This window comes from Nannocystis pusilla, from assembly GCF_020073745.1.
Lineage (GTDB): Bacteria > Myxococcota_A > Polyangia > Nannocystales > Nannocystaceae > Nannocystis > Nannocystis radixulma.
This window is the reverse complement of the sequence record NZ_JAIRAU010000012.1, coordinates 1-89,302: the sequence shown is the minus strand read 5'-3', so window position 1 is coordinate 89,302 and position 89,302 is coordinate 1. Positions and strand designations below refer to the sequence as shown.

Genomic DNA, 89,302 nt, shown 5'->3' with positions numbered 1-89,302 from the left:
CGGGGGTCGGCAAGTCGCGCCTGCGCCACGAGTTCGTGCGCCGCGTCGAGCAGCGCGGTGAGCCCGTCACGCTGCTGTTCGGGCGCGGCGATCCGATGCGTACGGGTGCGCCTCACGGGCTGCTGGTCGACGCGCTCCGCCGGCTCTGCGACCTCGACGGCAACGGGCCGCTCGCGGAGCAGCAGCAGCGGCTGCGCGCCCGGATCGGCGCGCACGTCGGCGCGGCCGAGCGAGAGCGCGTCGTGCTGTTCCTCGGCGAGATGTGCGGCATGCCCTTCGCGGACGACGGCGCGCCGATGCTGCGGGCGGCCCGGCAAGAGCCGAAGCTCATGCGCGGTTGTTTGAGCCGGGCCTTCCTCGACTGGCTCGCCGCCGAGTGCGAAAGAGCCCCGGTCGTCCTCGTGCTCGACGACCTGCAGTGGAGCGACGGCGCGACGGTCGCGGCGATCGACGAGGCGCTGCGCGAATTGCAAGAGGTGCCGCTGCTCGTCCTCGCGTTCGCCCGACCCGAGGTCGACGACGTGTTCCCGCGGCTGTGGCAAGCGCGGGCGTTGCAGCGGGTCCCGCTCAAGGGGCTGAGCAAGCGAGCGTGCGAGCGGCTGATCCAGCACGCGCTCGGCCCGGGCGTCGCGGCCGAGGCGGTCGCCCGCGCGGTCGAGCGGTCGGCCGGCAACGCGCTGTACCTCGAGGAGTTGATCCGCTCGATCGCCGCCGGCAAGTCCGACGAGCAGCCGCAGACGGTGTTGGCGATGCTGCAGGCCCGGATCGGGCGCCTCGCGCCCGGGGCCCGGCGAGCGGTGCGGGCGGCCGCGGTGTTCGGCGAGCAATTTTGGCGAGGAGGCGTCGGCGCGGTCCTGGGGCTGCCCGGCGGGTCCGACGAGGTCGCGGACTGGCTGTCCGCGCTGGTGGACGCCGAGCTGATCCAGCCGGCGACGAGCCGCCGCCGCGCGGACGAGCCGGAGTTCTCGTTCCGCCACGCCCTCGTGCGCGACGCCGCCTACGGGCTGCTGACGGAGGAGGACCGGACGACCGGACATCGGCTCGCGGCGGAGTTCCTCGAGGCCGCCGGCGAGCACGACGCCGCCGTCGTCGCCGAGCACTGGGAGCGCGGCGGCGACAGGGAGCGCGCGGCCGCCTCCTACGTGCGCGCCGCCGAGAGCTGCATCGATCGCGGCGACCACGTCGGCGCGCTGCGCCACGTCGAGCGCGGCCTCGCCTGCAGCCCCGAGGGCGAGCTGCGCGGGCAGCTGTGCAGCGTCAGCAGCTACGCCGCCTTCTGGCTCGACCGCCACGAGCGCCTGGCCGAGACCGCGGAGGTGGCGATGGCGCTGCTCCGACCCGGCAGCCGCGGCTACTGTCGCGCGATCCTCCCGGCGATCCTCGCGGCCATGGGCCGCGCCGACGAGGCCCACGTCGGCGAGCTCGTGGCCCGGTTGCTGGCGACCGAGCCGGACGAGAACGCCCGCGCGGCTCACGTCGAGGCCGTCGCCACGGTCACGTCGTCGCTGCTCGGCGCGGCCGCGCCCGCGTCGCTGCTCGCGGACCTGCTGCACCGGCTCGAGGCGAGCGTCCGCCTGGCCGAGCTCGCGCACCCGGCCAGCCGCCGCTACCTGCAGGACGTCCGCGGCGGCATGGCCTACTTCCGCCAGCCCCGCCCGTGGACCACGATCGCGGCCTGGGGAGCCGGCGCCGACCTGTGCCGCGAGGCGGGCGACAGCAGGCTGGAGCTCAGCCTGCTCGGCTCGCGCGAATGGGGCTGGCTGGAGCTCGGCGACGCCGAGGGGGCCCGCGACCGCCTGCGAGCGCTCGCGCCGGCGATGACCGCGAGCCAGGACGTCGTGACGACGGCGCTGTGGCGCAACCGGCTGGCGCGCGTCCTCTGCGAGTTCCCGACCGCGAGCGCCTGGGACGAGGCCGAGGAGCTGGTCGCGCCGATGCTCGCGTACACCGGCGGCATCATGCACCTCCGGATCCTCGCCCAGGGGATCATGGCCCGCGTCTCGCTCCTGCGCGGGCAGCCGGACGACGCCGAGGCCCACGCGCGCGCGGCCATGGCTGTCTTTTCGGACATGCCGTTGTGGTTGCTGCACACCGCGTCCGTCCACGTCCGCGCCCTGCTGACCCTCGGCCGGGCCGCCGAGGCCGTCGCGGTCGCCGAGCGGGTCCTCGGCGTGATCCCCGGCCTCGGCGGAGCCGGCCACGCCGAGGTCGAGTTCCGCCTCGCCGCCAGCGAGGCCTTCCGCGCCGCCGGGCACCTCGAGCGCGCCCGCTCCGAACTCCGCGAGACGCAGCGCCAGATCGATCTGCGCGCCGGCGACATCCCCGACACCTTCTGGCGGCACAGCTACCTGTCCCGCAATCCCCACTGCGTCCGCGCCCGCGCGCTCGCCGGCGCGTGGGAGACGTCCGAGCACGGCGGCCGCGACGAGGAATCATAGCAGTGGCCACACCGATGAATGGCGTGCACCGGCGGCTCGACGCGGGCGAAGGTTTGCTTCACGATCGCCGCATGCGAGTCGCCGTGATCGGGCACGTCGAGTGGATCGAGTTCGTGCGAGTCGCCCGCGTGCCGGCGCCCGGCGACATCGTCCATGCCCAGGATTGGTGGGAAGGCCCCGGAGGCGGCGGCGCCGTGGCGGCGGTGCAGCTCGCCCGACTCGCCGGCGAGTGCACGTTCTTCACCGCGCTGGGCGACGACCTCCTGGGGACCCGGGCTCGCGCGGAGCTGGCGGCGATGGGGCTGCGGGTCGAGACGGCCATCCGCCCGCTCCGCCAGCGCCGCGGGTTCACGTACGTCGACGACGCGGGCGAGCGCACGATCACGGTCATCGGCGAGCGACTGGCGCCGCGCGCCGCAGACCCGCTGGCGTGGGACCTGCTGGCCGAGGCCGACGCGGTGTACGTGACCGCCGGTGACGTCGAGGCGCTGCGACTGGCCCGGCGCGCGCGCAAGGTCGTGGCGACGGCGCGGATCTTGCCGACGTTGCAGGCCGCCGGGATCGCCCTGGACGCGATCGTCGGCAGCTCGCGCGATCCGGCCGAGCGCTACGCCGCGGGCGACCTCGAGCCGCCGCCGCGGCTGGTCGTGCGCACGGCGGGCGGCGCCGGCGGCAGCTACGAATTGCCGGGGGGCGAATGTCGCGTGTATCCGGCCGCGCAGCTCCCGGGGCCGGTGGTCGACGCCTACGGCTGCGGCGACTCGTTCGCGGCCGGGCTGACCTACGCTCTCGGCGCGGGCCTGGGCGCGGACGAGGCCGTGCAGCTCGCAGCCCGCTGCGGGGCCGCCGCGCTGACGGGCCGAGGCCCCTGCGGCGGCCAGATGGGGCGCGCGGCGCCGTAGCAGCAGTCGGTCGTCGCCGCGGCTCGCCCCGAGGACGGCCTGCTCGAGCTCGCTGGCGGCGGAGCGGCGCTCTGCAATTCACGGCGAGATTTGGCACCCTGACCTCCGCGAGGAGCACCCCGATGAAGCGCCACTTCTCCATGATCCGCGAGTTTCACCTGGCCGACTGGTTCACCCTGGCGAACGCCTTCTGCGGCACGGGTGCGATCTTCGCCGCGATGCGCTTCCTGCAGGGCGGGCACCCGAGCGACCTGCTGCGCGGCATGGCCCTGATCCCGCTGGCGTTCCTGTTCGACGCGCTCGACGGCCGGATCGCCCGCTGGCGCCACAAATCGTCGATCCTGGGCCGCGAGCTCGACTCCCTCGCCGACGTGATCTCCTTCGGCGTGGCGCCGGCCGCGTTGGCATACGCCTGCGGCATGCAAGGCGGCTGGGACTGGGTCGTCCTGTCGTACTTCGTCTGCTGCGGCGTCAGCCGCCTGGCCCGCTACAACGTCACCGCCGCGTCGCTCTCCGGCGACGACGGCAAGGTCCGCTACTTCGAGGGCACGCCCATTCCGACGAGCCTCGTGCTGGTCGTCGTGCTGGCGTTCGCCATCTGGCACGAGCGCATCGGCGACTCGCTGTGGTTCGGCGTGCTCGACCTCGGCTGGCAACTCCACCCCCTGGTCCTGATGTTCGCGCTGTCAGGCTCGCTGATGATCAGCAAGACGCTGCATATCCCCAAGCCCTGACGACGACGACGGCGCGCCGCCGCGAGCGGAGACGAGGACGACGAGGCCGCCGGCGGTGACGTCGGCGACACCGCCCGTCATCGCCCGGTGCCAGGAGTCGAACGCGACGTCGCGGCGATGGCGGTCAGTGCTTGCGGTTCCGGAGCGAACCGCAGCCTCCCGCACAGGTGCCCGGACAGCGGCGAGGACAGCGCCACGGCGCGAGCGGCGGCGGGTGTTGGTGATGCCCGGCATACCTGATTACTGTGCTTCCCGCGGCTCGCTTGTCCTCGCATTCTGGAACCCAAAGTATGATTACCGTGCTCCGCCACATTCTCGCTCCCATCCTCACCCTGTCTCTCCCCGACATCGCTGCGGCGGCACCCACGCCGAACGATGTCCCCGAAGCCGAGGACATGCTGAATAGCCTCCAGCAGCCGATCGATCTTCGCGATGTCGACGCCTTCATCCAGACCGCGAACGGGCTCGACATGCGGGTGGACTATCACATCGCGCACGGCCATGTGATCATCGCCGTGCGCCTGGATGAGGACGGTACCGGCGTGACGCGCCTGACGCTCAACCAGCGCGTGCTCGTCGCGCAGGAACTCGTGGGCGGCGAAGTCATCGCGGAGGGCACCGCGTTCGGCGCTCTCACCGAGCAGGAAGCGCATCTCCTGGCCGCAAGCGTGTATCAAGTCTGGGACCATGACCTCGCTTTCAAGGTGCCGGTGGATACGGAAGGGCTTCTTTGCAGCGTTGCCGCCGGGCTCAGTACCCTGACCATCGCGGCTGGCGTGTTCTCCGGCTGTGAGCTGGCAACGGCGACGACCGGCACCGCCGCCTGTATCGGCCTCGGCGTCCAAATTGGGGCAGCGACCGGGGCCATCGTGCATGACAAATGCACGGGCGCGCAAAACTAGCCTCCGTCACGAGAGCGATCGCCATGTCTGCGCTCAGGATCTACAGGCCGCTCCCTCCCCAGCCCTGGGGCTGGCTGCCGACTGACCAATTCTGGGCGCGGGCGCTATGGACACCGATCGCGCTCATCTACTGGCTTGCATATGTCCTCTATTTTTCATTCGCCATGGCCTGGGGCCTGCCGTGGTGGCAGACGGCGCTGGCCGTTGGCCTCATCCATCAAATCTGGGGGGGCCTCGTGGAGCGGCTCACCCGTCAATGGCTCGCGCGGCGACGCCGGAGGATGCTATCGGCAGAGATGAGCATGGCGTCATCGATGACGGAGGGAGTACCGACACCGACTCCTGGGCGCGTCCCTATTGACGCGATGAGCGCGGCGTCTTCGGAGGCAGTACCGACATCGACCCGGGGGCTTGACGACTACGAGGCTCTGGGTGCTCGCCTGTTTGGAAGACACAAACTTCTCGTACACACTATTCTCAACTTTGCATTCCTCTTTCTCATCTTCTACCCGAGATGGTGGACGACGCTTCTGGGCGTCCTGTCGATCATCGGCCTTACCAGGCTCGTCCGCGCATCCGCTCGACGGCGACGACTGATCTCGCCTGTCCATGACCCGGCCTTGCCTGCGGCGCCTGCGAACGCCCTCGCTCATGAGCGAGAGGCATGTTCAAAGTACATCCCACAATAGCTCGCTATGGATGAAGACGAACCCCAGGCGCTCGCCTGCGGCTCGCAACCTGCTCCGATGACGGGGTCTTAGCGATGTTCCAGCAAGTGCCACTCCTATCGGGACCGGTCCGAACGAGCCATCGCAGTGCCCGACAGGCCGCCCGGGTTGTCCGCATCAGCAGACCCACGCGCTTCCCCTTGCCGGATGGTGACCGCGTGGTGGCCGAAAATCGGACCCTCCGGTATCCGCGGTACGGGACCCGATCCCTCGTATGAGCCCTCTGTTCGGAGCTCCGCCGCGTCTCGCGTGCCGGGGCTTTTTCCGAGGGATCGCGTCCCGATTTTCTGTCGCGAGGTCGACGGTTCATCGCGGATGGCCGTGTTAGGTTCGGTGCTCGCCCCCCCGCTCCACCGACTGGTCCCCCCCATGGAAGCCGTAGCGCACAAGTACTATGTCCCTGCTCTCGACGCCCTGCCCGGGCCGCAGCGGCCGCTTTTTCAGAAGCGGCTGCTTGCGCTCACGGCCCGCGCCAACGCGATCGAGAGCGGCGAGGACGAGCCGATGGATCGGGAGGCGCTCGCCGACCTGGCGTACGATCTCGGCGACTCGATGGGCATCTCCTCCGACGAGCTGCAGGTCCTGCTGGAAGACGTGTTCGACGAATCCATCGATCCGCTGAGCGAGATGCTCGACGCGGTTCGTGCCGACGCGTGGCCCCTCAAGGCCCAGGAGGCGCTCTACGCGTGCCCCTACTGGGCCACGCTACGGATCGTCGACAGCGACCTCTGGGATGAGGAGGGGGCGGAGGCGATGCGCCGGCAAACGAAGCGCTTCCTCGACGCGCTGGCCAGGGCTCTCGCGCTCGACGCGACGGTGCGCAAGCGCATCGAGCACGACACCCGTGCGCTCTGGGACGACGACGACGAAAACGACGACTGAACATCCACCGGCGACGGCTCGCCTCCGGCCGTGATGATACGAGACGCGGCGCCGACCCGAACCCGGACAGCGGCGCCCCTCAGAAGGACAGCGACAGGCCCGCGACGGCTCCTCCGCGCACGGGAGCGGCCACCGGCGCGAGCCTGAGTCGACCGTACCGCCCGCGCTCCTCCATCATGCGCAGGTCGTACTGTTTGCGTGCTCGCTTCCCGGAGACGAGCAGCGGGATCCCGACCGCCAGGTGGACGGCGCCCCACATCATCAACGACGCCGTGACCGGCACCAGATCGGCCGTCTGCGCGCCCAGGATCGCGATCCCCGTGACGAGGCCCAATCCCATGAGCACGCCGCCGACGCTGGTGATCACCTTGCCGCTGATGATCCGGCCGGTACCGCGGTGTTCGCCGTTGGTGTGGTCCGGGGGTCGGAGCGAGCGATTCGCAGCAGCGACGGTCCGGGCGTCCTCGACCCGCACGTCGCGGATGTCCTCGCGGGCGAGCGTCTTGAGCACGCCGCCTTGCAGGAGCAGGGTCACCGTGGTGTCGTCGAAGCCGACGAGCGTACCGCGGGCGACGCCCTGGCTGGTATAGAGCGCGACGTCGGCGCCCTTGACGGCATTCCAGGTCGAATCGGTGATGGCGGCCGGCGCCGGCTCCCCGGCCTGCGGGGGCGCGGGCGTCGTCACCGGCGGCTCCGCGAATTGCTGGGACGGCTGGGCCTGGGATGGCGTCGACCACGTCAGCGACGAGACGATCACCGCGACCGCGCTTGAACGACCTGCGAAACGCATGTGAGTACCTCGAGAGATTCGCCGAGAGCGAGACGGTCGCTCCCTGCAATCGCCAGCGAGTGGTTAGCGCCGCCCTCGATCCTGTCAAGCAGCCGGGCGATGGCCATTCGGACAGCAGCGCCGAGCGAGGCGAGGCGGCCGTGGACCACTCGCTCGCGGCCAGGCTGTCGGCCGCCCCGCGGGCGGATCGGCGCCGGTCGCGGCTCCGCGCTGTACAGCCGGGCGCTCCGTCCGATATACGGGCAGAGAGATGTCGAGGCTCTCGCTCTTCGCGTTCGTGCTCACCTGCGCGGCAGCATGCCGTCCGTCACCGCAGCCTGCGTCGCCGGCCGCAGCTGCGACCGAGAGCGCCACGAGCGACGCGGCGGCGGGCGGCCGCACGCCCGCGGCGGGCGGCCGCGTTGCGCAGCGCGAGTCGGTCGAGACCACCGTCTTTCATCTTCACAAGTTCCTGCAGCGGATCGGCGTCGAGCGCGACACGTACACGCGCGACGGCGCGGGCGACCTCGAGGCCAAGGCGTCGTTCGGCTTTCAGGACCGCGGCAGCCAGGTCACGCTCGCGGCCTCGTTCCGCCTCGGGCCCGACGGCCTGCCGCGCGACTACCAGGCCTGGGGGCGGACCTCGCGGCTCTCGACGCTCGACGAGCGTGTCACCCGCGAGGCCGACGACTCGTTCACGCACAGCCGCGTCGGCGAGGCGCCCGTGCACGTCACGCCGCCTGCCTCGTACGTCATCGCCTCGGGCTACGCGCCGATCCTCGCCCAGGATCTGATGCTCCGCGCATGGATCGCGCGCGGTCGGCCGGCGACGATGACGCTGTTGCCCGCGGCGACGGTGACGATCGAGGCGCGCGGCGAGCAGGAGTACGAGGTCGACGGCAAGCGTGTGACGCTCGAGCACGTCAGCGTGCGCGGGCTGGTGTGGGGCCGCGAGGACGCGTGGCTCGACGAGGCCGGCAGGCTCGTCGCGGTGGTCACCCGCGACGCCGAGTTCGATCACTTCGAGGCCGCGCGCGAGGGGTTCGTCGCGCTCCTGCCGGAGCTCGTGTCGCGGGCGGGCGCCGACGGCGTCGCGTGGCTGTCGGAGGTCGGGAAGTCCGCGTTGCGAGGGCCGGCCGGGGTCGTCGCGCTCGTCGGCGCGGACCTGGTCGATGGGACAGGTCGAGCCCCGGTGCGCGACGCGGTCGTCGTCTACGACGGCGACAAGATCGTCGCCGCGGGGCCGCGGGCGTCGACGCCGATCCCGCCCGGAGCGGCCACGATCGAGGTCGCGGGCAGCACGATCCTCCCCGGCTTGTGGGACATGCACGCGCACGTCCAGCAGGTCGAGCAAGGGGCCGCGTATCTGGCGGCCGGCGTGACCACGGTCCGCGATCTCGGCAACATCCTCGAATTCGTGACCGGCATCCGCGACACCATCGACGCCGGTCAGGGGCTGGGGCCGCGGATCCTGGTGAGCGGCATCGTCGACGGCGACGGCCCGCGCGCCCTCGGGACGGTGCGGATCAAGACCCGCGAGGACATCGCGCCCGTGCTCGATCGCCTCAAGCGCGCCGGGTCCCTCGAGGTCAAGCTCTACTCGAGCATCGCCCCCTCGCTGGTGCGGGCGATCGCCGAGGGCGCGCACCGACGCGGCATGCGAGTGGTCGGGCACGTGCCGGAGGGGATGAACGTCCTCGAGGCGATCGCGGCCGGCTACGACGGCGTGAGCCACGTGCCGTTCCTGTTCGATCCGCTGTTCGCGCCGGGCGAGGTTGCGAAGCTGTCGCGCGAGGCCAGGGGGCGCCGGATCGCCGACGCCGATCTCAAGACGGCTCCGCTCGCGCAGGTGATCCGCGCCTTCGCCAGCAAGAAGGTGATGCTCGACGACACCCTCGCGCTGTTCGAATTGATGAGCCACACCGCCGAGGAGAGCGCCCGCCGCGAGCCCGGCCTGGCCAGGCTGCCGCGCGAGCTCCGGGGCCTGTTCGACGGAACTTCCCCCGCGCAGGCGGCCCTCGACGGGGCGATCTTCGCGCGGTACCTGGCGATGGTGGGCGAGCTGCACCGCGCCGGCGTGCCGATCGTCGCGGGGACGGACATCTCGGTGCCGGGTCATTCCTTGCACCGCGAGCTCGAGCTCTACGTGCAAGCCGGGCTGTCGCCGATGGCGGCGATTCAGGCCGCCACGAGCGTGCCTGCGCGGCAGATGGGGCTCCAGGCGCAGGTCGGCACCATCGAGCCGGGCAAGCGCGCCGATCTGGTGATCGTGGCGGGCGATCCGATCGCCGATATCCGCGACGTCCGGAAGGTGACGAGGGTGGTCGCGCGCGGCCGGATGTACGACCCGGCCGAACTGTGGCGAATCGCTGAATTCACGCCGTGAGCGCCGAGGATGCCCACGCGCTCGTGTTCGTCAGCCGGCGCCCCCTTCGACGATCGGTTGCCAGAAGTAACAGTTCGCGGGTATCGCCTCACCCTTGAGCGCCCTGGCGAGCTTGCACTCGCGCCCGGCGAGCGCGTCCATCGTGTGAATGAGGGCCTGCATCGGGACGTTGGCCTCCGCGGAGATGGTCACGGTGGTCTCGTTCGGGAACAGATCCTTGTAGCTCTTCGCCCGCTGCTCGAGCGCGGCATAGTCGTAGCGGGCGTAGTCGTCGAGCGGCGTTCCGGGCCGGGCCAGCGGGATCGTCGGCGCTCCGGAGTCGCTCGCCTTGCCGGCCTCGGCGCCGTCCTGCTGGCCGTCGGCCGAGAGCCGGAAGCCATCCTCGAGGACGATCACCTTGAAGTTGAGCGGCTTGTCTTTGGGCGAATCGTCCTGCTTCTCCTCGGCCCTGGCGGCCGAGAAGCGCGGCGGCGAGACGTTGATCGAGGACATGGAGGCGTACTCCATCGCCGCGAGGAGGAGCGGGATCATCAGGAACATGACGTTCATGACGGGGAGAAGGTCGGCCGCGATCTCCTGCTCCTGGAATTTTGAACGCTTGCGCATCGCGTCATCCTCTCTCGCGCCGGGTATGGGGCCCGCGCGGACTCGTATTGTTGATTGTCGATTCGGCGGTCGGACTCGCGTCGAATGTCGCCCTGGCGCACGAGCCCGGGCGTCAGCCTCCGCTCGAAGCATGCGCGTACCTCGTCAACGCCTCGAAATATGGCGAGGAGCTCGCCGCAAATCGTTGTCCTCGCGGAGCATGGACCGTGCCGGGTCGGCCACGGCGGCGAGGAGCGCGAGGCGAGCCGTGAGCGTGAGGGTACCGGATGGGCTGCATGCTCCGGTGACTACAGTGCGGCCGCCGCGAAGGACCCTACATGCTGGCGACAGCAAATTTCGAAGGGCCCGCCCTGCCCTTGGTCGCGGCCGACCTGCGCGCCGACGAACCTCGAGGCGACCCGCGGCCCCCCGATCGGCGCGGGCTCCTCGGCGCCGCGAATTCGGCGCGTCGCTGGCGGCGCTGCGACGCGCCGAGGTCGCACGCGCGAGGCGGTCGCGGTCGCGCTAGACTGGAGCCGGAGGTGCGCGATGGAGACGCGAGTCGACGAGGTGGCCGATGGGATCTACCGGCTGAACACGAAGGTGCCCGGGTTCAACTTCAATCAGTACCTCGTCGTCGACGAGGAGCCGCTGCTGTTCCACACCGGACCGCGCGGGCTGTTCGAGAGCGTGCGCGCGGCCATCGCCCGGGTGATCCCGCTCGAGCGGCTGCGCTGGCTCGGCTTCTCGCACGTCGAGGCCGACGAGTGCGGGGCGCTCAACCGTTTCCTGGCGGTGGCGCCCCAGGCCTCGCCGCTGTGCAGCAAGGTCGCGGCGATGGTGTCGATCACCGACCTGGCCGATCGCCCGCCGCGCGGGCTGGCCGACGGCGAACAGGTGTCGCTCGGCCGGCGCAACGTGACCTGGCTCGACGCGCCGCACGTGCCGCACGGCTGGGAGTGCGGCTACCTGTTCGAGCGCGAGACCCGGACCCTGCTGTGCGGCGACCTGTTCACGCAGGCCGACGGCTGCGAGGTCCCCGTCACCGAGGGCGACATCCTCGGGCCGAGCGAGGCGTTTCGCCTGCAGATGGACTACTTCGCCCATGCCCGCCAGCAGGGCGCGATCCTCGAGCGGCTGGCGGGCACGCAGCCGACCACCCTCGCCTGCATGCACGGCAGCGCGTGGCGTGGCGACGGCGGGGCGCTCATCCGTGCGCTCGCGGCCTCGCTCGAGCGCCAGGCGCAGTGAGCCCGCGAGGGGCTCGGGACGTGTCATGATGCGGCCCATGCAGAAGTTGCCCGCCGCCGCGCTGTTGATCGCGACACTGACGAGCGGCTGCGGCGGCGGAGCACCGGCTCCGGCCGTGGCGAGCGCAACCCCGGCGCCGGCCCCCTCGCCGGCACCCACCCCCGCGCCTCCGCCCGTGGGGCACGACTTCGTGGCGATGAAGCTCGGCGACTGGCCGGTCGAGCTGCGCCTGCCGCCGGGATCCACCATCGAGCCCGACCCGGACGAATCGGTGAGGCTGAACATCACCACCCCCGCCACGTGCGGCGAGAACATCAGGGTCGATCGCTTGCGCCCCGGCGAGATGGAGGGGGCGTATCGCGGCGCGAAGCGAGACCCGGGCGAGCTGACCAAAAATTACGTGCTGCAGCTCGATCGCAGGACCGACGACGGGTTCGAGGTCAAGGTCTCCTACGACAAGCCCAACGGCGAGACGCTGGGGGTCGTCGAGCTCGCGCGCAAGATCGGCGACTACGAGTATTTCTGCGGCGGCACCACCACGTACGGCGATTCGTTCATGGGCATGCCCGCGCGCGCCGTCGATTGTGTGTACGCCGCCTGCGCCAGCCTGCGCGGGCTCTGATCAGGGCGAGGCGGTCTTGCTCGGCGCCGGGGCCGGCGGGGCGCTCGGGGGCGGGCTGGACGGCGGGGGCGTCGGCTTCTCGATCGTCATCGACGAGCGGGCGCCGCCGGGGAGGTCGCGGGTGACGGTGCCGCTGGGGGTGATCGTCGTGCGGCTGCCGTCCTCGGCGACGACGATCATCGACCCGTCGGCGGCGAACTCGGTGCGCTCGACCGACAGCGTCGAGCGCGAGCCGTCGGGGAACACCCGGACCTGCTTGCCGTCCGGCATGATGATCGTGCCGTCCTTCTTGATCTGGACCTTGCTGCCGTCAGGCTTGGTGACCGTGCCGTCGCGCTGGATGGTCACCGTCGAGCCGTCCGAGGCGGTGAGGATCTTGGTGCCGCGGCCGCCGGGCTCCATCTTGTAGGCGCCGGACTTCTCGCTCGACACCTCGATCTCGTCGACGTCGCAGGCGGCGCCGGCGAGGGTCAGCGCCAGCACCCCGGTCAGGTGCGAGAGACGCAGGGGCCCAAAAGGTGAAGTGCGCAGGGTGGCCAGGATCATCGCTCGGTGAGCCTAACACGATCGGCGCACCCGGAGATCGCGCGCGGGGCGGCCGAGGACAGGGCGCAACCTGTCCGCTTGAGCAGGCGCCCGTTCGCGCGGGCCGCGCTCGGATCCGCTGCCTGCCTCGGGCAGCCCGCGACGGAAGTCCCGGCGGCCGGCGTCACCGGGTACGATGCCGGCGTGTACGAGCCCGAGGATACGGTCGTCGTCCGCTCGGCGACGACCTACCTGACGATCGAGGCGGCGGGCCGCAAGCTTCAGGACGTGCGCCTCGGCATGGGTCCACTGCGGATCGGGCGCAAGCAGGACAACGATGTGGTGATCCAGTCGGCCTGCGTCGCGCTCCATCACGCGCGGGTCGAGGCGGATCTGCAGGGCCACCGGATCGTCGACCTCGGCGGCGGAAACGGGCTGCTCTTCCGCGGGCGCCGCGTCCGCTCACACGTGTTCAACGACGGCGACGTGATCCGCATCGCCGACCCGGTGACCGGCAACTTCGTCAGCCTGACCTATCAGGACATCGGCAAGCGGGCGCAGGCCCAGCCCGCGGCGCCGGTGCAGCGCTGCGCGCTCGAGCGGCCGGCGGTGACGATCGGCCGCGAGAGCTGCGACCTGGTGCTCCCGAGCCTCCAGGTGTCGCGCCGGCACGCGACCATCCGCGCGTTCGACAAGGGGCACGAGCTCACCGATCACGGCAGCGCCAACGGGACCTTCGTCAACGGCGTCCGCGTCCACGTCCACGATCTCAAGCAGGGCGATGTCCTGCAGATCGGCCCCTTCAAGCTGGTCTACACCGGCAAGTCGCTCGACCAGTTCGAGCACAAGGGGGCGCTGCGGATCGACGCCCGCGAGCTCGTGCGCCGGACGCCGAAGGGCAAGGCGATCCTCGACCGCGTGTCGCTCGTGATCGAGCCGCGGGAGTTCGTCGCGCTGGTCGGTGCCTCGGGCGCCGGCAAGAGCTCGCTGATGGCGGCGCTCGCGGGCGTGCGCCGGCCCGACGCCGGGCAGGTGCGGGTCGGCAGCGACGACCTCTACGACAAGTACAACCTCTACCGCGACGGGATCGGCTACGTGCCGCAGGACGACATCCTGCACCGCAACCTGACCGTCGAGGACGCGCTCCGCTACACCGCGCGGCTGCGCCTGCCGACCGACACGTCCGCGGCCGAGCTCGAGGCGCGGATCGTCCGCGTGCTCGAGGAGGTCGAGATGGTCGAGGCGCGCAAGCAGAGGATCTGCGAGCTGTCCGGCGGGCAGCGCAAGCGGATCTCGATCGCCTCGGAGCTGCTCGCCGACCCGACGCTGTTCTTCCTCGACGAGCCGACCAGCGGGCTCGACCCGGGGCTCGAGAAGAAGATGATGTACACGCTGCGGTACATCGCCGACTCGGGCCGCACCGTGGTGCTGGTGACCCACGCGACCGCCAACATCACCCAGTGCGACCTGGTCGCGTTCATGGCCGGCGGGCGGCTGGTCTACTACGGGCCGCCCGCAGAGGCGCTGGCGATGTTCGGCGTCACCACCGGCGACTTCGCCGACATCTACACCAAGCTCGGCGGACAGGTCGGGCCGCCCGAGGTGATGCGGCAGGGCGAGCTGGCCAGCGAGTACCACTTCTGGCACGAACACAACCCGCAGGCGAAGCGCGGGCCGACGATGGCCGAGCTGTGGGAGATCCGGTTCCGCCGCTCCGACGAGTACCGGGTCTACGTGTACGAGCGGCAGGCGGACAGCGGAGAGTCGGGGGTCCGCCTGCACGCGATCGCGCCGGGTCACTTTCGCATCGCCGCCGACGAATCGCTGGTCTCCACCAGCGCGCCGGTCCGCCCGCCGCCGGCCGACGACGAGTCGTGGCTGTTCCAGACGCGCGTGCTGGCGAGCCGCTACGTGAAGCTGATCACGGCCGACCGCAAGAACCTGCTGATCTTGCTGCTGCAAGCGCCGGTGATCGGGGCGGTGCTGCTGCTGGCCGCGCGGCCGAACGCGCTGCAATCGTCGACCTCGACCAATGGGCGGCTCCTGCTGTTCTTGCTCAGCGTGGTCGCGGTGTGGTTCGGCGTGATCAACTCGGTCCGCGAGATCACGAAGGAGTCGGAGATCTACCGCCGCGAGCGCCTGGCGAGCCTGCGGATCCCCGCGTACCTGCTGTCGAAGGTCGGCGTGCTCGCCGGGCTGTGCGCGGTGCAGAGCCTGGTGCTGATGGTGCTGTTGCTGCTGCGCGTCGACTTCTCCGCCGACTACGTGGCGCTGACCGAGTACGGGCTCGTCGACATGACGCGCCAGCCGCCGCTCGGGCTGTGGGGCGCGCTGCTGCTGTCGGTGTTCCTCACGTCGCTGTCGGGGGTCGGGCTCGGGCTCCTGATCTCGACGTGGGTCTCGAGCTCCGACAAGGCGATGAGCACGGTGCCGCTGGCGCTGATCCCCCAGCTGGTGTTCGCCCTGGCCCTGATGCCGCTGCCGGCGCTCCTGGCCCCGGTGTCGTACCTGACCGGCGCGCGCTGGGGCATGGAGGCGATGGGGTCGATCACGGCGCTGCTCGAGCCGCGCGACATGACCCTCTGCGAGTTCCCCGGCGACCCGCGGACCTGCCAGGTCTACGCGTCCGTCGACTACAGCCCCTCGCCCGAGCACATCGCGCTGGTATGGGGGGTCCTCGCCGCGTACACGCTGGCGTGCCTGCTGCTGACCGCGTGGGTGCTGCGCCGCCGCGACGCCGCCGAGAAGTAGTCCGCCCGGCGCGACGGGGCGCGCCGAGCATGCGGGCGCCGTCCCTGCCCCGTCGCACACGTGACGGCGGCGCTACTCCTCGCCGATCTCGATGTTGTACTTCACCGTCATCGGCGGGCCGTTGTAGCTCGGGAACTGGTGGTCGGCCACGGCCTTGCGGACGCACGGGACGATGCCGAAGACCTGCAGGTCGCGCGAGGCGGTCACGGTCACGGCGTCGACGCGACCTGTCTTTCCGACCAGGCCGATGATCATGTCGAGGCGCCCGCCCCTGAGGCTGCCGCCGTTGTAGCAGGCGGCGATCGCCAGACACTCGTTGATCCCGTACTCGACCTCCCGCATGTGAGCGCTGAGCACCTGCTCGTTGAGCTGGTCCTCGCCCTCGCTCCAGTCGAGCACGCGCGGCCGTTCGATGTCGTACTGCGGGATGGCCGTGTCGTCGACGGGGACGTGCTTCTTCGGCAGCTCGTCGCGCTCGTGGGTGCATTCACCCCACGACGTGATCTGCGGCCGCATCGGGATCTCGTTGGTCTCGACCTCCTGCGTGACGGGGATGTCCTGCGAGCCGTCGACCACGCACGCCCCGCGGTCGCAGCGAGTGCCCTTGCCACACAAACCGCCGCATTCATCCGGGCCGCGAGAATCACTGTTCCGCTTGCAAGCCACCGGCAGGCTGAACGCCACGAGACCGGCGAAGATCAAGTTGGTGCGCATCGCCAGGCAGGGTAACACCGTCCCGGCTGCAGGAGATGGCTGCTCGCCGGACGCTCCGCGCCGGCGGACGTTCCACCCGCCGAGACAGGGCCGCACCCGCGCGGATGCCCTCCTTTCAGGGCTCGCGAGGGCCGCCTCGGGCCGCGGGCGAAGGCTGTCCCACACTGGCGCACCGGTGGGGCCGCGCCGCGACGGGCGAAACGGCTGCGCGGTCGCGCCGGCGAGCGGCGATCGCCCGCGCCGGTCCGCGCAGCTTCGGTCGCCCCGGGGGAGCGAGAATCGAGGCGGAGCCGGCGGATCGATTCGAGGGCCGCTCACCGGTAATCGCGATCGGCGAGCACCCGGCGCTCGCCGCCCCGACACGCACGATCGCGGTGAACTTCGCCGACCGATTCGAGCGCGCTCTGCGTGATCGTACGCCGCGACTCCGCGTGTCCCGCGTGCTCGTGTGAGCCGCACCGGGGCCCTCGGAGGCCCGTCGGCGAATCGCCGAGCACTCGCCCCTATCGGCGTCGTAAGCCCGATCGCCGGGCCTCCTGCGGGAGCCGGGTCGTGCTGCGACTCACGGCCCGAATCGGGTACAGTCCCCGCCGCACATGGGCGCGGAGGACAGGTCGAACGAAGAGCTCGTGCGCGAGGTGGAGGCGCTTCGCCGCCAGGTCGAGGAGCTCGAGGTCGCGGCCCGCAGGTACCGAGCGATGGTCGACAACGCCGCGTTGAGCGTGCAGGTCTGCGACGCGAAGGGACGCGTCGTCGAAGTCAACAAGGGCTTCGAGAAGCTGTGGAAGTTGCCCCTCGCGGCCGTGCACAACCACGTCATCCTCGAAGACAAACAGCTCGAGCCGTCCGGGAGCCTGCAAGGGGTCCGCCACGCCTATGCCACGGGCGAGGCGACCAGGCTCCCGGTGATCCGCTACGACCCCAGGCGAACCGAAGGGGTGTCCGGGGGGGCGCCCGGCTGGGTGGCATCCTCGATCTATCCCGTGCGCGACGCGGCGGGCGAGATCCTCGAAGCCGTGGTCGTTCACTACGAGATCGGCGAGATCAAACGCAGCGAGGAGGAGCTCCGCCTGCAGAACGAGGCGCTCGAGGAGGCCGTCGCAGCGCGCACGGCCGAGCTCTCCGAGCACATCCGCCTGCTCCACGAACAACAGCGTTCGATCCGCGAGCTCTCGACGCCCGTCATCCGCCTGTGGGACGGGATCCTGGCGCTGCCGCTGATCGGGACGATCGACCCGGCTCGCGCCGCGCAGATCATGGAGAACCTGCTCACGGCAATCGTGCACCACCGCGCCTCGCAGGTGATCCTGGACGTGACGGGCGTGCCCGTCATCGATACGGACGCAGCCTCGAGCCTGTTCGAGACGGTGGGCGCGGCGGGCCTCCTCGGCGTGCACTGCATCCTGGTGGGGATCTCGCCGACGATGGCGAAGACGCTGGTGGATCTGAATGTCGACCTGGCCCGCATGACCACGGCGGCGAGCCTGGAGGACGGCCTTCGCCGGGCGCTCACGCGGCGCATTGGCTCGCCGCGCCGCGACGACTGACTTCACGGGCGCTGCACACGGGCGCTGCGCACGGGGCGGGGCCTCGTGGATCGTCGAGGGGCGGACGAGGGGCGCCGCAGCGGGTCCCGTCGCGACGCCGGACCTGCCATCCCACGTGCTCGCCGCCGATGTTTGGTCAGGGCGTGTCCGTCGATCGGCCCGGCGTCTGCGCGCGAGGCATGGGGCCCCCGGCTGCGTCCCACTGCGCCGCCCCTCGTCCGCCCGCGAAGAGCGTCGCCGGCCCCGCTTGTCGCCGCCGCATGGATCGACCGCGACCCAGACGACACCCGACCGATTCGACGCGGCGCTCTTAACCGCCCTGCCCCGCGATCAATCCCGCGTCCAGCTCGGCGGCACGCGCGAAGGCCGGATGCGCGCCGACGCGTTCGATGTAGGCGCGGATCGCCGGCAGCTCGGGCACGATGCCAAAACTCGTGGTCCAGCGCAGCGCGCTGCCCCACAGCACGTCGGCGGCGCTGAAACGTTCGCCGAGCAGGTAGTCGCCGCGTCCGAGCTGTTCGACCAGCGTCTGCAGGATCGCGTCGTAGCTGCCGTAGGCAGAGGTCGCGGCATCGATGTCCGGGCGTTTCATCGCGCGGTCGACCACCGCGGGTTCGAAGCTCGCGCCGTACAGGGCGATCCAGCGCAGATAGGAGCCGCGACGGGGATCGTCGAAGGCCGGCGCCAGTCCGGCCGCCGGGAACAGGTCGGCCAGGTAGATGTAGATCGCGACCTGCTCGGTCACCACCGTACCGCGATACCGGATGGTCGGCAGCTTGCCCAGCGGATTGAGCGCGAGGAATTCCGGCGTGCGGTTCGCACCGGCCTTGAAGTCGATGAACCGCACCTCGTACGGCGCTCCGAGCGCTTCGAGCAGCACACGCACACCGGCTGAACGCGAATGAGGATGGTGGAAAAGGGTGATGATCGACTCGGTCATGGTGGGCCTTCCAGGTGGGTGAGGATTGAAGAGAGACTAACGCCCATTGCGGACAGCTTCTGTCCTCGATAGCCCTCGGCATGCTTTACGAGCGCGGCCGCCGGGCCCTCGCCGCCGGCCTCGCGCGCAAGTGAACCCCGGGATCCTCACAGAGGCTCCGCACTCGCGCCGCGTCGACGTCGCGCGAAGCTGAGAAAGACCCGGCCTGACGGTGACGGTTCGCCCGCTCACGCGGCTGCATGCAGCGACGCGAACAGCCGCCCCGGCAATAATTGCGGCTCCCGGGCGTCGGTGGGTCCCACGATGACGAAACGGTACCCGGCGCATTTGTGGATCTTCCCCCTTGCACTGACCTTCGCGGGCTGCTCCGAGCCGGAGCCCGGAGACAGCACCGGCGCGAGCGCAGGAACGAATTCGTCGAGCACGACGACGGACGCGAACGCGACGACCGGCGGCACCGGCGAACCGGACCCGACGACGACCGGCGGCGAGGGGTCGACGGGTCCGGGGACCACCGAGAGCCCGACCTCGACCGACGCGACCTCGACCACCACCACCGACGCGACGACGACCACCGACGCGACCACCACCGGAGTCAGCAGCGGACCCGGGCGCCACTGCGCGACGCCGGCCGTCCCGGTGCCGGCCGCGATGAGCCCGGCCGGTCCGAAGGTGGTCGAGACGATCACGCTCGCGGGCGCGGAGGCGGTCGGCGACGTCGACCTGTTCATCAACCTGTCGAACGCGCTGCGCTCGTCGAACTTCGAGATCCGCCTGTCACACGGCGGCACGACCGTCCTCGTGCACGACAACGAGTGCGAGGAGAACAAGGACGTCTCGGTCGAATTCGACGACGAGGGCGACGCCCTCGCCTGCTGCAGCGGCATCTTCTGCTTCGGCGACCCGCTGGTCGGGACGTTCGTCCCCGGCGAGGCGCTCTCGGCCTTCGACGGGATGGGCCTCGCCGGCGAGTGGACCCTCGAGGTGCTGGTGAACATCACGACCGATCCGTTCGCCGAGAACCAGGGGATCCTCGACGAATGGTGCATCGAGATCGAGGCGCCCTGACGGGGCGCGCGCCATGGACTCCGCGTCGCTCAGGGGCCTTCCACTCCCCCCGCTGTGCACGCGGCCTGCGCCCTGGAGTGGATGTCGCAATCGTGTGCGGCGTTCGTGTCGAATCAGACCCACCGCTCACCGCGCCGCCAGCTCCACGTCGCGGATCGCCCGCAGGCGCCGCAGGAGCGCCGCGATCTGGCCCGACGCGACGGCCGCGGCGAATTGGCCGTGGATGAAGCGGTCGCTGCGGAGGTGCAGGGTCAAGAGCCTGCACACGTCGGCCAGCGAGGCGCCGGCGAGCGCCGCGGGGTCGCGCTGGTAGTGCTCGGCCTCGGCGTGCCACGATTGCCAGTCGAACGCGACGACGAAGCCGTGCCGCGCGAGCGCCTGCTGGAGCTGTCGCACCTCGGGGGCGTCGACGAGGCGCGGGAGCCACGAGCCCTGACGCGTCCACCGGGTGGCCTCGAAATCCGGGCGCTCGAGCAGCGGGAGGAACGCCAGGACGGCGTCGATGTCGGCCCGGGAGGGCAGCGTCGGGCCGTCGGCGTCGACCATGACGGCGATGGGACCACGAGCTCGCGGCGCCCGCAACCGCCGGATCGCGGCGGCCTCCCGATCGAGCGCGATCACGGCCGCACGGCCGCCGTCCGGCGCCGTGCCGCACGAGTCCGCCCGGATGGCGATGCGCGGCCTGGCGCGACGGAGCGGCCCGCGAGGCCGAGCCGCGACAGAAATAATATGCCTATTCGGACAGCGTGGTCGACGAGACTCTCGGGCGCGGCGCTCGGCTCGACCTCGCCGCCGTCGCGCCCGGCTCGCGCGAGCCCGAAGTCGGCGACGCGGACCCGTCCGTCGCTGCCGACCAGCACGTTGTCGGGCTTGAAGTCCCGGTGGATGAGCCCCGCCGCGTGAGCCGCCGCGAGCCCCGCCCCCGCCTCGAGGTACAGCGCGACGATCTCGTGCGGCCGCCGCTGCGCCGCCGCGAGCCAGCTGCGCGCCGTCCCGCCGGCGACGTATTCCATGGCGATGAAGAAGCGACCGTCGAACTCGCCGGCCTGGAACACCACCACCACGTTCGGGTGGGCGAGCTTGGCCAGCGCCATCGCCTCGCGCTGGATCCGGTGGACCGCCGAGCGTGACAGCCCCGAGCACACCTTCACCGCGACCTCGCGGTCGAGCCGGATGTCCCGCGCCAGGAACACCACGCCCATGCCGCCCTCCCCGAGCGGTCGCTCGATGCGGTACTGATCCGCGACCAGCGTGCCCGGGGCCAGCGACGCGGACTCGGTGCGAGCCAGCGCCACGAGCACCGACGCGAGCGAGCCGAGCTCCTGCGACGGCGTGAGGCCGCCCTCGCCGGTCGCCATCGTCGAGCCGAGCCCGCTCACGTCCCCTCCACGCGCCGATGATAACCACTCTCCTGCGGATCAGCGCGCGCTCGGCCGCGCCCCGGCGCTTCGATCGACGCGGACCCGCGGCGCGAGCAAAAACTCGCGATTCGACGCGATCACCACAGCGCGTGCTCGGCCCGCGTCGTCGCCTACGGCCCCCCGCTCGCGGACGGGGCACCGCTACGGACCGACCCACAGCGCCATGTAGATGTCGTCGATGTACACATCCGGGCCGATCTTCAAGCGCCGCGTCTTGCGTCCTTCCTCGACGAACCCGAGCGAGCGATACAGTGCGATCGCGCGGCCGTTCGACGAGCGCACCTGGAGCTCGACCTTCTCGACGCGCGGGTTCGACCGGGCCCAGCGCAGCAGCTCGTTCATGAGGGCCCTGCCGACGCCCTGGCCTTGATGCCCCTCGTGGACGGCGATCGTCAGGCGGACGACGTGCGACGTCACCGCGAGCGAGAGCGCCTCCAGGAACGCATGGCCGACGATCGTGCCCTCGCGTTCGGCGACGAGATAGATGCCGTCGCCGCGCTCGTCGAGCGCGACGATCGTCCCGCGAACGGCGTCGTCGTCGATCTCGTCCGGCCGCGACGCGAGCCTCCCCGGCACGCGTGCGATCGCGCGCTCGGCCGCCGCGAGCAGCGGAGCATCCTCAGGTCGTGCGTTCCGAATCGAGGGGGCGTCCGAACCCATGACAACCTCTTATCACGCGCCGCGCATGTTTTCGCATGACCGTTCGTTGCGCCCTTGCGGCCGTCGCCAGCCTCGGCAGTGAAGTTGGCCCTCGCCGACGGCTCAGGCCCCGCGGACCCGCGGCTCGAGCAGCTTCTTGAGGTCCGACTTGATCCGGCCGAAGCGCTTGCGCAGCGTCGCCGAGCGGCGGACCAGCTCGTCGTCGGCCAGCTCGTCCTCGCCGGCCAGCGCGCGAGCGACGTCGAGCCAGGACAACCTGCGATCGACGCGCAGGATCAGGATCGCCTGGTCGTCGGGCGCGAGCTGCTCCCGCAGCTCGGCGACCGCGTCCTTCACCTGCGTGCGGAGGTACGTGATCGTGGCGCTGCGCACCTGCTCGGCCAGCCGCCCGACCTCGGGGGCGTCGGACAGCGCGACCACCGGAGCGCCGCGCCGCGTCGTGCGGCGCACCCGGAACAGCGCGTTGCGGGCCAGCGTGTAGCACCACGTCCGCGCCGCGCACTGCCAGCGGAACCGCGGCAGCCCGCGCCACAGGTCCTCGGTGAATTGGGCGAACGCCTCGGCGCCGTCGATCTCGCTGCGGCCGATCGCCACCACGTACGTCAACAGCTCGCGACCGTAGCGCTGGACGATCCACGTCGCCGCGTCATGCCACCGCTGCTCGTCACACAGCGCGCGCAGCTCGGCCTCGACGTCCGGTGCGGGCTCGACCTCGGTCACGCGGCGAGCATATCGCAAAACCCGTGGCACTCGCACCGCCGGCCGCGGGGTGCATCGGCGCGCACTGCCGCGCTCGCTCGCGGCGCATCGCCGCCCGACGAGGGCGCGGGGGCCCGCGTCCGCTCGTCGACGTGGAACACCAGGGCCATGGATGGCGATCAACCCTCGTCTCGGCCGCTGTCGACTCGATCTCCGGCCATAATTTGCAGCCGTGGATATGGAACCGAACAGCGGTATGTTCGCCCGAGCCGAATCGACATTGAATCGTGGACCATTCACTCGCCGTGGAGCTCGGCGCCACGGACACCGTGCCATTGCCGCGCTCGGCGTAATTGCATCCGGGCACGCACGAGGCCGGCGCTCCGCGGGCGTGCGAGAACTCCGAACAGTGCCGTGATTCGAGCGCAACGCCGGCGCAGCGGCGGTCCCCGTGGGCGCACGCCCGTGCTCGCGGTCGGGGTATCGCTCACCGGGCCGCGTGCTGTCCACATGAGGATTCCGACGCCCTGCCCGCGCCGGCCGGGGACGACCGTGCGCAAATGCTGTGATTCGGTCGATTGCCGCCGGTGCTTGCATTCGCGCGAGCGGCCGCCCGCGAAATTCCCCGGGGCCGCTGTTGCGTGTCTGCCGGACTTGACGGATATGGTCCGCCCGCATGATTAGGACCATCTCCACATACGCCCTGCCGCGCCTCTCGGCCGGCGCCCTGTTTACATTCAGCGCCTCGCTGCTGTCCGCCGGTTGCCCCGGGGACACCGGCGACACGACCGCGACCGAGGCCGGCAGCGAGACCGACACCGCCGGCCCGACCACCGCGAACGTCGACCCGAGCGAGACCGGCGCTCCGACGACGCTCACGACGACCACCGAGCCCGGGACCACCACCACCAGCCCGACGAGCACGAGCTCCGCGACCGAGCCGACGACGCTCGACACGACCACCGGCGACACGACCGTGCTCGACACGACCACCGGCGACACGACCACCGGCGACACGACCACCACCACCGGCGCGGTCGAGGAGACCACCACCACCGGCGACACGACCACCGGCGACACCACCGGCGACACGACCACCGGCGGGCCGCTCAAGCCCGAGGACTGCGAGGATCTGCCGCTCGCCGGGATCGAGCTCCTCAGCCAGCAGGAGTATCAGAACGAGAGCGCGCAGCCGGTGCCGTGGATCCGCACGCCGTCGACCCAGACCAGCATCACCGCCGATCCGGCGCTGTTCGACCTGCTGCGGATCCTGTTCGACGGCGACCTCGCCCCCGGCGCGCACCTGCTGGATCCCGACCCCAACCACGCCATCCCCAACAACGTGCAGACGTACCTGCCCGTCAGCAGCGCCGCCGTCGTCTATCAGGAGGACTACGACGTCGACAAGTACACCAGGCAGTTCGTCGCCGTGGCCGGCGAGCTCGAGATCGTCGACATGGTGTCGCCGCACCAGACGCACGGCTTCGTGCGTCACGTCGAGCTGCGCGAGATGATCAAGAACGGCGACCTGCTCGAGCCGGTGCCGGGCGGGGCGTGCTGGTGGATCGAGGAGGCCGAGTACGACGTGCGGCGGCCGAACGGCTGCTCGCCGTTCACCGCGGACGCATGCCCCGAGGACCAGTACTGCATGCCGGTCAACGCGATCGGCACCGACGGCGTGTGCGTCACCGGCGGCGAGAAGCAGGAGGGCGAGGCGTGCGTGCTCGCCGACCCGAACGGGTGGGACTCGGACTGCGCGCTCGGCCTGCGCTGCATCGACTTCGGCGACGGGCACGCGTGCGGCCGGGTCTGCGACGTGCTGTCCGACGCGCCCGGCTGCCCCGCCGGCACCCACTGCGGCGGCGGCTACAACCTGTGCCTGCCCGAGGCGCTGCTGCAGATGAGCGGCATCGACCCGGCGCCGCTCGGCGAGCCCTGCGTCGACACCCCGACCGCGCTCTACTGCGGCGGCGACGGTCGGCCGGGCCACTGCTACGACGACGACGGCCAGGGCTCGAAGTGCCTGCCGTGGGTGTCGGCGCCGTCGCAGTGCCCGGACGAGCAGACCTCCGGCTACGTCGCCTACAAGTCCGGCATCGACCGCTCGACCCTGTGGTGCTTGACGCCCTGACCCACGTCGGAGCCGGCGAGGAGCTCCTCGCCGGCGGCGTCGACGTGCTCACCCGTCGATCGAGGGCCGCCGGCTCGGCCTCACGGTTCTCTCGAGCTGCCCTTTCGGACAGATCCACGGGGGCGCCTCCGGACGAGGGTCTGGTCGGCGCGCGGCGCTGACGGTCGGCGTCGCCCCGGCGGCCGTGCTACTGTCCGCGGCCGCCATGATCCTGCGCGCCGCGTCCCTGGGGCTGTTCGGGCTCGCGCAAGTGCCCGAGCCCCCGCCTGCGGAGGTCGAGGTGCGCTGGACCGCGCCGCCCGAGTGCCCCGACCGCGCGGCGCTGCTGCGGGGGATCGCCGAGCGCCGCGGCCAGCCGCTCGTGCCGGGTCAGGCCCGCATCGACGCCCGCATCACCCGCGCCGGCTCGCGCTACGTCCTGCGCCTCGACCTGCAGACTGGCGCGCGCCATGAACGGCGCGAGCTCGGCGCCGACGCCTGCGCTCCGCTGGTCGACGCCACGGCGCTGCGGATCGCGCTCGCCGTCGATGCGGCGACGGAGGCCGCGGCGGAGGTCGAGGAGCCGGAAGCCGCGCCCGTCGAGCCCTCCCCTGCTTCCGAGCCGCCCGAGGCGCGCGACTCCGAGCCGTCCGCGCCGGCCTCCGAAGCCTCGCCGGTCCCCGTCCCCCCGCCGCTCGCCCCGCCGCCCGGGAGCCGCGCGGAGGCGCCCGTGGCCGCCCCGCCCGATCGGGCGGTCTCGCGCGCCGCGGCTCCGGGCGGCCTCGTGCGGGTCCACGGCGGCCCCGAGTACGGCGCGGTGCCGGGGCTCAGCGGGGCCCTCGGCCTGGCCCTGGGCCTCTTGTGGCCGCGCCTGCGCGTCGAGCTGCAGGGCACCTTCGTCGCGCCGCGCCGCAGGGAGCTGCCTCAGGCCGACCTGCGCGCCTGGCTGCTCGCCGCGAGCGTGCAATTCTGCGCGCGTCTGGGCCGCGGCGCGCTCGAGTTCCCGCTGTGCGGCGGGGTCGAGGCCGGCGGCGTGCGCGGCGTCGCGCGCGGGCCGGCGATCGATCGCGCCGCCTTCGGCCCCTGGGTGGGCGGGGTGCTCTCCGCCGGCGTCGCCTGGCGCTTCCACCCGCGCCTGGCCCTGTCGGCGGCGCTGCAGGGCGTCGCCGCCGTCCGCCCCAGCTTCCAGCTGCGCGATCCCGGGCCGACGGTCGTCCTCTTCGAGCCGTCGCCGGTGTCGGGTCGGCTGCTCGTCGGCCTCGAGCTGCGGATCCGTGATCGCCGGTGACGGAGCGCGCCGGGGGCCGGAGATAGACGATCGACGGAGCATGCACGCGACCGAACCCAGCCTCGCGCCCGTCCGCCGCCCCGCGGAGGCGCAGCTTCGCCCGTTCCACGTCCTCTACCGCGCGGAGTTCGCGTTCGTGTGGTCGGTCGCGCGGCGCCTCGGCGTCCCCCCCGGCGCGCTCGAGGACGCCGTGCAGGACGTGTTCATCACCGCCTATCGCCGCCTCGACCAGCTCCGCTTCGAGGTCTCGCAGCGCGCGTGGCTCCACGGCATCACGCGCCGGATCGCCTCTCGCTACCGCCGCACCGCCTTCCGCCACACGCGGCGGCTCGCGGCCTTCGCCGACCTCGACGACGGGCCGAGGGCGCCCCCGCAAGAGCGCGTCGTCGCGGCGCAGCAGCTCGACCGCCTGCTCACGGGCCTCGGCGCCGGCACCCGTGTCGTGTTCGAGATGACCGAGCTGCTCGGGATGAGCGGGCCCGAGATCGCGTCCGAGCTCGGCCTGCCGCTCAACACGGTGTACTCGCGGATCCGCCTCGCGCGCCAGCAGCTGCAGCGCGTGCTCGCCGATCCGCAGCAGCTCGAGCGGTGGATCGCCGAGGCGCGCGCGCAGCAGGCCCCGCCAGAGGGGGCCGAGCAGCGCAGCTGGATGGTGCTCGCGCCGGCGCTCGCGCGGCCGGGCGCCGCGGTCGGTCTCGGGCTGCTGGCGAGCACGCGCGCCGTGTTTGCGACCACGCTGATCGCCGCCGCGGCCGTCGTCGCCGTGGTCGTGCCGCGGGGCGAACCGCCGGCGAGCCCGCCGAGCCGCGAGCCCGCGCCGGTGCACGAGTCGGTCGCGTCGACGCAGCGCGACGCGCCCGAGGAGGCCGCCGTGCTCGAGCCGCCGGTCCCGGTGGCGCCGCAGCGTCCGCGCGCCTCCAGGCCGGCGCCGTCCGCCCCCGATCGCCTGGCCGAGGAGGTCGCGCTGCTCGATCGGGCCAACGCCCGCCTCGGCGCCGACGACGCTGCGGGCGCGCTCGCGGCGATCGCCGAGCACACCCGAGAATTTCCGCAGGGCGCCCTGCTCGACCTCCGCGAGGCCGCGCGCGTGCAGGCGCTGTGCCTCGCCGGCGACCGCGTGCAGGCCGACGCGGTCGCCGCGCGCCTGTTCGCCGAGCACCCCGGCTCGGCGGTCGCGCAGCGCCACGCGAATTTTTCGAATGTGTGCGGTGAAGGATCGCCGGCGGGCCGGAGATGACCCCTGAATGGAAGGAGACAGATATCCATGCATTCGCCTACGAACATTCGCATCGCCGCGTCCATCCTCGCGCTCCCGCTCGTGCTCGCCGCGTGCGCGCTGCCCGAGATCCTCGGCGGCAACACCGACCTCGGCGCCTCGTCGGACGCCCTGAACACGACGAGCGAGCCAAGCAGCGACTCGAGCGTCGGCAGCTCCGAGACCGCGACCTTCGGCCCCACCAGCGCCTCGGGGTCCGACACGGCGACCTTCGGCCCCGTCAGCGCCTCGGAGTCCGAGACGGCGACCTTCGGCCCCGTCAGCGCCTCGGAGTCCGACACGGCGACCTTCGGCCCCGTCAGCGCCTCGGAGTCCGACACGGCCAGCGGCACCACGGGCGGCCCGGCCATGTGCGACAACCCGGCGCACATGTGCACGATCCCCGTGGATTGTGACGAGCAGAACTGCGGCGCGCTCGGCAGCCCCTTCGACGCCGAGGGCTGCCTGCGCCGCTCCTGCGACGACGCCCCCTGCGGCCCCGGCGAGGTCTGCTACGCCCACGACATCGCCGGCGGCTGCAGCCAGACGGTCGTGGAGTGCTTCGATATCGAGGGCATCTGCGCGTGCAACCTCACGGACAATTGCGGCGGTCATTATTGTTACCCCGCGGGCGAGGCCCCGCCCGCGGATTGCCACGCGATCACCGATCAGACCACCTGCCTCGAGTCGGGCTGCGGTGAATTCAGGGAGGTGCCGACCGTGTCGGTCGTCGATCAGGCGTGCACCTGCGGCGCCGCGGTCCCGGCGTGCCTGTGGTTCCCCGGCGTGCCCGGAGTGTCCGGGGAGGATCCTGGCTTCTACTACGACCTGAGCACGCATCAGGTCGTGCGGTTCACGTTGACCTGGGCCGACCCCCCGCTCGGCTGGGCGCCTTGCACCGGCGATCCGTCCGAGCCGGCCGCCTGCGCATGCGCGGCGCCGGGTCAAGACCCGTGCGACTGAGGCGCGGGCGACGACGGAGAGCCCGACGGCGACAGCTCACCGCGCGTGTGCGACGAAGGGCTGCTCCGCTGCGCTCGCGGACATCGTCGCGGCGGTGCACGCGTTCTCCGCCGCGCGGACGATCTTCGGCGTCTCGACCGCGCCGCGGGCCTGCACGCCCTGGCGCGAGCGCCGTCGGCTCCGCCCCGGATCGGGGTTAGGCTCCCGCCGCGATGTCCCGGCCCGACGACCCCACCCCGTCCGCCATGCGCTGCGTCCGTGTGCGCGGCGCCCGCGAGCACAACCTCAAGAACGTCGACGTCGACGTCCCGCGCGACGCCTTCGTCGTGTTCTCCGGGGTCTCGGGCTCGGGCAAGTCCTCGCTCGCGTTCGGCACGCTGTACGCCGAGGCGCAGCGCCGCTACTTCGAGTCGGTCGCTCCCTACGCGCGCCGCCTCATCGATCAGGTCGGTGTCCCCGACGTCGACAGCATCGACGGCTTGCCGCCCGCCGTGGCTCTGCAGCAGCAACGCGGCGCGCCGAGCGTGCGCTCCTCGGTCGGCAGCGTGACGACGATCTCGAGCCAGGTGCGCCTCCTGTACTCGCGCGCCGGCACCTATCCGGCGAAGCAGCCGATGCTCTACGCCGAGGACTTCTCGCCCAACACCAGCCAGGGCGCGTGCTCCAATTGTCACGGCCTCGGTCACGTCTACGAGGTCACCGAGCGCTCGATGGTGCCCGACGACAGCAAGTCGATCCGCGACAAGGCGATCGCCTCGTGGCCGCCGGCGTGGCACGGGCAGAACCTGCGCGACATCCTCGTGACCCTCGGCTACGACGTCGACCGCCCGTGGCGCGAGCTGCCGAAGAAGGACCGCGAGTGGATCCTCTACACCGAGGAGCAGCCGACGGTGCCGGTGTACGCCGGCTTCACGCCGGCCGAGACGCGCGCGGCGCTGCGCAAGAAGCTCGAGCCGAGCTACCAGGGCACCTTCATGGGCGCGCGCCGCTACGTGCTCCACACCTTCGCCACCACCCAGAGCGCGCTGATGAAGAAGCGCGTCGCGCGGTTCATGACCGGCACCGTGTGCCCGGTGTGCCGCGGCAAGCGCCTCAAGCCCGAGGCCCTGGCCGTCACCTTCGCCGGGCTCGACATCGGCGAGCTGTCGCAGCTGCCCCTCGATCGCCTGGCCGAGGTGCTCGCTCCGGCCGCGCAGGGCCTCTTCGACGACGTCCCGACGCGCAGCAAGAGCGCGCTGAGCCGGGCCGCCGCGCGCCGCGACACCGCGCGTCGCGTCGCCGCCGGCGGCTCGGCACACGCCGGCGCGCCCGACGTGCGCCGCACGCCCGACCTGTCGCCCGAGAAGCGGCTCGCCGCGCAGCGGATCGCCCACGATCTGCTCGGGCGGATCGCCACCCTGCAGGAGCTCGGCCTCGGCTATCTGTCCCTCGATCGCAGCACCCCGACCCTGTCCTCCGGTGAATTGCAGCGGCTGCGCCTGGCGACCCAGCTCCACTCGAACCTGTTCGGCGTGGTCTACGTGCTCGACGAGCCGACCGCCGGGCTGCACCCCGCCGACAACGAGGCGCTGCTGCGGGCGCTCGAGCAATTGCGACGCGCCGGCAATTCCCTGTTCGTCGTCGAGCACGACCTCGACACCATGCGCCGCGCCGACTGGCTGATCGACGTCGGGCCCGGGGCCGGCGAGCACGGCGGCGAGGTGCTCTACAGCGGCCCGCCGGCGGGCCTGGAGGGCGTGACCGGCTCGCAGACCGCCCGCTACCTGTTCGCCTCTGCGGCGGCGACACAGGCGAGGACGCCGCGGGCCGCGAGCGGCTGGCTCGAGCTGCGCGGCGTCACCCGCAACAACCTGCGCGGGCTCGACGTCCGCTTCCCGCTCGGCGCCCTGACGGCGGTCACCGGCGTGTCCGGCTCGGGCAAGTCGAGCCTCGTCAGTCAGGCGCTGGTCGAGCTGGTCGGCGAGCACCTCGGCCAGAAGGTGGCCGCGGAAGACGACGAGGACGACGCCGCCGCGCCGAGCGTCGCGACCGCGACGGCCGGACGGATCCACGCCGGCGTCGAGGGTCTGCGCCGGCTCGTGCGGGTCGATCAGCGGCCGATCGGTCGCACGCCGCGCTCGAACCTCGCCACCTACACCGGCCTGTTCGACGCGGTGCGCAAGCTGTTCGCCGCCACGCCGACGGCGCGAGCGCGGCGCTACGACGCCGGCCGCTTCTCGTTCAACGTCGCCGGCGGCCGCTGCGACACCTGCGAGGGCGAGGGCTTCGTCAGCGTCGAGCTGCTGTTCATGCCGAGCGTCTACGCGCCGTGCCCGACCTGCCACGGCGCGCGCTACAACGAGAAGACGCTGCAGGTGACGTGGGGCGGCAAGAACATCGCCGAGGTGCTGCGCATGACCGTCGACGAGGCGCGCGGCTTCTTCGCCGACGAGCCGTCGGTGCACCGGCCCCTCGCGCTGCTGCACGACATCGGCCTCGGCTACCTCCGGCTCGGTCAACCGGCCACGGAGCTCTCGGGCGGCGAGGCGCAGCGGATCAAGCTGGCGACCGAGCTCCAGCGGGCGCAGCGCGGCGACACGCTCTACGTCCTCGACGAGCCGAGCACGGGCCTCCACCCGGCCGACGTCGACAAGCTGATGGCGCGCCTGCAGGGCCTGGTCGACGGCGGCAACACGGTGGTGCTCGTCGAACACGACCTGCGGATCGTCGCCGCCTGCGACTGGGTCATCGACATCGGTCCCGGCGCCGGCGATGTCGGAGGCCGCGTGGTCGCCAGCGGACCGCCGCGCGCGGTGTGCGAGGTCGAGGCGAGCCGCACTGCCCCCTATCTGCGGCGTCAGTTCGCCGGTGAGGCGCGCGAGCAGGGCTGACGGGCCGCCACGGCGAGCGCCCATTGCCCACACCGTCGCCGTCACCTCGCGCGGCTTGACCCGCGCGCGCTTCCGTGTTCAGGTCCCGGGCCGGGCTCGCATGCATCGCTGCACCGTCCCACTCGCCTGCCTGCTGACGTGCCTGTGCGCCTGTGCGGCACCTCGATCCGGGCGGGCGCCGGCGCCCGCCGAGCTCGTGCTCGGTCGCTCGATCACGATCGACTCGCGGGTGCTCGGCGAGACGCGACGGATCAATGTCTACACCCCACCCGGCCACGACGCGGGCGGCCCGCCCCTGCCCGTGCTCTACATGCCCGACGGCGGCATGCACGAGGACTTCCATCATATCACCGGGATCGTCCAGGTCTCGACGGTCAACGGGACCATGCGGCCGTTCCTGGTCGTGGGCATCGAGAACACCGAGCGCCGCCGCGACCTCACCGGCCCGACCGACGATCCGGAGGACCGCAAGATCGCCCCGCGCGTCGGCGGCTCGGCTGCATTCCGCCGGTTCATCCGCGATGAGCTGATGCCGGAGATCCAGCGACGCTTTCGCACCACCGACGAGTCGGCGATCGTCGGCGAATCGCTGGCCGGCCTGTTCGTGCTCGAGACGTTCTTCCTCGAGCCCGGGCTGTTCGATACCTACGTCGCCGTCGACCCGAGCGTGTGGTGGAGCCGCGGGTCGCTCGTGCAGCAGGCGGCGCCGCTGCTGCAGCGGCCCGGGCAGCCGCCGCGGACGCTCTACGTCGCGACCTCCGACGAGCCGGAGATCCAGCGACACGTGCAGTCCATCGTCGACGCGCTGCGCGAGGTCGACGCGCCGGGCGTGCGCTGGCACCACGAGCCGATGCCCGACGAGCACCACAGCACGATCTTCCACGCGTCCGCGCTGCGGGCCTTCCGCACGGTCCTCGCGCCCGCCCCGGCCGAGCCCGCGAACGAGCCCGGCGCAGTCGAGGCGAGCCCGACTGCGCCGTGACGAGCGCGTGCGGATAGGCACCGCGGCCCTCGCGGCGCGTCCGCGGCCCTCGCGACGAGCGGGCGCATCATGGTCGCCATGCCCGGCGCCCACGAGGTTCGACCGCTGACGAGGACACACGAGCTGTTCCTCGCGGCCTACCATCACAACTGGGACGACGGTCCGCGTGCTCTCCTGCGGATCCTCGACGACGCAGCGTGCGATCGCGCGACCGCGCTCCTGATCTATTGGCTGACCAAGCCGGGCTTCTACCAGCAATTCAGCTCGCCGGAGGAGGTGCCTGATTTCGCCAGGAGGGATCACGCGCTGGTCCGGACGATCGAGGAGCGCGTCGTCGCGGACCGTTACCCCGACGTCATCGCCTTCGATCCGACCACGCACGTCGCGACGGCCGGCGCCATCCCGGCCGAGCGCGGCACGATCCCCCCCGCGATGTTCCGCCCGAGCCAGGGGGACCTCGGCGCCGACGACCTGCTCGGCCACAAGGTCGGCGAGCTGAAGATCCTCGAGGCGTGCTCCGCGGGTCGCCTCGACGAGGTGAGCGCATGGGTGAAGACAGGTCCCGACATCAACGCGAAGATCGACGGCGATCTCCCGCTGGCCTGCGCGGCCCGGGCGGGCCACGTCGAGGTCGTGCGGTTCCTGCTCGACGCCGGCGCCGATCCGAAGAAACGCGTCGGCGGCGCGGGCCAGAACACGCTCCAGTGGGCGAGCGTGGCCGGCCGCACGGACGTGATCCGCCTGCTGCTCGAGCGCGGCATGAACATCGACATCAAGGGCCAGTGGAGCCGCACCGCCCTGCACGACGCCGCCTTCTGTGACCCGGCCTACTGGCTGAGCGCGGGGATGGAGGAGCACACGCGCCTCCTCCTCGCCATGGGCGCGGACCCGCACGCCAAAGACGTCGACGGCAAGACCCCGCTCGCGCTCGCCGAAATGATCGGCAACAAACCCGCGGCGGAACTGCTGCGCGCCGCGATGGCCGCCCCCAGGCCCGCGGCGAAGGCCGGCAAGGCCCCCGCGGCCAAGCGCACCGCGAAGGCTTCCAGGGCCCCCGCGGCCAAGCCCGCCACCACGACCGCGGCCAAGCCCGCGCCGAAGCGGAGCAAGTCCCGCGGGACTTGAACCGCCTCGACACCCGGTCCGCGGCGACCACCACGGACCGCCGCACACCGCAGCGGAGCGAGCCTGCGGGGCCCTGAACCGCACCCGGGCTCCTCCCGCACGGCCCCGAACTCGCGGTCGGGTACCATCGACGCCGCTGGCTGACGATCGGTCGACGCCGGCGATCAGAGCTCGCAGGCGCGCCAGAGCATCGTGCGATGGTCGGAGCCGAGATTGTCCGTACTCCCGACGATGTCCCCGCGATCGTTCATGAGCGCGGACGCCTCGCCGTATCCCATCGTCGGGGACGGGTACGGCAGTTCCGCCACAGCCCTGCCGTTGCTGACATAGAAGAGCGGCAGATCGACGTCTTTGTCGTCGGCGAGTTGGTCGAACACCCCGACCATGAGACCGTGCCGATTGATGTCGGTGTACCTCCCGTCGTGCGCCGAAGGCGGCGTCGGCAGCCTGCGGATCGCCTCGCCTCGCCACAACACCGGGACCATCTCCAGGTGCTTGGTCATGGCGAGGCCGATGATGTCCCCGCTGTCGTTCAAGTCGAGCGCCTCGGTGACATCACGCATGAGGACCGGCAACATTCGCGCCTCGCCGTCGACCCAGACGTCCGAGCGCCGTCCGACGTCGCAGTCGTACGTGACCACGGCCCTTCCATGCGGGCTCAGCTCCACGGGGCCGATGCCGTACGGTTCACACGTCGTCGGCAAGACCGTCTTCTCGGCGCCCCACTGGACCAGCCTCTCCTCCATCACTTCCGTCCCGTGGAGCTCCGCTGGCACGTAGTCGACCCCGAAGACCGTGTCGTCGTCGCCGAAGGCCAGAACGCGCCCCTCGCCGAGATCCTCGAGGTCGTCGCCGCGCCAGCGATAGACCCGTCCCGGGGCCTCCGCCGCGAGCGTGGTGACCGCCCGGGTCGCCAGCACCAGGTGCCCGCGCTCGTTGAGCTCGCCGTGGGCGAACGGGACGCCGCTCGGGCTCGAGAACCTGGCCGCGAGCGCCCCGTCCTGCCACAGCGCGGCCTCGGTCCAGCGCGGGAGCACCCCCACTTCGGATGTCCCGAAGACCAGGACCTCGTCGCGGTCGTTGATGTCGACCGCGAGCGTCTGGACGAGCCCGTCGATCTCGATCGGTCTCGCCTCGCCGTCGGCCCACACGAACGCCGTCTGCCCGGTCTCGCCCGCGTACCACGCCGGGCCGCGGTGCGGCAGCGCGTCGAGGAGCACGACGCCGTGCTCGTTCAGGCCGCGCAGCCGCTGGCCGCTCTCGTCGACGAGCCCCAGCGGCGGGACGACGGTGCGCTCATAGCACTCGGCGAGCGCGTCGCCGGCCCGCGCCGTCGTCTCCGGTTCGCGCGCGAGCCCGGCGCCGGACGCTGCCAGCGCTGCGGTGAAGGCGAGCCGCGGCGGCCAGGACGGCGCCCGGCGCCGCCGGTGCGGTGAGGAACGTGGAGGCGAAGCGTCTTGCATGGCGAATCTCCGGTGGGCACCACGACTATGACTTGCCGGCTTCACCCGCGCAGGGCCGCCAGTACAACGTAGGAAATCGATAGATGTCGAACTCGCCTTCGACGGACGCGACGACGTCGCCGTGATCGTCGATGAGGAGGCGCGGGATCGAGAACTCATCCCCGACCACCAGCGCAGGGCCGGGGAGCTCCATCACCTCGTCGCCGTCGCTGACGAAGAAGTGGAGCTCCTTGGGGTCGCCCCGGGCGAAGACGCCGACGAGCAGGCCATGCTCGTTCATCGCCCAGAACTCGCTGCTCTCCATCCCGGGCGGGACGGGGAGCTCCGCGAGCTCACCGTCGCCCCGCCACGACACGGGGACCCGGGCGCCGTCTTCGCTCGTCCAGAGGACCCCGAGGACATCGCCACGATCGTTCACATCAATGAGGCTGATATCTCCGCCCAGCGGATTCGCCAGCTCTCGCGCCTCGCCATCGTCCCAGATCGCGCCGTGGCTCTCCCCGTCACACTCGTAGGTCGCCGCCATCTCGCCTTCCCGGCTGAACTTCGGCCAGAAGGACTGCAGCGAAGATTCGCAGGGCGAGGGCAGCACGGTCCGTTCATCGCCCCACCGGACGATCTCACCGGCGACGTCGTCGAATCCGACCACTGCGTCATCGTCGAGGAGGGCGACGGCGTCCCACGATCCGAGCGACTCGAACCTGCCTTCTGCCCATCGATAGACCTCCCGCTCGTAAACCGACCTCAGGGCGACATGACCGCGCTCGTTGATCCAGCCCGCGGGCTCGAAGGAGAAATCTTCCAGCCCGGAGATCCTCACCAGGACCTCGCCGTCTTTCCAGACCACGGCCTCGGTCCAGGAGCCGTTGAACACGTCCGCGTCATGGCCGCCGAGGACCAGGACCTCGTCGCGGTCGTTGATCGCCAGACCCTGGGTGTGCATGAGCCCGTCGATCAGGATGGGGACGGCCTCGGCTCCGGTCCACGTGTACGCCGTCTGACGTTGCGGGAGGTCGCCCACGCTGTCGGCGTCGAGCACGCCGTCGAGCAGGACGACGCCGTTCTCGTTCATGTCTCGCAGGACCTGTCCCCGCTCGTATTCGGGCTCGAGCGGCGGGACGAGCATGAGCTCGTAACAGGCGGGGAGCGGGTCGCCGGCGCGGGCGAAGCCGGACGAAGGCGCCGCCAGCACCGCAGCGAGCACCACCGGCGCGAGCGACGGCCGCTCGTTCATGACAGCCCGGGCGCGAGACCCGGGAAGACGCGTGCGCGACAATGGATGCATGGTGAAATCCTCCGACCTTCGTGCCTCGGCCGCGAGAATCACGGCGACGTCTCGTCCGGGCCGTCCTCACAGGGCCGCCAGTGCAGCGTCCGCCGGTCGTAACCCTCGTGGTCCCCGGACGCCACGATATCGCCGCGGTCGTTGAGTCGGGCCTCGACGCCGAAGAACTGCTGCATCGGCTCCGGGTAAGGCAGCTTCTGCACCTGGTCGTCGTCGGCGACGAAGAAGTGGAACTCCTCGGAGCCGAAGCTGGGCGGCTCGAGCGTGAACGCCCCGACCGTGGCGCCCGCTTCGTTGATGTCGCGGTAAGACCCGTCGTACCGCGACGGAGGAACCGGCAGCTCGATGAGCACGCCGTCGCGCCACAGCACCGGAACGTTCGCCACCGCCTCGTCCACCACCTCGCCGAGGATCTCCCCGCGCTCGTTCACGTCGATCACCGCGGTGTCCCTCCCCGCGAGCGTGGGGAGCTCACGCGGCTCTCCGTCCACCCACGCGACCGCGTGCCGCTCGCCCTCGCACTCGATGGTGGCGGCGATCCTGCCGTTGCCGCTGACCTTCACCTCGGCCGCGGCGAGCGGCGACGTGCACGTCGTCGACAATACCGTCGTCTCGTCGATCCACTTCACGATCTCTCCCTGCGCCGGGTCGAACCCGAACACTTCGTCGTCGTCGTCGAACCCGCCGAGCTCCCATTCGCCGAGTTCGGTGAGCTCGTCGTCACGCCACAAGTAAGCCCGCGACGGCCCCCACCAGCCCGAGTCCTCGCGCATCGCCTGCAGCGCCACGTGGCCTCGCCGGTTGATCCGCCCCGCGGAGAAATACTCCCCGTCGGGTGCGGCGATCACCGCCAGGACCTCTCCATCCCGCCATACGGCCGCGTGACGCTGCCGTGATTCGGCGTCTTCGCGGGCGAGCACGAGCACCGAATCGTCGTCGCTCATCTCGACCGCGCGGGTCTCCCAGAACCCCTCGATCGCGATCGGAACCGCATCGGTGCCGGTCCAGACGAACGCCGAAGGCGGCACCCGACCCTCCCCCCAGGCGCTCTCCTCGGGCAATGCGTCGAGGAGCACATGCCCGCGCTCGTTGAGGTCGACGAGGGCCTGGCCGTTCTCCTCCGCGATCCCGACCGGCGGAATCACCGTGAGCACGTAACAATCGGCAAGAGCGTCGTCCGCTCGCGCCGTCGTCGGTGGCTCGTTCGTCTGGCCCGCGAAGCCCGGCCAGGGCGCCGCGAGGACACCCACGAGCACGACGGGCGGCAGCGCGGGCCAGGCGTGGCGCCTCCCCTTCGGGCTCGACGCGGCATGCGGTAGCACCCAGGACACGAAATGCGATGAGTCAACCATCACGAGACCCTGACTTATGGTTGATGACCCCCGAGCGGATGCCTTCGACCGCACATGGGCGCCAGATCGAGGTCGTCTCGAACTCCCCGTCGTCCCCGGCCACCGCGTTGACGATGACCCCGGCGTCGTTGATCTCGCCGACGACCATCACCCCTCCCCACTGGTCGGACAATTGCTGCGCGCCGTCGCTGTCGCCGACGAAGAAGTAGGGGATGAAGTCGATCTCGAACGTGCCGATGAAACGGCCCTGTTCGTTGATCTCCGCGATGTGTCCGCCCTCGACTCCTTGCGGCAGCGGGATGACCGTGAGCTCGCCGTCCCGCCACAGCGCCGGCGCCCGGCGCTCCTCGAGCACGACCGAACCGACGATGTCGCCGTGGTCGTTCAGATCGCCGATCCAGACCCCTTCGCCCGGCAGCTCCAGCGCCTCGTCACCCGCCCAGGTCATGCCGATCTGGCGCGAGTCGCACTCGAACGCCGCCGCGACCCGCCCATGCCGATTGACTCGCGCCTCGTCCGGCGAGTCGACCGGCGACCGGCAACTCGTGGGCAGCACGCGCCGTTCGGTCCCTCGCCAGACGACGTATCCAGGGACGGCGCGGTCGAACCCGACGACCTCGTCCGCGTCGTTGAAGTCGTGGAGCTCGCTCTCCCCCAGGTCGGCGAGGGCGTCGCCCCGCCAGAGATAGGCGTGTACCGGCGTATCGGACGTATAGTCGTACTCCGACCTCAGGGCCACGTGGCCGTGCGCGTTGATCCGCCCCTCGTCAAACGAGAGGCCGTCCGGCGCGGGGATGGTGGCCACGACCTCGCCGGCCTTCCACACCACCGCGTGTCCCCAAACGACCTCGTCGGCGGCGCCGGTCTCGACCGCCGCGCGCACCAGGACCTCGCCGCGCTCGTTCAGCGCCAGGCCGTCCGTCTGCGCGAAGCCTTCGACCTCGATCGGCTGCGGCTCCGCACCCGCCCACACATACGCCCGCGTGAAAGCCTCGCTCGCGTCGTCCGATTCGCCGAACGGCCCCTGAGCGGCGGTGAGGAGGACGCGACCGCTCTGATCGAGATCGACGAAGAAATCGCTCGCCTCGTCGGGGATCCCGAGCGGTGGAATCACCTCCTCTGTATAACAAAACTCAGATTTCCGCTCACCGGCCCCCGCGGTCGAGCTCGAGCTGAAGAGCGCGAACACGGCGAACGACGCTCGTGCATACGAACGACCATGGAGCCGCAATGACATGCCATCCACCTCCAGATCCACAGGATGAGCAAGGCGACGCTGCACGCAAGCATGCTCAGGCGAAGCGCCCGATCCGCCGCCGCACGCCACACGCCTGGCCGCCGGCATCCGTGGATCGCGTGCAATTGGCTGTGGCCGCTCTTTCACGCGCGGTCCGAGGCCCACTGCCCCGATTTCCTCGCCGAGGTGAACAAGGGCCGCCTCGACAACGGCAAGGCCCTACCGAAGGCGCAGAACGTTGCGCGGCGCGAGTGGTCCAGCTCGATGCTGCTCGTCCCTGCTCAAGCGCCGGCTCGTGGGCGAACGGCTTGTGACCACCAGCACGAACGCTGTTCGCCTTGTTTGCGGTCGAAACGGAGTCGCCCATGAAATCCGTCCGATGGTTCATCATGTCCTGGCGACGGCGCTTCTCTTCACCCACCCCCTCAACCCGTCGCTCGCCCTCGGCGATGAGGATGACGGCGCCTCCGGCACCGACCGACCACTGCCGGAAAAACCCGCGGTTGATGCGAGCGACGGACTTGATCTTCGCACTGGCTTCCTCATTGATGCTTGGGGCGCTGAAGCCGCCGTCGAGTCTTATGTGGTTCCTGGTCGATACGTCGAGGTCGTCGTCTCGCTGGCGGGCCAGCCGCACATCATTATCGCCGGCGACGGCAACGATGACAAACGTGTGTGGCTCTCCGAGCGTGCAGGGGAGATGGGCTTGCGCTCTGAATTTCTGCAGCATGTCGGGAGCGACGAGGCCTTGTTCGAGGTCCGCAAGAATCCCGCGTGCGGAGTCTTCAAGTGGGCGATCTCGGCGGTGTTGACGGCCGCCTTTGTGAGCTGTTGTACTAACCTGGTCTCCTGCGTTGGGTGTACGATCGTCGGAAAGAACACTCAGAAGAAGATTGACGGCATCAATTGTAACAATGAATGTAAACCAGAATGTCCGATCTGATACACCAGAACGACCTGGCCCTTCAGAAGGCCAGCGGACGCGGTAACCTCTCCCGGCCTCAGCGGTGGGGCATCCTGCCTACGCTTTCGTTCTGGAACCGGCGCGATGTCTGGCGGCATGCGAAGTGGTTCATCGTGCCATGCCTGCTGTTCTGGACGTATGTCCTGCAAGATCTTTGGTATGGAATTATACCGTGGTGGGCTTCGACCGCCCTCTACCTTCTCGCGATTACCTTCGGACTCGGACTCTTCGAGCGTTACATCCGTCGCAAGCTCCGGCAACGGTATGAGGCCATCGCTGCCGGCGACGAGTCGCAGTCCGAGCTCGGGCCCAGGGGCAACGAGACGTGAAGTCGCCGACGTCCGGCTCCGGACCGCGGCGCCGAGCGCGTCGCTCCGCCTCCACGGCGTGACCGTCCTCGACGTCCTGCCGCCCGCGCGTGACACCGCGGATGACGACCTCGTCGAGGCGACGGACGAAGAGCTCGCGTCGGACGAAGGATCGACCCTCGCCGAGCGGACGTGAATCGCCGGCTACTCGCACCACCGCGGTTGAATCGACTGGCCATGCCTCTGCATGAATTGGGTGCCTTCCTCAAAGTCGGCGAGCGTGGCGCCCGACCAGAACGCGGTCTTGCAGGTGGACGCGTCGCACTGGCCCCCGAGCGTCATCCATTCCTGGGTGCTGTTCGCGACGACGTCGCAGACACACAACGCCCTGTCGGGGTTGGCGGGGTCGACCGTGCAAGGCTTGTTCAGGCACCACGTCCACGGAGTGTTCTGCGCGCACTTCATCGCCTCCTTGCCCTGGGCGAACTGCGCCAGCGAGAACATCGAATACACCACCTCGGTGCCGTACCTCCCCTGCGTCGGCGCCACCTGGTCGCACGGGACCGACGCCATGCTGTTGCCCTGCAAGACCTCGCACGAGCACGCCGCCTGGCTCGAATTCGGCAGCGGGACGCACGGAGCCGACGTGCACAACGCGAACGTGCCTTCGCACAGATAATTCTGGGCGCCGCTTTCGACCCCGCACCACCCGAGGACGGCGGCCACGGCCGCGGCGACGAGCCACAGGGGAGAGAACGACGAGTGCTTGAATGGACGCATGCGAGAATGTCCCATGTCGTGACGAGTCGGTCGAGGATGAGGCCCGATGAATGTTCGCGCCTCCCGCCAGGGCCGTGCCGGCGCGCGAAGACGGACGCCCCCGGTCTGCATGCGGGCGGCGCAGGCCGGCGACAGCTCGACCCGGCTCCACGGCGGCGCCGGCCGCGGCCTCGCGCGCTGCAAGGAGATGGTCCCCCTGATGCAGAGCACGATCGCCGCCAGCGTCGTCGGCGAGGGCAGCTCGTTCACCGTGCCCCTCCCGGCGGCTTGACGCGCCCCTCGGGTGTGCACCGATTCACGGACCACGCGCCCGCGTGCAGGCTGACGAATGGAGGGCCCTGCCCATGAGTGAATCGGAGCCGATCGATCCCGCCTCTCTCGCCGGCCACAATCCGTTCGACTTCGCGCAGATGGCCGATCCGTACCCGTTCTACGCCGCCGCGCGGCGGGCCACGGCCGCGTTCTTCAACGCCCCGCTCAACAGCTGGTTCATCACCCGGCCCGAGGACATCCAGGCGATCTACCGCGACCCGGCGCGCTACTCCTCCAGGTACATCATGAGCGCTCACAAGGAGCTGCCCGCCGAGGTCGTGGCGGTGTTCGCCGGGCGAGCGCCGTGGCTGCCGACGCTGCTGACCACCGACCCGCCCGACCACACGCGCATGCGCAGCCTGCTGGTCAAGGGTTTCGCGCCGCAGAGCATCGCCGCGCGCGAACCGGCGATCCGGCGGCTGGCCGACGAGCTGATCGACGGTTTCGTCGCCGACGGACACGCCGACGTCGCGCGGCAGTTCGCGTTCCCGTTCACGGCCATGGTCATCGGCGACATGCTCGGCATGCCGCGCGGCGACATCGACCGGCTCAAGGCGTGGTCGGGCGACTGGTTGCGGCTGATCTGGTGCGTCGAGCCGCTCGAGCGCCTCGTCGAGTCGGCGCGCGGCCTGCTCGCGTTCCAGCGCTATTTCGCCGGGGTCATCGCCGAGCGGCGGGCCCGCCCCGGCGACGACCTGCTGTCGGTGCTGATCCAGGCCCGGCTCGACGACGGCGATCGCCTGAGCGAGGAGGAGCTGGTGGCGGTGCCGATGCAGCTCATCGTCGGCGGCCACGAGACGACGATGTTCGCCATGAGCAACGCGCTCGCGCTGCTGATGACGCGCCCCGCCGACCTCGCGGCCGTGCGCGCCGATCCGGGCCTGCTCCCGCGATTCATCGAGGAGGTGCTCCGCTACGAGACGCCGCTGCTGTTCAATCAGCGCCAGACCACCGCCGAGGTGACCATCGGCGACGTGACCATCCCGGCCGACAGCTCGTTGCAGCTGCTGCTCGCGGCCGCCAACCGCGACGACACGCAGTTCGCCGAACCGGACCGCTTCGATCCGGGGCGCGCCCACGCCGACCGGCACTTCTCGTTCGGCCGCGGGATCCACTTCTGCCTCGGCGCCGCCCTGGCCCGGCTCGAGCTCCGCGTCGGCATCGAGCGATTGCTGGCCCGACTGCCCGACCTGCGCCTCGACGGACCGCTCGAGCGCGCACGAGTGATCCTGTTCTTCGGCTACGATCGCCTGCCGCTGGCCTGGGGCCCCGCGCCGGGGTGATTGTCACGCCGCCGGCCGCCCGGCATCCTGGCGGTATGCGTCCCCTTATCCTGGCTTGTCTCATCGTCTCCTCGAGCGGCTGCGCGCGTGTCGTCGCCCCTGCCCCGGCTGCGCGCGCCCCGGTCGCGACCGCGGAGCCGGCCGTCACCCCGCCACCGCAGCTCGTGCAGCGCCGCATCGAGCCGAGCGATCCGCCGCCGGTGTTCCTCGACCCGGAGCGCCGCGCCCGGCTCGAGGCCGCGTTTCCCGCGATTGACGCCTACTTGCAGCAGACCGTCGCGCGCGACCGGCTCGTCGGCCTCGCGGCGGGGATCGTGATCGACTCCGAGCTGGCGTGGTTCCGCGGCTACGGCCATCGCGACCCCGAGCGCGGGCTCCCGGTCGAGCGCGACACCGTCTTCGGCGTCGGCTCGATCACCAAGACCTTCACCACGCTCGCGCTCCTGAAGCTGCGCGACGAGGGGCGCCTCGACCTCGACCGTCCGGCCGCGATCTACCTCCCCGAGCTCGACGCGATCGCCTACCCGACCGCCGACAGCCCGCCGATCACGATCCGCCACCTCCTCACGCACACCTCCGGGCTCCCGCGCATGGGCAACTTCGCCGAGTACCCGGCGACGCCGCCGGGCCGCGCCGAATTCCTGGCGACGCTCGCCGGCGTCGGCCTCGACCGTCCGCCCGGTCAGCGCTACGTCTACTCCAACTTCGGCGTCCAGCTGCTCGGCCCGCTCGTCGAGGCGGTCGCCGGCGTCGATCATCGCACCTACATCCGCGACGCGATCTTCACGCCGCTGGGCATGGGCAACACCGCGTTCATCCCCGAAGATGTCCCCGGGGACAGGATCGCCGTCGGCCACGAGCGCCTGCCGGGCCAGGAGCCGCGCCCCCGCCCGCACTGGCGCCCCGGGGCCACCGACGCGGCCGGCGGCGCCTACTCGAGCGTCCAGGATCTCGCCCGCTACGCCGCCTTCAACCTCGCCGCCTGGCCCGCGCGCGACGAGCCCGACCCCGGCCCGGTGCGCCGCGCCACCCTCCGCGAGGCCCACACCCTCACGACGCTCGCCGGCTTCTCGGCCGAATCGATGGCCCACGCCCCGGCGCGCGCCAGCGTCCACGGGATCGGCCTCGGCTTCAGCGTCCGGACCGACTGCCGCTACGACCACGTCGTCGCCCACAACGGCAAGACCCTCAACTATCGCTCCATGATGTTGATGCTGCCGACGCGCGGCGTCGCCGTGATCCTGATGACGAATTTGTCTTCGATCTCGAGCCGCGTGCTGCCGGCCGACGCCGCCAAGGTCCTCGACCTCCTCGCCGACACCGGCGCCCTCGAGCCGCGCAAGCACGCGCCCTCGCCCGACCTGCTCGCGGCCGCCGCTCGCCTCGGCGCGCTCATCGGTCAGTGGGACGACGCCGCCCACGCGAGCCTGTTCTCCGCCGACTTCCGCGACGCCTATCCGACCGAGACCACCGCCAATGAGCTCGCCGAGTGGCGCGCGCTCGTCGGCGCCTGTAGCGATCCTCGCGCCCTCACGCTCGAGGAGCCGCGGGCCGGCGCCGTCGAGCTGACCTGCGAGCGCGGCGTGCTCCGGGTCGAGCTGCGCGTCGCCCCGTGGCCGGGCGCGCCGATCACCTCGTTCGACATCGACCGCACGACCGGCCTCGCCCCCGCCCCCGAACTGGCCCGCGCCGCCGAACGCTCGCTGCTGCTGCTCCACCGCTGGAACGGGCGCGAATTCAAGGACCTCTTCACCGCCAAGTTCAGCGTCGACGAGATGCGCCGCGGCCTCGCCGACGCCGCCGAAGAGTACGGCCGCTGTCGCCTCGCCGCGCCCCACGTCCTCGGCGCCCGCAAGGCCGCCTTCGCCTTGACCTGCGAGCGCGGGGCCCCGACCCTGAGCCTCGAGCTGGCGAAGGACGACCCGACGAAGATCGCCTGGCTCGACCTCCGCGAGCAACGCGACGGGCCGTGCCGCTGACGGACCCGGATGAAAGGCCGTCAAGCAGGAGACGGGGCCCCCGATTCTTGCGCACGCTCGCAGGGTCCCGCGACCCGCGCGGCCTCCTGGCGAGGAGATCCAGGCCGCGCACCTCCCGTGCTCGGGATCACAGCGCCCGGCGACGCGGCCCGGCGCCGTCCTGCGCGGCGATCCGGACGGGCTGGAGATCCTCGCCGACAGCCTCTATCGTCCCCGCCGATGAGCGCCACGGCAGTGCATTCGGACCACCAACCTCGCCCGGATCAGTTCGGCGGCCCCTGGGGCGCGCTGCTGCTGACGATCGTCATGCCGGCCGTCAGCTTCTACCTGTGGTCCGCGGTCGCGCAGCACGGCGGCTCGCTGTGGCTGCCGCGCTCGAGCGCCGAGTTGCTGGCGATGTTCCCGGCGCCGACCTGCGACGCCGCCGCGATGTTCGCCGCGTGGCTCGGCCTGCAGGCGCTGCTCTACGTGTACGGGCCCGGGCGCGTGGTCGAGGGCCGGCCGACCGAGCACGGTGAGCGCGCGGAGTACCGGATCAACGGCCTGTTCGCGTTCGCCGTGTCGGCGGCGCTGCTCGTCGCCGGGATCGCCGTCGACCTCGTGTCGCCGAGCGCCGTGCTCGCGCAGCTCGGGCCGCTGCTCACGATCGCCACCCTGTTCGCCGTCGTCGCCTCGGCCCTCAGCTACGTCGCCGGCCGGCGCCGCGCGCACCTCGAGCGGAGCACCGGCAACGCGATCTACGACTTCTACATGGGCGCGATCCTCAACCCGCGGCTCGGCCGGCACGACCTGAAGTTCTTCTTCGAGTCGCGGGTCGGCATGGCCACCTGGGGCGCGTTCGCCATCCTGATGCCCGCGGCGGAACTGCAGGCGACCGGGTCGCTGTCGACGGCGATGCTGGTCGTCAGCCTGTGCCAGCTGTTCTACATCGTCGACTTCTTCGTGTTCGAGTCGAACCTGCTGACGATGATCGACATCATCGAGGAGAACCTCGGCTTCATGCTCTGGTTCGCGTTCCTCGTGTGGATGCCGTTCAACTTCACGCTGCAGCAGCAGTACGTGCTCGCGGCGCACCCGTCGCTGGCCACCGCCGCCGCGATCGCGCTGGTCGTCATGCACGTCGCCGGCTACTACGTGTTCCGCGACTCGAACCTGCAGAAGCAACAGTTCCGCCGCGACCCCTCGCAGCCGATCTGGGGCGAGCGCCCGGTGAGCATGGACACCGCCCGCGGCACCAAGCTGCTGCTGTCGGGCTGGTGGGGCCTCGCGCGCCACTCCAACTACCTCGGCGACCTCACCATGGCCCTCGCCTGGTGCCTCGCGTGCGGCTTCGGCAGCATCGTCCCCTACTTCTACTTCCTCTACTTCGCGCCGCTGCTGCTCGACCGCGAGCGCCGCGACAACGCGATGTGCAAGCGCAAGTACGGCGCCGACTGGGACCGCTACTGCGAGAAGGTCCCCTACCGCATCGTGCCGTTCGTCTACTGACGCCCGCCCAGCCGCACCGCCGCTGCTCCTGCCCGCTCCGGCCCCGAGCGCCACTCAGGACTCGGCCTGGCTCGACGCTCCAGCGCGGCGGGCCCGCTCGTGCGCGGTCGAGGCCGTGTCGCCGGCGTTCGGCCCCGAGCCGGACATGGCCGATGCGCGGGCCCGATGCGCGCGCATCCGCGGCGCGCATACCCACCCTCGCCGCGCATCGTCGCAGCACGGACATCGCCGTGATCTCGAGGCTTTCCCGCGACGGCGCCTCGGTCCGTGCCTTGCTTTGCTCGGGCTCGCGATGACACGTTTCAACGACATACGGGTCTCCACAATCCACGATCGTTTTCCCCACCGGAGCGCGCGTCTCGCGGGTCTGTTGGCCCTCGGGCTGGCCGGGCTGACGGCGACGCAGGCCCGCGCCCTATGTCCTGACGGCGCCGTCGGCAGTTGTCAGTTGCCGGGCGGTTGTACGGGCGAGCGCCAGTGCGACGGCGGCTCCTGGGGGCCCTGCGAGCCGGTCGTCACGTCGTGCGAGCTGGCCAACGGCTGCCCGGGCCTGTCGACGTGCGCCGGCGGCCAGTCGTCGTGCCAGCCGATCGCCGGCGACAAGCTCTGCGCGGTCTGTTACGGCACCGGCACCCAGCAGTGCGACGCCGAGGGCAACATCGTGACCCCCTGCACGCGCGTCGAGGTCTGCAACTTCTGCGACGACGACGGCGACGGGCTGATGGACGAGGACTTCTCGTGTCAGCCGGTCCGGGACTGCGGACGTGGGATCGAGATCTGCGCGGACGACATCGACAACGACTGCGACTCGTCGGTCGACGAGGACTGCAGGACGCCCGATCTGACGTTCGCGCACGCCGGCCAGGGCGCCAACACCTGGCTGCAGTGGACCGCGGCGCCGCGGGGCGTGGCCGACCTGACGAGCCTGTTCTGGCCCAAGCTCGCGCCGCCCGAGCTCGTCATCGGCGGCGAGATCAACCGGATCCGCATCGGCGAGGGGGTGTACGCCTTGACCTGCCCCGAGAAGAACTACGGCGGTGAATGTCGGCCCTGGACGTCCCTGGGCGACGGGTTCTTGCCCTGGAGCGGGGAGATCATGTCCTACCTGCGCTACCGCTTGCGAGACTTCGAACTGTGGAGCGACTACCAGGTGTCGCTGTGGCCGGACGACACCGAACCGGCGAACGACGACGACGGTGACAACGTCGCCACCCACATCCAGGGCCTCGCGCACGACGACGAGAACTGGTTCGTCTCTCGCATGGGCGCGCTGTACCAGATCCCGCTGAGCGAGGACCTGGAGGACGAGGACACGCAGATCTGGACGGAGCGAAGGTTCATCCCGGCAGAATGCCCCGGCCGCAATCACATCGGCGACATCGATCAGTTCGAGGGCATCGTGTTCGCGCCGATCGAGAAGAAGGACGCGATCCTCGGCGATCCGGGGCCCATGATCGCGATGTACGAATCGAGCACCCTCGACCTGCTGGACGTCAAGCACTTCCCCCCCAACACGCAGACCCGCGCGGGATGGGTGGCGATCAACCCCGTCGACGGCCTGCTCTACTCCGGCGACCAAAACTACACCATCCACGTCTACGAGTGGCGCGGCGACTCGACCGAGCTCGAGCTCCTCTACACCCTCGCCATGCCCACGAACGTCAAGGCATTCGGCAAAGGCAACGGCCTGGCGTTCTCCGACAGCGGCCACATGTACGGAGCCGAGATCACGAACGACTGGGGCCTCAACCCGGTGTACCTGTACGTGTTCCACGTGGTCGGGCGCGAGGTGACCTTCAACAAGAACGTCCTCCTCATCGACGACTTCGAGGGCGACCACGACGTGCTCGAGGGCCTCGACGTGATGCGCACCGACCTCCTGAGCGATACTCATCCGCAGCTTACGGGAGGCGTTCACGTCGTCTTCTGGAATCCCGACGCCATCGACGACAACTGGACGATCCTCCACGTCGACGTCGACGACCCCAGCCTCCTCTGATCGCGACGACGGCCTCCCTCGACGCGGCCGTCGGCGACGTGTCCGGTCAAACATGTTTGAATAGACACGTCGCTCACCGCTCCGCGCAGCCGAGCCTGGCCTGCGAGCGCGCGACGATCTCGTCGCGCGGCCCGCCCGGGAACCGCTCGCGGTGCGCTCGCCAGTGGGCGCACGCCGCCGCCGCGTCGCCGAGCTGGCGCTCGAGCAGCGTCCCGATCTCGAACGACACCAGCTGGCGCGAGCGGGCCGACCACGCCTCGGAGTCGGCCGCGCGCAGGCGATCGACCGCCGCCCGAAAGCGGCCCTCGCGGCGCAGCGTCGCCACCTCCGCCAGCACCTCGGCGAGCCCCGCGTCGCTCGACGGCGCCGCCACGGTCGCGGGCGGCGGGCGGCGCCGCGGAGCCGGCGACACCGGCGGCGCCGCGGGAGCCGGCCACGCGAGCTCCTGCCCGGCCTCGAGCGCCACGACCGAGCCGTCCCCGGCGCGCACGCGCAGCCGGCCCTCGAGCAGCGAGACCCTGCCGGCGCCGTCGCGCTGGCGGACGATGAAGCGCGTGCCGACGACCTCGATGTCGATCGCCCCGGCGATCACGTGCAGCGGCCGCCCGGGCCGCGGATCGACCTCGAACATCACCTCGCCCTCGCGCACCGTCACGCGATCGCCGGCCCGCTCGAGCCGCGCCGGCGCCCACGCGCTCACCCGCACGCCGTCGCCCGCGAGGCAGACGTCGCTGTCCAGCCGCAGCGCGCCCGCGCCGAGCTCGCCGCACGGCGGCTGCGGCGGCGCGGAGCTCTCGCCCGCCGTGCTCGCCGGCGCGACCGGCTCGCGGCGCGCGACCGCGTCGTGCACCGCGGCCTCGCGGCGCTCGAGCAGCAGCACCGCCATCAGCGCCGCCCCGGCCGCGAACGCGACCATCGGCCACCAGCGCAGCCGGGCCCGCAGCGACCGGGCCTGGGCGTGCCGCACCAGCGACTGCCGGACCCGTTCGCTCGCCACCGGCGACATGCCGCGCCGCGCCAGCGCCTCGTCGACGGCCCGGATCCGCGCGATCGCTTCGGGCTCTCGCTCACTCATCGAGCGCCTCCTCCAGCCGCGCGATGCCCCGCGCCAGCAGCTTCGACACGTAGCCCTTCGAGAGCCCGAGGATCTCGCACACCTCGCGCTGCGACTTGCCGTCGAGGTGGCACATCCCGACGATCACCCGCTCGCGCGCCGGCAGGGCGGCGAGGGCCGAGCGGGCCCGCTCGAGATCGCGGCGGGCGAACACCTGCTGCTCGGGCGAGGCCTCGGCCACGCGGTCGCGCGCGAGCAACCACCGCACCAGCGGACGGTCGAGGAAGCTGTCGCGCCGCAGCTTGCGCAGGCAGCGATTGCTGGTCACGCGGTACAGCCAGCCGTCGAGCTGCTCGGGGTCGGCGAGCGTCGGCAGGCGGTCGAGCAGGGTGAGGAACACGTCCTGCACGATGTCCTCGGCCCACGCCTCGTTGCCGAGGCCGTAGCGCAGCGCGAGCCGGTACACCGCCGCGTGGTGGCGGCGGTACAGCCGGTCGAGCCGCGCCGCGACGTCGTCGTCACCTCCGACCTCGTCGATCACGTCCACCTTGGAGACCACGGCGCGACCGCTCATCGCCGGCCTCCGCGGCGGAGAGCAATGTCCCAGCCGGCCCCGAACTCGAGCCCCAGCACCAGGTCGCTGCGCCGCCAGCTGATGGCCGTATCGTACACGTGCACCCAGTTCCCGCCCGACCAGCCCGCGCGCAGCCCCGCGAACAACAGCGCGCCGCGGCGGCCGAGCCAGCCGAGCCGCACCGTCGCGCCCGCGCTGGCGCCGACGCGCGTGTCGCGAGCGCCGCCCGTCTGCGCATAATGGTGCAGGTGCACGCCGGCGAACAGCCCGAGCGCCACGACCCCGCGCTCCGCGAACCCGAGCCGCCAGTCGATCGCGGCCGTCGGCGCCGCCTCGACGACGCGCAGCCCCTCGGCCCCCGACGGCACGACGATGCAATCGATCGCCCCGCCGAGCCCGCGCCGCCGGCCGACCCGCACGCCGAATCCGGCGAGCCCGTCGACCGGCCCGCCGGTGCGCGCGAGCACCCCGCCGTGCGCCGCCACCGTGAACACCAGCGCCCGCGGGTCGCTCGACTCCGATGATTCCGCCGGCGCGGGCTGTGATGATTCGGACACCGACGGCGCCGGACGAATGGTGGCACCCTGACCCTCCCACGGGACCGGCTCCGGCACCACCGCGTCGAGCGCCGCCGCGACCTCGGCGAGCAGGATCTCCCGGCCGCGCGCGACCGTCTCGCCCGCCGGCACCTGCGTCGCCGCGGACGACTCATCATCGCAGCTGCCGTCGCCGCCGACCACGTGCACCCGAGCCTCGCCCGAGTCGGCGACGGCGACGCACAGCCGGCGGTCGCCGGCGTTCGGACTTCGCGTCAGCGCGAAGCCGCGGCCGAGCAGCCCGCGCTGCAGTCGCTCGCGCAGCTCCGGATCTCGCGGCGCACCGGACAGCTCGAGCGCCACCGCCGGCTGCGGCTCCGCGGGGCCCGGCTCGACCTCGTCGACCAGCGCCGTCGCCAGCTGCTGGATCTCCAGGCTCACCAGCGCCGGGTCGCCGGCCGGCACCGTCTCGATCCGCAGCCCCGCCCCGCGCGTCTCGATCGTCGCCCCCGTCGCCTCGAGGTGGACCCACACCCGCACACCGGCCACCCGCCCGGCCGGGACCACGCGATACCCATCCTCCAGAAGACGCGCCCCGAGGCGCTGTACCAGCGTCTGCTCGAGCAGCTTCGCCGCGCCGTCGTCGACGGACGTCACGCGCAGCTCGACGCTGGTCTGCGGCGGCGGCGGGGCGAGGAGGGTGGCGAGGAGCAGGAGCACGAGGCGCGTCCCGAAATGACTTCATGCCCGAGCCGGGGCGAAGTTTCCTCGCCGCGGTCATTTTTTGTCGCGCCCTGCAGGGGATGCAGCGCAGGAAACTCCGCTGTCGGCGAGGACTGATCACGGGCATGATTCACGCACCCCCGTTGCTCCTCGTGCTCGCTGTCGCGCTCGTCGCGCCAGCCTGCGACGATCTCGATCTCTTCTGTGAACCAGTGCCCGCCCTGCCCGGCAACCAGAGCGCACACGACCTCGAGGCGTGCCCCGAGCTCCCGCCCGGCGTCGCGCCGATCGACGGCCTCGCGGTCGCGCGGGCGGTCAGTCGCTTCGACGGCCTCGTCCTGACGATGTCGACGCGTCCGCTCGCGTGCGGCGAGCCGGCCTCGCAGCACGGCTACTGCGCCAGCGACGACGACCTCGGCCTCACGCTCGGCCTGCGCGCCGAGGAGTCCGTGCCCGGCACCTATCCGCTGCGTACGCCCGTCTACGTCGAATTCGAGACGCCCGAGGCGCGCGTCCACGGCGGGCACAGCAAGCTCCATCTCGCGGATGTCGAGCTGTTCGCCGTCACCGACACCTGCGTGACCGGCCGGATCGTCGGCCTCGTCGACCAGCACGGGCCCTTCGACGGCGGCTTCCGGGCCCCGAGGTGCACGCCATGATCCGCCGGACGTTCGCCCTCCACCTGCTCGCCGCCGCCTGCGGCTCGCTGCTGGCGCTCGCCTGCGATCCGCCGCAGTGCATCGAGAGCCCCGCCGCCACGCCGCTCGACGTCGCAGCGTGCGAGACCCCGCCCGTCGCGGTCGATCCGCAGATCGCCGGCGCTCACGCCGAGTGGCTCGAGAACGGCGACCTCGTGATCACCTGGACCTCGCTCGGCCTCGAGTGCGGCACGCGGGCCGAGAACGTCGAGATCGGCCTCGACTGCGAGCGCACCGGGTGGGTCTTCACGGTCGAGCTCCCGGCGGCGCTCGCGGTCGCCGGGACGATCGACATGGACGCCCACCCCGAGGTGATCGGCACCATGACGGTGATGGGCCCGAGCGGCAGCGGCAAGACCGGCACGATCGGCGACGAGCCGTTCTTCACCGGCCAGCTCGAGCTGACGCAGCTCGACCCCGGCTGCGTGACCGGCGTGCTGCACGGCTTCGGCTCCGGCATCCCCGACCCGACCCTCGGCGGACCCGAGCTGAACGGCGGCTTCCTCGCCCCGACCTGCTGACGCTTTGGACATGTCTTTCAAAGCATGTCCATGAAAACATTTCTTAAAAGACATGTCCTCATCGACATGCCTCTTCAAACATCTCGTCGAGACACACGCGATGACGCGGGACGTCAGTCGCCGAGCGCTGCCCGGAGCGGCGCGCCGTCCGGGCCGAGCGCGCGGGCGAGCTCGGCGACCTCCGCGAGCACGGCGTCGCGCTCGGAGAGCGTGACGCTCCCCTCCTCGAAGTGGGCCCGGATCGCCGCGAGGCGGCGGAGAGCCGGCTCCGCGGCGATCCGCGCCGCGGTCAGGGCGGTGTCGTCGGCGCCCGGCGTGTCGAGCACCAGCGCCGCGGCGGCCAGATCGCCGGAGCGAGCCCGCTTCGTCAGCCAGCCGAGCGCGCGGTCGCCGACCCCCGCGGACCGGAGAGCAGCCACGAGCGCCGCCGGGCTGGTCGCGTCGTCCGCGAGCAACGCGGGCAGCGCGTCGAGCTCGCCGAGCGCCAGGTGAACGCAGGCACGGTCGGCGCCGGCCAGGAACGGCGCCTCGGGCGTCGGCGATTCGCGCAACGCGGCGCGGGTCGGGCCGTCGATCGTGATCGCGGACCGACACAGCACCACGGCGGCATCACGGGCCGCGGTAGCCAGCGCCCCGTCGCTCGCGTCCTCGTGCAGCCCGCTGCGGGCGACCTCCGCGGACAGCCCGAGCGCGCGGGACATCGCCAGGTCCGGCGCGTCGGCCAGCGCGACCGGCTGCGTCGCGCCCTGGAGCACCGCGTCGTGCCAGCCGAGCGCACGTTCGGCCACCGCGATCGGGTCGTGCGGCGACAGCAGGCAGGCCGGCGCTCCGATGGCGGCCAGTCGGCACGCGAGCACGGCTTCGCGGCTGGCGACCGCCCGCGGCGGCGGCCCGCCGTCGAGCCACTCGGCGACGTACAGCGCGTCGCGGCTCGGGCAGTTCACGTCGAGGGCGAGCGCGAGCGGGGCGGCCAGCGGCTCTGTCGCGCCCCGCAACGCCCGGCGCAGCGCCCGGCGGCGTTCACGGTCACGCGCCACCGCCGTCGAGAGCGCGTATGCGGCGTGGGGCGCATATTTCCCGGCGAGCGGGGCGAACGGCTCGGGTCGGCCCTCCGCGAGCGCCGTCAGCACCTGGTCCGCTTCGGCCTCGCCCCGGCCATCGCCCCACCTCCTGCGGGTCAGACTCAGCCACGGCGCGTGCGCCTCGACGAGCTGCCGTGCGAGCGCCTCCTCCAGCAGGTCGAGCTCGTACGAGTCTCCGGTGCGCAGCGCGGCGAGGGAGCGCGCCTCGAGCGTCGCCGGATCTGGCAGCTCCACCTCCCGGTTCGGGACGCCCCCGACCACCCCGTCCGCGAGCGATCCACCGTGGTGCTTCGTCGCCACCAGGCGGCCGCGGTCGAGCTCATGCGGCCACACGTCCAGCCGGCCCGGATCACACAGCTCCGCGAGGTCCGGCATGGATTCGTACAGCTCGTGCAGCTCCGCGCGCAGGAACAGGTCCGGGGCATCCTGCAGGATCGTTTCGATGGTCCGCAGGCCGAGCGCGTGCCGGCCGGCGACCGCGCGGATCGTCGCTGCCCGGCGCCCCAGCCGGTCCAGCGCGGCGTCCGAGCGGGTGATCAGAGCGAGGCCGTGTCTGCCCATCACCGCGTCCCCGGGCGTGAACAGGGCCCACCACGCGATCGGGACGAAGCCCTTGGCCCACGCGACGAGGCGATCCTCGGGATCGCGAGGACGGAGATCGGGGTGGGACGTGAGGCGGAGGGACAGGTCGATGCCCATGGGCGCTCCTGGAGCGCCGAACCTACCACGGCGCAAATACGTCGAGCGGCGGCAGCACCTCTGAATGTCGACCCCGTGACCCCCTCGGCTGCGAGGAGGTCGCGTGAATCGTGCGATCAGTCGACGCCGGGGCCCCAGTTGCCCGGGGCGGCGCGATCGGAACGATGCCGCCCTTCCACAGGTTGATGCCGAGGGCGCGGGGCGCCGTGATCCTGGGCGTCGTGGCATTCTCCGGATCCGCGCTCCGGTGCGCGCTCCACGTGTGCTCGAGAACGACCGCCGCTTCGCCCTGTCGTCGCAAATACGAGGCAATCGGGGGCGGTTGGCCACGCGCGGGGACTGTGCCACGCTCGCCCTCCGCATCAGTTTTTTGGCCCCCCGGGCAGGAGCACGAACAAATGAACAGACGACCCACTCGGCACCGTGGACCTCAGGTCTCCGCCGGCGCCGTCGATCAATTCCTTCAGCAGGTCGAGATCCCCTACCTCGACGGTCCCGGCACCTCCTCGCCCGAGGCGTGGTTCCTCGGCTCCAAGGCCGAGAACGCGGAGGAGTTCGAGCGCCTGATCGTCGAGGCGATCCGCGACCAGGCGTTCTGGCGCCGCAACTTCCACCCCGGCGATCCGACCCTCGTCACCGAGGCGGTCAAGCGCCAGCCCGAATACGTGCAGGCGATGGGCGCGCTGACCGACAGCTACCGCTCGCTCCTCGGCTTCCTCAAGAAGTCGATGCCGTTCTTCAGCACCCGCTACCAGGGGCACATGAACTGGGACACCGCGATGCCGGCCGTGCTCGGCTACTTCGCGGCGATGCTCTACAACCCCAACAACGTCGCCTTCGAGGGCTCGACCGCGACGACGATCCTCGAGCTCCTGGTCGGCGACGACCTGTGCCGCATGATCGGCTACCCGCTCCCGGACAAGGCCGCGTGCCAGGCCGGCGCCGTGCGTCCGTGGGGCCACATCACCTCCGGCGGCACGGTCGCCAACATCGAGGCGATCTGGTCGGCGCGCAACCTCAAGTTCTATCCGATCGCCATGCAGGCGGCGCTGCGCGAGGACCCGTCGCTCGCCGCGGCCAGAGATCTGCGCGTGCGCACGGCCGCCGGTGACCAGGCCGTGCTGCGCGAGCTCGACGTGTGGTCGCTGTGCAACCTGCGGGGCGACGACATCCTGGCCCTCCCGGCGCGCCTCACCGCCGAGCACGGCATCTCGCCCGAGGCCATCACCGAGGCGCTCACGAAGGTGTCGCCGCAGAGCGTGGGCATGCACGCCTTCTTCAGCCGCTACGCGGCCGAGCTGCGCAGCCCGCCGGTGATCATCGTCCCGGCGACGAAGCACTACTCGTTCCCCAAGGCGGCCGCGATCCTCGGGATCGGCGCCGCGAACGTGCTCGACGTCCCGCTCGACGAGAACGCGCGCATGAGCATCCCCGAGCTCGAGCGGATCTTGCAGTCCTGCCTCGCCGAGCGCCGGCCGGTCTACACCGTCGTCGGCGTGATCGGCAGCACCGAGGAGAGCGCCGTCGATCCGCTGCGCGAGATCTTGGCCCTGCGCGAGCAGTTCCGCCAGAAGGGCCTCGAGTTCACCGTGCACGCCGACGCGGCCTGGGGCGGCTATCACGTCAGCATCCTCCGCGACGACGACGACGGCCCGAGCGGCAAGCCGCCCGCCTCCGCCGCGCCTCGCGGCGAGGTCGGGTTCAGCCGCTACACCGGCGAGCAATACGCGGTGCTGCAGCAGGCCGACTCCGTCACCGTCGACCCGCACAAATCGGGGTACATCCCCTACCCCGCCGGCGCCCTCTGCTACCGCAACGCGGCCATGCGCGACCTGGTGACCTTCAAGGCGCCGTACATCCTGCACGCCCAGGACGAGCCCTCGGTCGGCATCTACGGCGTCGAGGGCTCGAAGCCCGGCGCCGCGGTCGCGGCGGTGTTCCTGGCCCACAAGGTCATCCGCCCGACCCGCAGCGGCTACGGCAGCATCCACCGCAAGGCGCTGTTCAACTGCCGGCGGGTCTACGCCCGCCTGCTGTGCATGGCCCGCCCCGAGGACAACTTCGTCGTCGTCCCGGTGCCCCGCCTGCCGGCCGAGATCACCGGCGGCGACGTCGCGGCGCAGATCGAGTTCATCCGCGAGCGCATCGATCGCCGCGACACCGACGAGCTGCTGACCGACGACGAGGCGCTGGCGCTGCTCGCCGAGGTCGGCCCCGACCTCAACATCCTCACCTACGCCTTCAACTTCAAGCGCCCCGACGGCACGATGAACCAGAGCCTGGCGCAGGCGAACCGCCTGAACAAGGCGGTCTACGAGGTCCTGAGCCTCAAGCCGGGCGAGGACCCGTCCGGCCACCCGCTGCTGGTGACCACCACCGACTTCGAGGACGCCCACTACGGCGCGCTGTTCATGGCCGACTACAAGCGCCGGCTCGGCGTCGAGGGGCCGGGGCACGCGGTCACGGTGCTGCGCTCGACGGTGATGAACCCGTGGCTGACCGACTTCGGCGACGACAGCTTCCTCGACATGCTCGAGCGAGAGTTCCGCAAGGCCATCTCGCGGGCGATGTTCCGCGACTCGATGGCCCAGGTGTTCGAGGAGATCGACGCGAACAACGACGGCCGGCTCGAGCGCGCGGAGATCGAGGCGAAGCTGCGGTCGCTGGGCTACCGCGACGAGGAGATCCACGAGTTCCTCCGCGCGAGCGACACCAGCCGCGACAGCACGCTGTCGAAGCAGGAGTTCCTCGAGAGCTACTCGCAGCTGCTCGTCCGCGCGAGCCTCGGCTCCCGACGATAAACGCGAGTGCACGACGGTCCCCGCGCGCAAGTGAGGCGCGGGGCCCGGAGACTGGCGAGAGGCGAGCGAGGGGCGGCGTGGCGGGTCCCTCGCGACGCGAGTCCTGCATGCCAGATGCTCGGCGCGGAGTGTTTTGCTATCACATGTCCGGAGAGACATCCCGCGCCTGCGCGTCAGGCATGGGGCCCCTCGCTGCGTCCCACCACGCCGCCCCTCGCTCGCCTCGAGACGATCGTCGCCGGCCCCGCTCGTCGGCCCGCGACGGCACTCTCACTCGTCCGAGACCGCAGCGGCTGCTCAGACAACCTCGGCAAGATGTCCTCGCCGCCATATCAATCTCGACAATACCCGCGACCACACGGCGCGACATGATCTCGGGGACATCTTTGCATTCCCGCCCGTCGCCTCGGCTCGGCGAGAAAAACCGCACGACGACCCCAGTGGTCGGCCCCGACAGGGCGCGCTAACGTGCCCTGTGATGAGGCGCTGGCTGCTCGCCCTCGGCACCCTCGGATCGGCCGCCTGCGTCCCGGTCGAGTACGACTGGCTGGTGATCGACGCGCGCTTCCGCGGGATCCTCGTCGAGGTCGTCGAGCCCGGCGGCTACGGCTCTCTGCTCAATGTGCCGCCGGACCGGCACCGGGCCTTCGTCCTCCCGCTCGACACCGTCGAGCTCGAGTGGAAGGTCGCCGTCCCGCCCGGCCAGGAGCTGCAGCCACCGATCTGGGTCGCCTGCTCGTGGGAGTGCAGGGACGCGCTGTGGAGCGGGTCGAACCTCCTCGAGCTGGCCGACTGTCCCGACCCGATGCCCATCGGCATCTCCGGGTCGTGTCGGCTCGGCGAGGACCACCGGATCCGCGTCCACCTTGGCGGCGCGTACGCACCCGATCCCGGCTTCGTGCTCCTGCTCGTCGGCAGCCGCCGCCCGGAGCTCACGACCCGGGACTGTCTCGAGCGCATGAGCGCCTCGCCGCGCCCGGATGTGGGGGGCTGCTTCGTCGTCGTGCGCGCGCCCCCGTTCAGCGACACGCCGCTCGGCTTGCCGTTCTTGCCGGGGTCCGTCGACGCTCCGCCCGAGGTCCTCGCGGAGGAGGCCGACACCAACCCGACCGTGCTGGGATTCACCGTCACGCGCGAGCGCGGCGGCGTCCGCGAGGACCTCGTCGTCGACCTCGGCGAGGCCGTCCCGGTCCGCCGCGGCGATCGCATCGTCGTCGAGCCGCGCTTCGCCGCCGACGCCGCGCAGGAGTACTGGGTCTCGCTCGACGACACGTGGACGGGCCCGCTCGAGCGACGCACCGAAGTGTTCGGGTATCAGCTGTTGTTCAGCGAGCCCGTGCTGTTCGACGGGCCCGACCAGCGACCGGCAGCCCCCGACCTCCCGTCCCCGACCTTCGTCGTCCCCCACGACGTCGTGCCCACCACCCTCTGGCTCGACATCGTCGACGAACGCCGGGGCAAGGCCTTCGTCGAGCTGCAGTTCGTCCCCGAAGACGACGCATGATCGCCCTCGCCTTCCTCGCATGCCTCCTCGCCGCCGCCCCGGCGTCCGCTGAGCCCGCGGCGCGGACCACCGTGCAGGGCACGCTGCGCAGCGCCGGCGAGCGGCTCCCGATCGCCGGCGCCCGGGTCTTCGCCCGCGCGCGTCACGGCCGCGCGTGGACCCGCGAGGCCGTGTCCGACGGCGACGGCCGCTTCCTCCTCGCCGACCTGCCGAGCCGCGCCTTCGTGCTCATCGTCGTCGCCCCCGGCCACCAGCGATTCGAGCAGCCGACCCCTGCCGCCTACTGGTCGCGCCGCAAGCCGCCGACGATCTACCTCCAGCCGCACGGCGCCGGCGGCTATCGCACGATCGTCGAGCAGGAGCGCGTCCGCAAGCCGAGCCCCGTCAGCACCAGGCTGCAGCCGGAGGAGATCGCCAACCTGCCCGGCAGCCAGGGCGACCCGTTGCGCGCATTACAGAACCTGCCCGGCGTCGCCCGTGTCCCCGGCGGCCTCGGTCTCCTCATCCTGCGCGGCGCTGCCCCCAATCAATCGCAGGTGTTCTTCGGCGAGCACCCGCTCCCGCGCGCCTTTCACATCCCCGGCCTCGCCAGCATCGTCCCGGCCGGCGTGCTGCAGAGCATCGAATACGTGCCCGGCAACTTCTCCGCCCATTACGGCAACGCCGTCGGCGGCGTCGTCCACCTCACCCCGCGGGCCGGCCGGCGCGACGGCGTCCACGGTCAGGCCAAGCTCGACATCATCTCGGCCGGCGCCCGGCTCGAGGGCCCGTTCGGCAGGGGTGGCTCGTTCATCCTCGCGGCTCAGCGCGGCTACCTCGACCTCGCCCTGGGCGCCCTGCCCGACGACGCCACCCGCGGCCTCCCTGCCATCAGCCCGCGCTACCACGATTATCAATTCATCTTCGACCACCCCGCCGGTCGCGGAGGCACCCTCACGATGCGGCTCCTCGGCGCGGCCGACACCTTCAACTTCCGCGCGGCCTACAGCTCCGGCGAGGGCCTGGCCATGCAGAACGGCTTCCATCGGGTCGACCTCGCCTACCGCAAGCGCCACGGCCGCTGGGACTTCCTGCTCGCCCCCGCCGTGCGATTCGACCGCACCGCTTACGACGGCGGCTGGCAATTCATGCGACGGCGCAACGACGTCGTCGGCCTCCTGCGCGCGGAGGTCAGCGTCCGGCCGTGGCGACCGCTTCAGCTCACCCTCGGCGTCGACACCCAGCTCGACGGCTACCGCTCGTTCCGGCGCGCCCGCACGGGGAACGAGAACCTCCTCGTCGACACGCGCACGCGGGGCTTCCTCACCAGCACCGGCGTATACCTGCACTCGCAGCTCGAGCTCGGGCGCTACGCGATCATCGCCGGCGCCCGCTTCAACGCGTTCACCGGCGCGCTCAACGCGGCGCACACCGTCGATCCGCGGCTGCTGCTGCGCTACACCCCGCACGCGCGGGTCCGGATCCAGCTCGCCGCCGGCACGTACTCGCAGGCCAGCTATCGCCGCAGCAGCGCGAGCGCCGGCGTCTTCAGCCAGTGGGGCGCCCCCGATCTGCCGCTCGGCGGGCCCACCGTCTACTCCGGCGATTACATGACCGTGTTCCCCGCCGCCATTCGCTACCTCGATCCGCAGCTGGAGTTCGATCCGGAGGGACGGATCGGCGCCAGTCGGGCCGTCCAGTACAGCGCCAACGTCCACGTCGACCTCTCCGATCACATCGAGCTCGACACCACCCTGTTCCATCGCAATTTCCGCGCCGACACCCCGCCGGATCCCGACATCCCGGCCCTGCCCGACATTCGCTCGACCACCACCGGGCTCGAGATCATGCTCCGCCACGACCTCACCGCCCGGCTGTTCGGCTGGATCGCCTACACGTGGATGCGCTCGACGACCACGATCTCGTTCGGCGAGATGTACAGGACGGAGAAGTTTCCTAGCGACTTCGATCAGCGCCACAACCTCGTCATGCTGGTCGGTTACAAGCTGCCGCGCCGCTGGTCGATCGCCGGCCGGTTCCGCCTCGTCACCGGTCTGCCCTACACCCCGTTCATCGGCGCGATCGACGGCGGGGGCATGTACCCCACCGACCCCGCGCCGCTGTTCGGCGCGACCAACGGCGCGCGCATGCCGGTGTTCCACCAGCTCGACCTCCGCGTCGACCGCACGTGGATCTTGCACCGCTGCGTCGTCGGGGCCTACCTCGACGTGATGAACGTGTACAACCACCAGAACGCCGAGGGCATCACCTATTCGCAGGACTACTCGCGCACCCGAACGGCCGTCGGCCTGCCGATCCTGCCCGTCCTCGGCGTGCAAGTCAGCTACTGAGCCCACGCGCCGAGCACGGCGGTGCGGCGAGGGCGTCGACCTCCGGCATCACGGCGCGAGCATCGACCTCCTGGATGTCTCCCGCGATCGTCGAACCGCTCGGCAGGGGCGCGCGCGTCAGCCGGGTGATTCGCGCGTCGCGCCGACTCGGCTCTTGACGGTCGCCCGGACCCGCGCGTACGCTGCCGGCGTCATGCTCGCATTCAAGTCTTCGTGGTTTATCGTATTGTCCATGGCAGCGATCGCGTCGGCCTGCACCGCCGCACAGTCGGACTCCACCGCCGGAGAATCGACGTTCGGCACGTTCGGGCCGGTGACCGACACGAACACCCCGCCGACCGGCGGGAGCGACGGCGAGCAGTGTGGCCTCGAGTGTGACGATTCCGCGTTCATCAACGGCAAGTTCACGGTCTCGGGCATCGCCCAGCTCGACGCCTTCTTCGCCGCGACGCTCGAGCTCTCGGGCGCGATGCAAGCGACCGCGGACGACCTCCAGCACCAGCTCAACGGGCTCTCCGCCCTCGTCGGCGCCACCGGTGCGGCCGACTTCAAGGCGGCGCTCGACGCCAAGCTGGCCGCCTTCGTCGACATCGACGCCGGCTGGACCATCGAGGCCCCGCCGGCCCGCTGCGAGTCGCGCTTCGCCGCCGCCGCCACCGCGGTCGCGGAGTGCGATCCCGGCGCCCATCCGGGCATGATCGACGTGCGCTGCGAGGGCAGGTGCCCGATCGACGCCAGCGCCCAGGCCGATTGCCGGAGCGACGGTACGCTGACGTGTCGCGGCATCGCGCCGCAGCTCCAGTGCGAGGGCGAGTGCCTGGGGAGCTGTCAGCTCGACATCGCGGCGGCCTGCGACGGCACGTGCAAGGGCATCTGCGACGGCCAGGACTTCGTCGGTCGCTGCGCGGGGATGTGCCAGGGCGAGTGCGACCTGAGCGGGGGCGGCGCTTGCCCGGGGCGCTGCCTCGGCGTGTGCGAGTTCACGGACCCGCCGGCGGACTGCGCCCAGGACCACGAGGCGCACTGCGAGGGCAGCGCGACGGTGAGCGGCTCCTGTACCGGCCCGTGCGACGGCAAGCTGAGCGCGCCGACGGCGGCCGAGTGCGAGGCGACGGTCGAGGCGACGGTCGAGGCGGGCGTGCAGTGCTACCCGCCGCCGACGAGCATCGACTACCGGCTGAACGGCGCCGCCAGCAACGACCCGCAGCTCCAGGCCGAGCTCCACGCGTTCCAGACCAGCTTCCAGGAGCGCTTCGCAGCGCTCCTGGCCTCGACCCGCCGCGCCGCGCGTCTGATCGACACGGCAGCGACGCTCGGGGCCACGGGCCAGGCGGCGGTCGCGAGCCTGGCGAGCCAGCTGTCCGACAGCCCCGATCTCAAGACCAAGATCGGAGCCGAATGCGCGAGCGCATCGCTGCCAACGGCGGCGCAGCTCCTGACCACCTCGGCCGACATCCTGAAGGCCCAGCTCGAGGCGGCCGTCACGGTCGCCGCCTCGGTCGAGGGGTGACGCGCGGTCGCAGTGTCGACATTCTCTGAATGTCGACACTACACCCCTCGGGTCACACCATTCAGCGCGCGCACACGTAATGCTCGAAGCGCTGCGCCAGCGGCGACACGGGGTGCGCGGAGACCAGGCGCCGGGCGCTCGCCTCGGCCTCGTCGCCGCGTTCCAGCGCGCACAGGGCCTCGACCCGCGCCGCCTCGCGCGCGTCGACCAGGGCGCCGCGCGGGAACTCGCTCGCGTGCGTGCCCAGCAGCGCCAGCGCGGCCGCCGGAGCGCCGCCGTCCAGGCGTGTCCGCGCCTCGTCGAGCAGCGCCACCTCGGCGGACAGCCGGTCGGGCCGGGCCGGTGCCGGCGCTGCTGCCTCGCGCTGCACCGGCGCCGGCGTCGCCGCGGCGGGCGGCTCCGAGCGGCTCGCCGCATCATCTGTCTCGGGGGACAGGTGCTCTGCGCCGTGCTCGACCTCCGCCCGGGCCTCCGCGGCCGCTCGTCGCTCGGGGCGCGCGACCGCCTGGACCGTCGCCCCGCCGGCGACGATCAGCGTCGCCGCCACCGCCGCGCGGCTCGCCGACAGCGCCCCCAGCACCCCGCTCGCCCCGGTCTTGCCGAGCGCCGGCCCGAGCAACGCCCAGGTGCGCTGCGCCTGCCCGGCCGGCGGCGCCTCGCGGCGGCGCGTCTGTTCGGCGCAGGCCGCCAGCTCCGCCTCGCCGAGGCGCGCCTGCAGCTGCCCCCGCGCCAGGCGCAGCCGCGAATAGACGGTGTTGAGCGGCAGTGCCAGCTCGGCCGCCATCTCCGGCCCGCTCATCCCCAGCAGTTCGGACATCTCCCACACCGCCCGCAGCTCGCTGCTGAGCTGCGCCAGCGCCTGCTCGAGCTGCTGCGCCGTGTCGTGCCGCTGGTGCGGGGCGTCGTGCGGCGCCGGCCACGTCTCGGCCAGCGCCGCCACGCGTCGCGCCGTCCGCGTCGCCCCCCGCCGGTAGCGCCACGCGACCCGCCGCGTCACCGCGAACAGCCACGCCCGCGGCGAGACCTCGTAGCGGAGCACGTCGAGCCGGCGATAGGCGGTGATGAACACGTCCTGCACCGCGTCATCGATCGCCGCCGGCGGCACCCCGAAGCGCCGCGCCGCCGCCCACACGAACCCGAACTCGCGGCGGTAGATGGCGTGAAACCGCGCGCGGCGCGGCTCGTCGTCGGGCCCTGGTTCGTCGTCGGTCGCCGGGACGTGCATCACCTGTTGGTTCGATTCTCCGGCGGCCCTGACTTCCGTCACCGCGGGTCACGAAATCGCAGCTCCACCGCGAACAGCAGCCGGCCCGAGATCCGGGACGACGCGAAGAGCGGCACCGGCGGCCCAGGGTCGCGCAGCTCGAAGCCCGGCACCAGGATCCCCGCGACGCCTTCGAGCGCCGCGCCCACGCGCACCCGCGGGTGCACGGCCACGGCCACGCCGGCCGAGGCCACGACCGCCAGCCAGAGCCCGGTCGTGCTGCGCGCCCCGACCACCCCCTGCGCGATCCCACGCACACCGCCCACCTCGAGCCCGCCGCACAGCGGGATTTCGACCCGCCGCGGGCCCAGCCGCCCGCAGCCGAGCGCCGCGCCCATGCCCGCGAACGCCCGCAGCTCGCCTTCCGGCTGCAGCGCCTTCGTGCGCGGGGAGAGGAACGTGCCGCGCAGCTCCAGCCGCGCCCGCCGCCACAGCAGGCCCCCCGCCAGCATGACCGCCCCGGAGACGCCTGGAAGCGCCCCGTACTCCGGCCCGCCCTGAACCCTCAGCGCCCCGCCGAGCCGCCGCCGCGGCCGTCCAGGTGCCTGCAGCGGGGTCTCCGAGCTCACCGGCTCGCCCGACAGCGGGCCCGCCATCTCGATCTCCATGGCCGCTTCCGGCGCCCCCGGCCCCTGCGGCGCGGGCGTGGGTTCGGGCCCGGGCTCCGTCTCGGGCGACAGCTCGGCCGCCTCTCCGATCTCGACCTCGCCCGCCGCGTCCGCGGGCGGCCGGGGCGGCGGCGACTCCACGCCGGCCGCCGCGGCCACCCCGGCCTCGCGCCGCGCCGCGGTCGCCACCAGCAGCGCCGTCGCGTCGACGAGGGCCGCGCACCGCTGCGACGTCAGCGTGCGGGTCGCCCCGCGACCGCGCGTGGCGATCCGCAGCGTCAGGCGATAGCGCGGAGCCTCGGGGTACAGCGAGACCCGGGCCTCGACCTCGACCTCACCGGCGAAGGCCCGCCCGAGCCGGCGCTCGACCGCCGCCAGCAGCTCCTCGCGCCCCGGACAGCCGCGCGGCGCCTCCCACACCAGTCCGGCCGCCGGCGGCTCGGGCACTTGCACGGCGAGAAGGCCGGCGAGGACTGTGATGATTGGCATCGCGAGGAACGGGGACCATAGCACGAAACGATCCCGACGCGGCGACGGACCCCGACGACGACGCCCGTCGTATCGTCGGTTTCATCGCCCGTCGTGACCCGGCTCGCGCGAAGCATGCGCGGTCACGACAGCACCCGCCCCCGCCCGGCGACTGCAGGATCATGCGGGTCGACCGACCCGAGGCCCATGAAACGTTCGAGCGAGCAGCCCGCACGCACGCGGTCCACGGCCTCGAGCGGCGCCGGTGAAACACCTCTCGGCCTCCCGCGGTCACACCGCTTTATCCATCACCTGACCCAAAGTACATCCATGACATTCCCGTCAGTCTCCGCCGCGCTCGTCCACCTCACCCAACTCACCGAGCAGCGGAGCGCCGTCGCATGAATCGGCGGCGCTCCGCGGATTCGCCTCACTGCGGGCAGCGCGGCGCGACGAACGTGCCGTCGAGCACGATCGGCCCCTCGAGCAAGAACGCTCGCAGGTGGCAGAGTCGGCCGGTGACGGCCCCGTCTTCGACGGCGTCGATCTCGAGGGTGCCGGTCACCGCGCCGTCGGCCTCCTCGCACACGTCGTCGCCGCCCCCGCCGTTCGCGTGGGCGCTCGCGTGGACCTGGCCGTCCGCCAGGGCGTAGACGCCGGGGACCTGGAACTCCGCCGGGATCTGCAGCGCCACCTCCCAGTTGTGGCCGCACGCGAGCTCGCCGTGCGGATCGGCGCAGGTGAAGCTCTGGCTGGAGAAGCGGACGTGGAGCAGCTCCGGTTCGCCGCCGGGGTTGCCGATCTGCGAGTCGAGATACGCGATCATCTCGGCGCTGACCGGGCTCGCCGCGCCCACGCACGCCTGCGGATCGCCGCCCGTCCCCGTCTCCGTGTCGGATGGATCGCTGGCGCCCGCGGACTCCGTCTCGGCCGGACCGGCCGTATCGTCGGTGTCGCCCGAGGACTGCGTCGTGCTCGCACCGACAGTACCGTCGGTGTCGAGCGCCTCGGTCGCGGTGAACGCCGTCGTGCTCGAATCGCCGGTCGTCGACTCCTCGGCGTTGTTCGGCCCGGCGCTCTCGGAGGCCGCCGACGCCGTGCTGGTGGGTTCGGCGGCGCCTGTCGTGCTCGACGAGGTATCGCCCGCCGGCTCGCCGCCGGTGCCGGGATCCTGGTGTACGGATTCGCCCCCGCAGGCGACGAAGAGCGCGAGAACGAGATATGAATAGACCCAACGCATCCCTGGCATGTAGCACGCGTCCACGCCCCGCGCCAATCGGACCTGCGACGGACTCCGGCACATTTCCCGTGATCCGCCTGCGAGGTCGCGGCCGCTACCACGAGACCACGAGGTGAGCGGGCCGCGCCCGCTGGCACGATTGCCGCCCGACCGCGAAGAACCCCGCGACCCCGATCCCGTTGCCGAGCATCGCCGCGCTGGTGAACCCGTTGATCGGCCCGGCCTGCACGTAGGGCGGCCAGACATCGGTGCCACGATGAGGCTCCCCGCCATCGCTCCGGCCAGACCGGCTCCGGCCACGAGGAGGCTCCAAGCTCGTAGTTCCAGCCCGTAGTTCCAAGCTCGTAGTGGACACTGCTGCAATACAGTCCACGCACCGACCAATACCGGCTCCATTGCCGACACGCGTCCAACCGGCCGCCGGCGCTCTATGCATGCGACCGCCGCCCGCGCGTGCGAGCTGCAGCGGACCTTCGCCCCGACCCGCACGATCTCGACTTCTTCTCGCCGAGCGCCGCCGCCAGGCGCCGCTCAGTACCTGTCTCTTCAGACATTTGCCTCCGATTGTCGGCGCCCGCGGATTCTGTTACACCTCGCGCATGATCCTGTCCGCTCCTCGCCGCGCGCTGACGTGCGCGCTGTTCACCACCCTCGCGCTCGCGGCCTGCGGCTCCGACAGGGATCCACTCGACTCTGCCACCGGCATGCCGACGGCCGGGCCTCCTGGCGGTCCCGGCGGCGATCCGCCCGACGATCCCACGAGCACGAGCAGCGGCACGAGCGAGACCGGCGGCCCCGGTCACGGCGCCTGCGCGCAGTACCTCGCGTGCGTCGCCGCCGTCATGCCCGACGCCCTCCCCGACATCGAGATGACCCTGGGCCCCGACGGCACGTGCTGGCAGAGCCCCCCCGAGGTCGCGCAGGCCTGCGTCGAGAGCTGCGCCTCGGGCCTCACGAGCCTGGCGAGCCTGTACCCGAACGAGCCGGCGTGCAGCAGCGGCGCCGTCGATACCACCGGCGAGCCGACGGGCACCACCGGACCTACGACCAGCGGGGGCGAGACCACCTCGACCTCCGACGACCCCCCCGTCACCACGATGACCACCAGCGGCGGCCCGTGCGGCGATCCGCCGGGTCAGCCCAACGGCGGCGAGTGCACCGATCCCAGCGGCTGCGGCTGCCTCTCGGGCAAGTGCTTCCTCGTCCCGGCGCTCGGCGGTCGGTGCAGCGAGTGCCTCGTCGACGCCGACTGCGACGGCGGCGGCTGCTCTGCAGCCAATCCGATCGCCGGCGGGAGCGCAATGTGCAACGACGGCGGACCCGGCGATGGTTGCATGTCCGACGCCGTTTGCAACGACCCCACCAATGACATCTGCGGCACGGTGATCGAGGCGCCCGGTCTCCTCACCGTCTCGACCTGCGGCGAGTGCGAGACCGACGCCGACTGCCCGGCGCAGACGCCCGTGTGCGCGCCCACGTACAACATCGGTTTGTTCACCGGGCGCTTCGACTGCGTCGCGGTCGGCTCGGTGCCCGACAACGGCGGCTGCGCCAGCGACGAAGCTTGCGCCTCCGGACGCTGCGGCGTGGCCAGCGTCATGGGCCTGTTCGAGTTCGGCGTCTGCGGCGAGTGCAACGGCGACAACGACTGCGGCCCCGGCGGGCAATGCGACCCCGCGACCGTCAACGGCAACACGTTGTCGGGCGCCACCTGCCTGTGACGCCGAGCCGCGCGTCGAGGCGCCTCCGTGCGATGCGATCGCCCCGGCCCGGCCTCATGCTCGCGCCGCAGCGCGCGCACCGCCCCTCTCGCAGACCGGTGTGACACGCTCGTACGCGCGGAAGCGGAGCCGCGACCGAGGCCGACGAATCAGGCCTCGCGGCGAGTTGGCTGGCCCAAGGGTCATGTTCGCTCGCGCGCGCGCCCGCGCCGAACCTGTTCTACCTGTCTCTTACGACATGTCATGAGCGACACGGGAGCACGTGCGCTCACCCGGCGGGTTCGGCAACCGCGGAGGGGGGACATTCCCCCCAAGGCCTGGGTATCCTGCCCCCGTGAACGATCGCAGCAGCAACGCCCCTCACGTCACGGTCGAAGTGGACGCCGTTCTTCGAGTCCTCGGCTGGAACCGGCGAGCCGAACGCGTGTTTGGGATCGGCGCTGCCGAGGCGGTCGGTCGACCCCTCGGGGAGCTCGTCCCCGTGGTCGGCGAGCCCGAGGCCTGGGCGGCGCTCCTGGTCGCGGATAGCGAAGAACCCGAGGTGCGGCGGATCGCTCGGCCCGACGACGACCTGTACCTCGAGGTTTGGTGGGAGGTGACGCGCGACGACGACGGTCGGGTCGTCGGCGCCACGCTGTACGGCCACGACATCACGACGCGCGAGCGAGAGTATCGCCGCCGCGGCATCGAGTCGAAGATGCTCGGCACGCTCCTCGACCACCTCGAGCTCGTGGTGTGCTCGATCGACAAGCAGGGCAACTTCGCGTTTCAGCAGGGCAAGGCGCTGCAGACCGTCGGGCTCACCCCCAATCAATTCGTCGGCCAGAACTACTTCGATCTGTTCAGCGGCGCGGAGGCCGAGTCCACGCGCAGGGCGATGAACGGCGAGGCGCAGCTGGCGATGTCGTCGGAGGTCTACGGCCTCCACTGGCTCAGCTGGGCCATCCCGGTCCAGGACGACGAGCTGTCGATGATCTCGGTGTCGCTCGACGTCACCGAGACCAAGCGCAACGAGATCGAGCTGCGGGCCAAGCTCGAGCTCGTCGAGCGCCAGCAGCAGGTGATCCGCGAGCTCTCGACGCCGATCATCGAGGTGTGGGACGGCGTGCTCACCCTGCCGATCGTCGGCCTCGTCGACACCGTCCGCACCGCCGAGATCATGGACAACCTGCTGCAGGCGGTCACACGCACGCGGGCGAAGTACGCGATCCTCGACCTCACCGGCGTCGAGGTCGTCGACACCGGCACGGCGGGCCACCTGATCCGCATGATCCAGGCGATCCGTCTGCTCGGCGCGGAGGGCATCCTCACCGGCATTCACCCGACCATCGCCCAGACGATCGTGTCCCTCGGCGTCGACCTCTCGCGCGTGGCCGTGTTCGGCAAGCTCCGCGACGCCCTCACGCATTGCATCGCACGCCTCGATCGCGCCTCCCGTCCGCACTCCTGAGGCCGATCGACCGGCAAGCGAATGCGCCGGGTCGAACAGACCGGGGCCCCGTGAGCACATTTGCGCTTCGCACGGATCCGCGCGCCCTGTCACGGCGTCATCGCCGGAGCGGGCCCTGCGCATTCGCGCCGTCTCCTGCGATTCCATATCGACGAACAGCGAACCATCCGGTTGGCCGGTCGGGCCGCTCCACCTCGTCCTCGCGGCCCCTCGCACGCTCGGGTCATACACTACTGTATCGGCCCGAGCGAGCGACTGCCGCGTCGAACGACCGATGCGGCGGCGGCACGCGCACGCGCGGAAACCGAGCAGCAGGAGCACGAAAATGGCCGATCAAAAGCTCATGATTACCATCCAGGTCGCGGACCTCGCCCTCGACGAGGAAGGCAGGGTGATCATCCGGAATCCAGCGATCGCCGAGCAAGTCGCGGCCGCCATGAGGCTGACGGGGCTCGAGGACGAGCTCACGCCGCGCGTCGTCAACAACTGCCACGGCGGCAATTGTGCCGCGGGCTGCCACCCGAAATAGGAGGGCGGTGCGGGCATGACCGGGGAACCGTCGTCCTTCGACGAACAGCTGACCGCATCCGTCCGGGCCGATCGGCTGCAGCTCATCCTGCTGCCGACCGAGCAGTGCAACTTCCGCTGCACCTACTGCTACGAGGACTTTGCGATCGGGCGCATGGCGCCGGAGGTGGTGAGCGGCGTCAAGAAGCTCATCGATCGCCGCGCCGACGGATTGTCGCACCTGCAATTGTCATGGTTCGGCGGAGAGCCGACGCTGGCGCGTTCGATCATCGAAGATATCGCGTCGCACGTGCTCCGGGCGCAGGAGCGGTGCAAGGGCCTGCGCTATCACAGCGACATGACCACGAACGGCTACCTGCTCGACGGGCCTGTCGCCGAGCACTTCGCGAGGCTGGGGATTCGGAGGTACCAGGTCTCGCTCGACGGCCCCGCCGAGCACCACGACCGCACCCGCCTGCGCGCCGACGGCAAGGGGACCTTCGAGCGGATCTGGTCCAACCTCCTGTCGATCCGGGCCTCCCCGGCCGACGTGCACGTGATGCTGCGGATCCACCTCACGCCGGAGAACATCCCGGTCATGGCGGATTTCCTGCGGCTCGTCCGCGACACCCTCCTCGTCGATCCGCGCTTCACCGTGTTCTTGAAGCGGGTGGTGCGTCTCGGCGGCCCGAACGATCCGGCGATGGAGGTCCTCGAGTCCGACGATCCGCGGATCGCGGCGCTGGTCTCTCTCGTCGCCGAGGGCGGCGCCGAGGAGCGGTTGTACGAGCCGGAGGAGGTCTGTTATGCGGCCCGCGCCAACTCGCTGCTCGTGCGTGCGGACGGCCGCCTGGGCAAGTGCACGGTGGCGCTGTCGGACCCGGCCAACACCATCGGGCAGCTCCTCCCCGACGGGAGGGTGCGGATCGACAACGCCCAGCTGCGCCCATGGCTGCAGGGTTGGGAGTCCCGCGACCCGGAGCTGACCGGCTGCCCCTACGTCGCTTTCACGTCCCCGCAGCCTCGGCTGGTGCAGATCACGAATCGACGCTCCGAGCTGCAGACGCCCACCTGAAGCCGGCGAGTCCACGACCGCCGCGCGCCGTCGATGCTAAAGCACGACGATCGTCGGCGCGACGTACTCCTGCGATTCACCCGCGCAGTCGCGGCAGCACGCGCGCGCCGAATTCGTCGATGAAGCGCTCCTGCTCGCCGCCGACGTGGTGCAGCGACAGGAGGTCGACGCCGAGCTCGGCGTCGCGGCGCAGCCACTCGACGTGTCGGGCCGCATCGGCGGCCACGCGCACGGGGCCCTGCATGTCCTCGGGCCGCACGAACGCCGCGGCCGCTTCGAACTCCGCGGGCGTGCGCAGCTCGGCCAGCACGTCGCTCGCGAACACGTTGGTGCGCCACTGCTCCCAGGCGTCGCGCAGGGCCGCGGCGTCGTCGCGCGCGTACGCCAGCTGCACCTTGAGGTGCACCGGCTTGCCGGCGCCGCCGCCCGCGCGGAAGGCCTCGATCACCCGCGCGTGGGCCTGGTCCGGCTGCGCGATCGTGATGAGCCCGTCGGCCCAGCTCCCGAGCCAGCGGGCCGTCTTCGCCGTGACCGCGGCGCCGAACAACCGCGGCCGCTCGCGCGGTCGCGGGTACAACCTGGCCGCCTCGACGCGCACGCGGCCGCGGCGCGTCACCGTCTGGCCGGCCCACAGCGCGCGCATGACGTCCGCGCATTCGCGCAATCGCCTGTCGCGCTCGTCCTTCGCCGGCCACGGGTCGCCGGTGATGCCCTCGTTGAGGCGCTCGCCGCTGCCGACGGCCAGCCAGAAGCGGCCGGGGAACAGCTCGAGCAGCGTCGCCGCCGCCTGCGCCAGCACGGCGGGGTGGTAGCGCTGACCGGGGGCCGTGACCACGCCGAAGCCGAACGAGGTCGCCTGCAGGGCCGCGCCGAGCCAGGTCCAGGCGTGGCCGCCGTGGCCCTGGCGTTCGCTCCACGGGTGGAAGTGGTCCGAGCAGGTCGCCGCGTCGAAGCCGGCCGCCTCGGCCCGGCGCACCAGCGCGAGCAGGTCGCTCGCGGAGAATTGCTCGTGCGAGCAGTGGTACGCCAGCTTCACGGCGTCTCCGCGCATTCGCCCAGGGCGCGCTCGCGGGCCGGCGCGACCGTGAAGGTCCGCGCCGCTCCCGGATCGATCTGCGCCGCCTGGCCGTCGATCCGCACGCTCACGGGGTGGGCCGCGTCGTCGTCGACGCGGACCGTCACGCGCTCGTTGCGGACCTCGAGCGACAGCCACGCGCAGCGGTGGCGGATCCGGAAACACACGCTGCGCAGCTCCTCGGGCAGCGCCGGCCGCAGCCACAGCACGCCCTCGCGCGCCTCGAGCCCGGTGTAGCAGCGCTGGAAGATGTCGACGGTGCCGGCCATCGCCCCGAGGTGCACGCCCTCGGCCGTGGTGCCGCCCTGGATGTCGCCGAGGTCGCTGCCGAGCGCCTCGCGCAGCATCTTCCACGAATGCGCCGGGTCGCAGCGCGCCAGCACCCACGCGTGCACCACCCGGCTCAGCGTCGAGCCGTGCGACGTCCGCTGCAGGTAATAACGGGTGTTGCGCGCGATCGCCTCGTCGTCCCACGCGTACCCGAGACCCGTGAAGATCGCCCGCAGCTCCGCCGGCGCGAGCAGATAGAACAGCATCAGCACGTCGGCCTGCTTCGACACCTTGTAGCGATTGACGCTGTCGCCCTCGGCCTCGAGGATGTTGTCGAGGCGGTGGATGTCGTCGCGGTAGCGGGCGCGGTAGAGGTCCCAGTCGAACTCGGCCAGCGCCTCGTAGCCCTCGAACTGACTGATGACGCCGTCGCCGTGGAACGGCACGAACATCCGCCGAATGAGGTCGTCCCAGGCCGCGCGCTCCTCGTCGGCGAGCCCCAGCTTGTCGACGAGCAGCCGGCGCGCCCCGTCCGGCAGCAGCGCCAGCGCCTCGCGGGCCCGCCGCAGCGACCACACCGCCATGACGTTGGTATAGGCGTTGTTGTCGAGCCCCGGTCGGGCGGCGTCGGGGTAGGCGTCGTGGAACTCGTCGGGCCCGACGACGCCGCGGATCACGTAGCGCTCGCGGGCCGGGTCGAATGTGGCCAGGCTGGCCCACATGCGGGCGATCTCGAGCAGCATCTCGGCGCCGTGCTCGGCGAGGAACTCGAGGTCGCCGGTGACCTCGTAATCGTGCCAGACGTTGTAGGCGACCGCGGCGCCGATGTGGCGCTGCAATCGGCTGTTGTCGGCGATCCACCGGCCCGAGCGCGGGTTCTTGCGCCGCGGCTCGCTGACCTCGCGGCCGTCGCTGGCGCTGCGCCACGGGAACATCGCCCCGCGCAGGCCGGCCTCGCGCGCCGCGGCGCGGGCCGCCGGCAGGCGGCGGAAGCGATAGAGGAGCAGCGAGCGCGCCAGCTCGGGCAGGCGCCAGGCGAGCACCGGGAAGACGAACAGCTCGTCCCAGAACACGTGCCCGCGGTAGCCCTCGCCGTGCCAGCCGCGCCCGGGGATCCCCGCGTCGAGCCCGATCGTGTGCGGAGAGACGGTCTGTAGGATGTGAAACAGGTGCAGGCGCAGCGTCGTCGTCGTCGCCAGCTCGTCCTCGACCTCGACGTCGAAACGGTCCCACAGCTCGGCCCACGCGCGCGTGTGCGCCGGCAGCAGGGCCGCGAAATCATCGGCGCCCGCGGCCGCGCGCGCGGCCGCGTCGAGCGGCTCGCGGATGGCGCGGTCGTGGCGGGTGTACAGCGCGGCGATCTTCTCGAGCGTGACCTCTCCGCCCCGCTGCAGCTCGGCGCGCGCCAGCAGGCCGACCGCGCGCGGCCCGGCGGCGCAGGACTCGAGCGGGTCGACCTCGCCGCCGCTGACGAACACGCGGGTGCGGGTGGCCAGCGCGAGCTCGAGGCGCGAACCACTGGTGCGCGCGCGCAGCGTGAGCAGGCCCGCGCCCGCCGCGGCGGCCGCGAATCGCTCGAGGTGATCGCCGTCGGCCCCGCGGTACTCCTCGGCGTTGGCGTTCGTGACCTGTCCGTCGAGCCAGGAGCGCAGGCGCACCCGCCCCGCCCAGCCCTCGGGCTGCAGCCGCAGCTGCTGCGCGGCCAGGTGCGGCTCGGCCAGGTGCACCAGCCGCCGCTCGCTCAGCACGGCGCGGCGGCCCTCGACCTCGAAGCGGACGACGCGGGTCAGCACCCCGCGGCGCAGGTCGAGCTCCTGGCGAAACTCGAGCACCGTGACCCGCTCGAGCGAGAACCACTCGCCGTCCTCGAGGGCGACGTCGATCCGCGACCAGTCGGGCAGGTTGACCAGGCCCTCGTGGTGCAGCGGCTCGCCGTCGACGACGCTGGTCTTGTGATTGTAGAACCCGGCGCGGTACGTCCCGGGGTAGTGCGGCCCGCCGGCGCGCGCCCACGGCACCGCCCCGCGCGTCACGAAGTAACCATTGCCGAGCGCGCACAGGGCCTCGCGCTGGCCCTCGTGCTCGCGGTCGAAGGACTCGTAGACGAGCGACCACGGCGACAGCTGCGCCCCGTCGCGCGCGTGCGGGCTCACGCGCGCCGCTCCCGGCCGGCGCGCGCCCGCTCGAGGCGCCCGCGATCGGGGTAGGCCGCCTGCGAGCCGTAACCGGTCACCGCCAGGCTCGAGGCCGCCACCGCGAACTTGACCGCCTGCACCAGCTCCTGCCGCTCGAGCAGCGCGACCCCCAGCGCCCCCGCGAACGCGTCGCCCGCCCCGGTCTTGTCGACGACCTCGACGTCGAGCGGCGCCACGACCTCGCGCCGGTCGGCGCTCACCAGGGCCGCGCCGCCGTCGGGCAGCTTGACGCACGCGACTCGCACGCCCCGCGCGCACAGCTGCTCGCCGGCGCGAATGGCATCACGCTCGCTCGCCACGGCGACGCCGACGAGCGCGCGCGCCTCCTCGGGGTTGGGCGTGATGACATCGATCAGCGGATAGAGCTCGTCCGGCATGCGCCCGGCCGGCGACGGATCGAGCACGACCTGCAGCCCGCGCGCGCGCGCGGCCCGGACCGCCGCGAGGACGACCGCCTCCGGCACCTCGAGATCGACGGTGAGCACCGAGCCCGCCGGCGCCGCGGCCACGACCTGCGCCGCCGCCCCGACGTCGCCCTCGCTCCACGCGTCGTTGGCGTTGGCGGCCAGGAGGATGGTCTTGTCGCCGTCGGCCCGCACCACGATCATCGCCAGCGCCGTCGCCTGCCCCGCCACCCGCGTCACGTGCGACAGCTCGACGCCGACCGCCCGCGGGCCGCGCAGCGCCTCCTCGGCGAAGTCGTCGTCGCCGACATGTCCCACGAGACAGGCGCGAACGCCGAGCCGCCGGGCGAGGAACGCCCGGTTGGCCGCCTTGCCCCCGCCCGCGCGCAGCAGGTCGTGCACCTGCAAGGTCTCGCCCGGCCCCGGCCAGCGCTCGGCGCGGACCTGCAGGTCGAGGTTGATGCTGCCCAGGGCGAGCAGGATGGCGTCGTCGGCTGTCATCGGCGGCTCACAGGCCCGTCGTTATCAATAAAGAGAGAATTGACAAAATACTCAGGCCGGGAAGGCGATCGTCGTGATCAACGCATTCTCGGCCTGCCGCGAATCGAGGCGGGTGTGCTGGACCACGATGGGCGTGTCGGACTCGATCACGCACGAGAAGTCGGTGGCCAGGGGGATCGGCTCCGGTTCGGTGAGATCGTTGAATCGCACGTGTCGCGTCCGGCGCGCCGGCACCGTCACGCGGAACGGTCCGGCCGGCTCGCGGTCGGCGAAGTAGATCGTCAATCGCACGTCGGCGTCGCGATCGGAGGCGTTGAGGATGGAGGCCGTCTCGTGGCTCGTCATCTCCGGCTCGGGGCCGTGACTGCCCCGCGGGATGTACCCGTCGGCGATGGCCCAGCGGCGATGGCCCAGCGGTGATTCGGTCACGCCGCAGGTGTGGGCGGCATCGTCGCCGCGCGCAACACGGACCACCGCCCGGCGTTCACCGCGGCTCGGATTTGCGGCGCCGGATCGCAGCACAAGGACGAGACCGCTGCCGGCCGCGCCAGGGGCGCTCGCGCGGCTCCTGCGCGACAACGTCGGCCCGAGCAGCGACGAGCGGGTGCGTCGCCGCGACGGCCACGCCGGCGCGCCCTCGCCTGGCCACCGCCGCGTCCTCGCATAGCCTGGCCGCGCCATGACCTCGAAGACATCCGCCAGGAAGGTGCGCTACGCGGTGGTCGGCGCCGGCAACATCGCCCAGGTCGCGGTCCTGCCCGCCTTCGCCAACGCCGGCGAGAACTCCGAATTGGTCGCCCTCGTGTCCGGCGACCCGATCAAGCGCGAGGCCCTGCCCGCGCGCTACGCCAGCATCGAGGCCCTCGGCGACTACGACGAGTTCGAGGCCGTGCTCGCGCGCGCGCGCGTCGACGCGGTCTTCATCGCCACCCCCAACACGCACCACCGCGAGTTCACGGAGCGCGCGGCGCGGGCCGGCGTGCACGTGCTGTGCGAGAAGCCGATGGCGCCGACGGTGTCCGACTGCGAGGCGATGATCGCCGCGTGCCTCGAGCACCGCGTCAAGCTGATGATCGCCTACCGCCTCCACTTCGAGGCCGCCAACCTGCAGGCGATCGAGGCCCTGAAGTCGGGCAAGATCGGCGACCCGCGGGTGTTCAGCTCGCTGTTCTCGCAGCAGGTCCGGCCCGGCGACATCCGCACCCGCCCCGAGCTCGCCGGCGGCGCGATCCTCGACCTCGGCGTCTATCCGATCAACGCGGCCCGCTACCTGTTCCGCGAGGAGCCGATCGAGGTGCTCGCCGCCGTGTCGCGCAGCGGCGACGCGCGCTTCGACGGCGTCGACGAGACGACCACCGCGATCCTCCGCTTCGCCAGCGGCCGCGTCGCCCAGCTGACCGTGAGCCTCGGCGCCTCGTCGACCGGCTACTACCGCGTCATCGGCACCGAGGGCGACCTGCACGCCGAGCCGATCTACGACTACGAGCAAGCCCTGAAGTTCGTCGTCACCACCGAGGGCAAGCCCCGCGAGCACAGGTTCCCGGCCCGCGACCAGTTCGCCCCCGAGCTGCTCGAGTTCTCGCGCTGCGTGCTCGAGCGCCGCGAGCCCGAGCCGTCCGGCGAAGAGGGCCTGGCCGACATCCGCGTGGTCGAGGCGATCTTGCAGTCGGCGCGCACGGGCCAGGCGGTCCAGCTGCCGCCGTGGTCGCGCAGGCACCGGCCCGACCTCGAGCAAGAGGTCGGCAAGCCGCCGGTCGCGCCGCCGGAGCCGATCGGCGCGCCGTCGCCGACGATCCGCTGACGCCGTCGCCTCGCGCCCGGCGATGGGCGACAATGCGGCGGTGCACCGCGGCCTCGTGCTCTCCCTGCTCGGCGCGTGCGCCGTCCCTGCCGCCGAGCCGACGATGCAGCCGCCCTCCGCCCCCGCACCCGTCGCAACAGCCCCCGCGAGCACCACGACGCTCGCCCCGGACGAGCGGCTCGCGCTCGGCGGCGGCGTCACCGTGCACTTCTCGAGCGTGGTCGTCGAGCAGATCGCGGCGAGCCCCGACGGCAGCTATCCCGCCGGCAGCGGCGTCACGCTCGCGCTGATCTTCGAGGGCGTGGGCGCGCCGGTGAGCCGTGAGATCAGCCTGCTCTCGCCCGGCTACGAGTCCGTGCGCGAGGCGTGGTTCGACCGCTACCGGGTCCGCGTCGTCGACGTGCTCGACCCGACGCGAGCGCCGCGCCTCGTGGTGGTCGCCGAGCAGGTCACCGATCGCGTGCGCCCCGGGGAGCCGCTGGCCGTGCGCGCGGCCCGGGGCCGCGACGTCGACCTCGAGACCGCGAGGATGACGTTCCTCGGCCACTCGACCAGGCACATCGACGCCGGTGAGTCGCCGCCGCTGATGGTCGCGGTCGAGTACCACGTGCTCCGGGCCGCACCCGAGCGGCTCGAGACCAACGTCGGGACCGACGACGAGCGCCCGCGACGCTGGCGCTGGCGCGACTACCTGTTCACGATCGACGCGCACGCGTACGACGCGTGGATGCAGCTGTCGATCGCGCGCCTCGAGCTCGAGCCCGTGCCGCGCTGAGCCCCACCACCGAGACGACGTCGGACGAGGTCACCCGCCGAGCACCGCGCGGCCGCGCGGCGCCAGCCTGTAGACCCCGTCCTCGCGCTCCATGTACCCGCCGACGATCCACTCGCGGCGGATCGTGCAGTAGTCGGGGTGGACGACCTCGATGAAGCGGTTGAGCTCGGGCTCGCGGTACTCGCGGCGGCGCGGCAACCGGCGCAGCAGCTCCTCGAGCACGATCTCCTTCTTGCGCCGCTGCGCCGGCAGGGCGACCAGGCGCGGCCCGTCGAAGAACGCGCGCAGCACGGCGCGCTGGTCCTGGCCGACGGCCGGCGCGGTCGCCAGCTCGCGGACCCGCTTCGGCGACGACACCGCCTTGACCGCTCCTTGCAGCTGCTCGAGGTCGAGCTGATAGAAGGTGTACGGCGCCTGCCGGGTCTCGCGCAGCAGCCCCGCGTCGGACAGCACGCGGATGTGGTGCGACACCGTCGCCGGGCTGAGGCCGACCTCGGCCGCGAGGTCCTGCCCGCAGCGCGGGCGATCGACCATCGCCGCGATCATGCGCAGGCGCGTCGGATCGGCGAGCCCCTTGAAGAGGCGGACCAGGGCCGACATCGGGTCGGGCTCGGCGGCGGCTTCGGACATACCGGCGACGATACTGGTCGATTCGACGGTTGTCAAATTGATAGCCATCGATTCGATGCCTCCGTATCCGCATTCCCGAGCGCAAGGAGGCGCGAGCCTCCCGCGCGGACCTCGCCGCCGCCGTCCGGGCGCGCGCATGGGCCCGTCCACGTCACCCCGCCTCCGCCCGTACACTCGGCCCGTGCTCCTCGGACACTTCGCCGCCGGTCTCCTCGCCAAGCCGCTCGCGCCGCGCGTCCCGCTGCCGGTGCTGGTGATCGCCCCGCAGGTGCTCGACGTGGTGTGGCCGCTCCTGGTGGCGACGGGGATCGAGCGCGCCCACGTGGTGCCGGGCCTGCTCGCCGCGTCGCCGCTCGACCTCGAGCACATGCCGTACTCGCACAGCCTCGTCGCGGCGCTCGGGTGGTCGCTGCTGTTCGCCGCCGGCTACGGCGCGCTGACGCGGGACCGCCGCGGCACATGGGTCGTCGGCCTGCTGGTGCTGAGCCACTGGGCGCTCGACGTCGTCGCGCACCGCCCCGACATGCCGCTCGGGCTCGAGGGTCCGCGCGTCGGTCTCGGCCTGTGGCGCTCGGTCGCCGGCACGCTGCTCGTCGAGGGCCTGCTGTTCGCCGCCGGTGTGCTCGCCTACACCCGCGCCACCCGGCCGCGCGACCGCGCCGGCGCGATCCACTGGCGGCTGTTCGTCGCCCTGCTCGCCGCCCTGTTCGTCGCCAGCGTGGTCGGACCGCCGCCGCCGAGCATCGAGTTCGTGCTCGGCCTCGCCGCCGCTGCCCTGCTGCTGCTGCCCGTGTGGGCCGCCCTCATCGAGCGCCACCGCGAGACCGTCGCGCCGCCGCCTCCCCGCTGAGCGAGCGCCGCGGCGAGCGCTGCGCCGCGGTCGAGGTGCGCGCCGGCCTCGACCCGGAGCCCGCGCGGACGGTATGGTCCGCCGCGGCGCTGCACCACGCCCGCGCCTCGCTCCCCCCGCGCGGGACCACGGCGCGCAACTCGAGAGGCCACCATCATGAACATCCGCGAGTGGGCGGCGTACGCCGTCGATGCAGTCGCCGCCTGGCAGGCGAATTGGGGCGACTACCAGCCCCACCCGTCGCTCGCGGTCGATCCGGACGCGCTCGCGCGCGGCCTGGCCGAGCTGAGCGAGCGCCTCACCGGCAATTACCCGTTCTTTCATCCGCGTTACGCCGGACAAATGATCAAGCCGCCGCACCCGGTGGCGGTGGTCGGCTATCTCGCGGCCATGCTGATCAACCCCAACAACCACGCCCTCGACGGCGGGCCGCCGACCGCGGTGATGGAGCGGGAGGCCGTCGACGCGCTGGCGCGGATGCTCGGCTTCGAGGTGCACCTCGGCCACCTGACTTCGAGCGGGACGATCGCCAACCTCGAGGCGCTGTTCGTCGCGCGCGAGACCCATCCGGGCCGCGCGATCGCCATCGGCGCGGACAGCCACTACACCCACGCGCGCATGAGCCACCTGCTCGGCGTGCCGACCCGCTCCGTGCCCGCCGACGCCCGCGGCCGCATGGACCTCGACGCGCTCGCGGAGCTGCTCGCCGGCGGCGAGGTCGGCACCGTGGTCGCGACCCTCGGCACCACCTCGCTCGGCGCGATCGACCCGCTCGACGCGATCCTCCCGCTGGCGCGCTCGCACGGCGCGAGGGTCCACGTGGACGCGGCCTACGGGGGCTTCTACGCCTTGCTCGCGGGGGCCGGCCCCGACGGCCTCGACCCCGCGCCCTGGCGCGCGCTCGCCGAATGCGACTCGGTGGCGATCGACCCGCACAAGCACGGTCTGCAGCCGTACGGCTGCGGCGCGGTGTTGTTCCGCGATCCGGCGGTCGGCCGCTTCTACCGTCACGACTCGCCGTACACCTACTTCACCTCCGGCGAGCTCCACCTCGGCGAGATCAGCCTCGAGTGCTCGCGAGCGGGCGCCGCCGCGGCCGCGCTGTGGCTGACGCAGCGGCTGCTGCCGCTGACGGTGGACGGCCTCGGCGCCGTGCTCGCGGCCAACCTCCGGGCCGCCCGCGCCTGGGCGCGCCGGATCGAGACGACCGGGGCGCTGACCCTGTACCAGCCGCCGCAGCTCGACATCGTCACCTGCTACCCGACGCTGGACCGCCCGGCGATGACGGCGATCGACGCGGCGAGCGCCGCGATCCTGCACGCCGGCATGAGCGAGGCCGATCCGGTGTTCCTGTCGACGCTGCGGGCGACGCGTGCGGCGCTCCGGCAGCGGCACCCGTCGGTGATCGACGACGCGGCGAGCGCACGGATCCTCCGCAGCGCGCTGATGAAGCCCGAGAGCGAGACCTGGGTGACCTGGTTGCACGACCGGGTCGCAGGACTGGCCGCGCAGGCCCGGGCAGGCGCCCTCCCGCGCCCACGGCCGTGACGCCGCGGCGCGACGCGTGGAACCACCGCTCCGCTCATCCGCCCGGCGTGACGTAGAAGAACCCGATGCACATCTCGTCGTCGGTCCCGAAGCCCCACTTCGTCGGGGTGTCGCGGCTCGTGGTGTCGTACGTGCAGGTGAGGTGCAGGGCGTCGCCCGCGCGGAGGTGCAGCGGTTGCTCGTAGAAGGCGAACAGCTGCCAGTGGAACTGGTAGCGGTCGACCTGGGCGACGCACGATTCGCCGCCGGCGTGGTTCGCGGTCACGCGCAGCTGCCTGCCGAGGTTGTGCATGTGCGGCCACACGCCCCACAGCGTGTAGTCGGACTCCATCGGCTCCGTCGCCGACACGGTCACCGCGGGCAGGCCGGGCGGGAGCTCGAACTTCGTGTTGATGACGCGTTGCACGAACGCCTCGCGCGCGACCATCGGCTCGAGCTTCAGATCGACGGCGGTGCGGTCGGGCGCGGCGCCGTTCTGCCAGTTGTAGTGCAGCTGCAGCACGGCCTTGCGCCCGGCGCGGATCCGCAGCCCCGTGCCCGCGGGCAACACCCCGCCCCTGTCGCTCGGGCCGGAGCCCACCAGCCAGCGCGACGGCACCTGCGCCTCTCCGAAGCACGTGTAGCCGGGGCCCGCGTCGGCCGCGTCGAGGGCCGCGGCGTCCTGCTCGTCCTTCGCGGAGTCGAGCGCGTAGAGGGTCAGGTGATGGACCACGTCGGGCCGGCCGAGGCGCACCTCGAAGGCGGTGACGAACGCGTCCTCGTCGAGGTGGGGCTCGAGGATGAAGCAGCGGTAGTCGTCGACGATCGGCTCGATCGGGGCGTAGGGCACCGGCATCTCGAGCGTCAGGTCGACGCGATCGAGCCGCCACGCGGGCGGGCTCTCGAGGGTCTCGTGGGCGGGGTCCCCGGCGGGCGCGCCGGCCTGCGCCCACGCCGTGAGCGTCGCGATGTCGCTCTCGGCGAGCCACGGCGCGTCGACGTAGGTGTTGCAGGCGCCGCTGTTGTCGAGGTTGTAGGGCGGCATCGTGCGCAGGGCGGCGGACCTGGCGACCAGCGCCGCGAACGGCGCGGCCTCCTCGTATGTACCGAGGCTGAACGGCGCGATCCCCCCCGAGCGATGACACTCCGTGCACATGCTCGCGAGCAGCGGCGCGACGTCGCGGTAGTACGTCGGCCCCGCGGCGAACGCACCGGACGACGACGCCTCGGATGACGCCTCGAACAGCGCGGACGACGAGGTGTCGGACGATGCGTGGGTGGACGTCTCGGAGGGCGCTTCGGACGGCGCGCCGGCGCAGCCACCGACGCATCTCAATGCGACGTGGCCTGCCACGATTGCGATGGGGAGTCGTTGCATGCACGCAGGGGAGCTCGAGTCGGTGCGCCAGCCAGGTGTGTCGATCCCGCCAGAGGGCCCGCGTCCGCCGGATGCAGGCGGCGGAGCGCCTGGAGCGACCGCGACGCCCGACGCGGAGCGTCCGCCGGAGGCGAGGCGCGCGGCGTTCGGTGAGTCATTCACACGGACTCGCCGACACGTGCAGGCTTGTCGCCTCGACGCCGACCCGCGAGCACGACGAGCGCGGGACGTGCAGACATACAGGCGCTCACTCGCTGCATGCATCACCCTCCGTCTCACGAATCGCCGGCGAGCAGGACCGGCGCCGCGATCACAACGCGACGAAGTTCCAGTCACATGTCTCGAGGACCAGGTCGATGAAGGCCCGGACCTTGGCCGGGACGAGGCGGGCGCCCGGGTAGACGAGGTGGATCGGCTGCGGCGGCGGCTCGAACTCGGCGAGCACGACGGTGAGGCGGCCGGCGCGGACGGCGTCGGCGACCTGGTAGGCGAGCGCCATCGTGAGGCCGCCGCCGCGCTCGGCGTGGCCGATCGCCGCGTCGGCGCTGTTGGTCGCCAGCACCGGGCGCAGCGCCAGCGCCAGCGGGCGACCGTCGACGACGAAGCGCCACTCGGGGGTGGGGTGCAGGCCGGTGAACTGGATGACGGCGTGGTCGGCGAGCTGGTCCGGCGTCCGCGGCGGCGGCCGGCGGGCGAGGTAGGACGGCGCCGCGACGACGACCCGGCGGGTCGCGCCGACGCGACGCGCGTGCAGGCTCGAGTCGGACAGCTCGCTGATCCGCACGGCCACGTCGATGCCGTCCTCGACGAGGTTGACGATCCGATCGGAGAGCGTGAGCTCGGCGACCACGCCCGGATGGCGCGCGAGGTAGTCCGAGAGCACCGGCGCCACCGCGAGCCGGCCGAACAGGTTGGACGCGGCGACCACGAGGCGACCGGTGGGCTCGCGGTGTTCGGCCTGGGCGGCGGCCTCGGCCTCGTCGAGGTCGTTCAAGATCCGCCGCGCCCGCTCGAGGTAGCGGGCTCCCGCGTCGGTGAGGCTGACCGAGCGGGTCGTGCGCTGCAGCAGCCGCGTCGTCAGCCGCTCCTCGAGCCCGGCCACCAGGCGCGTGACCGCCGAGGGCGAGAGCCCCAGCTTCCGGGCCGCAGGCGCGAAGCCGCGCAGGTCGGCGACGGCGACGAAGGCGGCCATGGCTTCGAGTCGGTCCATGGACATTATTGCAGCACGCGCAATGGTGAAGTGTCAACGCGCACGATTGTTGCGGCGATCGGCGGGACGCATGCTCGTCCGCGGACGAACGCCATGTCTCGCAACCCCACGATCAAGCTCTACCGTCACCCGCTGTCCGGGCACTCGCACCGGGTCCAGCTGTTCCTGTCGCTGCTCGGCCTCCCGGTCGAGCTCGTCGACGTCGACCTGCGGAGCGGGGCGCACAGGCAGCCGCAGTTCCTCGCGCTCAACCCGTTCGGCCAGGTGCCGGTGCTCGACGACGGCGGGACGATCGTCGCCGACTCGAACGCGATCCTGGTGTACCTCGCGCGCAAGTACGGCGGCGAGGCGTGGCTGCCGACCGAGCCGTTCGGCGCGGCCGCGGTGCAGCGCTGGCTGTCCGTCGCGGCCGGGCCGCTCGCGTTCGGGCCGGCCGCGGCGCGCCTCGTCACCGTGTTCGCCGCCAGGTTCGACGCCGACGAGGTGATCGGCCGCGCCCACGCGCTGCTGCGGGTGATGGACGGCGAGCTGGCGCGGCGGCCGTTCCTCGCCGGCGAGCGCGCGACGATCGCCGACGTCGCCTGCTACGCGTACGTCGCCCACGCGCCCGAGGGCAACGTGTCGCTCGCGGAGTACGAGCACGTGCGCGCGTGGCTGGACCGCATCGCGGCGCTGCCCGGGTTCGTGCCGATGCAGGCGAGCGCGGTCGGGCTCGCGCACGCGTGACGGCCGGCGCTCTCGCCATTCGACACGACGACGGAGGACGAGCATGACGGAACCGCGACGACATCGCAGCCCGTGGCACGCGGGAGAGGTGCAGCTGCAGGCGCAGCTCGGCGTCGCCGAGCGCATGGCCGCGGTCGGCGCTCGCGTGATCCGGGATTTCATGCCGGACCAGCACCGGACCTTCTATGAACAATTGCCGCTCCTCGTGCTCGGCGCGGTCGACGAGGCCGGCGCGCCGTGGGCGACGCTGGTCGAGGGCGCGCCGGGGTTCGTGCGCTCGCCCGACCCGCGGACGCTGCGGATCGCAGCACTGCCCGGCCGCGGCGATCCGGCGTACGCCGGGATCGCCGTCGGTGCCGCGCTCGGCGCCCTCGGGATCGAGCTGCCGACGCGCCGGCGCAACCGCGCCAACGGCCGCGTGCACGCGCGCGACGGCGGCGGGTTCACGCTGGCGGTCGAGTGGGCGTTCGGCAATTGCCCGCAGTACATCCAGACGCGGACGCCGACGTCCGTCGCGAACGAGGTCACGCCGGTCGAGCGCATGGCCACGCTCGACGCCGACGCGCGTCGGGCGATCGCCACGGCCGACACCTTCTTCGTCGCCAGCTACGTCGACGAGGACGGCGACCCCGCGCGCCGCGGCGTCGACGTGTCGCACCGCGGCGGCCGCCCCGGCTTCGTGCGCGTCGACGGCGACACCCTGACGGTCCCCGACTTCGCCGGCAACCTGCAGTTCAACACGCTGGGGAACTTGCTCGTCAACCCGCGCGCGGGGCTCCTGTTCGTCGACTTCGAGCGCGGCGACCTGCTGCAGATCAGCGGCGCGACCGAGCTGGTGTTCGCAGGCGAGGAGCTGGCCGCGTTCGCCGGCGCCGAGCGGCTGTGGCGGGTGACGGCGCAGCAGGTGGTGCGCCGCCGCGGCGCGCTGCGGTCGCGCTGGCACTTCGAGCAATTCTCGCCGCGCTCGCTCGCGACCGGCTCGTGGGGATGAGCCGCAGCGTCGAGCACCGCTTCGTCAGCGAGACTTGCAGTCGCTCGCCCGCGACGCCCGCGACGGGCCCTTGACCCCGGCGCGGGGCGAGTGGTAGCTGCGGCCGATGAGCGAGATGTCGGTCGTCTTCGCCGGCGGCGGCTGCCGGACCTTCTGGGCGCTCGGGGCCCACGTCGCGCTCGCGGACCTCGCCACCACGGTCGAGGTCGCGGGCGTGTCTGCGGGGGCCGCCATGGCCCTGGCCGTGGCCACGGGCCAGGAGGACGCGCTCGTCGCCGCCTTCAGCGCGCGCACGGCCGTCAACCCGCGCAACGCCTACCCCGAGCGCCTGCTGTTCGGTCGCCCCGTCTTCCCGCAGGAGGCGATGTACCGCGCCACGCTGTTCGAGCTGCTCGACGACGCCAGGCTCGCGCGTCTCGCCGCCGGCCCGCGCGTCCGGATCCTCCAGGCCTACGTCGAGCCCGGTCGGCCGCTCATGTCGACCGTGGCGAGCGCCTGGTGGGCCTACAACGCGCGGCGCCGTCGCGGTCTGCTGCACGGCCCCGACGTGCCCCACCCGGGCATCGCCGCCGAGGTCGACACGGCGCAGGAGGCGACCAGCGTCGCCGCGCTGGCCGAGCAAGTCATGCGATCGTCGGCGAGCCCGCCGGTCACCCCGATCCAGCGCGTCTCGGGTCGCACGTACTTCGACGGCTGCCTCGTCGACGCCGCCCCCGTGCGCGCCCTCGGCGAGTCGGCCCGCGCCGGCAACGTGCTCGTGCTCCTGAATCGTCCGCACGCGCTGCCGACCCGCGTCGGCAACGTCTATTACTTCGCGCCCTCGGAGCCGGTGCCGATTCACAAGTGGGACTACACCAACCCCGTGCGCGTCCGCCGGGCCTTCGACATGGGCCGCCGCGACGGCGAGGCCGCCCGCGCCGTCATCGCGCGCTTCCTCGCCGGCGAGCGGCGAGCGGTCGAGTAACGACGACGCTCGTCGGCAGCCCCGCTCGCCCTGTTCAATCGTCCGGGTCGACGGTGCGGATGTCGGCCTCCAGGGTCCCGCCGGAGACCTCGGCGTAGCGCCGGCACACCTCGAGCGCCTCCTCCATCCCCGACAGCTCCAGCACCGCGAAGCCGCCGATCAGCTCCTTCGACTCGGCGAAGGGCCCGTCGATCGTCCGCATGTCGTTGTTGGTGAACACCAGGCGCTTGGCCCCGGCGCTCGGTCCGAGCCGGAGCGAGCGGACCAGCACGCCGGCCCTCGTCATCTCGGTCTTGAGGCGGGTGAGCTCGGCCTTCTGCTGCGGGCTGCGCCCGCCGGCCTCGGTCGCCCCGTCGGCCTTCTCGATGAGCAGGATCTGCAACGGCGGGTTCTCCGGCGCAGGCATCACGCCGAGGTCCCACGGCTCGTTGATCTTCCCGAGCTCGATCTCGCCGTCGCCGAGGATCTTGCCGTAGCGCTCGGCCCAGCCGATGGCCTCCTCGCGCGTGCGGACCTTGAGCAGGAGCATCGCCGCCGGCAGCTCGTGCTCGCCGCGGTAGGGGCCGTGCTTCACGGTGCAGCGCCCGTCGCGGAAGACCAGACGCGTGCGCGTCTTGCTGCCGCCCAGGCCGGCGCCGTCGAGGAGGCGCCCCGACCTGGCGAACTCGCCGATGAACTCGCCCATCTTGACCACGAGCTCCATCGGCGGCGGCAGGCCCGCCTCGGTGTGCGGGTCGTTCTTGTGCATCATCATGAAGCGCATGAGAAACTCCTGAATATCGTCGCGGAGAGGAAGATTGCACGCAGCCGTGAGCCGCGAGCGGTGTCGCGTCCGGGCCGGCACCCGCCGGCCCCTTCACCGACACGTCGAACGACGGCCGGCCCGAACGACACGACCCCGCGATCTTTTTTCAAGCACGCGGAACTCCTTGAGATTCTTCCTCCACCCGGCGCCGAGCGCGAACGTCGCGCGCGCTGGTTGCGAGGAGCTCACGCCGTCGTCGGCGAGGCCTGAGGGCCGGCCCGCAGCTCGGCGAGCATCTCCCCGCACACGACGATCCGCGGATCGCCGGGGTTGCAGGCCCAGTACCCGGAGATCGGCAGCGCAATCTTCACACCGGTGGGCACGTGCGTGAACACCGACCTCCGTCCGAACTCGATCTTCCACCCGGAAGGACTCGGCGGCGCGAAGTCGGCGACTGCCTCGAGCTCCTCGACCACACCCTCCTCCGCGCCGCTCGCCAGGTCCCAGATCCGCCAGCCCTCGCCCTTCACCCGCCGCGCGATCCGCCGGCCGTCCGCGGAGAAGCGCGGCTGCGGGTCCCAGTAGCCCCTGTTCGCCTTCTTGTTCGCCTGCCCGCACCGCCGCACCAGCTCGCCCTCGGCCGTGCGCACCTCGACGAGGCCGTCCTCCTGCACGGCGATCATGCGCCCGTCGGCGCTCATCGCCAGCGTCGAGCCCTCGGCCGTGAACTCCAGCGTCCGCACGCAGCGCCCATCCGGCAATGCGTGCACCGCGACCGTCTGCTCGCCTTTACACAGCACCGCGAGCCGCGAGCCCTCGCGGTCGTACGCCAGCGAATGCCATTGCGAGAGCGACGGCGCCTCCGCCAGCTCCACCGGCTCGCCGCTGCGCGTGCCCCACACCTGCAGCCCGCCGTGCGTGCAGATCAGATGACGTGTCCCGAAGTACACGGACGGCTCGGCCGGCCCGCCCTCGAGGTAATGGCCCATCTCCAGCACCAGCTTGGCCACCGGCCGCCCCGTGTGCCCGTCGAGCAGCTCGGCCCCGCGCAGCAATCGATCGCCGGTCGGGTCGAACCGCGACCCGAACCCCGGCTCCGGCGGCTCCGCGCCGCGGCGCAGCAGCGCGGCGAGCGACCACAATCGGACGCTCCCGTCGAAGGTCGCCACGTACTTCCCGCTCGGCGACACGCACATGTGCCGGGAGAACAGCGCGATCTGGCGCGCCCGCCCGCGGATCCACGCGATCGTCCCGCTGCGAAAGGTCGTCACCACCAGCGTGTCGCCTCCGCCTTCATAAACCTCGGACACCGGCGAATCGGTGTCGAGCTTGCGCACGACCGCGAGGGTCGCCGGGTCGACGATCCACACGAACCCGCCCGCGTACTCGTCCAGGCTGCCGGACACGATCAGGCGCGATCCGTCGGCCGAGAGCTTCGCGTCGGCGGAGGCCTCTTCCGGGCACGGCAACGCGATCCTCGGCGCGTCCGGCGAGCGGAGCAGGTACGAGGGCCCCCATCCGTCCTGCTCGATCCGCGGATAGGCCGGCGCAGACGCGCCCTCCTGCGGCTCCTTCTCGACGACCACCTCACCGCGCTTCCAATTCCAGCGCACGCGTTCTGCACGGCGCTGCTCCGGCGGCTGCACGCTCGGATGCAGCCGCAGCGCCGTCAACACGACCTCGTCCTCCGTTGCGAAGTGCGGCCGCGACAGCCCCGCGAACGACAGGCCCGGGCCGGCGGGCAGCTCGGCGATCAGCTCCTCGGGCACCGGCAGCGCCTGCAGCGGGCGGATCCACGGCCGCCCGCGCTCCTCGACCTCGCGCAGCCACGCGGCGTGGAGCGCAGCGCACGCCTCGTCGTCGAAGGTCCACGCCAGCAGCAGGCTCCCCAGCGAATCGGGGTACTCCGCGATCAGGCTGCGCTCGAGCTTCAGCCCGTGCCGCAGCCGCGAGCGCACCGCCCTGGCGGGCACGCGTCTCAGCCAGGATTCGAGGGAGCCGGCGGCGAGGGCCGACTCGAGCGCTGCGATCGAGGCGAAGGGCATGGGCCGCCTGTATCGCACGAGCCCGGGGGTCCGCGGCATCGGGGAACTCGCGGGATCGTATCGCGGCCGACGTCGGTCCGCCGCCTCGCGAATTCGTGCCCGGCTCGCCATCGCCCTCGGCGGCGCTCGTCGGGCCCACGAGCTGTCCCCGAGACCATCTCGCCGCCGGCGAGCGCGAGCTCGACGTGCGCTTCAACGCCCGGCTCCGCCCCGCCCGCGAACCCCCTGTGACGCGGCTACGCGCCCGGGCGCCGGCGCCGACGCCCGAGCGCCAGCACCAGCGCCGCCAGCCATCCGCCCGCGCCGCCCGTCGACCGGCACCCGCACCCCTCGCCGTCCTGCGACTGCCCGGTCGTGGTCGCGCTGCCCGGGCCCGCGTCCGTGCTCGCCTCCGCGTCGGTCGTCGCCGCCTCGCCCGAGGTCGTGACGCCGCTCGTCGGCGCATCCTCGGTCGGCTGGGCGGTCGTCGTGTCCCCGTTCCCCGTGGTCGTCGTCTCGCCCGTCGTCGAGCTGCTCGTCCCCGGATCCGCGGTCGTCGTCGTCTCGTCCGCCGTCGTCGAATCGGCGCCCATCGTTGTCGAATCGCTCTCGGTCGTCGAGCTCGTGCCGTCGGTGCTCGTATCGGTGTCCGTGCCGCTGTCGCTGTCCGTATCGCTGTCGCTGTCCGTATCGCTGTCCGTATCCGTGTCGGTCCCCGCGGCCGCGCAGCTCATGCTCGGCCCCGACACCGGCTGCGCCGCGCAGCTGTCGGCCCAGCTCGCCGCCGCCTGCATGTCGAGCGGGAACTCGGTGCAATTCGGCCCGGGCGCCCACGTCCCGTCGGCCTCGTGGCACGGCGTCAGGTCGAAGCCGGAGGCCGACTCGAACCACTGCATCTCGTTCCAGACCCCCGTGTGCACCACCCCGTACAGGCACCACGGCGGCTCGGCGGGCGCGTCCGGGTGGATCCGCGACGCCGCGCTCAGCACCCGCCACGAGCCGTCGGCCAGCTGCAAGTACGCCGGCCCGCCCGAATCGCCGGAGCACGCCGACGCGTTCATCCCGAGCAAGAACAGCTGGTCCAGGTCGTCGACCTTCTCCAGCATTTGCGTCGTGAACCGCTTCGTGCCGGTGCCGAACGTCTCGAAGCTGTCGCCGGAGGGCACGATCTCGTCGGCCCCGAAGCCGACGATCCGCACCGTCGCTCCGGGCGTCAGCTGATCGACCTCGCAGCCCATGATCGGCGGCGTCGGCGTCACCGACGTCACCGGCTGGTCGAGCACGCAATACGCCAGATCGTGCGC

General features: G+C 71.9%; 74 protein-coding genes. 42 read left to right on the top strand and 32 right to left on the bottom strand.

Translation table 11 applies throughout. From position 1 onward, the window contains the following. From K7C98_RS13075 to K7C98_RS13055, 5 genes are all read left to right on the top strand, one after another. Positions 1-2,438 (top strand): ATP-binding protein (locus K7C98_RS13075; protein ID WP_224191964.1); only part of this gene is annotated, 2,438 nt, incomplete at its 5' end. A gap of 71 nt (positions 2,439-2,509) precedes the next feature. Continuing rightward, complete coding sequence (locus tag K7C98_RS13070; protein WP_224191963.1) at positions 2,510-3,340, top strand: PfkB family carbohydrate kinase; 831 nt, start codon at positions 2,510-2,512, stop codon at positions 3,338-3,340. 122 nt (positions 3,341-3,462) lie between these two features. Beyond that, on the top strand, positions 3,463-4,074 hold the full coding sequence (gene pssA, locus K7C98_RS13065) for a CDP-diacylglycerol--serine O-phosphatidyltransferase (protein WP_224191962.1): 612 nt from the start codon (positions 3,463-3,465) through the stop codon (positions 4,072-4,074). Between the two features lie 290 nt (positions 4,075-4,364). Next, positions 4,365-4,976, top strand: a complete 612-nt coding sequence (locus tag K7C98_RS13060; protein ID WP_224191961.1) for a hypothetical protein — start codon at positions 4,365-4,367, stop codon at positions 4,974-4,976. 1,061 nt (positions 4,977-6,037) lie between these two features. After that, entirely contained in the window at positions 6,038-6,586 is a 549-nt protein-coding gene (locus K7C98_RS13055) for a hypothetical protein (protein WP_224191960.1), read from the top strand. 79 nt (positions 6,587-6,665) lie between these two features. Here K7C98_RS13055 and K7C98_RS13050 read toward each other — a convergent pair whose 3' ends face one another. Further along, on the bottom strand, positions 6,666-7,376 hold the full coding sequence (locus K7C98_RS13050; RefSeq protein ID WP_224191959.1) for a hypothetical protein: 711 nt from the start codon (positions 7,374-7,376) through the stop codon (positions 6,666-6,668). A gap of 250 nt (positions 7,377-7,626) precedes the next feature. On the opposite strand from K7C98_RS13050, the gene K7C98_RS13045 reads away from it, so the two are divergent. Then, positions 7,627-9,741, top strand: a complete 2,115-nt coding sequence (locus K7C98_RS13045; RefSeq protein ID WP_224191958.1) for an amidohydrolase family protein — start codon at positions 7,627-7,629, stop codon at positions 9,739-9,741. A 30-nt stretch (positions 9,742-9,771) separates the two neighbouring features. On the opposite strand, the gene K7C98_RS13040 is transcribed toward K7C98_RS13045, so the two are convergent. Next, complete coding sequence (locus K7C98_RS13040; protein ID WP_224191957.1) at positions 9,772-10,347, bottom strand: ExbD/TolR family protein; 576 nt, start codon at positions 10,345-10,347, stop codon at positions 9,772-9,774. Positions 10,348-10,875: 528 nt separating this feature from the next. Between K7C98_RS13040 and K7C98_RS13035 the strand changes: the two genes are divergently transcribed. Next, positions 10,876-11,577 carry an MBL fold metallo-hydrolase gene (locus K7C98_RS13035; RefSeq protein ID WP_224191956.1) on the top strand — a complete coding sequence of 234 codons (702 nt, stop codon included), beginning with the start codon at positions 10,876-10,878 and terminating at the stop codon, positions 11,575-11,577. Positions 11,578-11,614: 37 nt separating this feature from the next. Continuing rightward, positions 11,615-12,199 carry a hypothetical protein gene (locus K7C98_RS13030; protein WP_224191965.1) on the top strand — a complete coding sequence of 195 codons (585 nt, stop codon included), beginning with the start codon at positions 11,615-11,617 and terminating at the stop codon, positions 12,197-12,199. Here the strand turns inward: K7C98_RS13030 and K7C98_RS13025 are convergent, their stop codons facing one another. Beyond that, positions 12,200-12,745 (bottom strand): hypothetical protein, encoded by a 546-nt coding sequence (locus K7C98_RS13025; RefSeq protein WP_224191955.1) that lies wholly within the window; start codon positions 12,743-12,745, stop codon positions 12,200-12,202. It lies immediately after the preceding gene. 183 nt (positions 12,746-12,928) lie between these two features. On the opposite strand from K7C98_RS13025, the gene K7C98_RS13020 reads away from it, so the two are divergent. Next, positions 12,929-15,475, top strand: a complete 2,547-nt coding sequence (locus K7C98_RS13020) for an ATP-binding cassette domain-containing protein (protein WP_224191954.1) — start codon at positions 12,929-12,931, stop codon at positions 15,473-15,475. Positions 15,476-15,547: 72 nt separating this feature from the next. Here K7C98_RS13020 and K7C98_RS13015 read toward each other — a convergent pair whose 3' ends face one another. Next, positions 15,548-16,189: a hypothetical protein gene (locus tag K7C98_RS13015; protein WP_224191953.1), complete on the bottom strand. Its 642-nt coding sequence runs from the start codon at positions 16,187-16,189 to the stop codon at positions 15,548-15,550. A 596-nt stretch (positions 16,190-16,785) separates the two neighbouring features. Between K7C98_RS13015 and K7C98_RS13010 the strand changes: the two genes are divergently transcribed. Further along, complete coding sequence (locus K7C98_RS13010) at positions 16,786-17,736, top strand: STAS domain-containing protein (protein WP_224191952.1); 951 nt, start codon at positions 16,786-16,788, stop codon at positions 17,734-17,736. A gap of 310 nt (positions 17,737-18,046) precedes the next feature. Here the strand turns inward: K7C98_RS13010 and K7C98_RS13005 are convergent, their stop codons facing one another. Next, positions 18,047-18,676, bottom strand: coding sequence for a glutathione S-transferase family protein (locus K7C98_RS13005; protein WP_224191951.1), 630 nt, complete (start codon positions 18,674-18,676; stop codon positions 18,047-18,049). 303 nt (positions 18,677-18,979) lie between these two features. On the opposite strand from K7C98_RS13005, the gene K7C98_RS13000 reads away from it, so the two are divergent. Next, complete coding sequence (locus K7C98_RS13000; protein WP_224191950.1) at positions 18,980-19,744, top strand: hypothetical protein; 765 nt, start codon at positions 18,980-18,982, stop codon at positions 19,742-19,744. Between the two features lie 126 nt (positions 19,745-19,870). Here K7C98_RS13000 and K7C98_RS12995 read toward each other — a convergent pair whose 3' ends face one another. The 4 genes from K7C98_RS12995 to K7C98_RS12980 form a co-directional block, all read right to left on the bottom strand. After that, on the bottom strand, positions 19,871-20,290 hold the full coding sequence (locus K7C98_RS12995) for a DUF6508 domain-containing protein (protein ID WP_224191949.1): 420 nt from the start codon (positions 20,288-20,290) through the stop codon (positions 19,871-19,873). A gap of 71 nt (positions 20,291-20,361) precedes the next feature. Further along, positions 20,362-21,123 (bottom strand): serine/threonine-protein kinase, encoded by a 762-nt coding sequence (locus K7C98_RS12990; protein WP_224191948.1) that lies wholly within the window; start codon positions 21,121-21,123, stop codon positions 20,362-20,364. A gap of 183 nt (positions 21,124-21,306) precedes the next feature. After that, positions 21,307-21,825 carry a GNAT family N-acetyltransferase gene (locus K7C98_RS12985; RefSeq protein ID WP_224191947.1) on the bottom strand — a complete coding sequence of 173 codons (519 nt, stop codon included), beginning with the start codon at positions 21,823-21,825 and terminating at the stop codon, positions 21,307-21,309. Positions 21,826-21,927: 102 nt separating this feature from the next. Then, the gene (locus K7C98_RS12980; RefSeq protein ID WP_224191946.1) at positions 21,928-22,545 is read right to left on the bottom strand and encodes an RNA polymerase sigma factor; all 618 of its coding nucleotides are present in this window, start codon (positions 22,543-22,545) and stop codon (positions 21,928-21,930) included. Positions 22,546-23,200: 655 nt separating this feature from the next. Here K7C98_RS12980 and K7C98_RS12975 point away from each other — a divergent pair. The 7 genes from K7C98_RS12975 (at position 23,201) to K7C98_RS12945 (ending at position 33,117) form a co-directional block, all read left to right on the top strand. After that, positions 23,201-24,655 carry a hypothetical protein gene (locus K7C98_RS12975; protein ID WP_224191945.1) on the top strand — a complete coding sequence of 485 codons (1,455 nt, stop codon included), beginning with the start codon at positions 23,201-23,203 and terminating at the stop codon, positions 24,653-24,655. A gap of 205 nt (positions 24,656-24,860) precedes the next feature. Next, on the top strand, positions 24,861-25,922 hold the full coding sequence (locus tag K7C98_RS12970) for a hypothetical protein (protein ID WP_224191944.1): 1,062 nt from the start codon (positions 24,861-24,863) through the stop codon (positions 25,920-25,922). A 40-nt stretch (positions 25,923-25,962) separates the two neighbouring features. Next, positions 25,963-27,159: an RNA polymerase sigma factor gene (locus K7C98_RS12965; protein WP_224191943.1), complete on the top strand. Its 1,197-nt coding sequence runs from the start codon at positions 25,963-25,965 to the stop codon at positions 27,157-27,159. A gap of 27 nt (positions 27,160-27,186) precedes the next feature. Further along, complete coding sequence (locus K7C98_RS12960) at positions 27,187-28,140, top strand: hypothetical protein (RefSeq protein WP_224191942.1); 954 nt, start codon at positions 27,187-27,189, stop codon at positions 28,138-28,140. Between the two features lie 212 nt (positions 28,141-28,352). Beyond that, positions 28,353-31,010, top strand: coding sequence for an excinuclease ABC subunit UvrA (locus K7C98_RS12955; RefSeq protein ID WP_224191941.1), 2,658 nt, complete (start codon positions 28,353-28,355; stop codon positions 31,008-31,010). A gap of 100 nt (positions 31,011-31,110) precedes the next feature. Continuing rightward, positions 31,111-31,992: an alpha/beta hydrolase gene (locus K7C98_RS12950; RefSeq protein ID WP_224191940.1), complete on the top strand. Its 882-nt coding sequence runs from the start codon at positions 31,111-31,113 to the stop codon at positions 31,990-31,992. Between the two features lie 78 nt (positions 31,993-32,070). Next, positions 32,071-33,117 (top strand): DUF4274 domain-containing protein, encoded by a 1,047-nt coding sequence (locus K7C98_RS12945; protein ID WP_224191939.1) that lies wholly within the window; start codon positions 32,071-32,073, stop codon positions 33,115-33,117. 164 nt (positions 33,118-33,281) lie between these two features. On the opposite strand, the gene K7C98_RS12940 is transcribed toward K7C98_RS12945, so the two are convergent. The 4 genes from K7C98_RS12940 to K7C98_RS12925 are packed head-to-tail and all read right to left on the bottom strand — an operon-like array spanning position 33,282 to position 38,499. Beyond that, on the bottom strand, positions 33,282-34,580 hold the full coding sequence (locus tag K7C98_RS12940) for a hypothetical protein (RefSeq protein ID WP_224191938.1): 1,299 nt from the start codon (positions 34,578-34,580) through the stop codon (positions 33,282-33,284). A 25-nt stretch (positions 34,581-34,605) separates the two neighbouring features. Then, the gene (locus K7C98_RS12935) at positions 34,606-35,907 is read right to left on the bottom strand and encodes a hypothetical protein (RefSeq protein ID WP_224191937.1); all 1,302 of its coding nucleotides are present in this window, start codon (positions 35,905-35,907) and stop codon (positions 34,606-34,608) included. Beyond that, positions 35,904-37,217 carry a hypothetical protein gene (locus tag K7C98_RS12930; RefSeq protein WP_224191936.1) on the bottom strand — a complete coding sequence of 438 codons (1,314 nt, stop codon included), beginning with the start codon at positions 37,215-37,217 and terminating at the stop codon, positions 35,904-35,906. Before K7C98_RS12930 ends, K7C98_RS12935 begins: the two co-directional genes overlap by 4 nt. Then, the gene (locus tag K7C98_RS12925) at positions 37,210-38,499 is read right to left on the bottom strand and encodes a hypothetical protein (protein WP_224191935.1); all 1,290 of its coding nucleotides are present in this window, start codon (positions 38,497-38,499) and stop codon (positions 37,210-37,212) included. The genes K7C98_RS12930 and K7C98_RS12925 overlap by 8 nt, the downstream gene beginning before the upstream one ends. A gap of 250 nt (positions 38,500-38,749) precedes the next feature. On the opposite strand from K7C98_RS12925, the gene K7C98_RS12920 reads away from it, so the two are divergent. Continuing rightward, on the top strand, positions 38,750-39,397 hold the full coding sequence (locus tag K7C98_RS12920; RefSeq protein WP_224191934.1) for a hypothetical protein: 648 nt from the start codon (positions 38,750-38,752) through the stop codon (positions 39,395-39,397). Next, entirely contained in the window at positions 39,385-39,747 is a 363-nt protein-coding gene (locus K7C98_RS12915; RefSeq protein WP_224191933.1) for a hypothetical protein, read from the top strand. The genes K7C98_RS12920 and K7C98_RS12915 overlap by 13 nt, the downstream gene beginning before the upstream one ends. A 183-nt stretch (positions 39,748-39,930) precedes the next feature. Here the strand turns inward: K7C98_RS12915 and K7C98_RS12910 are convergent, their stop codons facing one another. Then, a complete protein-coding gene (locus K7C98_RS12910; protein ID WP_224191932.1) occupies positions 39,931-40,506 on the bottom strand; it encodes a hypothetical protein in 576 nt (191 codons plus the stop codon). Between the two features lie 109 nt (positions 40,507-40,615). Here K7C98_RS12910 and K7C98_RS12905 point away from each other — a divergent pair, with 109 nt between their 5' ends. The 5 genes from K7C98_RS12905 to K7C98_RS12885 all read left to right on the top strand — a co-directional run bounded on the left by K7C98_RS12905 (position 40,616) and on the right by K7C98_RS12885 (position 47,567). Beyond that, positions 40,616-40,777, top strand: a complete 162-nt coding sequence (locus tag K7C98_RS12905) for a hypothetical protein (RefSeq protein WP_224191931.1) — start codon at positions 40,616-40,618, stop codon at positions 40,775-40,777. 73 nt (positions 40,778-40,850) lie between these two features. Beyond that, positions 40,851-42,101 (top strand): cytochrome P450, encoded by a 1,251-nt coding sequence (locus K7C98_RS12900; RefSeq protein ID WP_224191930.1) that lies wholly within the window; start codon positions 40,851-40,853, stop codon positions 42,099-42,101. A 35-nt stretch (positions 42,102-42,136) separates the two neighbouring features. After that, positions 42,137-44,080 carry a serine hydrolase domain-containing protein gene (locus tag K7C98_RS12895; protein ID WP_224191929.1) on the top strand — a complete coding sequence of 648 codons (1,944 nt, stop codon included), beginning with the start codon at positions 42,137-42,139 and terminating at the stop codon, positions 44,078-44,080. Between the two features lie 219 nt (positions 44,081-44,299). Continuing rightward, the gene (locus K7C98_RS12890; RefSeq protein WP_224191928.1) at positions 44,300-45,568 is read left to right on the top strand and encodes a hypothetical protein; all 1,269 of its coding nucleotides are present in this window, start codon (positions 44,300-44,302) and stop codon (positions 45,566-45,568) included. 370 nt (positions 45,569-45,938) lie between these two features. Further along, a complete protein-coding gene (locus K7C98_RS12885) occupies positions 45,939-47,567 on the top strand; it encodes a hypothetical protein (RefSeq protein ID WP_224191927.1) in 1,629 nt (542 codons plus the stop codon). A 73-nt stretch (positions 47,568-47,640) separates the two neighbouring features. Here K7C98_RS12885 and K7C98_RS12880 read toward each other — a convergent pair whose 3' ends face one another. Genes K7C98_RS12880 through K7C98_RS12870 form a run of 3 tightly spaced genes read right to left on the bottom strand, consistent with a single transcriptional unit; the run spans position 47,641 to position 50,451 of the window. Beyond that, positions 47,641-48,642: a FecR domain-containing protein gene (locus K7C98_RS12880; protein ID WP_224191926.1), complete on the bottom strand. Its 1,002-nt coding sequence runs from the start codon at positions 48,640-48,642 to the stop codon at positions 47,641-47,643. After that, on the bottom strand, positions 48,635-49,195 hold the full coding sequence (locus K7C98_RS12875) for an RNA polymerase sigma factor (protein WP_224191925.1): 561 nt from the start codon (positions 49,193-49,195) through the stop codon (positions 48,635-48,637). Before K7C98_RS12875 ends, K7C98_RS12880 begins: the two co-directional genes overlap by 8 nt. Next, positions 49,192-50,451, bottom strand: coding sequence for a hypothetical protein (locus tag K7C98_RS12870; protein ID WP_224191924.1), 1,260 nt, complete (start codon positions 50,449-50,451; stop codon positions 49,192-49,194). Before K7C98_RS12870 ends, K7C98_RS12875 begins: the two co-directional genes overlap by 4 nt. Before the next feature lie 128 nt (positions 50,452-50,579). Here K7C98_RS12870 and K7C98_RS12865 point away from each other — a divergent pair, with 128 nt between their 5' ends. Next, on the top strand, positions 50,580-51,113 hold the full coding sequence (locus tag K7C98_RS12865) for a hypothetical protein (protein WP_224191923.1): 534 nt from the start codon (positions 50,580-50,582) through the stop codon (positions 51,111-51,113). Continuing rightward, the gene (locus K7C98_RS12860) at positions 51,110-51,673 is read left to right on the top strand and encodes a hypothetical protein (protein ID WP_224191922.1); all 564 of its coding nucleotides are present in this window, start codon (positions 51,110-51,112) and stop codon (positions 51,671-51,673) included. The genes K7C98_RS12865 and K7C98_RS12860 overlap by 4 nt, the downstream gene beginning before the upstream one ends. Positions 51,674-51,786: 113 nt before the next feature. Here K7C98_RS12860 and K7C98_RS12855 read toward each other — a convergent pair whose 3' ends face one another. Further along, on the bottom strand, positions 51,787-53,454 hold the full coding sequence (locus K7C98_RS12855; RefSeq protein WP_224191921.1) for a hypothetical protein: 1,668 nt from the start codon (positions 53,452-53,454) through the stop codon (positions 51,787-51,789). Between the two features lie 398 nt (positions 53,455-53,852). Between K7C98_RS12855 and K7C98_RS12850 the strand changes: the two genes are divergently transcribed. From K7C98_RS12850 to K7C98_RS12835, 4 genes are all read left to right on the top strand, one after another. Further along, positions 53,853-56,255, top strand: coding sequence for a pyridoxal-dependent decarboxylase (locus tag K7C98_RS12850; RefSeq protein WP_224191920.1), 2,403 nt, complete (start codon positions 53,853-53,855; stop codon positions 56,253-56,255). A gap of 478 nt (positions 56,256-56,733) precedes the next feature. Next, positions 56,734-57,759 carry a hypothetical protein gene (locus tag K7C98_RS12845; protein WP_224191919.1) on the top strand — a complete coding sequence of 342 codons (1,026 nt, stop codon included), beginning with the start codon at positions 56,734-56,736 and terminating at the stop codon, positions 57,757-57,759. Beyond that, a complete protein-coding gene (locus tag K7C98_RS12840) occupies positions 57,756-60,089 on the top strand; it encodes a TonB-dependent receptor (RefSeq protein WP_224191918.1) in 2,334 nt (777 codons plus the stop codon). Before K7C98_RS12845 ends, K7C98_RS12840 begins: the two co-directional genes overlap by 4 nt. A gap of 232 nt (positions 60,090-60,321) precedes the next feature. Further along, a complete protein-coding gene (locus K7C98_RS12835) occupies positions 60,322-61,599 on the top strand; it encodes a hypothetical protein (RefSeq protein ID WP_224191917.1) in 1,278 nt (425 codons plus the stop codon). A 61-nt stretch (positions 61,600-61,660) separates the two neighbouring features. Here K7C98_RS12835 and K7C98_RS12830 read toward each other — a convergent pair whose 3' ends face one another. From K7C98_RS12830 to K7C98_RS43545, 4 genes are all read right to left on the bottom strand, one after another. Continuing rightward, complete coding sequence (locus K7C98_RS12830; protein ID WP_224191916.1) at positions 61,661-62,866, bottom strand: RNA polymerase sigma factor; 1,206 nt, start codon at positions 62,864-62,866, stop codon at positions 61,661-61,663. Next, entirely contained in the window at positions 62,863-63,960 is a 1,098-nt protein-coding gene (locus tag K7C98_RS12825; RefSeq protein ID WP_224191915.1) for a hypothetical protein, read from the bottom strand. Before K7C98_RS12825 ends, K7C98_RS12830 begins: the two co-directional genes overlap by 4 nt. A gap of 409 nt (positions 63,961-64,369) precedes the next feature. Next, positions 64,370-65,179, bottom strand: coding sequence for a hypothetical protein (locus K7C98_RS12820; RefSeq protein ID WP_224191914.1), 810 nt, complete (start codon positions 65,177-65,179; stop codon positions 64,370-64,372). Positions 65,180-65,273: 94 nt separating this feature from the next. Then, on the bottom strand, positions 65,274-65,408 hold the full coding sequence (locus tag K7C98_RS43545) for a hypothetical protein (protein WP_263429457.1): 135 nt from the start codon (positions 65,406-65,408) through the stop codon (positions 65,274-65,276). A gap of 370 nt (positions 65,409-65,778) precedes the next feature. Here K7C98_RS43545 and K7C98_RS12815 point away from each other — a divergent pair, with 370 nt between their 5' ends. From K7C98_RS12815 to K7C98_RS12800, 4 genes are all read left to right on the top strand, one after another. Then, on the top strand, positions 65,779-66,900 hold the full coding sequence (locus K7C98_RS12815; RefSeq protein WP_224191913.1) for a hypothetical protein: 1,122 nt from the start codon (positions 65,779-65,781) through the stop codon (positions 66,898-66,900). A gap of 334 nt (positions 66,901-67,234) precedes the next feature. Beyond that, on the top strand, positions 67,235-68,350 hold the full coding sequence (locus K7C98_RS44735) for a PAS domain-containing protein (RefSeq protein WP_224191912.1): 1,116 nt from the start codon (positions 67,235-67,237) through the stop codon (positions 68,348-68,350). A 325-nt stretch (positions 68,351-68,675) separates the two neighbouring features. Then, positions 68,676-68,879 carry a hypothetical protein gene (locus K7C98_RS12805; RefSeq protein ID WP_224191911.1) on the top strand — a complete coding sequence of 68 codons (204 nt, stop codon included), beginning with the start codon at positions 68,676-68,678 and terminating at the stop codon, positions 68,877-68,879. A gap of 15 nt (positions 68,880-68,894) precedes the next feature. Continuing rightward, entirely contained in the window at positions 68,895-69,932 is a 1,038-nt protein-coding gene (locus tag K7C98_RS12800) for a radical SAM protein (RefSeq protein ID WP_224191910.1), read from the top strand. Positions 69,933-70,008: 76 nt separating this feature from the next. Here the strand turns inward: K7C98_RS12800 and K7C98_RS12795 are convergent, their stop codons facing one another. Genes K7C98_RS12795 through K7C98_RS44730 form a run of 4 tightly spaced genes read right to left on the bottom strand, consistent with a single transcriptional unit; the run spans position 70,009 to position 74,806 of the window. Continuing rightward, positions 70,009-70,983: a TIGR03885 family FMN-dependent LLM class oxidoreductase gene (locus K7C98_RS12795; protein ID WP_346660279.1), complete on the bottom strand. Its 975-nt coding sequence runs from the start codon at positions 70,981-70,983 to the stop codon at positions 70,009-70,011. Beyond that, positions 70,965-73,430: a glycoside hydrolase family 65 protein gene (locus K7C98_RS12790; protein WP_224191908.1), complete on the bottom strand. Its 2,466-nt coding sequence runs from the start codon at positions 73,428-73,430 to the stop codon at positions 70,965-70,967. Before K7C98_RS12790 ends, K7C98_RS12795 begins: the two co-directional genes overlap by 19 nt. Further along, on the bottom strand, positions 73,427-74,377 hold the full coding sequence (locus K7C98_RS12785) for a ribokinase (RefSeq protein ID WP_224191907.1): 951 nt from the start codon (positions 74,375-74,377) through the stop codon (positions 73,427-73,429). The genes K7C98_RS12790 and K7C98_RS12785 overlap by 4 nt, the downstream gene beginning before the upstream one ends. A gap of 51 nt (positions 74,378-74,428) precedes the next feature. Beyond that, on the bottom strand, positions 74,429-74,806 hold the full coding sequence (locus K7C98_RS44730; RefSeq protein ID WP_224191906.1) for a sensory rhodopsin transducer: 378 nt from the start codon (positions 74,804-74,806) through the stop codon (positions 74,429-74,431). A 250-nt stretch (positions 74,807-75,056) separates the two neighbouring features. Here K7C98_RS44730 and K7C98_RS12775 point away from each other — a divergent pair, with 250 nt between their 5' ends. Then, a complete protein-coding gene (locus K7C98_RS12775; protein ID WP_224191905.1) occupies positions 75,057-76,178 on the top strand; it encodes a Gfo/Idh/MocA family protein in 1,122 nt (373 codons plus the stop codon). A gap of 40 nt (positions 76,179-76,218) precedes the next feature. Next, entirely contained in the window at positions 76,219-76,953 is a 735-nt protein-coding gene (locus K7C98_RS12770; protein ID WP_224191904.1) for a hypothetical protein, read from the top strand. A gap of 30 nt (positions 76,954-76,983) precedes the next feature. Here the strand turns inward: K7C98_RS12770 and K7C98_RS12765 are convergent, their stop codons facing one another. Further along, entirely contained in the window at positions 76,984-77,583 is a 600-nt protein-coding gene (locus K7C98_RS12765) for a metalloregulator ArsR/SmtB family transcription factor (protein WP_224191903.1), read from the bottom strand. Positions 77,584-77,764: 181 nt separating this feature from the next. Here K7C98_RS12765 and K7C98_RS12760 point away from each other — a divergent pair, with 181 nt between their 5' ends. Both K7C98_RS12760 and K7C98_RS12755 read left to right on the top strand, forming a co-directional pair. Continuing rightward, positions 77,765-78,433 carry a hypothetical protein gene (locus tag K7C98_RS12760; protein WP_224191902.1) on the top strand — a complete coding sequence of 223 codons (669 nt, stop codon included), beginning with the start codon at positions 77,765-77,767 and terminating at the stop codon, positions 78,431-78,433. A gap of 156 nt (positions 78,434-78,589) precedes the next feature. Then, positions 78,590-79,981 carry a pyridoxal phosphate-dependent decarboxylase family protein gene (locus K7C98_RS12755; protein ID WP_224191901.1) on the top strand — a complete coding sequence of 464 codons (1,392 nt, stop codon included), beginning with the start codon at positions 78,590-78,592 and terminating at the stop codon, positions 79,979-79,981. Between the two features lie 34 nt (positions 79,982-80,015). On the opposite strand, the gene K7C98_RS12750 is transcribed toward K7C98_RS12755, so the two are convergent. Continuing rightward, positions 80,016-81,338, bottom strand: coding sequence for a monooxygenase (locus K7C98_RS12750; protein WP_224191900.1), 1,323 nt, complete (start codon positions 81,336-81,338; stop codon positions 80,016-80,018). Between the two features lie 310 nt (positions 81,339-81,648). Beyond that, positions 81,649-82,548, bottom strand: a complete 900-nt coding sequence (locus K7C98_RS12745; RefSeq protein ID WP_224191899.1) for a LysR family transcriptional regulator — start codon at positions 82,546-82,548, stop codon at positions 81,649-81,651. A 93-nt stretch (positions 82,549-82,641) separates the two neighbouring features. Between K7C98_RS12745 and K7C98_RS12740 the strand changes: the two genes are divergently transcribed. The 3 genes from K7C98_RS12740 (at position 82,642) to K7C98_RS12730 (ending at position 85,229) form a co-directional block, all read left to right on the top strand. Further along, positions 82,642-83,274 carry a glutathione S-transferase family protein gene (locus K7C98_RS12740; RefSeq protein WP_224191898.1) on the top strand — a complete coding sequence of 211 codons (633 nt, stop codon included), beginning with the start codon at positions 82,642-82,644 and terminating at the stop codon, positions 83,272-83,274. Positions 83,275-83,317: 43 nt separating this feature from the next. Next, positions 83,318-84,265: a pyridoxamine 5'-phosphate oxidase family protein gene (locus K7C98_RS12735; protein ID WP_224191897.1), complete on the top strand. Its 948-nt coding sequence runs from the start codon at positions 83,318-83,320 to the stop codon at positions 84,263-84,265. A 106-nt stretch (positions 84,266-84,371) separates the two neighbouring features. Then, the gene (locus tag K7C98_RS12730; protein WP_224191896.1) at positions 84,372-85,229 is read left to right on the top strand and encodes a patatin-like phospholipase family protein; all 858 of its coding nucleotides are present in this window, start codon (positions 84,372-84,374) and stop codon (positions 85,227-85,229) included. 34 nt (positions 85,230-85,263) lie between these two features. On the opposite strand, the gene K7C98_RS12725 is transcribed toward K7C98_RS12730, so the two are convergent. From K7C98_RS12725 to K7C98_RS12715, 3 genes are all read right to left on the bottom strand, one after another. Then, positions 85,264-85,992 (bottom strand): YciI family protein, encoded by a 729-nt coding sequence (locus K7C98_RS12725; protein WP_224191895.1) that lies wholly within the window; start codon positions 85,990-85,992, stop codon positions 85,264-85,266. A 227-nt stretch (positions 85,993-86,219) separates the two neighbouring features. Then, positions 86,220-88,019 (bottom strand): WD40 repeat domain-containing protein, encoded by a 1,800-nt coding sequence (locus tag K7C98_RS12720; RefSeq protein ID WP_224191894.1) that lies wholly within the window; start codon positions 88,017-88,019, stop codon positions 86,220-86,222. A gap of 236 nt (positions 88,020-88,255) precedes the next feature. Further along, a partial coding sequence (locus K7C98_RS12715; RefSeq protein WP_224191893.1) for an MYXO-CTERM sorting domain-containing protein occupies positions 88,256-89,302 on the bottom strand: 1,047 nt, incomplete at its 5' end.

Bases quoted from the DNA above. Each gene is read 5' to 3' on its own strand.
- K7C98_RS13070 (WP_224191963.1), top strand. From the start codon at position 2,510: ATGCGAGTCGCCGTGATCGGGCACGTCGAGTGGATCGAGTTCGTGCGA.
- pssA (WP_224191962.1), top strand. From the start codon at position 3,463: ATGAAGCGCCACTTCTCCATGATCCGCGAGTTTCACCTGGCCGACTGG.
- K7C98_RS13060 (WP_224191961.1), top strand. From the start codon at position 4,365: ATGATTACCGTGCTCCGCCACATTCTCGCTCCCATCCTCACCCTGTCT.
- K7C98_RS13050 (WP_224191959.1), bottom strand. From the start codon at position 7,376: ATGCGTTTCGCAGGTCGTTCAAGCGCGGTCGCGGTGATCGTCTCGTCG.
- K7C98_RS13045 (WP_224191958.1), top strand. From the start codon at position 7,627: ATGTCGAGGCTCTCGCTCTTCGCGTTCGTGCTCACCTGCGCGGCAGCA.
- K7C98_RS13040 (WP_224191957.1), bottom strand. From the start codon at position 10,347: ATGCGCAAGCGTTCAAAATTCCAGGAGCAGGAGATCGCGGCCGACCTT.
- K7C98_RS13035 (WP_224191956.1), top strand. From the start codon at position 10,876: ATGGAGACGCGAGTCGACGAGGTGGCCGATGGGATCTACCGGCTGAAC.
- K7C98_RS13030 (WP_224191965.1), top strand. From the start codon at position 11,615: ATGCAGAAGTTGCCCGCCGCCGCGCTGTTGATCGCGACACTGACGAGC.
- K7C98_RS13025 (WP_224191955.1), bottom strand. From the start codon at position 12,745: ATGATCCTGGCCACCCTGCGCACTTCACCTTTTGGGCCCCTGCGTCTC.
- K7C98_RS13015 (WP_224191953.1), bottom strand. From the start codon at position 16,189: ATGCGCACCAACTTGATCTTCGCCGGTCTCGTGGCGTTCAGCCTGCCG.
- K7C98_RS13010 (WP_224191952.1), top strand. From the start codon at position 16,786: ATGGGCGCGGAGGACAGGTCGAACGAAGAGCTCGTGCGCGAGGTGGAG.
- K7C98_RS13005 (WP_224191951.1), bottom strand. From the start codon at position 18,676: ATGACCGAGTCGATCATCACCCTTTTCCACCATCCTCATTCGCGTTCA.
- K7C98_RS13000 (WP_224191950.1), top strand. From the start codon at position 18,980: ATGACGAAACGGTACCCGGCGCATTTGTGGATCTTCCCCCTTGCACTG.
- K7C98_RS12995 (WP_224191949.1), bottom strand. From the start codon at position 20,290: ATGGTCGACGCCGACGGCCCGACGCTGCCCTCCCGGGCCGACATCGAC.
- K7C98_RS12985 (WP_224191947.1), bottom strand. From the start codon at position 21,825: ATGGGTTCGGACGCCCCCTCGATTCGGAACGCACGACCTGAGGATGCT.
- K7C98_RS12975 (WP_224191945.1), top strand. From the start codon at position 23,201: ATGATTAGGACCATCTCCACATACGCCCTGCCGCGCCTCTCGGCCGGC.
- K7C98_RS12970 (WP_224191944.1), top strand. From the start codon at position 24,861: ATGATCCTGCGCGCCGCGTCCCTGGGGCTGTTCGGGCTCGCGCAAGTG.
- K7C98_RS12965 (WP_224191943.1), top strand. From the start codon at position 25,963: ATGCACGCGACCGAACCCAGCCTCGCGCCCGTCCGCCGCCCCGCGGAG.
- K7C98_RS12960 (WP_224191942.1), top strand. From the start codon at position 27,187: ATGCATTCGCCTACGAACATTCGCATCGCCGCGTCCATCCTCGCGCTC.
- K7C98_RS12955 (WP_224191941.1), top strand. From the start codon at position 28,353: ATGTCCCGGCCCGACGACCCCACCCCGTCCGCCATGCGCTGCGTCCGT.
- K7C98_RS12950 (WP_224191940.1), top strand. From the start codon at position 31,111: ATGCATCGCTGCACCGTCCCACTCGCCTGCCTGCTGACGTGCCTGTGC.
- K7C98_RS12945 (WP_224191939.1), top strand. From the start codon at position 32,071: ATGCCCGGCGCCCACGAGGTTCGACCGCTGACGAGGACACACGAGCTG.
- K7C98_RS12940 (WP_224191938.1), bottom strand. From the start codon at position 34,580: ATGCAAGACGCTTCGCCTCCACGTTCCTCACCGCACCGGCGGCGCCGG.
- K7C98_RS12930 (WP_224191936.1), bottom strand. From the start codon at position 37,217: ATGGTTGACTCATCGCATTTCGTGTCCTGGGTGCTACCGCATGCCGCG.
- K7C98_RS12915 (WP_224191933.1), top strand. From the start codon at position 39,385: ATGTCCGATCTGATACACCAGAACGACCTGGCCCTTCAGAAGGCCAGC.
- K7C98_RS12910 (WP_224191932.1), bottom strand. From the start codon at position 40,506: ATGCGTCCATTCAAGCACTCGTCGTTCTCTCCCCTGTGGCTCGTCGCC.
- K7C98_RS12905 (WP_224191931.1), top strand. From the start codon at position 40,616: ATGCGGGCGGCGCAGGCCGGCGACAGCTCGACCCGGCTCCACGGCGGC.
- K7C98_RS12900 (WP_224191930.1), top strand. From the start codon at position 40,851: ATGAGTGAATCGGAGCCGATCGATCCCGCCTCTCTCGCCGGCCACAAT.
- K7C98_RS12895 (WP_224191929.1), top strand. From the start codon at position 42,137: ATGCGTCCCCTTATCCTGGCTTGTCTCATCGTCTCCTCGAGCGGCTGC.
- K7C98_RS12890 (WP_224191928.1), top strand. From the start codon at position 44,300: ATGAGCGCCACGGCAGTGCATTCGGACCACCAACCTCGCCCGGATCAG.
- K7C98_RS12880 (WP_224191926.1), bottom strand. From the start codon at position 48,642: ATGAGTGAGCGAGAGCCCGAAGCGATCGCGCGGATCCGGGCCGTCGAC.
- K7C98_RS12875 (WP_224191925.1), bottom strand. From the start codon at position 49,195: ATGAGCGGTCGCGCCGTGGTCTCCAAGGTGGACGTGATCGACGAGGTC.
- K7C98_RS12865 (WP_224191923.1), top strand. From the start codon at position 50,580: ATGATTCACGCACCCCCGTTGCTCCTCGTGCTCGCTGTCGCGCTCGTC.
- K7C98_RS12860 (WP_224191922.1), top strand. From the start codon at position 51,110: ATGATCCGCCGGACGTTCGCCCTCCACCTGCTCGCCGCCGCCTGCGGC.
- K7C98_RS12855 (WP_224191921.1), bottom strand. From the start codon at position 53,454: ATGGGCATCGACCTGTCCCTCCGCCTCACGTCCCACCCCGATCTCCGT.
- K7C98_RS12850 (WP_224191920.1), top strand. From the start codon at position 53,853: ATGAACAGACGACCCACTCGGCACCGTGGACCTCAGGTCTCCGCCGGC.
- K7C98_RS12845 (WP_224191919.1), top strand. From the start codon at position 56,734: ATGAGGCGCTGGCTGCTCGCCCTCGGCACCCTCGGATCGGCCGCCTGC.
- K7C98_RS12840 (WP_224191918.1), top strand. From the start codon at position 57,756: ATGATCGCCCTCGCCTTCCTCGCATGCCTCCTCGCCGCCGCCCCGGCG.
- K7C98_RS12835 (WP_224191917.1), top strand. From the start codon at position 60,322: ATGGCAGCGATCGCGTCGGCCTGCACCGCCGCACAGTCGGACTCCACC.
- K7C98_RS12825 (WP_224191915.1), bottom strand. From the start codon at position 63,960: ATGCCAATCATCACAGTCCTCGCCGGCCTTCTCGCCGTGCAAGTGCCC.
- K7C98_RS12820 (WP_224191914.1), bottom strand. From the start codon at position 65,179: ATGCGTTGGGTCTATTCATATCTCGTTCTCGCGCTCTTCGTCGCCTGC.
- K7C98_RS12815 (WP_224191913.1), top strand. From the start codon at position 65,779: ATGATCCTGTCCGCTCCTCGCCGCGCGCTGACGTGCGCGCTGTTCACC.
- K7C98_RS12805 (WP_224191911.1), top strand. From the start codon at position 68,676: ATGGCCGATCAAAAGCTCATGATTACCATCCAGGTCGCGGACCTCGCC.
- K7C98_RS12800 (WP_224191910.1), top strand. From the start codon at position 68,895: ATGACCGGGGAACCGTCGTCCTTCGACGAACAGCTGACCGCATCCGTC.
- K7C98_RS12795 (WP_346660279.1), bottom strand. From the start codon at position 70,983: ATGCGCGGAGACGCCGTGAAGCTGGCGTACCACTGCTCGCACGAGCAA.
- K7C98_RS12785 (WP_224191907.1), bottom strand. From the start codon at position 74,377: ATGACAGCCGACGACGCCATCCTGCTCGCCCTGGGCAGCATCAACCTC.
- K7C98_RS12775 (WP_224191905.1), top strand. From the start codon at position 75,057: ATGACCTCGAAGACATCCGCCAGGAAGGTGCGCTACGCGGTGGTCGGC.
- K7C98_RS12765 (WP_224191903.1), bottom strand. From the start codon at position 77,583: ATGTCCGAAGCCGCCGCCGAGCCCGACCCGATGTCGGCCCTGGTCCGC.
- K7C98_RS12755 (WP_224191901.1), top strand. From the start codon at position 78,590: ATGAACATCCGCGAGTGGGCGGCGTACGCCGTCGATGCAGTCGCCGCC.
- K7C98_RS12750 (WP_224191900.1), bottom strand. From the start codon at position 81,338: ATGCAACGACTCCCCATCGCAATCGTGGCAGGCCACGTCGCATTGAGA.
- K7C98_RS12745 (WP_224191899.1), bottom strand. From the start codon at position 82,548: ATGGACCGACTCGAAGCCATGGCCGCCTTCGTCGCCGTCGCCGACCTG.
- K7C98_RS12740 (WP_224191898.1), top strand. From the start codon at position 82,642: ATGTCTCGCAACCCCACGATCAAGCTCTACCGTCACCCGCTGTCCGGG.
- K7C98_RS12735 (WP_224191897.1), top strand. From the start codon at position 83,318: ATGACGGAACCGCGACGACATCGCAGCCCGTGGCACGCGGGAGAGGTG.
- K7C98_RS12730 (WP_224191896.1), top strand. From the start codon at position 84,372: ATGAGCGAGATGTCGGTCGTCTTCGCCGGCGGCGGCTGCCGGACCTTC.
- K7C98_RS12725 (WP_224191895.1), bottom strand. From the start codon at position 85,992: ATGCGCTTCATGATGATGCACAAGAACGACCCGCACACCGAGGCGGGC.
- K7C98_RS12720 (WP_224191894.1), bottom strand. From the start codon at position 88,019: ATGCCCTTCGCCTCGATCGCAGCGCTCGAGTCGGCCCTCGCCGCCGGC.